Below are 115,343 nucleotides of genomic sequence, written 5' to 3' on the forward strand. Positions count from 1 at the left end.
GTGGCCATTCCCCACGGTCTCTATGACCTTCAGCAAAACAAAGGGTACGTCCAAATTGGGACGAGTCGAGATACCTCAGAATTTGCCTGTGACTCCATCTATCATTGGTGGACTCACCATGGGAGCAATGACTATCCCACGGCCTCATCGATTCTCCTATTGTGTGATGCCGGAGGGAGCAACAATGCGCGTCACTATATCTTCAAGGAAGACCTCCAAACTTTAGCCAATGACTTGGGAATTGAGATTCGCGTTGCCCATTACCCACCCTATACCTCCAAATACAATCCTATTGAACATCGATTATTTGCTCAGATTTCACGCACCTGCCAAGGGGCCATTTTTGAATCGCTTGAAGCACTCAGCAACTTGATAGCTCAAACCTCTACCAAGACTGGATTATCCGTTGTGACCACGATTATCGATGCGGTCTATGAGACCGGACGTAAAGCTGCCGATGAGTTTAAGGCTCACATGCCCCTTCGCTTTGATGACCATTTACCTCAATGGAATTATGTCGCTCAACCACAACACATATAAAATTGGAAGTTATTAAATCCTTATTCCTTAGCATGGCAGCATCAGTCCCTCGCTCACCAACAACATCTACAAGCTTTTTATTGGATTCCGATAGGTTTAGTAATGTCCCTAATACATCAGTGCTCAGCTTAACTAAGTTTTTGACCCGTTTCAGTTGGTCATCAGTAACCGCCCCCAACCGCCTTTCTGATTGGGTCTCCAGCTGGTTAAGAGTATCAAAATACTGATTATACCGATCCCAAAATGGATCTCCGCCCCAGGTATCTACCTCAGCGATTTGGCTGTAGAGCTTAGCCATCAGCTTAATAGGCTCGCTAATACCTTCGGTTTGGCCATAGTACACAATGGCTGTTCGGGCCTTTTCCCTAGCCAGTTCCAAAAGCTGTCGTGTCAGATGTGATTTACCAACACCCCCTGCTCCCCAAGGATGAAAGACGATAGGACTTTCTGAGGGCTTTTCTAAGGCAATTGCAAAGTCTTGGACAAAGTCTTCAGCTTCTGGTCGAGAAATAAAGGGCTCGGCAGGAGGCATAGTGCGAATATTAAGCAGGCTGACCAAATTTTAACTTTTGTACCCTGGGGTGTCTTTGGCTAAACATCTTGATTTAAGGAATATTGACTGTTCTGGCACAATCCTCTGACTAGAGAACACTTTAAATTTTATTGATTCATCCTGGCCCATTGACTGAGTACAAATGTGCCCGTATTCTGGTCTATCAAGCCGCATTTGCGCGGTGATCATACAGAACTCAATCTTTGGCACCGTTGGCAGGTGTTGCAGCACCTAGCCAACGGCTAACCCCCGCTGACGCAACCAGTCGGAGGCTTTGGTTATGGTACCTTAGCTGTCCCGATGTGCCTATTTCGGGGCAGCTGAGGAGCGAGTTCTGGCTTCCTTGTCCTTTACGCTTACAAACAGGAAACCAGAACCATGCCAACAACAATTGAACTGCAAACCGCAGCACCGTCCGCCTTTCGCGACGTGCCTGCCCCCGTTGTCTTACCTGCCATCCTGGCTACCACATCGCCATTCCAGCCCGATAAAGTCCGCCATTTGGTTTTTGGCACCACTGCCGCTGTGCAGTTCACCATCAAAGACCTCCACAGGCGCGGCTATGCCGAACCCAACGATTGGAGCCAACCCCTACCCACCGGACGCCCCGGTGAAGTCATGGCCATTTTGACCAAGCGTATTGAGCCAGAGCCCCAAATGTCGTAATGCCGTAGGTTGGTGTTGAGCTGGCAAAACCCAACAAATCCAACCATTTTGCGCTTAGGGAGCCAGGCCATGACGCAATATATTCTGCATGTTGGGTTTCGTGCCTCAACGCCAACCTACGAGATATCGCGGGGCACCCGGAGCCCAATGCCCCGAAAACCTACTCTTCTTCATCGGCGGCCGCTAAGGCCGCCATCAAGGAACCTTCACTTAAATCAAACAGCTGATCCAAACTCTCCTTTGCCTGAACCAGTTCGCTGCTGGATAGCCTGCCAGTATCGGCATCACTAACCACTAGAGAGTTCTGTTGTCCAGCGCCCTTTTCGGTAGCCGTGACAGTGAGAATGCCGTTGATGTCAAAATCAAAGGAAACTTCTACCTGAATGGCACCTGCTGGTTTGGGGGGTAACCCTTCCACCATAAAAGACCCCAAGGGAACATTTTCTTTGGCAATGGCATTTTCACCCTGATACACATCGATCTCCACTTTCTCCTGGTTATTGCTAGAGGTTGTGTAAATCTCAGAGCGCGATGTAGGAATCACCGTATTGCGCGGAATAATCGTGCTGAACATCCCTGGCATCGGGATGCCCATGCCCACATCCATCATGGCGGCGATGCCAAGAGAGTGGGGGACGACATCCACCAAAATCGACTCAATTTCAGCCCCTGAGAGCACACCGGCTTGCACCGCAGCCCCCATGGCGACACACAGGTCTGGCTCAAAGCTGCTGAGGGGTACCCCTGGCAGATGGTTTTGTACCAGTCGTTGTACCAAAGGAATCCGGGTGGAGCCTCCTACCAACACGATCCGATCAAGGTCATCGCCTGCCATAGAGGCATCACTCAGTGCCCGATCAATTGCTGCCAAGGTTTCCTTGAGCATGGGGCTAATCAAATGTTCAAAATCATCTCGGGCAATTTCTGTTTCCAGGTGCAGGGCGGTGCTGCCCTGGCTCACTAAAAATGGTTCTCGCACTGTGACAAAACCATGCTCACTCAGCTCAATTTTGGCGGCTTCTGCTGCTCGTAACAATCGGGCTTCAATCGCTGGATCGTCGGGTAGAGCTTCACCATGGACCTGCTGAAACTTGTCTGTTAAGTGGCGCTGCAGCTGGCGATCAAAGTCGTCTCCGCCCAAACGATTATTGCCATGGCTGGCTAATACCTCGGTGACATCACCGGTAATATCGACAATGGAGACATCAAAGGTGCCTCCACCCAGGTCGTATACCAAAACGGTTTCTCCCTCTTCGCTGCGATTTTCAAAAACCAGTGCGGCAGCTGTGGGCTCATTTAAAATTTGCAAAACTTCCAACCCGGCAATCTCGCCAGCTTCTTTGGTGGCCTGACGCTGGGCATCAGTAAAGTAAGCGGGTACCGTAATCACTGCCTGGGTGATCGGTTCTTCGAGCACCTTTTCGGCCTCTGCCTTGAGGGTACGCAAAATCATGGCCGAAATGGCCTGGGGGGAGTAGGTTTGATCGCCAAGAACAGCTTGAAAGTCTGTTCCCATATGACGCTTAATAGATTTAATTGTGCGTTCTGGAGCAGAAGCATACTGACGTAGGGCATAGGCTCCTACTAATAGCTGACCGTTGTTATCTAAACCCACACAGGAGGGCAGTAACAGTTCATCATCATCGTCCGGAATCACCCAGGGTTGACCGCCATCCAGGGCAGCAACAACAGAATTAGTAGTGCCGAGATCAATACCGATAATGGCCATGGTTTAAAGGCGAGAATTTTATAGGGTAGAAAAATGTGCCTGGATAGACAATCGGGATTTTTAGGAACTTGATGATTGATGGTCAGTTGCTTCTGCAACAATTACCTGGGCTTCTCGTAACACTCGGTCTTGCCAACGATATCCTTTGAGAATTTCCTTAATGACCGTATTGGGGGGAGCTTCTGGACTGGCTTCTCGTCCCATGGCGTTCATTTGGCTTGGATCAAAGGGGTACCCCAGGGTGTCGATGGGGGTTACTGCCTGGCGTTCTAATATGTCTAGAAGCGACTGCCGAATTAGAGAAACGCCATCGTAAGCACTCTTGACGACGGCATTGAGTTCGCCAGGGTGGTCAGGCGTTGGCTGGGTAGTCCAGGGAAATAATCTGCGCCACCAGTTACTGCTGTCGGCAGGCTGTTGCTGTTGCTGCTGCTGCGCCTGCTGCCAGTGGTTACAGGCACGGTCTAAGTCATCCAACACCGGTAACAGTTCTAGAAAAATTTGAGACTGCTGTTTCTGAAGCTGACGACGCTGGGCGATGCGATCGCGAGGAGACTGGGACATTGGCGTTCTTATTAAAAGCGTTAAAAGGTAAGGCGGGTGAGCGTTTTTAGATCAACCTGAATCTTATCAGTGGCCTGCTCCCTGAGGGTAGCCAGGGTTTTATCATCAAAACTGGCTTCTAGCGGTTTGCGCTTAAAGAACTCTTCTACGGTGACCGTGCTGCCTTGACGTACGGCATCATAGGCGGCTCGAATTGCTTTAAACTCCTGGGGGTGGGTATGGGCCGGAAATTCTTTTAGTTTGGCGTGATAAGCCCGTTTAATCTCTTTGGGACTGGAACCAGGGGCAATACCTAGCTGTTCAAAAGGGTTGTTCATAACTTATGTTGTAAATTTTCTAACGTGCAGATGTTCCATGGAACGCCTATGGGATTGCATATATTATCGAGATCGCCGAGAGCGTTTAGATTTTTTTGACTTCGGTGGTGGCCCAAAAAACTCTTGCTCAAAGGCGTCTGAGTCTTCAAAACCGCCAAAAATGGGCAAAGGGAATCCTTCGCCGGAGGCACCACCAAAGGGACCACCCGGCGGCATGGTTTCTCCCATTTCAGCGGCCATCATTTCCATAATGATTTGCTCCATTAATTCTGGTGGGACTTCTTCCCCAAACTGAGCCTGGGCCATTTTGGCGATCAGATTCACCATGTCCTGCATGGAAGGGGGGCGACCTGAGCGACTCATGCTAGACATGGCTGAACGGGTCATGGACTGGGACTGGAGCCATTCTTCATCACGGCAGGCATTTAGGGCCTCAGCATCCTGTAGCCGCCGAGCCAGGTCAAACCCCTGATCAAACAGTTCCTGATACTCAGGACTTTCGTAGGAAAATGTCGTTGCTTTGGCTAACAGCAACAGTGGATTTTGAGGTTCTTTGGATAATGCCTGATCTAGCCATGGTAACAATACAGATGTAGTTGTAAACCAACGCACATTCAGCTGTAGCTGGGCAATGGCTTGATACGGCTTAGCTGTAGATTGTAGATAGTGATTGATGGGGGTAGTCAGACGATCAGCTTTCTTTTCTTTCACCGTCAGGTACACCAGGTTGGCAACTTGTGCCTCAGGCTGAGAGTTTATTAGCTGGACCAGCTGAGTGTGATAACGATTTTGCAAAGCGGCAAGGCCCTTTTTCCGTTTGGCATAGAGTGCCATTACTAAACAAATCGCCTGGAGTACGGGCATCTGTTCAGCCGGGTTTAAGGGGGTCAGCAGCGTCTCCCATTGATTAGCGGCTTTAGTTTGGTCAAAGGTCACGCGCTGATCTTTATTGGGGGTATCAGTAGCGGCATCGACAAAAATCTTGATGGCACGACTAGGGAAATCATGGCGCTCTAAATTGCCAGTGGCATCCTGCAGCATAAAGAAGAGGCGGTAGGTAAAGATTTCCTGCCAGCGAGGAATATCGGGTTCAGTATCCAGATCGCCAAAAGCCTTGCCGTACTGACGCCTTACCTGCTTGATAGTATCGGTGTCACCGGTTTCTTCGAGACAGTTAATCAGCTCCTCGTAAATGTTGACAAAGCTGGAACCTCCTTTGAGAGCCTGGGTGAGTAGTGGAATCGCCTGCTGATAGTGCTTCCGTTTTGCCGCCAGCAGTCCCTGGCGACCAATCACAGAAGGCGAGTCGGCAGCCAATTTAATTGCTGGTTTCAGGGTTTGTTCCGCCTGTCCCAGTTTTTTGAGATTGATTAAATGGTCACAGGTCCAGCAGTGGAGATGGGCCAAAATAGACTGCTGTTGCGGCTTGGTCCAGGTGGTTTGCGTCTCTACCCATTGGACTAACTTTTTGACAACGCCTATGGCCGCCTGGTCAGCTCCACTTGCAAACATGGCCTGGCGGAGATGAATGGCAATTTGTGGGTCTTGGAGGGTAGGGGGTAATAAACGAGACCAGAACACCTCAGCATACTCAGGCTCATCCATCCTCATGGCGGCGTCACCAGCCAAGGTCATCAACGGGTCATGTAACTCCTGGAGTAGAGGAAATGTATTGGCTGTTTCCTTTGAAATGTTGAGAAACATTTGGGCCGCATCATAGACTTCGTCACTGTCGATCATGCGCAGGGTTTCTAGCACCAAAGCAGATTGCTTTTCTATCGGTGTGAGACCCTCAAGCGGAATATGTTCTGAAAAGTCGTGACTAAAGGTGTTGGCTAATTGAATCAGGGTCAGCCGGACAATAGCCGGATGCTTGTCATAATTGGGTGTGAAGGTTGAAAAGGGTGATAGGCCCATCAATGGGCGGTTGAGTCCTAAGGTTTGCTCAGCGTCTGTCCAATGGCCTGCCTGCTGTTTGGCATAGGCTCTCCAGGCAGATGGCCTATCTCCTGGAGTCATTGGACGATTCACTTTGTCGAAATGGGCCAGCGCCGCTTCATAGGATTTTTGGGTGAGCGAGAGCAAACCTCGGGCCCAGTGGATATGGACGGCGTAAAAGCGCTGTTTCTTGGTTTCGATCAGGGTTTCTAGCGTGTCGATGTGATCATTGAGCACCAGCAGCTTGAGATAACATCCTCCCTGCTGCTTGGGCAGTTGTTTGGTGTCGAAGGCGGTTTGTACCAGGTCTAAAGCTGCCTGGGGCTGGTCCTGTTCAACTAAGCATTTAGCCAGCCAATAGTAGGCTTCACCCTGCTCACCGCAGACCCCCATCTCCATGGCTTGCTGCAGGGTTTCCTCGGCTTTGCGGTAATTGCCTTGCTCAGCTTCATTGATACCCCAGGCCAGTAAAATATCTGCTTCGCTCAGCTCGATATCACTGAGTTGATTAAGTTTCTGAGCCCGTTTTAACTTTGTCAGTGCCTGTTGATAGAGCCCCTGTTCATAGCATTGGTTAATCTGGTCACCCAACGACGACTTTGACAGACTCGATAACTGTTTGAAAGACCGCTTAGAACGTCGCCTACCCATGGGTGACCTCCTTGGACTGATGTTCTATTAGCCTAGTAGATGAAGTTCTGTAGTGAAAGCTTTGTAAGTTCGTTTTAAGTTTTCGTGAGCACCTGTTTGACGGTCAGGGCAACTCACCACAGGCTAATTTTTTCTTTCTGATTTAGCCTCTAAATTCTCTCTTCAAAGGCTAGAATAATGATGCAGATCACAAGTTTTCTGTAAGGCAGATCGTATCTTGTGTTGATATTCCCCCACTGTAACGTGCCTTGATTTGAATCATATTGTTCCTGGCAAGAGATCAGTTTGTAAACTGTCCTGGTTGTGGGTGTTAATCCTGCCTTTTAAGAACGAAATTGCAATGCTTTAGCTTGTGACGGTTAGAAGAATGGTCCTGCTTTAGTATGTCTTCAAGAACAGGTAGCTAGGGTCTAGTTGTTGCCGCTGGGTGCTATCTATTACTCTCTTCGGAGAGTGCTCTACTCTATCTTTCACTTTGGTCAAGATAATTTTTATCTCTAACAGCATTAGTTCTTATTTATTAGAACGTTTGCTATATCGGAATCAGGTGTGTCATATCCGCAGCGGCATTCACTTTCTCTTATCGTTGTCACCTTCAGGATGCACACACAGTAATGGCTGCACATTCAATGGGCTTACCATCAGGCCTAATAGAAGATATTGATCTTGTTATTCGTCAGGATGCGCGCGAGTTAATTGAGCGTATTGAGCAGGGACTGGCGTCTGAGCATCTATCAAAACCTGCGTATCGTGAGTTGGGTAAGTTGCTGGAGCAAGTGCCGCACCTCGAACTTACTAATGACCAGATGCTGATGCCAATGATGCAGCTGGCGGTTAGTTTATTGTTGCCGACAGAGGCTGCACCGAAGAATCATCAGTCTCCAGCGATGTCGATGGCAGAACGGGTATCGTTGGCTCGCGATATTCGCAAACGCATTGCCCGTGAGATTCGCATTTATCGAAATCCGCTGGCGGCTGTCTTGAGTGCGGGGGGCTCTCCTGCAGCACAGCTGATCTCGGGATTAACCTGGTTCACTATTACAATTTCGCTGCTGATTGGTAGTACCACTGCCGTCCGTATGTTTTTGTCGAATCAATATGATATCGGTTATCAGCATGGTATTAGTCACGCCCAGCAGCCCAACTCTGAGGATGAGGCATCGGAGTCTGTTATGGATGATGTTGTCGTTGAGGGTGAACCCTGGGGGACTACGGCGATTGCGGAAGGAGAAGCCCAGGGGTCTCATGTGGAGCTGTTTTCGTCCCAAGAATGGCAGTATATTCAGCTGGTGCTGGCGGCAGGTGGTTTGGGTAGTATTGTCAGTGTGATGTTGCGATCGCGAAAATTGGAAAATCGTAACCGTTCGCAATCTGTGATTCCTTTCTTTATTGGCTTCTTTAAGCCAGTGGTAGGCACGGCCTTTAGTTTGCTAGCTGTGGCGCTCATTGAGTCAGAAATTGTAGTGGTATCTGGATTTAACCCCAGTGATGCAGAAACCCAGTCAAAGTATCTATACTTTGCGATCGCGTTTATCGCCGGATTTAGTGAGGTGTTAGTCCCAGACTTTCTAGCGCGCACTGAAAAGTCAATGATATCTGGCAATAGTAACAAAAAGGATGATCTCTCCTAAATAGACTCGGATCGATGTGTGACGGCCCCGTAAAGAGAACACGGGGCCGTTAATTGGCGTTTGTGCAAGTTTAAAGTTGTATTAGCCGTTTTGTTGTTCCTGATTAGCCCATGCTAAAGCCTACTGTTCTTGGTCTTTTAATACTGAGCACCATTTTATTGACCCATGCCCAGGCAGCTCAGCGGTATGGTGCGATCGCAATTTCTCAATCCGGTGACTGGGGAGTGACGACCAATTACTTATCCGTTGATAGTGCTGAGCGAGAAGCGCTCCGTAGCTGTGGCGATGTCAACTGTTCCATTCGAGTTTCATTTCGGGGCTGCGGTGCGATCGCAGAACGCGATCGCACCCTTGCTTGGGGAGTAGCTTCTTCAAGTGTACGTGCTAGAGACCAGGCCCTGAGAGCGCTAGAGGGGCAGGGAGAGATTCTTGCCGAAGTGTGCAATCAAGCAAACTAAGGTGAGAAAGCTCACTCTGATTTGAGATCAACCAGACTGATGTTATGGCCTTAAAAAGGGCAACGGTGCGTTTAGACCCTTGCCCTTGTATTGATAAAGTGAAGGTTAGGTAGCGCTTGGCATGACTGGCTGCTACCTTCTATTAGACAGAAAAACAGTTACTGAGAAAGCTTGGCTAACGAGTGGTCTATCGATGAAAATCGACTCGATAAAATTGGCAAAGGTGCAGGGGCTAGCTTTTTTTCTGCAGCTATTTTGGTGAATTCTGCCTCTGAATGCTCAAGGTCTGAATGGCTAACATGGGGCAATTGTTGAAATGGTGATTCCGCTAAACAACATGTTTGCCAAGCAGACTGAACCGGCACGCCCAGTTGTGAACAATTCCCCCCACGGCGGCCGATGTGTGTATAGAACCGACAAGCACCGCATCGAGCAATTTCACACTTTTTACTACTCATGAAGAAATTATGGAGAGAGTTTACTACAAGCCTTCACCTATTGTTCATTGTGGGTTAATTACTCCGGAAACTCTCATGTCTCAAAAATGTTAAAAGCTTGATACGCCAAGCTTTGGCAGTGAGTTTATTAAAATTTCCTCATTAAGGTTTTCTTTATATTTTATTTAAATAAATCAACGTTTTTAAAATCTTTTTAAGAATTGACTGGGATCATCTGATGGTAGGTGTTTCCTGAAAACTAATTTTAAGATTTAGGTGGAATTACGGCTGTTAATTTATATCGAGTTTGACTGGAAAAACTGATTTTAGAATATCTATCTTTATCCCTTTGTGTTATTTCCATGTTTTAGAAATACATAGCGCACACATGGTCCATCGGGCTAGTTCACCTGGTGGACAAAAACACTGACATTCTGGACACAACTCCTGGGATTTTTGCTGACTTTTTTTGATGTTTGCCCAGCGATTAAAGGCGGCTTCAGGTGTTTTTATCTGTGTTTCCTCAGGGGGGAGATCAGGTTCTGTTATTACGCCAATGTAACTGGGGTGAGCCTGAAGCTGGTTGCTAACAGGGGATATTTTGCGGACGGGTTTTGTATGCCACTGAGCGCTGGAAAAGCGAATGTCATCTAATGGCGTTGCGATCAGGCGATTGAGCTTGTGAAGAATACGCCGCCGTTCCAAGGTGAGGGTCTGCGCCCAGGAAGCGTTGGCTACGGTGACATAGAGGACATGGCGCTGAATGCTGGCTGGCTTTGTTTGCTGGGCAACCACATAGCCCACGGCTTTGGGCCAATAGTCAGTAACCTGTCTAAATTGTTGCCGGGCCTGCCAGTTGGGATGGGCTTCAATATCAGTAATTAGCGATCGCAATCCGGAAAATCCCATTCCTACCCCTTTTGAACACCAGTCATTGCTTAACTAACGTGTTAACGTATGGTCTATTAGTGGCGGCTGCCCACCTTTATCTGTCATTTTAGCTGTGTCCCATGGCTGCTTCTTCAGACAATACCTCCCCTTCAATGCCTCCTCGACCTGGTTCAGGGTCTGGAGCTGAAATCGCACCACAGCTAGAAAGTGTGTTGCGTAATCTTAATGTCAATCTTGAGGATGAACTGACCCGCTATCGGCGTCAACGTCATGGCCGAGTACCGCCACCGCCGCCGCCACGTCGTGCCGCCCAGCGTCAAACTATTGATCTGATTTCGGTGGCCGCCTCTGCGTCCGGTGATACGACCACTGAGGTTCCTAGCCATCCTGCTACGCCGCCGCCGCCGCCGCCCAACCCGTTTTTGCAGACAGCCGCCGAGCTAGAAAATGACGACGTTGATTTGCAAGATTTGTCAGACATAGAGCCGGCGGCGGATGAGCCTGTTCCAGAGGCTACAGAACAGGCTGACGCTGAGGTAGATAGCTCCTTGCCAGTACCGTCTGCTGATCTGCCAACAGACGGGTATTTGGAGTCATCAGAAGAATTGTTGAAGAGTATTGCAGAAGAACAAACCGAGCCAGCGGACGTTCCTGAACCTTATTCTCCTGAGCGTAAGAACAATATTTTGCTAAAGCTGGCAGGGTTGGCGCTGGTGCTGCTGGGTGGGGTGGCCGTTGGGTTTGCCATTACCTATCCATCGCAGTTGCAAAATTTGCGATCGCGGCTGTGGCCCAATGCCGAAACGAGTACAGCTGAGACCCCTGATGCTGAGGCTGCCGATGAGGGCGACAGTGCTTTGCCAGAAGTGTCGGATTCCGAATCAGCGGCTGCCCCAACTGCTGGGGCAGATGGCTACCAGCCACCGGGTCCAGATCTCTCGACCCGAGAATTTAAAGAACTCGATGATGTTAAGGATCTGGTGACCTTAGATATTGATAGTGCTAATGGCAGCAGCGCTGCACCTGCAACGTCACCGTTGCCTAACCCGGCTCAATCGCCACTGCCTACACCGACGGAGTCAGCGGCGTCACCCACTAGTTCGCCTGATCCAACAGCAGCTGCACCGACTCCAGCTGCAACACCGACTCCGACGACTCCGCCAGCTAGCCCATTACCCACCGATGCCAATGGCTCTAATTTTTATGTCATTGCCAGCTACACTGGCGATGCATCCTTAAATAAAGCACGTGAGCTGGTGCCCGATGCCTTTGTTCGCAACTTTGATGCTGGTGCCCGTATTCAGTTGGCTGCCTTTGATAATCGTGCCCAGGCGGAAGATCAAGTGGCGTTTCTAACCCAGCAAGGAATCACGGTAGAACTCTTTGGTCCGACGAACGAATAATCTCCCTGCTATGCTAAAAGTGTCGGCTGCTGCTGTTCCTGAGCGGCCTGTCTGTGCTAGTTAGGCAAAAAAGGACTATCGATGGGATTGTTAGATCGTTTCTTGCGGGTGGTACGCTCCAGCCTCAATGATGCTGTTCATGGGGCTGAAGATCCAGAGCAGCTGTTGGAGCAGGCAACTGCAAATATGCAGGAAAATTTGCTGCAGTTGAGACAGGCTGTAGCGGTTGCGATCGCTACTCAGAAACGCAGTGAACGCCAGTACGATCAGTCCTTAATCCAGGCGCGTGAATTTTATAACCGTGCCCAGAGTGCTCTGGCCAAAGGGAATGAGGTTTTGGCTCGCGAGGCCCTCAGCCGTCGTCAAAGTTATCTAGAAACTGCTAAGGCCTTAGAAGGTCAGCTACAGCAGCAGCAAATCAGCGTTAAACAGCTGAAAGCTAACATGCGGACGCTGGAAAGTAAGATTGCCCAGGCGCGCACTCAAAAGGACATGTACATCGCGCGGGCTCGCTCAGCCAAGGCCAGTCAAAGGTTGAACGAAATGATTACTCAGGTGAATGGCAGCCATTTTAATCAAATTGAAGACAAGATTCTAGATATGGAAGCCAATGCGGCGGCAGCGGCTGAATTTAATACCCTGAGTCAGGATACGTTAGACCAGAAATTCTCAGCTCTGGAGGCGGGACGTAATCCAGATAGCAATCCTGTAGATGTGGAGCTAGCTGCCCTCAAGGCGCGGCTAAATCTGCCTGAAAGTTAGGTTGTGAGCCGTTGCTGATTGAGGGAATGAACCGTTCTGTTAAAAACGCCAGATATCAGTATCTTGCAGATGCAATCATAATGCAGAGCAGCAATTTCGGTTTTTGAAACGGAGCCGTCCTAGAATAATTTTTGCTGATTATTGGCTTGCTTATAAACCGGCAAAGTGAAGTGAAACGTACTGCCTTTTTGAGGGACTGAATCCACCCAAATTTGACCATAGTGTGCCCTGACAATGCGCAAACACAGGGCCAAACCCAGACCATAGCCATCCTGAGATTGGTCTCGCTGCAGTCGAAAACTCTCTTCGAAAATCCGGGCTTGCTTATCTGCAGGGATACCTGGTCCCGTATCTTGAATACTCACTTGCACCTTTTGAGTGGTACGGTGTAGCGCTGTAATCACCACCTCACCACCATTGGGTGTGTATTTCACCGCATTGTCCAAAAGATTGGTAATCACACGACGTACCTGGTTTGGATCAGCATGAACCTGAGGCAAGTCCTGAGGCATATCGAGGCGAATAATTTGTTCCTTGTCTTTGACTTTAGTGGCCATGGAGTGAATAACTTCCTGACACAGTTCCTGTAGGCTCAACTCCTTTGGAAAAATATGCAGCTCGACACTGGGACCATGGGCGGCCTGCAAAATATCGGTGATCATCCGATCAATGGAACGGATTTGAGTCTTCGCATTTCGTAGGAGTTGTACCGTTAGCTCCGGTCGAAACCGTGATCGTCGTTCATGATTGGGGTCATATCCCATCTCCAGGGTCTCAATCGCAATGGAAGCAGCCGTCAGCGGATTGCGTAAATCATGGGCCAGCATGGCAATGATTCGATCCTTGAAATCTAGCTTGGCATTGGCTTCTGCATTGAGCTGTTTGAGCCGAAAAATTTCATCTGAGAGGTGGATAATTTCCGTTGATTGGGCAATGGACGTAGTATCTACAGATTGTTGGGTGCGATCGCTACTTTCAGCCTCAATTTCTGTCTGCCAGCGAGACCACCAATAATCAATCTGCGAAATAATGTTGCTACCCGTTAAGGTTTGACGCCCCGCCTCCGAAATTTTAATCAGCGTGGGGGTGATCACCAGCCTGAAATGTTCGGCCAAATACGGTTGCTCACTGACATCAATCACCTCTAAAACCGGAGCAATGACGCTTTCTAAGCCTTCAATATGCTGACGAATTTGACGCACTTGCTCAGCAGAGCTTGGCCGCTTATCAATAAACAGCAACAGCTTCAGCGGCACTTCAAGGGACGGCATAGATGAACGTTTGACTCCTGCTCAGCGATACGGGATATCCAATGACTGGGTGCCTAGCTAGCCAGTTATTCCTTTAGCCTACATCTTTCCAACGTTCGATGGTGGTAGCTCCTCAAAAGAATTATCTAGCCTGTCCTGTCCCAGTTGCCCTCAGACGCGCTCTATGCCAGTTACAAAACCCACCCATGCGGAATCAAAAGCCTTGAATTGTAGGGAATGATAGCAACTACATCGCTGGCCAAGATAAGGGCAATCGTTAAAGAGATATTAAAGGAAAATGCCTGATCAAGTTTTCAGATATATATCTCACCTACAGTGAAATGTAGAGCTTCCTTTTGATTGCATCCAGTCATTCGTTAGCGGTACTCGGTAGATACAGTGAGGCGCGGTGGTTATGCAGGTTTTAGCAGTTATTCAACGTCACATCCGTCAGCAGTATATGCAAACTCAAGTGAGTGATCTGCTGCATATGGGAGCTTTAGCGATGGGTGCTGCAACACTGCTAGTGACTCATACAGCCCAAGCCAGAATGGCAATATCGTCATCGGCGGAAAACAATGCAGTCGTTATCCATCCTCTACTCGCGCAAACCGCTCCGGTTGTTTCTGATCATCTGAGTAATGGTATTTATCTCTTTGGTGAAAAGCCCTTGCCGGATCAGTTGCAAACCGCGTACATGATTTTTGAAGCACAGGCTGGGCAAGTGGTCGGAGCCTTTTATTCTCCTCACTCATCCTTCGATTGTTTTCGAGGCAGCGTGGAAAATACACAGCTCTCGTTAGCAATTACTGAAACCTATTCTCAGGAAGAATACGCCTACGCCCTCGATCTTGAAGATACTCCTGTGGCTGGCCCTGGCAGCAGACAATTTGCGATTGAAGGATTCCATCAAATTGAAGCCGTTAGTGAAAATGATCTACGCATGCTGAGCACCTGCCAGGCTCACTATAGTCAGACTATTTGATCTGAGCATTTCTTTCTCCATTCGTTTAATCAGCTACAGTTTCTTTCTGCAAGCTAATTTATTTTCCTAGAAGCATTTGCTGACTATCCAATGATGCAGAAATAATGTCTTGGCTATTTGCTAAGGCATTGTTTTATCTTGGTAAGTGAAAATCTTTAGTTTTCCTCTGGTAATTGTAGGTGTGAACGCAGCAGAACAAGCCCGCAGCATCGAATATGCAAGCAAGATAGCCGCTACTGTTGGTGCCTTTAAAGGGCACCTCCCTGACTTACGCTCTGACCTTAAGCCCTGGGCCAACGATCCCGATACGCGGGACCTAATTGATCCTGATTCCATCGACATTGGGTTTCATTTTCCTGGTTTTAGTCGTTCGTTTAATTGTCGTAGCTTGTTGGTCCAGATTCGTCTTCATGCAGTCGCTGATGAGACCAGTCAGGGGGCAGCTGATACCGTTGCAAATATTGTTAAGGCGATTGGTGTTGATGTTGTCGGGTTTAATCACCATGGTCAGCAGTGGCATCTTTCCACCATTAACAATTGGCAGTTTGAAGGCGTGGCCCCACCCAAAGCAACCGCCGGAGAAAAGATTAAACTGTGCTGTCGGCAAATTTTTCAGGTATTCAATCCAGAAATTGAGATCTAGTGGTTGGTTTGAATAGACGCTCTCGATGACATGCCCGTAGGGCTATTGGGCAGTAGGATAGTTGAGTATATTGTGATTCAACTCAATGAAGACCGTTATCCCCGTCGAGCTTCCCCAAACCCAATATGACATCAATATTGCTACTGACGGGTTGCAATACTTGGGCCCCTGGCTTGCCGCTGTTGGTAGACAAGGTAAAGTGCTGCTTGTTTCCAATCCAGTTATTTTTAAGCATTATGGAGAAACTATACTCAACTCCTTAACTGAGGCTGGTTTTGAAGTCTGTCAGTGTATTTTGCCTGCTGGGGAACGCTACAAAACCCTGCGCTCGATCGAAAAAATTCACAATGTCGCCTTTGAAAATCGCCTAGAGCGCAGTTCCACGCTGGTGGCTCTCGGGGGTGGTGTTATCGGTGATATGACAGGATTTGCTGCAGCTACCTGGCTGCGAGGCATTGCGGTTGTTCAGGTGCCCACCTCACTGCTGGCTATGGTTGATGCTTCCATGGGCGGCAAAACCGGTGTCAATCACCCTCAGGGTAAAAATCTAATTGGCGCGTTTCATCAACCCAGCTTAGTTCTAATCGATCCCAACGTTCTTGCCACCCTTCCTGGTCGTGAATTTCGCGCTGGTATGGCGGAAGTCATCAAGTACGGCATTATCTGGAATGAAGGGCTATTTGAACAGCTAGAACAGGCTAAGCGTCTCGACCAGATGCGCTATGTTGGCGAAGAGCTGCTGCACGATATTCTTAAGCATTCTTGTCAGGCTAAGGCTGACGTTGTCAGCCAGGACGAAAAGGAAGCTGGACTACGGGCCATTCTTAACTATGGGCATACCATTGGCCATGCTGTTGAAAGCTTGACTGGGTACAAGTTGGTTAACCATGGTGAAGCAGTCGGGATTGGGATGGTGGCAGCAGGTGCGATCGCAACCGCCATGGATCTTTGGTCCCAAACCGCTACCGATCGTCAGCTCGCCATCATCAAAAAAGCCGGGTTACCCACCCAGTTACCTGCCAACCTCAACATTGACGACATTCTTACTACCCTCCGCAGCGACAAAAAAGTCCAATCTGGTAAAGTCCGCTTTGTCCTCCCCAAGCGCATCGGCGCAGCCTTCGTCACCGACCAGGTAACCGACGACATCATCCGCAGTGTTCTGGAGACAATGTTTTAAAAGCCTTTCACACTGATGAATTCTGTTTAGGGCGGCTACGAAGGCAGCCCCTACATTTCATAATCACCATGCAAACAACAGACAATCGAACCGCCAATATCGAATTCCCCACCCGTACTGCCACCGTCACCCGCACCACCAAAGAAACTGATGTCACCGTCACCCTCAACGTCGACGGTACCGGACAGTGCAATGCCAATACCGGCATTCCCTTTCTTGATCACATGCTCCATCAAATTGCCTCCCATGGCCTCTTCGATCTCGATATCCAGGCTCAAGGCGACCTCGAAATCGACGACCACCACACCAACGAAGACGTCGGCATCACCCTTGGCATGGCCCTCCACCAGGCCCTTGGTAACCGCAAAGGCATCGTCCGCTTTGGCCACTTTGTCGCCCCTCTAGACGAATCCCTGATCCAGGTCTCCCTGGATTTCTCCGGTCGCCCTTACCTCGCCTATGGTCTCGACATCCCCACCCAGCGCGTTGGCACTTACGACACCCAGCTTGTACGCGAATTCTTTATGGCCGTCGTTCACCATAGCCTCATGACCCTCCATATCCGGCAGCTGGACGGCATTAACTCCCACCACATCATCGAAGCCACCTTCAAAGCCTTTGCCCGTGCCATGCGCATGGCCACCGAAATTGATCCTCGCCGAGCCCATGCCATTCCTAGCTCTAAAGGCGTTTTACAGGTGTGAGCCTCAATGTCCACACAGTGGATAGAATAAGTACAAAGGTATCTTACTGAGACCGGGAGCAGGCCATGACCGCAACTATTCCCAATGTCCAGACATCTCAGATTATCTATCCCAGCGGAGATGGCACGCCCGTGGCTGAGACCTTTGACCATCTCTATGCCTTGCTGATTACCCTAGAAGTATTACGTCAGTATTTGAAGGATCAGCAAGCAACTGTTCTAGGTAATCAATTTCTGTACTACGCCCAAGGGCTACTTAACATGCGGGTAGCTCCTGATGTCATGGTGATTTTTGATGTAGAACCCGGTGGTCGTGATAACTACAAAATCTGGGAAGAAGGCTCGGTGCCAGCCGTCATTTTTGAAATGACCTCCAAAGGTACCCGGCAAAAAGATGAAATTAGCAAGTATGACCTCTATGAAGCCATGGGTGTGCTCGAATACTGGCAGTTCGATCCCAAGGGTGAATGGATTAATGACCGTCTGCGCGGATATCGTCTGGACGAGAATACTTACAAACCGATTACCAATAATGTCAGTCAGGTTCTAGGGTTACGCTTAGCGGTAGCCGATACTTTGATTGAGTTCTATAAGTTAGACACTGGAGACAAACTTCTGATTCCTGATGAACTAAAAGAGCGAGCCGATCAAGAAGCCCAGCGAGCCGATCAAGAAGCCCAGCGGGCTGACAGGGCAGAAGCGGAGTTAAATGCACTCAAGGCAAAACTCAAGGCTCAGGGGATTGAGCTAGAGGATTAGATTAGGTTAGAAAACTTGCCCATCGGCTAGAGGTAGAGTCAGATATGTGTCGCCATCCTGATAGACCGTCAGGGTTATAGTTCGATGCTCTATGGTTGGCACTCTATCTAGAGGAAATGTCCGGGTACCACCAGGGTTAACGCTATAGGCAGGAAAGCAAGCTGCACTGAGGCTCAACCTTAACGCCTGTCCAGGTATCAGACGAAAACAGGTGGGATGCAAAGGTAGCGAAATGGTTTGGGGCTGACCTCCATCAATGCGGCTGTAGCCTTGAGTAAGATTAAAAACTCTATGGTTTGGGTAAACCACCGACAGTACGGCACACAGGTCATAGCTGGATGCATCTGCCTCAATATTCACCGTTACCGTTACGTTGCCAACTACAGCCAGCTCTGTGTCTAGCAACCCTGTAGTATAGGTCAGAACATCGCTGCGGCCGTCAATAGCACTGCGCTCAAAGCAGCCCGATGGGAAACTGGCATGTCCCCCTAGAGAGGGCACAGGTCGCCACGGATCATGGACTAAGACATCAGAAACTGGGGGGGCTACCGATACTTGCTTACTAGGTAAGACCAACGCTCCATCATCCTCGCGCATGGCGGCCAGACCAGAGCTTTTCAGCTCATAGGTTTGCGTTGGAGAACGGCTGGGCCACTGGTCAAATCGTTGCCATTGATGGCTACCCATTTCAAACAGATGAATCGGGGGTTGATCCAGTAGCCCCGTATCGTTGTCTTTAAGCCAAGAATCAAACCACTGAATTTGCAATTTATCGATGGGATTCATCGCCTCAGAGCCAAAATCCCAATCGCCCACCTTGCGACTCCAGGGAATGTGACTCCATGGACCCACTCGCAAAGGCTGGGGATACTGACTTTTCGTGGCCATTTCCTTAAAGAGCCGGAGATCGCCTGTCAGGTAGGGATCAAACCAACCGCCCACGTGAAGCATTGGCAGATCCACATCAGTCAAATCAGGTTTCAGCGTGTGCCAATAATCATCATCTTTAGGATGGGCAATCCAACTGTGCCAAAACGAATCTGGAGCATACTGCTTCAGTACATCAGGGGTAGCTGTGACGGCCCCATTCAAGGGTAGGTTTCGAGAGGCAGTTCTGAGAGCATTAAAAGCAGTCGGATCTCCCTGCAAACGGGCTGTTTCTGCGGCTAGCTGAATTGCCCAGCCTAAACCTGCCTGCAGCCGCAGCGCACCATTTTCATAGGCCCAATCGTGGTAAAGGTCGTAGCCCACCATGGCGGGTGCCAAAGCCTTGAGTGCCGGGGGCTGAGACTGCGCGGCATAAAGCTGGGTCATGCCCTGGTAGGAAAACCCATACATGCCCACATGTCCATTGCTGCCAGGGAGTTGAGCGGCCCACTGAACGCTGTCGTAGCCGTCATCTACTTCATGGGCAAATAGCTCAAACACGCCCTCGGACGTGCCACGCCCGCGTACATCCTGAATTACCACAATGTAGCCATGGGCGGCATACCAGGTGGGATGAGCATAGACAACGGTGGATGCGATCGCACGCCCATAGGGTTGTCGCATCAACAACACAGGCCATGGACCGGCTGCATCAGGAAAGTACACATCCGCATCCAGACGTTGACCATCCCGAGTCTGCAGCGAATATACTTGCTTTGGCTTAACAGGCAAAAAATGAGACGACATTAAATACTGCGAGTACGATTCAGCACCGCCATGTCCTCTTCATCAAGTTCTGCCGGTATACCTTCACGAATCAATTCGGCAAAATCCTCATTCGGTACCATCACACTAAGCAAGTAGAGGCGCTGTGCACTGGTATTTTCCACAAAATGAACGCCGTGGGATGGCACTAAAATACTGTCACCTGTGCGAATCATTGAGCTTTTACCATCACAGACAACGCGACCTTCCCCTTGCAGTACGTAAAACATTTCAACGGCTACTTGATGACGATGGGTGGGCGTTCTGCCTCCCGCGTCAAAAATTTCTACGCAGCAGGTGAGCTTGGCATGCCCCAGGGTGGGGTCCACTAAGAGCGCTAAGCGGTTTTTATCCTCGGGACTAATGCGAAATACCTGATAATCTTCGGGCGACTTCAATACGGGTAAAACGCAGCTTGTAGGCAGAGCACAGGTACTTTTCATTATTTAAACGGTAGCAGCGCTACTTCAGCTTAAAAATCACCTCTGCACCCAGAGTGTTCTTGCAATAATTTTTCACTTACTACCCAGAGGGTGCTGCCACATTGGTGACATGTTTATACGGTTTTATACGGTCTTTGATTGCAGTCTAAAGGGCACACTTTTTAATCTGTAGACGTCCTTGCTTTAGATGTCACAGCTAGCCAGGGTATTTTTAGCGATTTTCGCTCAATTGCGAAATCGCAAATATCCTCTGTAGGCTGATAAAATAGGCCATTGCGATGCTAGCTTCCGGCTATTATTGCATTTAGCTCAAAAAATCATCACAGTTGTTTTACTGTTTTGTCTGCTGGCCTTTGGAAGTCTGTAACGTGCATATTTGGCTAGTTGCTTCATATGTCTAAAGTAAGAAGGGTACACTCTAGCTGAAACCAGAAGTTTTGATCCAACCAAGAGAGTTTTTAACCTTTGACATTATTCGATTGCTAGCTGTTTGCTAATGACTTCCGTAGGACTTCAATGCCATGAGTAGTAAAACTAATAGTCCATTGGGAAATGCCAGCATAGTGATAGGCGTGTGGCATCACGAGACAAACCTCTGCGTCGTATCGGTGTAATGGTGAAGGCAGCTGATCCCATCGCAGATATTTTGGTGATCGATGACGATCCGATCATTCGGCGTATCCTTCAGCGGATGCTGCAAAGTCAGGGATATCGTGTGGCGATTGCAGAAACTGCTGCTGCTGGCTTAGAGCAAGCATTGGCAATTACTCCTCCGGTAATCCTTTGTGACTGGCGTTTGCCCGGCTCTGTGGATGGGTTAGAAATTTGTCGCCGTCTCAAGGAGCATCCAGATTTATCCATGAGTTCGTTCTTGTTAATTACGGCTCATGCGGAAACGGCTAGTCGAGTGGAAGCCTTAGAGGCGGGTGCTGACGATCTGCTGATGAAACCGATTGACATGGCGGAATTGAAAGCTCGTGTTAAATCTGGAATGCGGCTATGCCAGCTCACCCGCGATTTGAAAAAGCAAAAGCAGTATCTAGAGAATGAGCTGGCAGAAGCGGCCTCTTACGTGCAGTCACTGCTGCCCAGAGATACGGATAAGCCCCCTGTCAAAATTCAAACCCGGTTTCTGCCCTCGCAACAGCTGGGGGGAGACTGCTTTGATTTTTACTGGTTAGATCCTGACTATCTGGTGATGTATTTGCTGGATGTTTCAGGCCATGGCTTAGGGGCCGCACTACTGTCGACATCGGTCCTGAATGTATTGCGATCGCAATCTTTACCCGGCACCAATTTTTATCGGCCCGACAAAGTGCTCGAAAGTCTGAATAACATGTTTCAGATGACCGACCAAAACGAGAAGTATTTCACCATTTGGTACGGTGTTTACAACCGAGTCAATCGTCAGCTGATGTATGCCAGTGCTGGCCATCCTCCGGCCATACTATTGTCCTCGCCCCCTGCCACAGCTGAAAAGACCAACGGGAATGGCGCTGCTGTAATGGCTGAAACGATGCGTTTACGTACACCCGGTATGCCCATTGGCATGATGCCTAATACAACTTATACCTGGAAGCGCTGTTCAATTCCAGATGATAGTTATCTATACATCTTTAGTGACGGTGTTTACGAGGTTCCAGAAACATCTGTGTCTGAAGCGGGTGAAATTCTTGGATTAGACAGCTTTATTGAGCATATTGTGAAATGCCCTCGTCCAGGGCAGCTCGATCAGCTGATTAGCCACGCAATCATGCCCACCAATGTCGATGTCACTCAGGATTTGGCCGATGATCTCTCGCTGTTGGAAATTAATTTTAGTTAATTGCATGTAGGGGGTGTTCCATGGAACACCCCCTACATGCAATTAATTCCCTACGAAAATTTAATTCTTAAAGTCCGTCGGACCTTGATAACCAGATGCGGATGCCAGGGTTTCTAATGTTTGAGTCCCCGCTAAAAATTGACCATTGACTTCCCATGTAGGAAAGCCAGTGACTTCAGGAACAGCACGACATAGGGATGCCTGAGAGTTAGCGCCATCATCAGCGCATTCAATGTAGGGCATATACTTTTTGGCTTCTTGGCCAAATAGCTGCTTTTGGTCAAAGCAGTGAGGACACCAGTATGCGCCATACATCTTTGCATCCACTTCTTGGAGATGCTTGGCTAAGGCTACTTCTGCTGGGCCGGAGATGGTTGTAACTGCAGGACCGCTATTGCCTGCTGCAGTTGCCGCTGGTCCATTAATACTGATGGAATACATGCCAATGGTGGCCACTAGGGTGACTACGCCGATGATGATGCCGCGAAAGGCGAGCGCTCCTTGATCTTCCCACTGACGCCCTAGAAGAGTGAGCAGGAACATAAGCGCTGTAAAGACAGCAGAAGCAATGCAATAGAGGCAAGCGGCCTGTAGCTCTGTAGCCAGTAGATACATTAAATATCCACTAAAGACCATCATGCCTGTCGCGCCAACAAATAAGAGTGGCCAGGTTAGATTTTCTAGCTTTTGGCGTTGTTTGATGTCTTTACTAATCAATGATGGTCCTAGGGATAACGCCACCATAGACAAGTAGGCGAGACAGCCAAACAGCGTTAGCGGAATCCCAAAAACTTCGGCGTAGGCACTGTTTAACACCTGATCGCAGCCCTTTACAGGACAGGCAGCATCGTTACCCATCAACTTAATTACCGTTAGATAGCCTGTGCCCAGGGCTCCAACGGTTGCGATCGCACCAATAGCTGGGCGCGACCAACGGTAAATTCCACGAGTTTCTTTACGGCGACGTCCCATAGTTTATAGATAACTCTAAGCTCATCAAGATAAACAAAAGGCAGGATAGACCCAGGTAGATAATCTGCTCCCCCGACTGCATATTAGACAAAAAATAGGGGCTTCGGTAATGATATGCCACAATCATCAATGTGGAGATGTACCATGGCATATCCCTAGGTTGGTGATGCGATCTCATCCATAAATTGACCGACACGGTTAGGATCTACGGCTTGCTCAATCTGCCCCCACCGTTTCAAAGAGCTAGAAACAATCACACCATCCGCCGACTGTATCAGCTGGTGAATATTGTCTACGGTTGCACCGCTGCCGATTAAAACCGGTGTTTCGCCCGCAGCCGCTTTCGCCTTTGCCAAATCTTGACTCGTGGGCGGATGGCCTGTAGCTCCACCAGAGACAATCACGGCATCTGCTAAGCCTCGATGAATAGTATCGGCCACAACATTGGCCATCCCTGTTTCCGTAGCGAGTGTACCCACAGGAGCGGCATGTTTGACCAACACATCCGCAAATACCTTGATATCGACACCAAGTTCACGACGATAGCGCATCAGCTGATGCGCATCCCCCTCAATTAGGCCCTGATCGGTGGCCATCACTCCGGTTAGCACATTCACCCGAACAAATTCGGCTCCTGTACAGGCGGCAATCGCCAAGCCACTGTGGGCGTCATTGCGCAAAACATTGAGGCCAATAGGGACGGCTACAAGCTGCCGTAGCCGACTAACGACAATGGTCATGGCGCTGACCACTGCAGGGTCAACAGCGCCCTTAGTAAACGGTGCATCAAAAAAATTTTCTACAATAATGCCATTAACACCACCGGACGCCAAGGCAACGGCCTCCTGTACGGCCCGGTCTATGACCATCTGTAAGGAGCCTTGCCAGCGAGCGGATGTCGGGAGGGGCAGCAGATGCACTACCCCAATCACAGGGGTTGATGTCTTAAAAAGTTCGTTTAACTCCACAAGATCTCAAAAATTGAACAAGAATTGAATTGTTTGCCATCATTGCAAGCAGCTGAGCTGAAATCAGCAGGATGTGCCAAGATTGATGAGGCTTATCCAGATTAAGCCCTCATGGGGAGTTGCAAGCATTTTTTCACTCAGACACAGTGACAAGGTTTCCTAAGCAAATCAACTTTTTCCATGGGCATTCCACAGAATTGTATAGTTATGTTATAATTTCTTTAGTTGGGCAAAAACAATCGCTATCTGTTCAAATTTTGGATGATAGGGTAGGGTGCTAAGTCATCCGTGCGATCGCAACGCCTGCTTCGGAGACTAGCATTTTGTTTCTCACAAGAATTTATGGTTCGTAAACCAACTGTCGCCATTTCTCACCTGGGTTGTGAGAAGAACCGAGTTGACACTGAGCATATGCTGGGACTGCTCGTTAAAGCTGGTTACCAAGTTGATGCAAATGAAGAGCTTGCCGATTACGTTATCGTTAACACCTGCAGCTTTATAGAAGATGCTCGTCGAGAGTCGGTTCGTACCCTGGTAGAGCTGGCAGAGGCGAAGAAAAAAGTTGTGATCACAGGATGCCTGGCTCAGCATTTTCAATCGGAGCTGCTTGACGAGATTCCAGAAGCTGTTGCATTAGTAGGCACAGGAGACTATCACCGAATTGTTAATGTCATTGAGCGCGCTGAAGCAGGCGAACGGGTTAAAGCTGTTTCTAGCGAGCCAACTTACATTGCCGACGAAACGGTTCCCCGCTATCGCACCACTAGCGAAGGAGTAGCCTATGTTCGAGTTGCTGAAGGTTGTGACTATCGCTGTGCTTTTTGCATAATTCCCCATTTGCGCGGTAATCAACGCTCTCGACCGATCGAGTCAATTGTGGCCGAAGCGCATCAGCTCGCTGCTGAAGGTGTGCAGGAATTGGTATTGATCTCGCAAATTACCACCAACTACGGTGTTGATCTCTACGGTAAACCCAAGCTGGCAGAGCTTTTGCGAGCTTTGGGTGATGTGGACGTTCCTTGGATTCGGATGCATTATGCCTATCCTACGGGGCTAACCCCGGATGTGCTGGATGCCATTCGTGAGACGCCTAATGTTTTGCCTTATTTAGATTTGCCTTTGCAACATTCTCACCCAGAGATACTACGGGCAATGAATCGACCCTGGCAGGGACGCGTAAATGATGACATTATTCAACGGCTAAAAACTGCTTTGCCGGATGCCGTCCTACGCACCACATTTATTGTTGGTTTCCCAGGCGAAACAGAGTCTCATTTTGATCATCTCAAGGCGTTCATACAACGTCATGAGTTTGATCACGTTGGTGTATTTACCTTTTCTGCTGAAGCGGGGACCCCAGCAGCTAATTTACCAAATCAAATTGATCCAGCAGTGATGCATCAGCGGCGGGAAGATCTGATGCTGACTCAGCAGGAAATTTCTTTTAGGCGGAATCAAATGCAAATTGGCAGAGTTGTGGATGTTTTGGTTGAGCAAGAGAACCCCAGCCAGGATCAATGCATTGGCCGATCTGCTCGTTTTGCTCCCGATGTTGATGGTCTGGTCTATGTCAAAGGTGCACCCCCCTTGGCGCAGATAGTACCTGTACAGATTACTGGAGCGGACACCTATGACCTCTTTGGTACTGTCGCGACCGACCATACCAATGCTCTCATGCCAACGCCTGCAAGTGTTTCTCTTTAAAAATCCCGCCTGCACTCAATTGACCTCAAAGGAGTCTAAATGACATTGTCTTTTGCTGACCTCGGGTTGTCTGAACCCCAAGCTCAACATTTGGATGAACTTGGCTTTAAAGAGCCTACCCCTATTCAAGCCCAAGCAATTCCTCACATGCTTGCCGGGCATGATGTCGTGGGTCTAGCCCAGACTGGAACTGGCAAAACGGCTGCTTTTTCCCTACCTATTTTGGAGCAGCTGAATGTCAATAAGCGTGCTGTACAGGCATTGGTGCTGACACCTACCCGTGAGCTTGCCATGCAGGTTTGCCAGGCTGTGCAAGGCCTCAAGCACAGCTCTCAGCTGCGGATATTGCCTGTCTATGGTGGTCAATCCATCGAACGTCAGCTCAGTCAGCTACGTCGTGGTGTACATATGGTAGTGGGCACCCCGGGGCGAATTTTAGATTTACTCAGTCGAGGCGCGCTCAGTTTTGAACAACTTAGTTGGTTAGTCTTAGACGAAGCGGATGAAATGCTCAATATGGGCTTTATCCAGGACGTTGAAAATATTCTCAGTCATGCTCCTGCAGAGCGGCAAACAGCCTTTTTCTCTGCCACTATGGAACCGGCAATACGTGAGCTGGCTGCCAAATTTCTCAAGTCGCCAGTTACCGTTAAGGTTAAGGCTCAAAACACAGCGCCTAAGCGGATTACTCAGCTCGCCTATGTAGTGCCCCCCGGTTGGAGTAAGCCCCGTGCCCTCATGCCGATTCTGGAAATGGAAGATCCAGAATCGGCCATTATTTTTGTGCGAACTCGTCGTACTGCCGCCGAACTAACTCGTCAGCTGCAGTTTGCTGGTCACAGTGTGGACGAATATCACGGTGATCTCAATCAGGCTCAGCGAGAGCGTCTGTTGTTGCGCTTTAAGCAGGGACAGGTCCGGTGGGTAGTGGCTACCGACATTGCTGCTCGAGGTATTCATGTGGACAACTTGACCCATGTGATTAACTATGAGCTGCCTGATAATTTAGACAGCTATGTCCATCGCATTGGTCGAACCGGTCGTGCGGGTCAAGAAGGTCGAGCTGTTTCCATTGTTCATCCCTTAGAAAAGTATCAGCTACGTCAGATTGAGCGTCGCCTCAAGCAAGAACTAGATTTTTGCAAAGTGCCTACTCGCGCGGAAATTGCTGCTCGTTCTCTTGAGAAATTGCAGAAGCAGGTCAAAGAGGCCGTTACTAGTGAACGCCTAGCCTCATTTTTGCCTATCGTTTCTCAGCTTACTGAAGAGTACGATCCCCACACAGTTGCGGCGGCAGCTTTGCAAATGGCTTACGATCAGACTCGCCCAGCTTGGATGCGTGGTGAAGAGGAGTCATCTTACATGGCTGCAGAAGAACCGCGTCGTCAGCGTAGCCGTCGTGCTCGTCGTCGTCGCCAGATTGAAACATCTGCTTAATAAGGTTTATTGCTTGCGTTCAGTTAAAAACTGAACAAAGTTATGCGCAATACATCTACACCTCGCCTAAGATGGGCTTATAGCCTGTCTTAGGTGGGGTGTCATACTATGTTGGTGATTCTGCTAGACAATCAGGTGATTCCGTCAACGGCTGTCTGCGGCAGTTGTCTAATGGCTAATCAGAGTGGTCAGCCTCGGGTACGTGATGGCAAGTTAGGCTGTGCCAGCCAATTAGAATCGGCTACAACGTTGCCTCAATACCAGTGTCAGATGGGGTTTCGGTTAGCCAATATCGAATCATTTCAGCAGTGCGAGATTTAGCGAGTTGCTGTCCGTGTGGCCGTCTGGTAGACGTAATGACTTTACAGAAACCGTACGACGCCTGAGAAAAGCTGCGCTATGCTGAGGAAAGCTTTGGGCAATTACGGTAGCTTGTGCAGTTTCCGTTACTGCTGCAACGCTTTTTGTTTACTACTTTATTCCTTTTCAAGTATTCCTATGACTTGGCGCAGCACAACTGAAACCTCGGACAAGCTCCTTGGAAGCTTGCCCTACCTCTTGCCTTTGCTTGACGCTATTCTTGTAGGCAGAGCCCTTTTTAAGCTGATTGCAAACTTCCCAGTGTTAGCCCCTGTAGGTGAGGTTCTCTGGCTTTTGACTACACCTGTTAGGATTGCTTACAGTTTAATGCCATTGGGTCTAGGCTCACTTGTGGTCTTCTTTGCTCTGTTCCTGTTAGTGGTGCGGAATCCAAATATCAGTCACTTTATTCGCTTCAACACACTACAGGCAATTTTAATTGGTTTCATTATTTCTATTGGTGGCCTTTTACTGGGCTTGCTTCAGCTTCCTGGTCTAGAACTAATCATTGATTCTTTCTACAACGTCTTGCTGTTTGGTGGCTTAGCGGCGGTTGGCTACTCAATTTTTCAGTGTTTAATGGGTCGCTATCCAGAGATTCCTACTATTTCAGAAGCTGTCAATATCCAAATCGGCAGATTTTAAAGGATCTAGAGGGCTTAGCTAGTTGGTCTAGTCATGTTGAACCGTGCTGTATTCCTGTTAGGATGATAAGTCCTTGCTTGGCTGCGACTGGTAGCCAAGCCATTGAGTCCACAAGGAGTAGCATGAGTAATTTTTACGAAACGATGTATATTCTGCGGCCTGATATTAGCGATGAGGCTGTCGATAATACCATTGGTAAATACCAGGGCATGATTAAGGATAAGGGTGGTGAGGTCTTAGAAACCCAGCATCGTGGCAAGCGGCGGTTGTCCTACGAAATTAATCGCTACCGCGAAGGTATCTATATTCAGATGAATTATCAGGCACCCGGAGACACAATTGCTCCTATGGAGCGGGATATGCGTCTGAGTGAAGATGTTATTCGCTATCTGACTCTAGTAGTTGACGAACCTCAAGAAGCTGAAGCTGATGAGGCTCCTTCTCAGGCTGCACCTCTAGGTTCTTAGGTTCACTTAGCAGGGTTTTAGCTAACGATTGATTGATCTTGAGCCTGACGTAAATATTTTTTAGATAGAGGGTTGTGGTTCCGTTAGAGGAGCTACGACCTTCTATCTTTTGGAGAAAATTACAAACCTAAAGTATAAAAGCCTTGCATTTTGCGAAATTGGTGCTAAATTTGTGGGCACTCGGGTGTTAGAGTTTTAATCCCCTTAAGGCAAGTAGCTGTGTGTGCCTTTGGTCTGCCAATTTTACATGGTTGATTTTTGCCAATGTTGGGATTTTTAATCGTCAGCATCGTAATTGTCTGCTGGTATGCCAGGATGCTTTTGGTTTAAGCTGCTGGTTTTCTCAATGTTTACCTGTTAGTAATTCCGCTGTTGGCTAGTCAACGATTTGAATTAGTTGGCAACAGCTTTAGAAGTCCTTGTTATTACTGTAGGAGTGATCTCGTGGCCCAATTGACTAAGTTAAGAACATCTGATGCTCAGGTGGAAGTTGCTCGTTTGCAAGAAGAGTTGCACATGAGAGATCAGCTGGTCCAACAGCTGTCTCAAGAACTCTTTCGCCTGGTTAAAGGTAATCAGGACTTTTTGCCGTCAGCGGATGTTTCTGATCGTCATCAGGCTGAGGTTAGGGCTTTGCGGGAGCAGCTCCAGGGTGTGGAAACTCAGGTAGCGTTTTACCAGGATCAGATTAAAAGCCGGGATGAGGAGATTCATCAAATGCGACAGACAGTTCAGGAGCTGACTGATCGCACTCGAATGTTGGAGCAGGTGGTACAAGAACTCCCGAAAATTTATAAGCAAAAGTTCTCTGAGCGGATGCTGGCGGTTAAGGAGCGGGTTGCTCGTATTCAGCAGGAGAATCGTCAGCTGAATGCAGAGTTGCAAAATGTTAGCTACCGTTTGGCTGTGAGAACTCGTCGTACGCAGCACTGTCTTGATTTACCTACATTTCCTCAATCCATGTTAGGAGTTACGCCAATGGCTAGCTTTTCCGAAGCTTAATTTTTAGCGGTGATTAATCCTTTAACTTGGTCATAAACCTTCCCCACGGGGAAGGTTTTTTAAATGATGATTTTGCTGGTGAGGTTAGGGTTTTTACGGTCACTTCTTTGTATAGAAATGGGATCGTATACGGTCATTTAGATGAAATTCAGTGGTTTTCATCACGTCAGTTCCCACGACTGTAAGAAAAAATGAATAAAATAGAAGAAAGATAAACCCGCCTCTATGCATACTGTCTCGCTGACGTTTGACTTTTTTTCCCTCGAAACGATCGAAGCATTGGCCCAAGACTATGGCTACTGGGCCATTTTTTTTGGCATCATGCTTGAGAATATGGGGTTGCCCTTGCCAGGAGAAACCGTGACCCTGGTCGGTGGCTTTTTAGCTGGTAGTGAAGAACTTCTCTATCGTTGGGTTTTGTCCAGTGCGATCGCAGGTGCTGTCCTTGGCGATAGTATGGGCTACTGGATCGGGTTTTATGGCGGCTGGCCTTTGTTATTGAAGTTGGGCAGTCTATTTCGCATTGATGAAGCGGCCCTGGTCAATATTCGAGAACAGTTTAGTCAGAATGCCGATAAAGCAGTGATTTTTGGCCGATTTGTAGCGTTACTGCGTATTTTCGCTGGTCCCTTAGCGGGGATTGCCCAAATGCCCTATTGGAAGTTTTTATTATGTAATTTGTTAGGGGCTAGCCTGTGGGGCACTGCCATGGTGACCTTGGCATTTTTTGTAGGTCGCTTAATTCCCCTGGCTACGCTGGTGGGGTGGGTGGCCCAATTCACTGTAGCCGCCCTTGTGCTTGTGGTTCTCTGGGTTTCCGTTTTTTGGTGGTTAGAGCGTCGGCAGCATACCCCAGCACCCGACTGATCCGATTATTTGCCTAGGATGACGTTACATCAACGGGATTGATTTTGAGTGCATCCGCCGATGTAATCTGTGCTGTACCAGTGGAATAATTGGCACAGTTAGCACGCAGGATATACCAATGAGCGGCGTTGAATTAATTATCTTTTGGGCAGGACCAGCGGTTGGATTAGCTATTTCTCTGGCTGCCTGGCTCTATGAAGGACATGCCACAGCCCATGGGAATAGTAGTCAGCCTAACCATGATTCGGTTTAATGTCTAAGGTGATTTTGGTGACAGGTCCAACCCGTTCTGGTAAGAGTGAATGGGCTGAACATTGGGCTCAACAAAGTCAAAAATCAGTGATTTACATTGCCACCTCAACAGTATCTGCCGACGATCTTGAGTGGCAGCAGCGTATTGAGCGGCATCAAAAGCGTCGACCCATAGGCTGGCAAACCAAAGAAGTGCCTAAAAACCTGGTACAAGCTATCCAAGCTGCCGACCAAAACGATTGCTTATTAGTAGATTCTTTGGGGACCTGGTTGGCCAACCTTCTCGATCAGGATGAGTCATTCTGGTACCAATGTGTTGAGGAACTCATTGCCATTCTCAGTGCGCCTCCTTGTGATGTGATTTTGGTAGCTGAAGAGACTGGTTGGGGCGTGGTGCCTGCCCATCCCCTGGGGCGTATATTTCGGGATCGGCTTGGGGATTTGGTGCGACGGGTTGGTGCGATCTCAACTCAAGTCTATCTAGTTACGGGTGGTTATGCCCTCGACCTAACGCAGTTCGGTACACCGCTGCCGCCCAAGGCTTAATCTTTTGGCGAAGGACGGCAGCATGAGAACAGGGGAATGAATCAGAACCATCTGAATATGTGCACATATCACATACATTGAGAATAGGTTAACGTCTGCGTTCTTCTAAAAATGGAGCGTTAGGATAAAACTGTGACAGTCAACGTGCTGTAGTAAATGTTGTTTCACAGTACGAGGTGGTCTATGGCGTCCCTTAGAGAAGTTCAAGATTATTTAGCTTATTGGTTCCAGCTAGGTAAATCGGTGCACATCAAGAATGGGCGGAGTATTCAGAGACCAATTCCAGTATTAGAAGGTCATCAATTTAGCCGGGCGTTTCAAGATTGCTGGCGATCAATTATGGCTATTGAGGGTCGTGATTGTTACCTGGAAGGTACTCAGGAGACTATTGAGCAGCTGCTATCCCCGCAATGGGAAATTACTAGTTGTCCCCGCTGTAGCATTCCAACAGCCATGTCTGCAGTGATGCCAGTGGCTCAGCTTTGCCCCTGTGGCGATATCGATACTTGGCCCAATGATGACCTGCCTGCTCCTCACATGCCAATTAATAACAGAAGACACTTTAGTCGGCTGAAAACGCGGCTAAATGAGCATCCTCGCTGTGATCAGCCCCATAAATGCGCATCTGAAGATCATCAGCCTGGTGATGTCAGCAAAGTTGTTGTTAACAACGATGAAAAATAGACATGGGCAGCTCCCTATTGTCGAGGGGTTTGTCAGCCCTCGCTTTATGAGTGATCAGCTCACCGTTCGCTCTACGTCATGAACGTAAAAGTCGTGGGCCATCAGTGTATTTGGGAAAATTGCTTTAGCTTCTGACAGTAAGTCCTTAAGCTGAATTGTGTTGCCAGGGGCGTAACGAGGGCTAAAGTGAGTGAGGATTAGTTGGTTCACTTGGGCGGCTAGAGCGACCTGAGCCGCCATAGTAGATGTGGAATGGAGTCGCTGATAGGCTAGCTCAGCATCCTGGTGGGCAAAGGTCGATTCGTGGATGAGTACACTGGCGTGTTCGGAGAGTTCAATAGCGCGATCGCAAAAAATCGTATCGGTGCAGTACACCAATTTTCTACCCTGAATAGTCTCTCCGCACAGCTCAGTACCATTAATCATGCGACCATCCGGCAGAGTTACCACCTCACCGCGTTTCAGCCGTCCATAGATCGGTCCTGGTGCAATTCCTAATGCTGTAGCCCGTTTGACATCAAAATGACCTACGCGATCTTTTTCCACAATACGATAGCCAAAGGCTGGAACCCGATGCTCTAGTCGCTGACAATAAACCGTAAACTCACCGTCATCCAGTACCTTGCCAGGTTCTACCGTATGCACCTTAAACGGATAGGACAGATGGGTTTGGGAGTAACGACGGCAAGCCTGCAAATACTCATTCAATTTGGGCGGACCATAAATATCAATCCGCGATACGTTGCCTGCTAGGCCACAGCTAGCCAATAGCCCCATCAGGCCAAAAATATGATCACCGTGCATATGGGTGATAAAAATGCGGCGAATCTGGCTAGACTTCAAGTCGCTTTTGAGAAACTGATGTTGGGTGCCTTCACCACAATCCAGGAGCCATACTTCCGCACGCTGAGGCAGTCGCAGCGCAACGCTTGACACATTGCGTGCCCTAGTAGGAACACCGGAACTCGTACCAAGAAACGTAATTTGCAAGGGAAAATAGGGAGAATTGGAGAACAGGGCTGGCAGACCTCCCTCATTATCATCGACAGAGGCTAGATTTGAGTGTGACCTTGCTGTGTCAAGCTCGTTGACCTAAGTTAGCTCCACAAAACAACGACGTCGCCAGATACGGACAAAGTTTATACAAAATCTAGGGTTTTTCCCGTTAATGCATCAAGATTTCCTGACTTTTCTTTTGTCTTATTAATTTAGTTTGATGGGTCAACGCATTGGATGGCAACCTTTGAGTAGTTTTACTGAGTAACTACTACATGAACTCATCGCAATTTAGTAAAGATTCATCACAGAAAAAAGTGTACTGATTGTTACAATGTCGTACGGAGATTGATTAGACAGTGCGCACCCCGCATTTTCAACCACCTCCAAATGAGAGATAAACGCAAAGTCAAAAGACTTTTTAAATCGGTTCTGCAAGGGACCGATTTTTCTTTTCGCAAATTATTCTGAATTACTTTACGGCTGGACTATTGAGAAAAGCCATAGTTGCCTAGTTGTTGGAGCCCTGCGGCTTAACTAAAGCCTGCTGGAGATAGTGAATAAAATGATCGGTAGCATGCTCAATTAGAGCAGGCCGGATGCGTTGACGATAGGTGCGATTAAATATGCTGCCCTTAATTACATCGCGTTTGATTAATAGATAGGCCCGAATTCGTTCAGAAATACGTGAACGGACTTCTGAACCATTAATAATCATGCCTTCAGGGGATACCCTGGCACCAAACATATCCACCAGGTAACGCCGCACGGTGTTGGCGTAGTTTAGCCAGCGAGCTTCCAGAATAGCGGCTTTGACTGACAAGTCAGGGGTTTCGTACAGCAGTCGTCCAACGGCAAAGGCCACTAGGTCAGATGCATAGTCTTGTTCAGATGCAAATTTGTTTAACAGGTCGTTGAAAAGCTCTGGCTGATAGTTGGCAGCACCTTGTTTGTCGAGATACACCTCAATGGGTTGGGCTGTATCACCAATGGCGGCAGTATATTCACGACTGTCATAGCCCCGTCCAGTGAACACCTTTGACGTGACCCACAGAAAACCATCTGTGAGGGTGGACTTCAGGTTGCCTCCCCAAGTTTGGTCTGATAAGGCTGCCATAAAGTGAGCAAAGTCAATACTCTGCTCCATAAGCACAACGGATTGGTTGTCCAACTCACCGCTGATGAAGTCCGGATTGCTACCCGCTACCATCTCCCAAAATCTATTGGCATAGGAAGCGCGGGTGTAAGCCCGCAAAGACCGCACAATTTGAATTGATGATTGCCGGGGGCGCTGCTGCTGGTAATCGTCAATAAACTGCAGCATTTTGTCCAAAGGTGCTGACATTGGTTCACACGGCACAGGTAACTATGGATGCTAGGTTAGCGCTAAATGGTAAGGCCGTTAGCCATGATGAATGGCTTATTTACCCAAATTTGTGGGGGTGATCTACTCCCAGCTGCCGAGCAGGTCAGACCAGTGATTGAGAAGCTGACTAATCTGGGTCCGGCGTGCTTCAAATGTGGCGGCTACCCAAATGAGGGCAATACCGAGCAGAATGCCGATAGCCCAGAGCAGGCGACCATCGGTACTGATAAATATTGTGATGGTACGCAATATTTGTAGGACAAAGGTGAGGGTCCCGGTATAGAGATAGGCGCGTACCTGCATCATCAGACCAATGCCAATAAAGCCTCCACTAATCAGCAGACTCAGGCCGATAAACAGGGGGGAAGTCGTTTCAGCCTGAAACAAAGCTGTTAGCCCTATCAGTAGGGTGGCAAAGCTTCGTAAACGATGGCGTTCTTGACGAGCTGAAACAGGTTGCCAGTGAGAATCTACTTCGAGGATGTACAACACGGATAGCCCTAGCATGGTGCCTAGCCATAGTGGCGTCATCCATCCCTGGTTGATGAGGTAGCGTAATAATGACCAGTTGAGTAATCCCAAGCTGATATAGCTCAGGCGGACTGCCCGCCACTGTTTAGCCATGAGTGCATAAAAGGCTCCCACCAGTAGCAGGCTCTGGGTTTTCACCGTAAGTATGCTGAGAAGAGTTGCCATGACTGGCCAACTCAAGGCCATGCGTTGCCAGGGGCGTATAGGCCATCCCCAGCGTTGCCAGGGTAATCTGAGTATGATCAGGCTCAGACCACAGGTCAGTAATGCTCCCCAGCCCCCAATAAACGTTGGATTTGGTAGCAGCTGCACCGTGCCGTAGGGCAGGCTAATGGTGGCGATTATCAAACCACTCCAGGTCCATTGTTGTTGGTTTGGACGGCGATCGCTGGGGGCATCGTTAAGCTCCGGGGCAGAAACCCAGTGATAGTTACCTCGGAGTCCGGCATAGAGGATCAACAAACTGGCTGTGCTTAGCCAAAGCCATAGGCCTAGACGACTATGACCGCTGACCATGGCTATGGCGGCTAATGTCACCGCTAGCAACCAATGGAATAGCGAGACGATATTGACTTCAGTGGCTGTCAGCTGGCTGTAACGTTGCACCCAGCGATGGCAGAGCAAATACAGAGCTGCGATCGCACTTCCTACCAAGGCTAGTAACGTGAATCCATCCCCTGGCTGCCCACCACTAGTCTGTAGCATCCGGTATATCACCAGCTCATAGATACCCAGGGAAAGCAGCCCAAGACCGCCATACCTTAAAGGGTGTAAATCCGCTTGGCGGCTACCGATGGCCAGGGTCACAATACCCACAACAATTGCATAGAAACCGGTGGCTGCTGTGAAGCTTAGATGTCCCAGTGCTAGACCTAGAGCACCGTAAGTCAACGGGATGTAGTGCCAGCTTGATGGATAAGTTGGCTGTCTTCTGGCTACAGAGAGTGTGCCTAGCAGCTGGGTTAAGAGCCCCAATGCCACCATGGCAGCTCCTAATATTTGAGGACTGCTCTCCTGTTGCCAAAGCAGTAGCCCCATGGTCACTAGCAGTCCTACCCCAAAGGCCAGCTCCCAGTAGTTGAGATTTGTTAGCCGTTTGCTGACCAATCTCGATAGCAATAGGATGACGGCTGCTATACCGTAGCGTAAAAATAATTCAGTTCCACTAGCGCCGATAATCCAATCGATGAAATTGGGACCCAGACTATAGACGAGGGCCGTGATCAGAGTAAGGCCGAGATGTAATGCGATCGCTAACGTTTGACTCCAGCCCTGGCTGGCCGCACCGTAGGCTTGTAGCAAGGGCCGTGATTGGCGGCTGAGCTGTCGAGCCAGAATGCTAAGAATAGAGGCCAAGAAGGCCACGACTAGAAGGAACTGAGCACTCTTCTCCGGCCATGCTGGTGACAGCAGCCAAAGAGCACCCGTATGACCACCCCCAACAGCAAAGCCCACGGCCAGGACGGGCAGCGACGGTTGCCTAGGCCAGCGACAGCTATGGATTAGCAGGAGTCCAGCCCCTGTAAATAAGGCAATCGTAGCTGTCTGCCAGGAACTGAGCAGGAAAAGCTGTCCCCCTAAAGCCACGACCGCCAGTGTTGTGATCTGTTGGGGAGAACTGGCTTCCCGTCGGTAGAGCAGCCAAGTCAGTACCCCAGGCACTACCAACCAGCTCAGGTTGAACCAGCTACTCCAGGTGTTTAGCAAAAGGCTGTAAGCGATGACACTTAGTCCAATGCCCAGATACCAGGCTGACTGGCGACATTGCGGGTAACGAGTATCAGCAACACTGATGCACCATTCCACTGTTGTCAGGCCCAGAAAGATCAGAGCGTATTGCCAGGTACTCCAGTTGCCCAACCAGCCGCTGATAATATCCACACCACTGAGGCAGGTAACAATCGCTGATAGGTGGGTGCTGTAAATTAGCCATTTAGTAGCAGGTCGACGCAGACGGGTAATCATCCCGAGCGTGAGCGTTTGCCCAATCAGACTTAGCATTAACAAAAATGATTGAGCCTGGGGTAGTGTACAAAGCACCAATACGGGACTGATGCCAATGGCTAGTTTCTCAGTCAGCTGTGCCCAGGCAATCTGGTCTCTTTGCCGAAAACTTTTAGCTCCCAGCAGCATCACCCCGACATAGCCATACATCCACAAACCTGCAAAATGAATGGCGTTGACAGGTGCGATGCCAAAGCGTTCAACTACCGTGAGCAGGGTCTGTCGGAGGCCGATGGGTAAGGTTAACCAAACTAATCCACAGGCCTGCAGTCCGATCAGCCACAGCAGATATAAGGTACGCAGCTGATGACCTATTTCAGGTTGGTGTTTTAAGCGTCTCAGCAGGAGCCAAACTGCTAAGCCACTGACCCCTAATGCCTGCATTGGCTGCTGTGGAATGGTGACCAGCCAGCCGAAGAACATTAACCCTGCCCCTACCTGAGGCCACAGGGGATAGTGCAGTCTTAGGAGCATCCATCCACCTACACCCAGGGCTAGTCCCAGCTGAGACAGAGGAACCTGGGCTATCCATAGGCTGCGGGTTAGGAGAATGAGCAGTGCGATCGCAACTAAAATGCTTGCCGACTGAGACACCGACCCTTGGGGTTCATCTGTTTCAGAAACTTGAGTATTATCAGCTGCCCAGACCAGATTGACAGCGCTGCCTAAAGTGCCCAAGTAGGTTGCTAGCACTGGCCATGGTCCCAAGCCCCATCCCCAGTGCAACCAACTCAAACCCAGTAAATTCAACCCGGTGCGTCTTGATGAGGCTAGTGCCAGGGTGAGGACACTTAAGCCAATGCTGGCTAAACTGGCCAATCCGACTGCTGTATGTGCCAGTCTCAAATCATCCATCATCCACAGGTTTAAGGGAATCAGGAGCAGTGTTGCCGCCTTCAGCATTTGGGCTGTAGTTTGTAGTTTGGCTTGACCGGCTGCCCAGCAACTAGCGCCACCAAAGGCGAGGGTATAGACCAGCAAAATGGCATATTGGCCCAGAGGCGAAAAAGACTGCCATTGGCTGGCGGCCAACACTCCTGACGACACTATTACCAAAAACACGCCTAAAAACAGCAGCCACAGCACGCTAACTTCTGCCAGAAATGACTGCATCAGACGTGATTTAAAGCCTGAAAATAGAGGGGACCTGGCAGCTGTTGTGGCTTCACCCCTGACAGCCTCTGCCGCCGTTTCCTCAGGCAATGCTTGTCGCTCCTCGACTGGAACTTGATAGGGAATTGGCAGCTGACTACATAGCTTGTGCCCAATCCCAATCACTTGCTCTTCAGACAGTAGGCCCAGTCCTATCCAGCGATCTAACTCATCCAAAAGATAAGCGTGAGCTGCATCGGTTTCTAGATCAACCGGAATTTTTAGCCACATACCACACTCCACAGGCTGACGTTTTCTCATACGACGTCATCTTTTGATTGTGACTAGCCTATTCCCCAAAGCCAATGAGTGTAACGAAGCGTATATGGGGCGCTACGAGATTAGCGATATGCCTTGAACTACAGCGAAGTCAGCCGAAGTTTTCTTGGCAAGAGTCCTGATCTGCTGTCAAAAGAGAATATTTCTGTGTATCCCAGAGATACGCCAGGGCTGCCACCAGGGAATGTCCCTACAAGAATTTTCCCCGATGCTAATTTCTGATGGCCGCTCCCTGAACTGTTAAGTAATTTAACGTTGTACCTATTCGTGCTTAACAAAGCTGTTGCATTCCTCATGTTTGGTTAGCTTCTGTGAGATTATTGGGCTCAGATGCGGCCAGGGCGCTGGTGTGTCATGTCGGTGCTGCGCTATTTCTAGGTTTCTGGGAATGGCAGTATTAGGGGTGACTCATAGCCTCAGCGATTTGGTCAGTGTTATAAATTCGAATTTCCCGTCTTACGACTGTCCATTACATAGGAAGACGTTCTTATGGCAACTAGTTTTGCAAGCGCAACTGGAGCCCCCGAAGTGGGTAACGTTGCGACTCCGATTAACTCCTCTGCGGTTGCACGTACTTACATTAATAATTTGCCTGCTTACCGTGCAGGCTTGTCTCCGTTTAGCCGTGGCCTAGAAGTGGGTATTGCCCATGGCTACTGGTTCTATGGTCCTTTTGCTTTATTAGGTCCCTTGCGCAATACCGACTACAGTGCTGTAGCTGGTGCACTGTCTGCGGTGAGCTTTGTCTTTATCCTGACTGTAGCGCTTGCGATATACAGTGCTACTAATCCTGATGGACCTGAGGGCACACTGACAACTCCTAACCCTCCTGAGTCCTATGCGACTCGTGAAGGTTGGAGCAACTTTGCCAGCGGTTTCTTTATTGGCGGCTGCGGTGGCGCTGTGTTTGCATTTTTGCTAACTCAGAGTCCTCATCTGCTACCTCTACAAGCAATTTTTGGTGGCATGTAGGGCTAGCGACTGCTAGGGAATTTTAGGCAAATTGTTTTCAGTGTTCAGCGCCTCCTTTATGGGGGCGCTGACGCTTTAAACAGCTGTATTGCTGCTCCTTGAGGTGGCTTTAGTTATAAGGGATAGTCAAATCGTCAAAACTTCAGCTCGACTCATTCCCTAAATTAGCAATCGTTAAACAGCTTTTTGATGTTGGTCTATGGATTTGTTTGAGCAACATCGGCAAACGTTAATAGATAAAGAAGCGCCCCTGGCGGCGCGTATGCGTCCGCGCAGTCTGGATGACTATGTAGGGCAGGATGCTATCGTCGGTCCTGGTCGATTGCTACGTCGGGCAATTCAGGCGGATCAGCTGTCGTCGCTGCTGTTTTATGGACCACCAGGCACAGGTAAGACGACTCTGGCCCAGGTAATTGCTAATACAACCAAGGCCCACTTTATTGCTATTAATGCGGTGCTGGCTGGTGTTAAGGATATTCGGAGTGCGATCGCAACCGCCCAAGACCTGCGTGGACAGCAGGGCCAACGCACTATCCTCTTTGTGGATGAAGTCCACCGCTTTAACAAAGCCCAACAAGATGCCCTATTGCCCTGGGTAGAAAACGGCACGGTTATTTTAATTGGAGCCACCACTGAAAATCCCTATTTTGAAGTCAATAAGGCTTTGGTCAGCCGGTCGCGAGTGTTTCAGCTCAAGCCCCTAGAACTCGACGACCTGCGCCAGATTGTGCAGCAAACACTGACAGATAAAGAACGGGGCTATGGTGATCGCACTGTCCAGATCGACGATGATGCCCTCGACCATCTAGCCAATGTGGCCAACGGTGATGCCCGCGCCCTGCTCAATGCTCTGGAACTAGCGGTAGAGACCACGCCAGATGCTCACATTTCCCTGGCAGTTGCTGAAGAATCCATCCAGCAGCGGGCCGTCCTTTATGACAAAGAAGGCGACGCCCACTTTGACACCATCAGCGCCTTTATTAAAAGCATGCGCGGTTCTGATCCCGATGCCACCCTCTACTGGTTAGCCCGGATGGTCTACGCCGGCGAGGACCCCCGCTACATTTTTCGACGCATGGTGATTTTTGCCGGGGAAGATGTGGGGTTGGCGGACCCCCATGCGGTGGTGGTAGTCAACAGCTGCGCCCAGGCGTTTGACCGCGTAGGTATGCCAGAAGGTCGTTATCCATTGGCGCAAGCGGCGTTATACCTGGCCACGTGCCCTAAGTCCAATAGCGTTATGGGCTTTTTTGATGCCCTGGCCACCGTTGAAAAAGAGCGGGAAGCAGAGGTGCCTAATCCACTGCGGGATGCCAATCGCGATAAACAAGAATTTGGTCATGGCCAAGGCTATCTCTATCCCCATGCTTACCGAGATCACTGGGTCGAACAGCAGTATTTACCCGGTAGTCTCCAGGGCCAGGTGTTTTATCAGCCGTCAAATCAGGGCTATGAAGATGCGATTCGGCTGGAGGTGACCCGCAAACGGGAAGCGCAGCTGGCGGCAGTGATGGAGGCAGATTTGCCAGAGGTGCTCACCTTTGGACCCACAGATAAGGCGCAAGAACAGTGGCTGCAGCGAACCCTTGGCAATGCGGGAGAGCAGCTGCGGCAGGTGTGCGATCGCGTCTATGCCACTCTCAAACCCCAGCGACACCATGTCTTGCTCGACCTTAATGCTGGCCTGCTCACCTGGGAAGCTCTACGCCAGGTTCCTGAAGGTGGCGTCTATGCCCGCGCGGCGACCGATCAAATTCGCCAGGCTATGGGTGAACAGGCGCAATTTTTAGATACGCTGACTCGACCCAAACTGTTCTCTAGCTCTTTAGATGCCCTGGCTAATGCCTTGGAAACTAAGGCAAAGGACGTCATGTTTGATGGCATTGTGGGACGAAATGTTTTTAAAGGGGCTTGCGATCGCACCCAGTTTCTCAAGCAATTGGCCGGTTACTTAGCCCCAAGCGGCAAACTAGTCCTGGCAGAAACGATTCCCTTTCGCACCCTGCGGCTCTATAGTTTGCTGCCTCCTCGGGCCTTACCCCCCAAACTTTTTCAGCAGCTGCAGCAGACAGAAGATCGGCTCTACACTGATGATCCAAAACAGTATTGGGATCTGCCAACAGTGTCTGATTGGTTTGTAGATAGTGGTTTAACCGCTGAAATTGAACTGCTGCAGCTATCAAACGAACTCACTCTCACTCCACAGTTGCAGCAGCGCTGGTTTGCTGATAATTCTCGCTACATGATGCATTTGGCAAAAGATTTATCGAGCCAAGATCTAGCCACTGTTCGCAACTCCTATCTCAAAGAGCTGAGAAACACACTTTCTTGGGAAACGGATGTTGCTCTGATTATGGCTCAACGCACCTGATTGCCCAGTATCAGAACGTTTTACCCGACTATGGGTACGAACATGTGTGCCATCTAATTTTTGGCAGCCCGATTGTTGTGCGTCTTATACGAAATCCTGACTGATAGCGTCCGATATCGCAGGGCATCCACCAGGGAATGCCCCTACAGAACCGGCCATTTTTAATCGGGTTTGATGAATTCGGATCTGGTATACCTAATGTCTGGGGTAAGCCATTGCCAGCCGGGCAACCCAACGAGGTGATGGCCGTTTTGATGCAGCGGATACGAGTAAGCTAGCACCGGTTTTTGCCTTTTCCTTGGGGAAAATAGGGTGGTCAGCCGGGTGGGTATTATGTCTATTCTGCTGACACCTCACCCTTTTTATGTTGAGCCACTTGCTCTAAACCATTTACTGAATCATTGACTTCAAAATTCACTACTGTCCACAATCAGATTTTCGAAAGATATCTGTAAATCCTTGGTCAACGTGGCGACTGCTTTACGGCGGCTTTGTTTGTAATCATCTTTGCGATCGCTAACGCAAATCGGCTCTCCCACCGTCAGCAGTGCTTCCCGTTTGCCCAGAGATGGCCGAGGAAACGGGTTTTTGCCCTGAATTCGTGTCACCATATCCGCCAATAACAACACCGTCTCCGCAAACCGATCCGCCGTCGGCTTTTCCAATACATAGCGCCCGGTTACCGCCACAAAACTTTCCACCAACCGCATATGCCACATCCGCAGATCGGCTTCTTCCGCAATTCGATCCGCCAGCCCTCGCTCTACTGAGGAAAGCGCCGCTTCCTCCCTCAAATCTTCGCGAAAGATCCGCTCCCAACCAGCCTGTTCTAGACGGCGACAGCGATCAATTACAGAGCCTTTAGGTTTGAGATTAAAGTACTTTTCTGCCACAGCTAAGGCCCCGTTTAGCAAATGCTGTAATCGTAAGGCGAGCTGCTCATTCGCATCCAGGTCTGATTTAGGATCGGGTCGCTCTAAACCATAAATCTGTTGATAATATCCCTCCATCAACGCCAGTAGGTGCTTAGCCAATCGGTAGAGACGCCCATAGAGGTTTGTAATTTGAGCCGTGGGTAACTCTACAGGGGGAATAACCTGTTCGCTAGAATTATCTATTCCACTTTTGGTCTCCAATTGGCTCAATAGTTGATCAATCGCGTCCCAAGGGGGATTGATATATCGGTATTGAATCCCCAGCGGCACAATGTAGACGGGTTCCGACCGTTGAACTTTAGCTAAATCTTCGACACACCAGAAGGCTAGTTGAGGTACTCCCGGCTCCAAGGGGCTAACAATTTCGTTATGGCCGTTATTTCCTCCTTCTGGAGCGGCAGCCAGGGGAAACTGCCCCTGTACTAATAGCTTTCTTGCCGCCTTCAGAGCGACTAAATCAAGCTTGCCTCGTTGGATGGATACTCCCCCTAAGCGAGAACAAAGCCAGCTTACCCAGCGACCAGCCCATAGGGGAATGCCTCGGTCGTAAATAAAATGACTATGGACTGGCTGCAGTGCTATGCCTGATTGTGCTGCGGCCTTAGGAACTGCCTGCCAGAGTAGATGGGCCATGCCATAGGCATCTTCGGTAGCTGGATGACGAAATGCCATTATCAAGCGGTTATTCCCCGTTTGAAAATCACTATAAAGCTGGGCCAGGGTAGCTGCATTTCTAACCTTGATGTTGGTCAGGTCGGTTTGCCAGCGAACCCAGATAGGCAAAATTCCCCTGGTCAGGTGTCGTACCCAAGGGTTAAAACGTTCAGGAATAAAATCTAAAGGGGGTTGTGCACGGATAATGGCGTTTGTCAAAGCCGAAGCCCTCCAACAAGCAGCAGTTGCTTAATGATTCCTTAATAGATACAGCCCTTATTAGCTAAATCGTGATGATGATTTTGGGATGTGCTAGTTTCTATATTGCCCCCAAAAAGCTTCTGAAACCCCCATAGGTTTTGCCTTACGGATTCAGGAGAACAAATATTAACCTTGGAGGATTTTAATATTTGGTGATAGCTTTTAAAGCTTCTATAAAAGACTATCCGCCAAATCACTGATATTGGATGAGCAAGGTTTAATGAAAAAGACATAAATAACGCACTACCTTTTGATAGGTTCACATCCTATAAAAGATTGCTGAGCGCTTGTAATAAAGTCCGATTGAACAAGGGCTTTCATGTGTTCCCTCGCTGTTGTAAATTGCATCTCTTAGAGATTGTATATAGCCTGAACAACGGGGGGTACTACGGGTGAACAGCAATTTTTCATTAGCTACTCATTTAACTTTTATCTTCCTACCCCAAGCAAGCTGACCTATAACTGCAGTTTGCCTGTGAATCTACTGAATTAGGGTGACAATCGACCGCACTTATAGCCTGTTGCTGTTAAGTTGTTTAGTCATTGTCCATGTCCACGCTTAGAGCTTCCTGTCCTAGCAGCCCTGTGAAAAAATCAGCTGGTAATGTCATCAGCGACAATGTTCTATCACTTCCTTGGGATGCTTTGTTTAATAACGTCGAAAACGATTTTGACGTTGCTAATACCGTTGCTGATTCTATATTGAAAGCTAAGGATCGTTGTCAAATTACTCCCTTTTATGTTCAAGCTGTCATTGCTAATTCTTCTGTATTTTTAGTCTCTAACACAGGCAGTTCTGAAACGCTGCATCTCACCCATGCCGGTACCTGTTGGCTTTTAGGAAAATCTGGAACCTGTGCTTTGCCAGTGGCTGATTCAACGGTCGATCCTTGCCATGCGGTCATTCGTTGCACTCCTGAGTCTGGATTTTTTATTGCCGATGTTGGTAGCCAAGCTGGAACTCGCTTGAATCGTCGTCGCCTGGTGCCGCAAAAACGGCAGGCCCTCAGGGATGGCGACATGATTGAGCTGGGGGAACTGGTTTTGGAATTTTTTGTGGATAACTTTGACCGCGTCAAAGATCCTCTGGATGCTTGTGAAATTACCTACACCGGTTATGAGATCACCTACACCGGCATGGAGACTTATCCAGGCAGTTGAGCATAGGGTGAAGCTGTAATCAAGCGGTGTCTATGTACGCTGATACTGGCCGCCCGGTAATTGGGTGATAACGCCAGCCAGCTCTAACTGTAATAGGCCACTCAGCAGGGCACTCGTGTCTAGCTGGGTGGCTTTTACTAAGTTATCTAAGCTAATAGGTACGTCGGGGATCACGTGTAGGAGCTGTTGTAGGGCTATATCCAGTTCGATTGCTGGTGTGTCATCAGGCTTGGTCTGTGTGGCGTTGGATAATGATGACTGCGTAGTGTTGTTGGCCGCAGTGGTATCACTATTGATGGTGGGCTTAGTGATAGTACGGTTGGCGATGCCAATATTGAGTAGTTCTTTAACCAGTGGATCTTCACCCAGGATAATAGCTGCGCCAGTATTGATGAGGGCTAAACATCCCTCGCCGGTGTGATTGTCCAGACTGTTGGGGAGTGCATAAACGTGACGACCATAGTCATTGGCTAAATAGGCGGTGATGAGTGCCCCTGATTTTTTGGGGGCTTCGGTGACTAGGGTGGCATGGCTGAGACCGGCAATGATGCGATTGCGTCTTGGAAAATGCCCCCGATCTGGTGGAGTGCCGTCGGGGTACTCGCTGACAATCAAGCCGGTTTCTAGGATGCGCTGATAGATTTTTGCATTGCTGCGGGGGTAGACGACATCTACTCCAGTTCCCAGTACGGCGATGGTCTGGCCATGGTTGTCCAGGCAACTTTGATGGGCGCAGGTGTCAATGCCGTTGGCTAGACCGGACGCAATAGTGATCTTGTGTTGACTTAGGCAACGACTTAGTCGATGGGTCCAACGTCGCCCATAGGTGCTGGGGTGACGAGTGCCAACCATGGCTACGGTAAGGCTGGGGGAATTGTTAGGGCGAAACGGGCCTCGATAGTAGAGGGCGGGGGGTGGGTCTGGGATTTCCCATAGCAGCTTGGGGTAGTCTGTGTCGGCGGGTGTCCAGAAGTTGGGGCACTGAGCCTCGTGTTTTTCGAGTAGCTGTTCGGGATTGAGGTGCGATCGCACCTCCCGAATATGATCGGCAATTACCAGGCCAATGCCATCGACAGCCAATAGGTCAGCTGGAGAAGCCTGCCATGCCAGCTCCAGTGAGCCAAACCGCTCATGCAATCGTTTAATCAATACTGGCCCCACATCTTTAATGTTTGACCAGGCCAGCCAATATGCTCGTTCCAACCTAGATTGCCTATTACTTCAACGATTCTAGGATGCCCATAAAGACTATGGTTGGCTATAGCTGAGCAGCTGAGCGTCTTGGCGTCATCAATGTTTCAACCTGCAGTCTAAGTCTGTGGCTGCCGCTGCTGTTTGAGATAGTCAAATACGCTCTTATCACCAATATCAGGCGGAATTGGCTGTATCAGTTTGCGGATGGCGAAAACAGCAAACAAAATCGCCCAAGCAATTAATAATCCCTGTCCTACCTGTGCAGGCATCGCACCTGCCATGTGGGCCAGTAATAAGCTGGGCACCAATAGCACCAGCAGTTTGGTTTCTAACCGATTAAAACAGAATGCTTCTTTGAAAAAGATGCCGGTTAAAGCGGCAAAGGTAAACCCGACGCCAAAAATTGACAAAGGTTGTTCATAAACTGTCAAAGCTAGGGGCCCGGAGACCATGATTGTAAGTCCTAGGCTAGCCAGACCGCCTATTAGCCAAAAAACTTGTAGGGTTTGGTGTAGCGATCTCAAATAGATATGAATGAACCACAGACTAATGCCTAACCCTAACCACATAGTCAGGTAGCAGGCCGATATAGCCCACAGTAGACCTGGGCTGCCATTTCCCAGGTTGAGCAACAACACACCCAGGGCAAAGCTGAAAGCGGCTATGGCCAGACCGCTACGATAAATCATCACCTCACGTCGATCATCTGAGGTAATTACAAAGGTGCCAAACTGCCCTTCATAGGACTCTAAACTCGTATCTGACGGTGCAGTTACCATGCCTACCTCCTGAGCTGGGCTAAATCCATGCAAGTGCTATCCCTGATCAAGGTGTAAAGGATAGCGGTAACTCAATCGTAAAACACGTCTGATTATTTCCGCTGGTTACGGCAATCACACCGTTGATGTGATGCACGAGCTTCTGCACCAGGGCCAAACCCAAACCGGTGCCGCCTTGCTTCCATGGGTCGGCGCTGGGTATGCGGTAAAACTTATCAAAAATCCGAGGAAGTTCATCTTGGGGAATTTCTACGCCCGTATTGACGAGGGTAAATCTTAAGGTATCGTCATTGACCTGGGCTACAGACAGCGTGATTTCCCCGCCAGGAGGGGTGTATTTGCAGGCATTATTGAGTAGTTCTGCCCAAATTCTATCTAGACTCGACAGATCTGACTGGAAGTGCTCAACGGTCTCAGCGATGGCTACTTTTAACTGCTGCTGACGGCTAGTAGCCCGTTCTTGAAAACTACTGACCAGGGCAGGCAACCATTCATGCATTTGAATCGTTTGCAACGCTAGCTCATGATTGCCGACATCCAGACGCTGCAGGTCTAGCAAATCGTTAATTAAGCTGATTTCGCGCTCACATTCTTCTTTGAGAATACGATAGTAGCGGGCGATGCGACCTTGTTCAGCGTCGGGTTTGGCCAGCTCGTGCTCCAGCCCCAGCTCTTGGGTTAGGGTCACCCCCAGCAATTGCAATGCCACACGCATACTAGTGACTGGGGTGCGTAATTCATGGGAAACAGTGCTTAAAAAATCGTCTTTGAGGGTATTGACCTGTTCTAGCTCGCGGACCTGAGACTGTGATTCTTGATAGAGACGGGCCTGGCGAATGGCAATGGCACATTGGTTAGCTACCTGTTGCACCAGACGAATTTCATATTCGCTAAAGCCGTGCTCTTTATTATTAATTAGCCATAGATCCCCTAGAACTCCCCGATCATCAAAAATCGAACAAGCTAACATCGACACTAGCCCCCGCACTGGGTTGGGTGCAATGGAACAAAATTGAAAGTACTGCCCTTCTAGCAGCTGATGATACACCTCTGGAAAGGACTCCATTTGGGAGACACGACCTCGGTCCGATGGCAGGGTGGTGTATTCGTAGTAGATAGTGGAAGTCCCTTGCTCCAGGTCATAGAGAGAGGTGTTGGAGCCTCTGACATTGAGGGCTTCGGTAATTTCCTGAACCGCTGTCTGTAGAATCTGTTTTTCGTCTAGACTGTCCCGTACCCGATCGGTAATGCGTTTGAGGGTGGCTTCAAACTCTGTGAGCTGGTCGAGGGCACTGTTACATTCCTCTAGCTGTTGTTGGATCTGTTTGTTAACAGTCCGAACTTGTACCAGTTCACTGATGTCTTTAAGGGTATTGACTAACACCGGGCCACTATTTGTGTGGAGTAGAGAGCGCTCGCCTAAAAAGTGACGTTGGCCGCGATGGGTCTTAATGACAATAGGTTGATCACTGGCTGTCTCTGTGGTGAAAAAGTGGGTGTCTTGCGATCGCAATAAGTCTGCATCCATCACAGCTGCCACTTCATGGTCCAGACAGCCCTCAAGTTTCTCTGGGGAGGTGTCTAGAAGTTGGCAACAGACCGTATTAGCAAACAGCCATCGCTGATCTGGCCCTTTGACATAGACAGGAGCTGCAACTGCATTCAATGAGCTAGCCATTAGGTCAATCAGATCGTGGATATCAACACTAGATGCAACAGATAGACTCATTGGATAGTTGCTAGACAATAGGGTGACGTTATGCCCTAACTATGCCCTGGTTTATGAGCAAACAGTTAACAATGTATCGCTAAGTCAATCGTTTTCTGTGAAAACCGTAATTATACGGACGTCATCACGAAGCAAATGAACGCTGCCTGTGTCCCTGTAGAATTCTAGAGTTTGTTTCTTGTTTCAGACTATGGGTGCTGCTCCCACTGATTGCTCTATGGACTGCTTGCTATCTCCCAACATTGATTGGCGAGCCCTGACCTACCCCACCCTCAAACTAGGGGTGCTTGCGTCTGGAAATGGCAGTAACTTTGAGGCCATTATGGCCGCTATCGAGCGTCAGGAACTCAAAGCCCAGGTTAGTGTTGTCATTTGCAATAACCCTGGCGCTAAAGTGCTTGAACGTGCCGCTAAGTGGTCCATTCCTAGCGTACTGCTTAACCACCGTGAGTTTGAGTCACGCGAGTTGCTTGATCAGGCCATGATCAAAACTTTGACCGACTATGGTGTGGGCTGGGTAATTATGGCGGGTTGGATGCGGCGGGTCACCCACCATCTGATTGATGGGTTTGCCGGACGTCTACTCAATATTCATCCCAGCTTATTGCCCAGTTTCCCTGGACTCCATGCCGTTCAGCAAGCTCTGGATGCGGGGGTTAAACTGGCAGGCTGTACCGTACATCATGTGGAGCTAGCAGTGGATAGTGGTCCGATCATCCTGCAGGCGGCTGTACCGGTGCTGCCAGGGGATGATGAGGCAAGTCTGCAAGCTCGGATTCAAATTCAAGAGCATCGCATTTATCCGGCTGCAATTGCGCTGGCGGCATATCAGCAAGCCACGGCCTTAAAGCTATAGATGGCGGATAATGCAGAAGATTCGGTCAACTTTTTAAATGCCCCTCTAAGCGATCCGGGGCGATTGGTCACCCGCGATCCGGAAGTTGGATAAGCCATGACGAAGGTATAAATATCGACGCCTGCTTGTCTATTATGTTTAACGCGACTCAACTTATTGGCAGAGATTTAGAAGCTTTGGTGCGTACTGCACTGATGCATGGTGAGTTAGCGCCCGGTGTAGGACAGGCGGTTGCACGGTATCGAGCCAAGTCTGATTTGACGGCTGCAGAACAACGGCAATTAGAGATTTTAGATAATGCGATCGCAGATGGATGTATTGTGACTGTCTGGGTTCCAGTTGATAGCTATCCTGCTTAGTCTGATCGGCTTTCTCAGAGGCAAGTGGTCATCTATAGTAGTTATTAGGGTAGCTATATAGCTGCTCAACTGCTGCTTTTTGAAACATCATGCTCTTGAGTTCGATATTTCATCGCTGCCGCTGGATAGCTGTAGTTGCGATCGCATTAGTTATTAACCTCATAGCTGTTGCACCTGCTAATGCCACCGGGGTATACGATCTGCCCATCAGCCCTAGCATGGACAACTGGGTGTTAGATAACGCCAATCAAATCACTCGCCTGAACGAGAGCAACCTCAATAAAGACCTCAAACAACTGGCAGCCGCAACCGAACAAGAAGTTCGCTATGTAACTATTCATCGTCTAGACTACGGCGAGACCGCTCAAAGTTTGGCTGAGCAGCTGTTCTCTCGCTGGTTTCCCACTCCAGAAGCTGGAGCCAATCAGACGATAATTGTTCTAGATGATGTCACCAACAATATTGGTATCAAGGTTGGTGAAGAAACCTCAGCACTACTGTCTACAGAGATTGCTGAAAGTATTACTCAAGAGACGATGAAAGCGCCACTGCTCAAGAGTAATAGCTACAATCGGTCATTTGACGATGCGACTGTGCGCTTAGCAGCCGTATTAGCTGGTGAACCCGACCCCGGTCCTCCAGTCATTGAAGAAGTGATTAATGTGGAAGGCACATTTGCGACGGCGGAAGAAACCGAAGAAAATCGGGCCAGTTCCACTTGGATTGTTGTCATATTGTTGATTTTGGCGACGGTGATTCCTATGGCTACCTACTACTGGTATCAGTCCATAGGGGGGTAGCGCTGGCGGCAGCCACAACAAATTTGTCACAACAAATTTACCCAAAGAAAGCGACCCAAATTTGGGTCGCTTTTTACTTAGCTCTCAATTCAAAGATTTAGAAATCAACCTTGGCCCCTGGCTTAGGCATAAACTGCTTCCAGCGCATCACTAGTAACGCCCTGTAGCAGTCCTTCAGTCAGGGCCATGTGCAGCATTAAATCCACCACACGGTTGGAGTAGCCCCACTCATTGTCATACCAGGTGATTAGCTTGAAAAAGTTAGGATTGAGTTCAATACCCGCTCCTGCATCAAAGATACTGGAGCGAGGGTCACCAACAAAGTCAGTCGAAACAACCGGATCTTCTGTATACCCTAAGACTCCACGTAAGCCATTATTTGACGCCGCTTTCATGGCATCACAAATTTCACGATAATTCGTTGCTTTTTCGGTGCGAACGGTTAAATCAACGACCGATACATCTGGGGTCGGTACCCGTAACGCCATGCCTGTGAGCTTACCTGTCAATTCTGGCAGCACCAAAGTCACGGCTTTAGCGGCTCCTGTGGATGCTGGAATAATATTTTGAGCAGCACCGCGACCACTACGCAGACTCTTTTTGTTGGGGCTATCAACGGTGGCCTGAGTTGCGGTTGATGCATGGACTGTGGTCATTAACCCTTCTGCAAATCCAAAGTGTTCATGAATAACTTTGGCAACAGGAGCTAGACAGTTGGTGGTACAGCTAGCATTAGAAACAATTTGATCGGTCTGTGGATTAAAGGTCTTATGGTTTACACCAACTAGCAGCGTTGGCACTTGTTCTGGAGTTTTAGTAGGTGCTGAAATCACCACTCGCTTCGCCCCAGCCTTAAGGTGATTGGCAGCCTGGTCATAGGTTGTAAACCGCCCAGTTGCCTCAACGACATAATCAACCCCGAGGTTACCCCAGGGTAACTCGGCTGGATTCGCTATGGAAAAACAGGGAATAAATTTCCCACTTACAACAATTCCATTGTCTCGGGCTTCAACATGGCCAGAAAACTGACCATGGGTGGAATCATACTTGAGTAGATAAGCAAGATTTTCAGGGGATACCAAATCGTTAATACCAACAAATTCAACATTTGAATTGTTGATAGCAGCCCGCAATATTAAACGGCCAATACGACCAAACCCATTGATGCCAACTTTTAGCACGGCCATGACAAACTAATGCTCATAGATGGTGTACAAAATTACTGCCTCAATCAGCGAGCAGCTTGTACTTTGTATGGCTGATTAGCTGGACTTCCTGGGGATCGTCGGTTTTCCTTTATAGTTAGCGTTACCTATATAAAATAGGATTTCGAAACGTAGGCAAATATGTCTGAATTGAGATTATCCGTAATAAAATTCTTCAAAGAATTTTAGGGTCTTGCCACGGAACTATCGGCTCAATGGATGAAATTTGGTGGTGTATCGTTTGGCTGATGTCAGCCCATGCCTGTTGATCGAGTGCGGGGGTGGATGGCATCGGAGCCAAGGGATTTTCGAAGGTTAACCAAGAACGACAGCCGCTGTAATCAGACTGCCAGTCAATCGTGATTGGGGTGACCAATCGATGTACGCGTAGCAACAGCAAATGTAAGGGTTGACTGGGTTTCCACCGAAACCGTTCTGTGACAAATCGCTCATTCCAAATATGAAATGGCAGGAGTGACTGTACTGATTGCTCATTTCTGATGGTCCATACCTGGGTAATATCGGCCCAGGCTTGCAAGGCGATGCTTTCAGGATGCCAACCAGATTCAACAGCCGTGACCTGTTGAGCCCACTGTGGTTTTAATAGATGAGCTTTTTGGTGTTCATAGGTTGGGTACAGCCAGACTTGATGATGGGGGACTTGAAAATGGTGACCCACTTCCCGAATACCGCCCTTCCGTAGCAGCAGAATTGTTTGCCCTTGTACAAGGGCATCTACCGCCACAGCCCATTCCTTAAGAGCGCTCTGAAGCATAAGTGCTACCCCTCCAAAATCGCGCTTCTAAACCCGATAGGGGTAGCACTTTATGGCTACCCCGCTGCGAAACTACTGGCCGATTAACCAACCGTAGTAACAATCGTTTCGGTATTAGCCAGGGTCTCAGGACGATCAGCTTCAGAGGGAGGCACTACTTGCCAGAACTTAGGCAGATAGCCCTCCCAATTTGCCAAAATGCGAGTGGCTTTGGTGCTACCTGTCCGCTCTGCATGGTGGCTAATTATTTCCTTAAGTTGCTGCGCTCCTGCTGCTGTGATTACCCGCTGCACCTTAACAATTTCAGGATTGACTCGGGTGGGGAAATCACCCTGTTCGTCTAGGAAGTAGCCCAAACCCCCGGTCATTCCTGCACCAACATTACGACCGACTCCGCCAAGACAAACGACCACGCCCCCGGTCATATACTCACAGCAGTGGTCCCCTGCTCCTTCAATGACTGCCTGAGCCTTTGAGTTACGTACGGCAAAGCGTTCACCGGCTTTACCAAAGGCATACAGGGTACCGCCTGTAGCGCCATAGAGACAGGTATTGCCGACAATAACGTTCTCAGATGGGTCGTACTGAACCCCCTCAAATGGTTTGATGATCAGCTCACCCCCATGCATGCCTTTGCCCACGTAGTCGTTGGCTTCGCCGATTAAACGTAGGGTCATGCCCGGTAAATTAAAGGCCCCAAAGCTCTGACCGACACTGCCTTTGAATGTGAGGTTCAATTTTCCAGCAAAGCCAGTATTGCCATACTGTTTGGCGATGGCACCGGACACCCGAGTGCCTACGGAACGGTCAGTGTTGATGACATCAAAGGTCTTACTGAGTGCAGTCTGGTTGGCAATGGCTTGCTGAATTGCTTGATCCGCTAGCATGGTATCGTCCAGAACTGGTCCATTGCTGTTGATATCACCGTGGTCTAGCCAACTGCGATCGCTACGAGTATCGGGCAGCTGAGTCAGAATATCTAAGTTTAATCCTTGAGTCTTAGTCAGATTAGTCTCTACTCGAGTTGTCAGCAGATCGGCGCGACCAATCACCTCTTGTAACGAGCGATAACCCAAATGGGCTAGTAGCGATCGCACCTCTTCGGCCACAAAGTAGAAGAAATTGACCACGTGTTCAGGAATGCCAGTAAAGCGCTTCCGCAGTTCCTCACGCTGGGTAGTGACCCCCACTGGACAGCTATTTGTATGGCAAACGCGGGCCATAATGCAGCCTTCGGCAATCATGGCGATGGTGCCAAAGCCATATTCTTCGGCTCCCATCAGGGCCCCCATAATCACATCCCAACCAGTTTTGAGACCGCCGTCTACTCGCAGTAAAACGCGATCTCGTAGCTGATTGGCAATCAATACCCGGTGAACCTCAGTCAGACCGAGTTCCCAGGGAACCCCCGCGTGTTTGATGGAGCTGAGGGGAGACGCACCGGTTCCCCCATCGTGACCAGATATCTGGATAATGTCCGCATTGGCCTTGGCCACACCCGCTGCAATTGTGCCAATGCCAATTTCAGACACCAGCTTTACAGAAACTCCTGCTGCTGGATTGATCTGGTGCAGATCAAAAATTAGCTGAGCCAGATCTTCAATTGAATAAATATCGTGGTGGGGAGGCGGTGAAATCAAAGTTACACCAGGCTTGGAACGCCGTAGTGAGGCAATATAGTCACTAACTTTACGACCGGGGAGCTGACCGCCTTCACCCGGTTTCGCACCCTGGGCCATTTTGATTTCAATTTGCCTGGCGCTCATCAGGTACTCAGGTGTGACGCCAAAGCGCCCTGAGGCTACCTGTTTGATGGCAGAGCAGGCAGTGTCGCCAGGTTGTAAGCCTTTCAAGTGTGGTAGTGTCGCCGAAAGACCATTATCATCCACATCGTTGATGGGCTTAAACCGGACGGAATCCTCGCCACCTTCACCAGAGTTCGATTTGCCGCCAATGCGGTTCATTGCGATCGCAAGTGTCTCATGGGCTTCCCGAGACAGTGCGCCCAGGGACATACCACCGGTACAGAAGCGGCGCATAATCGCCTCAACCGGTTCTACCTCATCCACAGAGATCGGTTCACGGTTGCTCTTCAAGTCCAACAAGTCACGCAGAGCTGCTGTCGGGCTGCCCTTAAGCTGTTCCTGGTACAAAGCGTAGTGGTCATACTGATTTGACTTCACAGCCTTATGTAGCAGTTTAGTCAGCTGGGGGCTGTTGCTGTGATATTCTCCCTTGGGTCGTGCCTGTACAAACCCCATATGCTCCAGACGCTTGGTAGTAAGCTCGGGAAAGGCTTTGCTATGGAAGCGCATGGTTTCTTGAGCCAGGTCTGCGACGCTCAAACCGCCCAAGCGAGAAATACTGCCCTTAAATCCCGCCGCCAACAACTCTGGCCCAATCCCAATGGCTTCAAAAATTTGGGCTCCCTGATAGCTAGACAGCAAAGAAATTCCCATTTTTGAGAGAATCTTCAGCAGGCCAGCTTCAACAGCCTTGCGATAGTTGGCCTGGGCTCCATTGAGCGTGGTGACTGGTAGTTTGCCAGTTTCCATTAGCTTTTGGGTTTTGCTGTTGGCCCACCAGTGGCGCACACTTTCCAGTGCCAGATGGGGACAAACTGCGCTGGCACCATAGCCGATAAGACAGGCAAAGTGATGGGTGCTCCAGCATTGGGCTGTATCGACTAATAGTGATGCTTGCATCCGTAGACCATTGCCAATCAGGTGATGGTGAACGGCCCCCACCGCTAACAGCGGTGGGATGTAGGTCTGGGTAGCAGAAAGGGTGGCGGGTTCGCCGCCGGAGTCGATGCGATCGCTAAGAATCAGCACCTCAGCTCCTGCCTTTACGGCTGCATCTGCCTGTTGACAAAGAACTTCGAGGGCCTGGCTCAAGCCTGCAGGACCCGCTTCAGCTGAGTACAGAGTGGAAATGCTGGCAGTTGGTAGGCTGCCCTGGCGAATGAGTTCTAGCTCATTGTCATTAATAACGGGTGATTCTAGCTTTATCAGCTGACTGGGTTGCTCAGCCAACAGATTATGACGTTGACCCAGCTGCATCTGTAGTGACATCACGAGTCGTTCACGCAGTGGGTCAATCGGGGGATTGGTGACCTGGGCAAACCTCTGCTTAAAGTAGTTGTAGAGCAGATGAGGCTTTTCTGAAAGCACAGCCAAGGGTGCGTCATTGCCCATACAGTATGTGGGCTCTTTTCCTTGGGAGGCCATGTCCTGAATAATCATATCCAGGTCCTCAGCGGTATAGCCAAAGGCGGTTTGCTGAGTGAGTAGAGACTTTCCTGCCAGCTGGGGCTGCCCACGAAAGAGCTGAGGAGAAATCTCTTGGCGATGATTCTTTACCCACTCCCCATAGGGTTGCGCCTGGGCAACCCGCTGTTTAATATCCCAGTTCTTAAGAATTTCATGGGTCTCAAAGTCAATGGCAATCATTTGACCAGGACCCAACCGTCCCTTTTCCATCACCTCTTCGGTGGGTAACTCAACCACGCCTGCTTCAGACGATACGACGAGATAACCGCTACGGGTAATGGCATAGCGGGCCGGGCGTAGTCCGTTGCGATCCAGTGTTGCTCCCACCTGTTTCCCGTCGCTAAACACCACCAGCGCTGGACCATCCCAGGGCTCTTGTACACCGCTGTAGTACTCGTAAAAGTCGGTGATTTCCGGATAGTTCAGCAGATCAGGCTGATTAAGATACGCCTCGGGTACCATCATCATCAAGGCCTGAGCCGGTGTACGTCCTGAGCGCACCAACAGCTCCATCACATTGTCTAAGTTGGCAGAATCGCTATTGTCAGCGTTCACAATGGGCTTTATCTGCTCTATGCTCTCTCCCCAGACAGGGCTCGCTAAATCAGCCTCGCGAGCCATCATCCAGTTGATGTTGCCGATCAGCGTGTTGATTTCCCCGTTGTGTCCTAAAAGACGCATGGGGTGGGCCAGGGGCCACTTGGGCATAGTGTTAGTGCTAAAGCGACGGTGGTATACCGCAAAAGCACTTTCGTAATCACTGTCTTGCAGATCGAGATAAAACTGACCGAGGACATCACTACGTACCATGCCCTTATAGACCAAGGTACGGCTAGAGAATGAGCACATATAAGCTTCTTTGAGAGCTACTGCTAGCTCATCACTGCTTTGAAAGGCTTCTAAAGCTCTTAGCCAGGCGCGGCGTAACAAAAATAACTGACGCTCTAGTTCATCGCCTGTAGCTGTTGATTCAACCAGGACTTGTTCAATTCGTGGCTCAAATTCTCGTGCCAGGGTGCCCAGGGTATCGGATGCTACGGGGACAGGACGCCAACCAAGTAGAGTGACGCCCGCTGCCTCAGTGACTTCGGCAAATTTTTGCTTCGCAACTTTTGCAGCTTCACTATGGCGAGGTAAAAATGTCATACCGACGCCGACATTGTCTGGTTTTAGCGATTGACTACCCGCCCAGCGCTGCAAAATTTTCCAGGGAATTGCGGTCATGATACCTGCGCCATCGCCAGAATCCTGGTCAGCGCAGCAGCCCCCCCGGTGTTCCATACAGCTAAGGGCATGCAGGGCATCGGTAACTAAGCGGTGACTAGCACGTCCTTGCTGATCAGCAATAAACCCTACACCACAGGCGTCTCGTTCTTCCACCAGTGATTTAGGCCCCAATGACTCAAAGCCTTGGAGTTGCTGATTCGATTGCACATTGTTTACACGCTTATTACCCATGAGCCAGTCGCAAGAAGAAAATAAAAAACGATTGAGCGCCTGCTGCTGGATGACATTGCCAGCAGCCGATACTGATAGCGATTGCAAATTAATCCCCTGGATGCGCTCTTGGGGACGATCGCGATGGTTATCTCAGAAATGGCAGACTATGAAGAAATCTGCCTGAGTAAAGGACTTACTCACATCAGTCAACACCGCTGAACAGGACTGATATGTATAAATTCATACTCCCAGCAGTCCTATATGGGATATCTCCCAAATGTAAGCCATCGCTTGTAGGCACTTGCAATGGCCTGTTTGCTATGACAGTGATCACACTATCTTCGCATTTTAAAAGTAAATCAAATTTAGCGATTCTTCACTGAACCTAACAAACTGCGTTGGAAAAATTTCTCAAAATTCTTGAGGATTGATATTATCAAGCGCTCCACTTGGATTCGTCAAGATTTTTTAAGTGTTTCCAACAGATCAGGTTTAGGCAGGATTAGCGATATTTGTGCTGCTTGTGGTGCGCTCGCCAGTATGCCTGAGACTCACTATTCAGGTTTTATAGCTTATGGTTCAGCCGTTCCAGCGTTGTTGAACTGGTGTTGTATGTGAGTGATTTTATAGTGGCTATACTGTCCATAATGATCGCGTTACAGGTAGTACTCTGAGGGTAGCTTCAGCAGCAATGGGGTCTAGACGTAACTATCTGGCGACCATTCCTTGGGGCTAATTCGCTTCATCTCGTTTAATACGTCGCCCATGTCAGTACGAGAGCCTCGGTCATTTCACCTTAAATCGTCACTAAAGTATTTTGTCCTGCTGCTATGTGTTTGTGGTTTTGTCCTGGGAGGGGCTCAGATTGATTCACAGCCAGCTCTGACTCAGGTTATTACCGCTTCCATTGGTCGATTGGCGTTGGTGAAAGCTGCAGAACCTACTGCCATTGGTCGGCAACTGCGTGTAAATGGACGCCTAGTGAATGGTGAATGGCAAAAGCGACGTGATTTGATTGGGATTTCTGACGGCGCGCTCGCAACTCAGTTAGGCGTTAATTTGGGCAGCACTGGTACGCCTGCCCAACAGCCGGTCGTATGGTTTAACTCCACCAATCAAGGATTGCTGACATTGCCCGCCTGGCATTACGAAAATACTCGTTATGTCGATATTGCTCCGCTGGTGCGTCAACATGGCTGGCAGGTTAAGTCCCAAGGATCGGTTCTAGATATAACGCTGCCCGCTAGCCAGATCATGGCCGTCCGTCAGGGTCGGCAAACATGGGGGAATCGTCTGGTATTAGATCTCAGTCGGGCCACTGCTTGGCAGGTAAGTCCGGCCGCTAATAGTATTACGGTGACAGTTGATGCGGCGATGGATGAGGGGGCGATCGCAAACTTTAAACCAGCGTCAGATAACAGCCTAAAAAGCGTCACCGTTAGCTCTAGTGGTGCGCGGACCACTCTAACATTGACAGTTGCTGATTACCTGCAAGCCCGCGTTTGGAGCCTGGCCGAACCCGCTCGTTTGGTGATCGATATTCGCCCTGACGCCCTAGAACCAAGAGAGATTCTCTGGGCCGATGGTGTGCAGTTTCAACAGCGTTACGTTGCACTAAACAGCCAACGTTTTCCTGTGTACACCTTGAGTCTGGATGCCAATCAATCTAACTTTTCCCTGCTGCCTCTGTGGGCGTTTCCCAATCAAGCGCCAGGTATTAAGCCCCCAGCGGATTTAGCGTCTCAGTGGCAGACAGCGGCTCTAATCAATGGCGGTTTTTTTAATCGCAACAATCAGCTACCTCTAGGAGCGTTACGCTACAACAATCGGTGGATTTCCGGACCAATTCTGGGGCGTGGGGCCATTGGTTGGGATAATCAGGGCAAAGTGCTCATGGACCGTTTGACCCTGGCGGCTACGGTAACTGCAAGTAATCAAACCTACACTGTTGACACGCTAAACAGTGGCTATGTCAAAGCTGGCATTGCCCGATATACCGAAAACTGGGGTTCTCAATATACAAGCCTAATCGACAATGAAGTTGTTGTTACTATTCAGAATAATCAAGTAGTACAGCGGCGTACCCTGGGAACTGCAGGGCAAGACACTGTCAGTATTCCTCAAGGTAGCTACCTATTGGTTCTGCGCTCCTTTAACTCTGCTGCATCAGCTTTCCCACCGGGCATCACCGTTACCCTGAATCAGCAATCCCAGCCTTCTAGTTTTGATCAATTTCCCCATGTCCTGGGGGCGGGGCCTCTATTGGTAGCCAATGGACAACTTGTGCTAGACGCTCAACGAGAAGCCTTTAGCCGCAATTTTATAGAAGGGCGGGCCTCCAGAAGTGCGATTGGTACCACCCCCAATGGCCAAATCAAACTGGTGACCATTCAAGGGCGAGTTGGCGGGCGTGGCCCCACCCTATTAGAAGCTGCCCGAATTTTACAAAGACTTGGCTGCACTGATGCGCTGAACCTAGATGGCGGTAGCTCATCCAGTCTTTATCTGAGTGGTCGGTTAATCAACCGGCATCCCCGCACGGCTGCTCGCATCAATAATGCTTTGGGAGTATTTACTCAGTCTTCCACCACCAATAGTCCGTAAAATCACCAGTGATTGAAGCAAGCTTGAAGGTATTTCCCCTAAGTTGAAGACTGCGTTTAATTAATTACATTGGCCGCCTTGCTTGCGCCGCCCATCTAATTTCCGCTGTTATGATGAGACCTGGGTCAAAAGAAGAATTATTGCGATCGCTCATAGCAAATAGAGGCATTATTTTTTGTAGTGCACCATATCTGTAAAAAGCGATTTATTAAACTTCCCTGTAGATTACGATTTCCTTTTTTTGCGGTCACTAAACCGTTATTCAAATTCCACGCTGATCCCAATCAGCGCAGTTATAACGCCTACTGCTCAGCTACTGAGGGTTAAGCACGTTTTAGCCTTGGCAATGCCTACAAAGGCTCGCCACAACAAATCGTAGCCACTATCTGTATCTGTACTTTTCCAAAACAGGAACTATTACTATGGTCCAAACTCAAGATCGCCCTAAGTCTTCCGCTCAAGAAACCAAAGAGGGCTTGACCACTGTTAAAAATAATTCTCCCATAAGCGATACTCGCCCTTGGGGGTCGTTTACTGTCCTTGAAGAAGGTAAAGGCTATAAAATCAAGCGGATTGAAGTTAAGCCTGGCCATCGTCTAAGCCTGCAGATGCATCATCATCGTAGTGAGCATTGGATCGTGGTGTCTGGCACTGCCAAAGTGATCTGCGGTGATCAAGAAATCCTACTTTGCACCAATCAGTCCACCTACGTACCTGCTTGTACAGCCCACCGGCTAGAGAACTCAGGTGTTATTCCTCTGATACTGATCGAAGTACAAAATGGCGAATACTTAGGCGAGGACGACATCATCCGTTTTCAGGATGACTACGCCCGCACAGACAGCAAGTAGGCTCTACTGTTTAGGTCAGCAGCGGCGGCGGCAATCTTCAGGAGCCGTCATGTAATACTGAGTATCCCAGGTAGGTCTTATCTATCTGGGATATTTGGTTTCAAAGTCTGATAAGCCAAACTTTTCCTCCATATCCAATACAATCTTTGTAGAAATGCGACTACTAAAGTTTCTGTTCGCTAGTCACTAGAGACCAAGAAAATATTGACAATAAAACCCTAAAATCGATACGATGGGGTCTTGTGAAAACTTCGAAGCAATAGGCATTTGCCTTTCTCAGTATGCCAACCATTCAACAGCTCATTCGGAGTGAGCGCAGTAACGCTCAAAAGAAGACAAAATCCCCAGCGCTGAAGAGTTGCCCTCAGCGTCGTGGAGTCTGTACTCGGGTATATACCACCACACCTAAGAAGCCTAATTCAGCACTAAGGAAAGTGGCCAGGGTTCGACTAACGTCTGGTTTTGAAGTGACTGCCTACATTCCAGGCATTGGTCATAACCTACAGGAACACTCCGTTGTGATGATTCGCGGCGGTCGTGTTAAAGATCTTCCCGGTGTCCGCTACCACATTATTCGCGGCACCCTTGATACCGCTGGGGTAAAGGATCGTCGTCAAGGTCGTTCCAAGTATGGCGCTAAGCGCCCTAAGGAGTAACGGGTCTGCGGCAGCGCACTACGGGAGATGGGTAGGTGTGACCCTTGTATTCCGTGTAGTTGCAGTGCGTTTGCTAGTGTATCCGCCACAGACTCTCTAGCTAGATTGTGTTGACGTTAGTCAGCTCTTAGCACTCAACTCATACGTCTAACAAAGGATTACTATGTCTCGTCGTTCGAGCGCTCAAAAGCGCGTTGTTCCGCCTGATTCTGTATATAGCAGCCGATTGGTTAGCATGATGGTTCGGCGCATCATGGTCAGCGGTAAAAAGTCCTTAGCACTCCGCATTGTCTATGGAGCCTTTAAGCTCATTGAAGAGCGCACTGGGAATGAGCCTTTAGAGGTTTTTGAGCAAGCAGTTCGCAACACCACACCCTTGGTTGAAGTGAAGGCCCGTCGTGTAGGTGGTGCTACCTACCAGGTTCCTATGGAGGTGCGTGCCGATCGAGGTACTGCGCTCTCTCTTCGCTGGATTTCCCAGTTTGCTCGCCAGAGAGCAGGTAAGAGCATGGCTATTAAACTGGCTAACGAACTTATGGATGCTGCCAATGAAACCGGTGGCGCTGTCCGTAAGCGTGAAGAAACTCATCGGATGGCAGAGGCTAACAAAGCCTTTGCTCATTACCGCTACTGATGGTTGGGTGAAGTTCCCCCTCGTCAGTTGTCATTGTAAAAATGCAACTTTCAGATACGTTGTTTGAAGGTTATAGCCATGGCACGCACCTCTCCAATAGAAAAAGTTAGAAATATCGGGATTGCCGCTCACGTTGATGCCGGTAAAACCACAACAACTGAACGTATTCTCTTTTACTCTGGCGTTGTCCATAAGATTGGAGAAGTGCATGATGGTAATGCCGTCACAGACTGGATGGAGCAAGAGCAGGAACGTGGTATCACGATTACTGCGGCTGCCATTAGTACTAGCTGGCGTGATCATCAGATCAACATTATTGATACGCCTGGTCACGTAGATTTCACCATTGAAGTAGAGCGTTCAATGCGTGTGCTAGATGGTGTGATCGTTGTTTTTGATTCAGTTGGTGGTGTGCAGCCTCAGTCAGAAACTGTTTGGCGACAGGCAGATCGATACAACGTTCCACGTATCGCTTTTGTCAATAAGATGGATCGCACGGGAGCAAGCTTCTTTTCGGTCTATCAGCAGGTTCGTGAGCGTCTTAAGGCTAATGCGGTTCCTATCCAGATCCCAATCGGTGCCGAAGACCAATTTCGGGGTGTAGTGGACCTGGTGAGGATGCGGGCCCACATTTATGCCAATGACCTAGGGACAGACATTGAAGAAACTGACATTCCTGATGAACTTCGGGAACAGGCAGAGGAATATAGAACGCTGTTGCTTGAGTCCATTGTTGAAGCTGACGATGCTCTGATGGAGAGATACCTTGAGGGCGAGGAACTCAGTAGTCAGGAAATTATGAACGCAGTGCGTGCAGGGGTAACTAGTGGTGACTTAGTGCCAATGCTCTGTGGTTCAGCATTTAAGAACAAAGGTGTTCAGCTTTTGTTAGATGCCGTAGTTGATTATTTGCCCTCTCCATTGGATATACCACCTATTCAGGGCACATTGCCTAATGGAGATATGGGCGAGCGGCCTCCTGAAGACGATGGTCCACTTGCTGCTTTAGCATTCAAGATTATGTCAGATCCCTACGGGCGACTGACATTCATCCGAATGTATTCGGGTGTTTTGACAAAGGGCAGCTACGTTTATAACGCTACTAAGGACAAAAAAGAGCGAATTTCTCGATTAATTGTCCTCAAAGCGGATGAGCGTATAGAGGTTGATGAGCTTCGGTCTGGTGATTTGGGTGCCGTGTTAGGGCTCAAAGATACAACGACGGGCGACACAATCTGCACCACAGATAGCCCGATTGTGCTAGAGTCTCTATTCGTGCCAGAACCTGTTATATCCGTTGCTGTGGAACCCAAAACCAAGCAGGATATGGAAAAGCTGGCCAAAGCTTTACAATCACTGTCCGAGGAAGATCCTACATTCAGGGTGTTTACCGACCCTGAAACTAATCAGACGGTGATTGCAGGCATGGGGGAGCTTCACCTGGATATTCTCGTGGATCGTATGAAGCGAGAATTTAAGGTAGAGGCAAACATCGGCGCACCTCAGGTGGCCTATCGCGAAACTATTCGCAAGGCAGTTACCGGTGAAGGTAAGTTTGTGCGCCAAAGCGGTGGTAAAGGACAGTTCGGTCACGTAGTGATTAAAGTTGAGCCAGGGGATGAAGGCTCCGGATTTGAGTTCGAATCTAAGATTGTTGGCGGTACAGTGCCTAAAGAATATGTTGGTCCTGCAGAAGCTGGCATGAAAGAAAAGTGCGAATCTGGTATTCTAGCTGGGTATCCCATGATCGACCTTAAAGTCAAACTGGTTGATGGTTCTTACCACGATGTAGACTCATCTGAAATGGCCTTTAAGATCGCTGGATCAATGGCTATTCAGGATGCAGTCACAAAGGCTTCTCCAGTACTACTGGAACCTATGATGAAAATCGAAGTTGAAGCTCCTGAGGAGTTTCTTGGTGACATCATGGGAGACCTTAACTCTCGTCGAGGCCAGATTGAGGGTATGGGGTCCGAGAGTGGGCAGGCCAGGGTAAGTGCAAACGTACCTTTGGCTGAAATGTTTGGCTATGCCACTGATATCCGCTCAAAGACTCAGGGTCGAGGCATATTCTCTATGGAGTTTAGTCACTACGCGGAAGTTCCGCGCAACGTGGCTGATGCGGTTATCGCTAGAAACAAAGGGAACGCATAAATTAGTTTAGGGACACAGTAAATACATGGCACGCGAAAAGTTTGAAAGAAGTAAGCCCCACGTTAACATTGGCACAATTGGCCACGTTGACCACGGTAAAACCACTCTGACAGCTGCTATCACCATGACATTAGCAGCGGCTGGTGGTGCTAAGGCTCGTAACTATGAGGATATTGATGCTGCTCCTGAGGAAAAGGCTCGGGGTATCACTATCAATACAGCTCACGTAGAATACGAGACTGATAATCGCCACTATGCTCACGTTGACTGCCCTGGACACGCAGACTACGTTAAGAACATGATTACCGGTGCTGCTCAAATGGACGGAGCAATTCTGGTTTGTTCTGCTGCTGATGGTCCTATGCCCCAGACTCGTGAGCACATTCTGCTTGCCAAGCAGGTAGGTGTACCTAACATCGTTGTCTTTTTGAACAAGCAAGATCAAGTCGATGATGAAGAGCTGCTTGAGCTGGTTGAGCTTGAGGTTCGTGAACTCTTGAGTTCTTACGAGTTTCCTGGCGATGACATTCCCATTGTTGCAGGCTCTGCTCTTAAGGCTGTTGAAGCACTGCAGGCTAAGGGTGATATTGGTCGTGGTGAGGATGAGTGGGTTGATAAGATCCATGCTTTGATGGATGAAGTTGACCAATACATCCCTACTCCTGAGCGTGATGTTGATAAGCCTTTCTTGATGGCCGTTGAGGACGTCTTCTCCATTACTGGTCGGGGTACAGTGGCTACCGGTCGTATTGAGCGCGGTAAAGTCAAAGTTGGCGAAACTATCGAAATCGTTGGTATTCGCGATACATCTCAGAGCACTGTTACTGGTGTGGAGATGTTCCAGAAGACTCTGGATGAGGGTATGGCTGGTGATAATGTCGGTGTGCTCTTGCGTGGTATTCAAAAGGAAGATATCTTGCGCGGCATGGTGCTAGCCAAGCCCGGTAGTATCACGCCTCACACTCAGTTTGAGGCAGAGGTATATGTACTGAATAAGGAAGAAGGTGGCCGTCATACACCTTTCTTCCCTGGCTATAAGCCTCAGTTCTATGTGCGGACTACTGATGTAACTGGTTCCATTGCTAGCTTTACTGCAGACGATGGCAGTGCTGCTGAAATGGTTATGCCTGGTGACCGCATTAAAATGAATGTGGAACTAATTAACCCTGTTGCAGTAGAAGAGGGTATGCGCTTTGCTATCCGTGAGGGTGGTCGCACCGTGGGTGCTGGCGTAGTATCTAAGATTACTAAGTAATTCTTACTGAGTAATTTCGTTTCAGATTGGTGCGAAGAAGGTGGTAGTAACCTTCTTCGCATACCCGGTTTTCTGACCGTTGAACCTTGATAATTGAAGGATGTTTTAAGTCGTAATGGCTACTATTCAGCAGCAAAAGATACGTATTCGCTTGAAAGCATTTGATCGTCGTCTCCTAGACACTTCTTGCGAAAAAATTGTAGACACGGCTAATCGAACCAACGCTACTGCAATTGGGCCGATTCCCCTACCTACTAAGCGAAAAATCTACTGTGTACTTCGTTCTCCTCACGTGAACAAAGACTCTCGAGAGCACTTCGAAACACGTACTCATCGCCGCATTATTGATATTTATCAGCCTACATCCAAAACCATTGATGCCTTAATGAAGCTGGATCTACCTGCTGGTGTGGATATCGAGGTTAAGTTGTAATTCGGTGAGCTAGATGTCTGCTTTTGATTCACCTAGCTCGGTACTCGTCTATCTATCGTTAACCTGAGTAACTGAACCCGACAGTTCTCAGGTGTTTTTAGTCGGCGGCTTCGAATGGCGGATGTTTGAATCTGCCAGATAGGTTAGAATATCTTTGCGCATTCGTAGGATTGTTTACGGTTTCTATCCTTTCGAATATTTGCTTATAAGTATCCCCTACCCGTCATAATGAATTCTGCTTCATCAGTCGCTGTTCGAGAACTGCCCTTGTTCCCATTACCTGAGTTAGTTCTCTTTCCTGGTAGGCACTTACCACTCCACATATTTGAGTTTCGTTATCGCATCATGATGAATACGATTTTGCAGTCGGATCGTCGTTTTGGTGTGCTTATGATTGACCCTGATAGCGGTGAGATTTCAAAAATTGGCTGCTGTGCTGAAATTGTTCACTTTCAGCGTCTGCCAGATGATCGAATGAAGATTTTGACCATGGGACAGCAGCGGTTCCGCGTTTTGGACTATGTTCGTGAAAAGCCCTATCGTGTCGGCTTGGTCGAGTGGGTTGAGGATGAAACTGCAGATAAAGATCTTTCACCCTTGGCCTCTGAGGTAGATCAGTTATTGAGGGATGTTGTTCACCTTTCTTCGAAACTCACAAGCCAAGAAATTGAATTTCCTGAGAGCGTTCCGGAATTGCCTCTAGATTTGTCTTATTGGATAGCCAGTACTTTGCATGGCGTAGCAAGAGAGCAGCAACAGCTTTTAGAGATGCAGGATACAGCCAAGCGTTTAGAACGCGAGGCTGACATTTTGACTTCTACCCGTAATCATCTGGCTGCTCGTACGGCTTTGAAAGATGTATTGCCTGAAGATAGCCCCTCATAATTGTCAAGTTTGCTCCTAAGCTAAAGAGTGTTGACTTGAATTTGTTCGTAGCTGCCAAAAATTTTTAGGCTTTTAGTGCAATTCCTTAATAGATGTAGAGTTGCCTGAGTATTAGAGTCATCCAGACTGGCTTCAATATCAATGAAAAACCTGTAGTCCCCTAGTGCTAGCTTTGTAGGGCGCGATTCTATTCGACTCATGTTAATGCCTTGAGTTGCAAATAGTTGTAATGGCTTGAGCAGTGCTCCGGGCGCGTTATCTGGCAATCTGAATGCTAAAGATGTATGGCTACCGCGATTGGATAGCTGTTGGCTCAGAACCCAAAAACGTGTCGAATTGTCAGGGTTGTCATTGATTGGATCGGCTAGTGTTGGGATGTTGTATAGCTGTGCAGCCCACAAGGGTGAGATCGCTGCTGCTGCTTTGTCTTGGGATAATTTAGGTAAAGCTTCTGTTGTGGAGCTGGTTGCGACCTGAGTGGCATCTGGTAGGTTTGTCGCTAACCATTTCTGGCATTGGGTTAGAGCTTGAGGATGGGAGTATACGGTTTGAATTTTATTCAGGCTAGGGGCTTCGGAAAGAAGGGCGTGGTGAATAGGTATCACTAAATTATTCTGAATTTTTAGGTTGTCTAATTCCCACAACATGTCAAGAGTGTCACGTACACTGCCTCCAATTGAGTTTTCAATGGGGACTACGGCAACATCAGTTTCACCGGTGGCAGCAGCTTGAATAGCTTTAGCAATCGTGTCATATGGCTTAAGGGTGGATACTGTATTGTTGTGGGTCTTGAGCCAATGGGCATAGTTGTTAGCGGCCAGTTCAGAGTAGCTTCCTGGAGGCCCTAAGTGAGCAATAGAAGTCATCTAAAAAATATACAGAAGGTCGTGAGTGACCACTGAAATAAAGGTGTTAGAGTTAGCTTAATGGCTTTCGAGCCAACTATTTTTTGTTTGGATACGTGGTTGCGAAGATATTTATAAGGATATCTAAATGCTGCTTATGCCACGGGCATTTTGTATATGGTGCTGGGGTGAGATTGTCTGAATGGTCCATTTGCATGCGTCACAGTCTGTAGAAATTGCCATATCCCCTGCGCCTGTGCCGATTCATCAGTATTTGAGTGACACTGAACGTTTGGTGTACGCTCTTGCAGACCCTAGTCAAATTAAGGTCTTAGGACGTCATACGTTTCAATTTAGTATGCGTTCTATTAGGTTCTTAATGCTGACCCTTGAGCCAGTCGCTGACGTAAAGATCTATCCAAATGATTGTGATGAAATAATCATTTATTCAGATTCTTGCAGATTACGACATCAAGCTGTGCTGAATCGACGATTTGCTTTCAAACTACAGGGTTGGTTGGCTGCACGTCCTGATAATTCTGGTGTTTCGGGCAATGCTGAGCTGGATATTCATATTGACTTGCCTGCGGCGTTTCGTCTTACTCCAAAATCGCTGTTGGAGTCGACAGGTAATGCGATCGCTAGCAGTATTTTGAGCACTATTAAACAACGTTTGCAGCGTCGTCTGATTCACGAATATCGTGGCTGGACGGCTGGTGTATTGTCAGCGTCACAGTCGCGCTAGGAAAGCGTTTAATCACATCAGCTAGTTGTAACAATAGTCTGAGGGCTTTAAAGGCCAGGTCTAGTATCCAGTTATCCCAATATAGAAAGCTGTTGACAGCTTTTGAATGAACGGCGGTGATATCGTGTCGGTCCCAGGTTTTTTAATCCAGCGAGATGCTTAGGACTGCCATATCCCTTATTAGAGGCTAAGTCGTATCCTGGATAGCGACGCGATAGGCGAATAATCAGCGTATCGCGCCAGACTTTGGCCAGGATGCTAGCAGCTGCGATCGCAACTACAGACTGATCTCCCTTAACCACCGTCTGTTGCTCAATACTCAGCTCAGGAATCGCCTGGTTGCCGTCCACTAGACATTGAGTGGGTTGAGGCGACAAGTGGAGAATAGCCTGACGCATTGCCTGTAATGAAGCCTGTAAGATATTGATCTGGTCAATCTGTCGAACAGAGATACAGCCAATTTTTGCGTCAACAGAGGCTGATTGAATAATCGGTATCAGCCTCTCACGCTTTTTTGAAGAAATAGCCTTACTATCCGCCACACCTTGCTGTTGTAGCCATAGCTCTGCATCAGGTTTTAAGATCACCGCTGCAGCCACTACAGGACCAAACAAGGCACCACGCCCTACCTCATCTACGCCGGCAATTGACATTAACTAGCTCACTGTTGCCGATGAGCGGCGACGGCGACGGCGACGGGTGGGTGGAGCATCTGTTTCCGAGGTAGCTTCTTCTGTTTCAGATAACTCTTGTTGAGCCTCGGCAACGTCTTCTAGAGGCAGGTCAGCTGCCTCTAATTCATTCACAGAAGTTACCTGAGTAATGGAATCAGCCACTTCAGACTGGATTTTTTCAGGGGCTAGAGCCGATGTTGGTCTCTGATCAGACAGCTGTGTATCAGGTTCACTCAGGTCAGTGTCCGTAGCCGGTGGCGCTTCACCAGGTAAAACTACTGATACAACTACATTCTTGGTATCTTTAATTTCCTCTTGGCTGAGTACCAGTGGCGAAACACCCATTTCAGCATAAATGCGCTGTTCGTCGGGAGTTAACGTTACAGTAACCACCTGAGGGGGAACTTCTGGCTTACGACTACGGCTGCGAGAACGTTTACCACGGGTAGAGGATGCCTCTGCTGTTACATCATCCCGTGAACTGTCTCCATTGGGCGTCAAAATAGGTGCAGAACTCACAATTGGGCTAACATTGCCGCTACTACTATTGACTAGCTTTGGTGGAGCCGCTGCCGAACGACTACTACGGGGACTAGGACCATCACTACGACGACGACGACGACGGTTACGACCATTCCCTTTGTCGTTATAGTCAGGGTGATTGACTAAATCAAGAGACTTCAGATTTTGATCTGGTTCCAAATTATCTGAGCGTTCCTGACGAGCAATGCGTGCACTGGACATGGGAACGACTCGGCTTGCTACTGCCGACTGTTGAACCTCAACAGGGGCTTCACCAGGTAACTGAGCAAGATGACCTAATCCTCCACAAGCAGGGCAGGGACATCCAAATAATTCATATATGTTTTGACCCTGGCGCTTACGCGTCAACTCCACTAGCCCAAGTTCAGAAAGTTGGGAAATCTGTGGACGCGCTTTGTCAGCTTGTAAAGCCTTACCAAAATGCTCTAGAACCTGCATCTGGTCGCGACGAGACTCCATATCGATAAAATCGACTACAATCACGCCAGCGACATTTCGTAGACGGAGCTGGCGAGCAATCTCTACAGCGGCTTCGCAGTTAGTCCAGAGCACCGTTTCTCGTGCTGTAGCTGACCGAGTAAATGAGCCTGAGTTAACATCGATTACTGTCAGAGCTTCAGTCGGCTCAATGATGATATATCCGCCTGATGGCAAATCAACCCGCGGCTTCAATGCTTCACGAATCGCTGCGTTGACACGGAAATATTCCAGGATAGATGGTGAATCGGTGCGGTGATGGTCTACTAACACACCAGCAGGCAAGCGGCCATCGCTCCAGCTTGATAGATGCTGCTTAACCCGCTGCATTCCAATATCTGAATCAGTCACAATACGATTGACATCGGCATTGTAAACGTCCCGCAATACTCGCTGGATAAAGTCATCATCACGATTCAAAAGGGCGGGAGGACGGGTGGCCATCGCTTCTTGCTGAATCATTTCCCAACGTTTCTGTAGGGCCTCTAAATCTTCGATAATGGCTTCTTCAGAAACACTTTCGGCTTCGGTACGGACAAGTAGCCCCATGCCTGGTGGCTTAGTCAAAATACCTAGAGCACGTAATCGATGTCGCTCAGCCTCATTACGAATGCGCCGGGATAGGTTGACGCCTCGCCCATAAGGCATCAGCACCAAATAGCGTCCAGGTAAAGTAATCTTTCCAGTCAGCCGTGGTCCTTTGTTTCCCGTAGGTTCCTTCATGATTTGCACCAGCACTTTCTGCTTAGGTGCAACTAGCTCAGTAATTGGTCCAGGAGCCCGCTTTAGCTTTAGTGGCCCTAAATCGGACACATGCATAAAGCCATTTCGCTCACTATCACCAATATTGATAAAGGCCGCATCAATTCCCGAGAGTACGTTTTCAACAGTACCTACGTAAATGTCTCCAACCTGGTGGCTACCGGTAGCCACAATTAATTCTTGAATTTGATCTTCTGAAAAGACGGCTGCAGTACGATGCTGCTCCGCAATAATGATCTGCTTAGGCATCCAATTTCCTCAAAAACCTATGCAGTCAACCCAATTATTACCGAGGTTGACACACGTAAGCTCAACGATTAATCCTTCAAATCTAAAACAGCTGCTCGAACCCAACCCTTTGGCACCTAATTAGAGTCAACCGGGCTCTGTTGAGGCCATGGGCAGGCTACAGAGAAAACCGCAGGAATCCAAAACTTTCACTGCTTGGCAGCTAGAAGTGACGTTTAGATAAATCCGATTAGAGTACTGGAGCCTCAGACAGACTGTAAGCGTCGCTAGTACGTTGCAATCGCAAGGGTTCTGACAGAAGCGAAACTAGTCAGTACTCGCCTTTGGGTAAGCTGCAGCTAACAAACTCTGTAGTTATCCTACGGCAGCTTCAGTTGCAATGGATTATAGCCTGAGCTTGCCCATATGGCCAGGACTTTAGAATTTTTATTTTAATTTCTTTATGGAAATATGTGTTAGCTACCCTACAAGATTGGGTCAACTGGATTTTTATCCAGCTTGAGAAAATTTAGATCAAAATGGATTTCTCAAGCTGGAATAGGTTCATGCGGTGGTTTTAGACGGCTACAACACGCTTTTTAAGGGGTTGTTCCACTGGTTTTAGCGGCGTCTTAAGATCGATGGGCTGCATGAGAAAAACAATGAGCGGATACCGTTTGGGTAGCTCACGTCGCACGAAATGACGAACTTCTTCTTCTAAGCGCGATCTCAACCCGTCCCATCTCACTGTGGTTTGACTCCCTGAAGTATCAATAACCTCGCTCCAGCGGTTTCTCAAACCAGATATCACTACCTGATGGATTTTTCCTTCCCAATCAGTTTGTGAATGCTTCGTCACGACGCCCCGCAGATGGACCGCAGGCGGTGCCAATAATTTGCCATTGCCATCGACAGTTGCCGAAATCGTGATGATACCGTCTTCTGCCAATTGCTGACGTTCTTTCAAGACTGTACGTCCGACAATGCCATTGCGAGACGAATCTACCAATTCAATACCCGACGAAACTTTACCAGCAATTCGGATACCCTGCTCATTATCAACAGCCACGATATCGCCATTTTGAATGACTACCATGTGCTCGGCTGGGACTCCCATGCTTTGAGCTGTTGCTGCGTGCTTGACCAACATCCGGTGTTCACCATGAACGGGCAAAAAATACTTCGGACGAGTTAGAGCCAGCATCAGCTTTTGATCTTCCTGGGCTCCGTGGCCAGAAACATGCAACCCTCGCTGTTTGCCATATATCACATTGGCTCCCTGAGCCATCAGCTTGTCAATAGTATTGACAACCGCAATGGTATTACCGGGAATTGGATTTGCTGAGAAAATAATTGTGTCTCCAGCGCGGACCTTGATTTGGCGATGGGAGCCATTGGCAATGCGGGTGAGGGCTGCCATCGGTTCACCCTGAGACCCTGTGGTCAAAATCATTGCCTTTTCATCGGGACAGCTATTAAGAGTATTCAGCGGTTTAAATAAATCGTCTGGACACTTGATATAACCTAAGCTGCGGGCGTGGGCAATCACATTCAGCATCGAGCGCCCCACGACAAATACTGAGCGCTTATGCTTTTGCGCTAGCTCCAATAGCATGTTGACTCGATGGACCGAAGATGCGAATGTCGTCACCATAAGGCGACCTTTCGCTTCGCTAAAGGCACGGTCAAGATTGGGAAAAACTGAGCGTTCAGAGGGAGTATGACCAGGTACTTCAGCATTTGTGGAATCACTGATCAAACATAGAACTCCCTCTTCACCGTAAGCTGCCAAACGCGCTAAATCAAAATACTCGCCATCTACCGGAGTATGGTCAATTTTAAAGTCGCCTGTGTGGATGACAGTGCCTGCTGGAGTGCGCATAGCTACTGTAAAGCTATCGGCCATGGAGTGAGTGTTACGAATGTACTCCACCACGAACGATTCCCCCAGTCTGACAGTGTCTCGGGGCTGTACTGTGCGTAACTCGGTTCGGTCAGCAACACCTGCTTCCTCTAGCTTATCGGCTAACAGAGCCATCGCCAGTCGGGGACCGTAAATGACGGGAATATCAAACTGCTTAAGGTGAAAAGCAATGCCACCGATATGGTCTTCATGCCCATGGGTGACAATCATCCCCTTAATCTTATGGTGGTTTTCTCTTAAATAAGTGACATCCGGTAGTACGATGTTGACGCCGTGCATCTCATCGGATGGAAAAGCTAAACCGGCATCCAATAAGATAATTTCGTCATTGATTTCAAAGACGCAAGTATTTTTGCCAATTTCATGTAGCCCGCCCAGGGGAATGACTTTAAGTGTATTTTTATCCACTTTACTATTGGCTTTAGGCTCAGATTTTGGGGCATAACTCCGCACCCTTTGATTGTCAGTCTGAGTGTTGCCTTTTGTAGTAATTCGAGATCGTTGGCTTGTCCGAGATCGTTGGCGCATAAGTTCCTTAATGAAAAGTCAAAAAAGTGAGTTGTGTAAATTCTTGAAAATGTTTAAGAAGGTTTCTGTAGAAACTAATGATTGGGCAAAAGCGTATTAATTCTCTGAATATGTGACTACGCCACTAGCGCAAATTTAGTCTCAACTCTATACGACTGCTGCTGGTAGCAATTCCAGTTCAGCCATTAGGTGTTTGAGGTTATCAACCAGGTCAGTTGGTGCTTCACTTAGAGGGGACCGGCAAACGCCGACTGGCCATCCCTGAAGCTGCAGTGCTGCCTTGATCAATATGGGATTAGTAGTTGCAAATAGAGCTTTGCACAGTGGCAGTAGCTTGAGATGTATATCCCTTGCAGTAGATACCTGACCAGCTTCATAGGCTTGAATCATTTGGTATAACTCATCTCCCACCAGATGGCTAGCAACGCTTACTACACCGATGGCCCCTACTGAAAGCATGGGTAGTGTTAAGGAGTCATCCCCTGAGTAAATTTCAAATCCAGGCGCTGTCAAACGTCTAATTTCACTGACCTGGTCTAAATCACCACTGGCTTCTTTAACAGCGATGATGTTTGGGATTTCTGCCAGTTTAGCGACGGTAGATGCTTCTAGATTTTGTCCCGTACGTCCTGGCACGTTGTAAAGCATGATTGGCAGGTTGGGCACAGCAGTTGCGATCGCACTAAAATGCGCTTGCAGACCAGCCTGAGGGGGTTTGTTGTAATAAGGCACCACCTGAAGGGTACCGTCTAACCCTAAATCAGCAGCCTTTTGAGTAGCTTCAATAGCTTCCTTTGTGCTGTTTGAACCAGTACCAGCGACCACCTTTCCCTGACCGTCAACGGCAGCTTTAACTACTTGAAAAAGCTCATATTCCTCTGACCAGCTGAGGGTTGGAGATTCACCTGTAGTTCCACAAACTACAATAGTGTCAGTGCCATGGCTAACCAAATAAGATGCTAAACGCCGCGCAGACTCATAATCGACGGCACCCGCTTGATTAAATGGGGTAATCATTGCCGTGAGTACTCGCCCAAAATATGTCACGTTCTATCTATCCTCGCTACATCACAACCATGTCAAAAAAATAAAGACATTGCCTCCAAATAACTAGACATCAGACCATGCTATATAAATGGCCTTCTATAGAGTCTTTTCAAGAACGCTCAAAACGGGCTATTTACAGAACCTAGCCGCTGGAGCAAGCGCCTAGCGCACAGGCTGACTTGCAGGATTCTAGACAAGAGCCTTAGGTTTAAGGGCCTGTTTGCTAACCAACAGCTCAGCAATTTGAACGGCATTAAGTGCTGCCCCTTTGCGAATCTGATCACCACTTAGCCAAAGCTCCAGACCGTTCTCATTGGATAGATCACGGCGTACTCGACCAACCAACACATCATCTTCGCCACTCGCTTCTATAGGCATCGGAAAGTAGTTTGTTTGCCAATTCTCAACTACTTTGACTCCGGGTGCCGTCTGCAGCAAAGTCAAAGCTTTTTCAACCGCTAGTGGCTGTTGAAACTCCACATTAATCGCTTCCGAATGAGCTCTGAGGACTGGCACCCGTACACAAGTCGCGCTTATACGTAGATCAGAAACACCAAAAATTTTACGGGTTTCATTCACCATTTTCATTTCCTCTTGGCAGTATCCCATCTCATTAAGAGGAGAATTATGAGGAAATAAATTAAACGCAAGTGGGTAAGGAAAGGCTTCAGTCGGTGGTTCCTGTCCTTGTAAAATTGCTTGAGCCTGCTGCTTAACCTCTTCCATAGCACGTGCCCCAGCACCACTTGCAGACTGGTAAGTTGCAACCACAATACGTTCAATGGGTTGATACTGATGTAACGGCCAGAGGGCAACGCTCATCAATATAGTCGTGCAATTAGGATTTGCGATAATTCCCTGGTGTCCTAACGCAGCTGCAGGATTCACCTCAGGTACTACTAGAGGTACTGATGATTCCATTCGAAATGCACTGGAATTATCAATTACAACTGCACCTGCTGCTGCGGCTTTGGGTGCCCATTCCTTAGAAACAGAACCACCAGCTGACGCCAGTACTAGGTCGATATCAGCAAAATTTGCATCACTGATGGCCTTGACTTTCAGCGGCTGCCCACGAAATATAAGCTCTTTCCCTGCCGAACGATGGGAAGCCAAGAGAGACAGCTCTTTGACTGGAAAACTACGCTTCTCCAAAAGCTCTAGCAGTTCGGTACCAACGGCACCAGTAGCACCCATGATTGCTACACGATATGCTTCAGGCAAAAGACTTAACCTCCTCCATTCAAAACTTTCAGTATAAGTATGAAATCAAAATTAAAAACTAAACATAATGCAACCAAATTTCTGTTGACGGCTTTGACTTAATCGCTAGTGGGTTTACGTAAGGTTTAACCGCAACACAGACACTTCTCACTAAATGCCATGCTTGTCATTAATCCAAACAATCAATCAACCATAGCTACCCACGTAACGCACCTAAGCCAGTAGCAATCCTGAAATGTTAGTAAGTTCTGCACTGAGACGGTCGCGAAGAGTACATACAAGCCTCTTAAGAAAACTAACTGGAGCTATGCCCGTACAGCACTCACAGCAACACAACTGGCGGTTTTCAGAAAAAACTTTGCAAAATGACTGTACATATCTACTGGTAAGGATGAATTAACACTTCCTAGAAATTTCTAGCCAATCTGGACTATTACCCCTAATGAGGCCGCTAGCCCCCTCTTAGTGCCTATGCTGACTAAACACGACTGACATAACAGTAGCGCTTAAAGTTCCAGTGTGCCACAAAGAGCAAGCAATAGAGACATTTAATCAGCTGATTGTTGAGATATTGACATGATTGGACTAGCCTAGATTTGATATCTATCTGTCAAATCCAATACGGCTAGACGTTATTTTGCTGGTCAATTTAACTTAGTCATATTCCAATACCGGTTATTCGGTAGCGAACCACTTTGCCGTCGATTAACTTTCTAGTACATCTCAATCTTCGAACTGTGAGAGCAAAATTTCTAAACCTCCACCACAAACTCTACAGTTCTGAACAGGAATAATCAGGTACTATAACTAATTGCGTTGCAGCTAATGCTCTACGCATTAGGATTGTGTGGTCTTTGCATCCCACAATACTCTTCCAGGCAAAGGTTGTGCCGCTGCTTAACTGCAAGATGGCTCCTGGCTGATGTGTCAAGTTTCTGCCTCCAACTCAAGGGACAAACCTACACATCTGGGCTGTTTGTGGTAGAACTTCCTCTGCATAAACCATTCATAATTAGAACAGAAATCCCCAATGAAAGTTACCCAGGAAAAATTGCCCGATAGCCAGGTTGGCTTAGAAATTGAAGTTCCTGCAGATGTCTCTAAGCAGACCTATGAGCAAACGCTGCGTAAGTACATGAAGACAGCGAACATTCCTGGGTTTCGTAAAGGTAAGGTTCCAAGACAGATTTTGGTGCAGCAATTAGGTGCAACGAGGCTTAAGGCTGCAGCGCTTGAAGAGCTTGTGCAGAATGTGATTGATAAGGCCATTTCTCAAGAAAAAATCGAAGCTTTGGGAAATTATCAGCTGCGTTCCGGGTTTGAAACCTTAATCGAAGAATTTGAACCAGGTAAATTATTGGTTATTTCAGCCTCAGTGGACGTTCCTCCTCAAGTTCAACTTGAGCGCTATAAGGATCTGTCAGTTCAGGCAGAAGAGGTTGTCTATAACGCTGAGCGCATTACCGAAACTTTAGAAAGCTACCAGCAGAACCTGGCTGATCTTGCGCCTGTTGAAGAGCGGCCAGCCCAAGAGGATGATGTTGCCGTAGTAGATTTTGTCGGTAAAGTTGTCGAGGATGGTAAGGAGCCAGAAGAGTTTGAGGGCGGGAGTGCCAGCGAATTTCAGGTTGAGGTCAAGGAAGGCCGATTTATCCCAGGATTTGTCGAAGGCATTGTTGGTATGGAGCTTGGTCAGACCAAAGATGTCGACGTCACGTTCCCAGAGGACTATCCTCAACCAGAGTTAGCAGGTAAACCAGCTATCTTTACCATTACGCTCAATGATCTAAAGGAGCGAGAACTGCCTGACATTGATGATGATTTAGCTCAGGAAGTCAGTGAGTTTGAAACTTTGGAAGAGCTCAGGCAATCCCTAGAAGAGCGCTTTAAGAAAGAGTCCGAGGATGCTACTCAAGCAAACACAGAAAAAGCCCTCTTAGATGAGCTAGTGACTCATTTGCAAGTGGAAATCCCTAAAACCCTTCTGCAGCGGGAAGTTGACCACATTGTTACTCAAACAGTCATGCAGCTGTCTAATCAGGGCATTGACATCAATAAATTTTTGACCAAAGAGCTGGTTGAAAATATGCGTGAAAATGCAAAACCTGAAGCGACTGAACGTTTACGTCGCACTCTAGCTCTGGGAGAAGTCGCAAAGTTAGAGTCCATTAGTGTTGATGAGGAAGCTGTGGCCACTCGCATGAAAGAGATGATGGCTGAGGTTGATGACCCTAGCAACATTGATCAAGATCGTTTGAAACAGGTCGTTAACGAAGATTTGCTCAAGGAAAAGATTTTGGGTTGGCTGACCGAAAATGCAACTGTTGAGCTAGTCCCTGAAGGCACTCTCAATACAGAAAAAGACGGCGAGACGGATGCTGAAGAGGAATAGTTGAGTAGACTCGCGGGCTATTTACCCTGAATGGGCCTGTTGAGGATGTCTGCTAAAAGCTTAAACCGATCAAATTTTTTTGGAGACAAAAGGTAGCTGTGGTCAGGCGTTGCTGCCTGGAGAAGGGGTTGCTTAGGTATTCATTGCTAAAGTTAGCCCAAGGATTTCAAAAAAACCTAACTAGTTACTGTTGAAATTGGTCGGTTTTCGCTAGAGTATGGGGGCTACTCCTTGCACGTGTCTTAGTGAAGGGATAGGGCATAATGTATAGAGACCCTTTATATCGATACATGTATTCATCAATGTCTCATCTTTACCACAGTGCGATGGTGCCAGACTTGTCTGGTCATGTACTGTCTGCTGACGCTGGCGGAGCGAGCAACATGCTACCGGTGGTTTTAGAGCAGTCTGGTCGGGGTGAACGTGCTTTTGATATTTATTCGCGCCTACTGAGGGAGCGTATCGTATTTCTGGGTAGTGGTGTGGATGATACTCTGGCAGACTCGATTGTGGCTCAGCTGCTTTATTTGGATGCTGAAGATCCCGAGAAAGATGTCCAGATTTATATAAATTCTCCTGGTGGATCGATCACAGCAGGTATGGCTATCTACGATACGATGCAGCAAATTCGTCCAGATGTTGTGACCATCTGTTTTGGATTAGCTGCTAGCATGGGGGCGTTTTTGCTGTCTGGTGGGGCCAAAGGCAAGCGTATGGCTTTGCCGAGTTCTCGCATTATGATTCATCAGCCTCTGGGCGGCGCTCAGGGACAAGCTGTCGATATTGAAATTCAAGCTCGGGAAATTCTTTATTTGAAGCAGCGCTTGAATGAGCTATTGGCTAACCACACTGGTCAGCCTTTAGAAAGAATTGCAGAGGACACTGAGCGTGATTTCTTCATGTCTGCAGCTGAGGCTGCTGATTATGGATTGATTGATACTGTGATTTCTCGTGATGCTGCTGCCGATTTAATGTCAACGCACTAGGTTAGGGCCGATATGTCTAAGTATGACTCCCATCTTAAATGTTCCTTTTGCGGTAAGTCTCAGGAGCAAGTGCGAAAGCTAATTGCTGGTCCAGGAGTTTATATCTGTGATGAGTGTGTTGATCTATGCAATGAGATTCTAGATGAAGAATTATTTGACTCTAGTTCTGCAGTAGCTCCTCCTACCCCTCGACGAGAACAGCAGCCCGAGCGCGGGCGTAAGTCCCCGTCACATATTTCCCTGAATCAGATTCCTAAGCCTCGTGATATCAAAGCATACTTGGATGAGCATGTCATTGGCCAAAACGAAGCTAAGAAGGTTCTTTCTGTCGCAGTTTATAATCATTACAAACGGTTAAGCTATGTTCAATCAGGAGGAGACCCTGGCGAAGACAGCGTAGAACTGCAAAAGTCTAATATTTTGCTTATCGGTCCAACTGGTTCAGGAAAGACCTTGCTGGCTCAGACTTTAGCGAAAATTTTAGATGTCCCGTTTGCTGTAGCTGATGCAACTACGCTCACTGAAGCAGGCTACGTTGGTGAAGATGTAGAAAACATTTTATTGAGACTGCTGCAAGTGGCCGATCTCGATGTTGAAGAGGCCCAGCGAGGTATTATCTACATCGATGAAATTGATAAAATTGCGCGTAAAAGTGAGAATCCATCAATTACACGAGATGTTTCTGGTGAAGGAGTACAGCAGGCCCTGTTAAAGATGCTAGAGGGAACTGTTGCTAATGTTCCTCCTCAGGGTGGGCGAAAACATCCTTACCAGGACTGTATTCAAATTGATACAAGCAATATTTTATTTATTTGCGGTGGTGCATTTGTTGGCTTAGAGAAGATTATTGAGCAACGTATCGGTAAAAAATCGATGGGATTTGTTCAAGGAGCTGGTGAACCCCAAACTCAATTTAATCGCGATAAGCGAACGGCTGATGTGTTGAAAAATTTAGAGGCTGATGACATTGTTAAATTTGGGATGATTCCTGAGTTTATTGGTCGGATTCCAGCTATTTCCGTACTCAACCCGTTAGATGAAGAAGCTTTGATGGCGATCTTGACAGAGCCTAAAAATGCTCTAGTTAAGCAGTTCCAGAAGCTGATGCTTATGGATAATGTCAGCTTGGAATTTAAACCGGATGCTATCCGCGCTATTGCTCAAGAAGGGTATCGACGTAAGACTGGCGCACGAGCGCTTCGCAGCATTATTGAAGAAATTATGCTAGATGTGATGTACGAGCTGCCTTCAAGAAAAGATATGAAGCGCTTTCAAATCACTCGCGAAATGGTGGAAAAACGCTCTACCGCTGAGCTGCTGTTGCATCCTTCTTCCTTGCCTAAACCAGAATCTGCTTAATTAAAACCAGTGATTATCCTGGGTTGATATCCCTAAGTGTCACCCTATATGGGGTGTGGTTATTGTTTGGGGATGGATATGGCTTACATCGATCTCAATGGGGTTGCTCATTACTATGAGTGGGTTTGTGATGGTCCCACTGGAAATCGGCCAACGCTAGTCTTTCTGCATGGTTGGGGGGGGTCAGCCCGTTATTGGGAAAGCACGGCCGAGGCGATGAAGTATGATTTTGACTGTCTTCTATATGATTTGCGTGGATTTGGTAGATCGGCAGCGGCTGTTAATACAACAGCTGATTTAGGATCACTAGAAAGCTTTGCCAAGGATCTAGACCAATTACTGACTGGCTTAAAGCAGGAGCGCGTATTTATCAGTGCCCATTCTATGGGAGCTTCGGTAGCACTCTATTTTCTCAATTGTTTTTCTCAGCGAGTTAGTAAAGCAATTCTTACGTGCAATGGCTCTTTTGAATATGATGAACGTGCTTTCAAGGCATTTCATCAATTTGGTAGCTATGTAGTGATGTTTCGCCCATCATGGTTGGCGCACGTGCCATTGGCACCTCAGCTGTTTATGTCACGATTCCTAAAAGGGCAGATTCCCTATGCTGATAAAAAAAACTTTCTTGACGATTTTTTGCAAGCTGATATGGCGACGGCCCTTGGCACATTAAAAGCCTCGGTGAGTAAGCATGCTACAGAAACGATGCCTCAAGTATTTGCTGCCATTGATGTGCCTACGCTGATGGTATCTGGGCAATACGACAAAATTACCCCTGCTGAGCTGGGACGTCAAGCAGCATCCTTGAGCCCAAAGATTGACTACGTGGAAGTGCCGGAGACTGGGCATTTTCCCATGTTGGAAGATGCAGATACTTATCTATCGATAGTCAAATCTTTTCTGAGCCAATGACCAGGTAAAAGCTAGGCTTCTAGTAGCTAAGACCAATAACACTCACAGAAAGGTTACGAAAGGTGTTTGAGTTGGTCTAAATCCTTGTATTTCTTTTAAAGGAAAAGTTACATACACCAAGCTTGATGGGAATGCTGAGTACGAGCTTGTTCTATTGTGCTGCTGATAAAGAGGGCTAAAACTTTGACTGCTATTTAAACTGTTAGTTACAATCCTAGACTGCGTGTGAGGTCTGAAATGCACTCTACTGAGTGCATTAGAGAAAGTCTGGAGCGAGGTAAGGTTTGAAACAGCCAAGAGTGAATATACGGAGTCTCTCGGGAAATTCATAGACCGAGTCCCGTAATCCAACGATGGTGTGCTTAAGTCAACATCCCGACAATGTACTTAAATCACGATTTAACGCCCTGACACAGGATATTTAGCACACTATGGCTACTCAAACCTCATCGCTTCGCTCTCGTGGGATGGAGATGCTGATGGCATATAAACAACAGCCATCAATCAAATTGCGTAATGATTTAGTCCGTTTAAATGCAGGTTTAGTTAGGAAAATAGCGCACCGTGTCAGTCATCAATGCGCTGAGCCCTATGAAGATCTTGAGCAGATTGGCTATCTTGGATTAATTCGAGCTATTGAACGGTTTGATCCTAGTCAAGGATGTGCATTTAGTTCTTTTGCGGTTCCCTATATTCGTGGTGAAATGCTTCACTTTCTGAGGGATCGAGGTTCTACGGTGAAGATTCCTCGTCGTTGGCAAGATTTGCAGAAAGCAAGCCAGAAGCTCCAGGCTGAGCTACTGCGGCAGTATGGTCGTCAGCCTTCTGATTATGAAATGGCCGAAGCACTGTCTATTTCAGTTAAAGAATGGCGTCAGGTCAAGATGGCTAATAAGAATCGGATGCCACTGAGTTTGGATGCTACTGTTTGTCATCAAACTGACTCGACCATAACTTTGGGGGATACGCTACCCGATATGCACTATCAGCTATTACAGGCATTAGAAGAAGATCGTCAGCAAGTGCAACGGGCGTTGAGCCAATTAGAGGATAAAACGCGCTCGGCTATTGAATTTGTATTCTTTAAAGGGCTATCACGCAAGGAAGTAGCTGAACGAATTGGAGTGAGTCCGATGACGGTCACCCGTCGTATCCAGCGTGGTGTGGATCAAATGATTGCCTATTTGCAGCCCCAGGCACTGCAGACAGATCCATAAAAGCTTGGACACATTGGGGTTGATGAACATCGTACCCGTTAAGCAAAATTGATGTCCTTTGATGGGAATTAGTTTTGATTAGAATCTTGAGTAGCGGTGTTTTGAGTTGGATATCACGCCGCTACTTTCTATTAAGGAAGCAGCTAACTATCCTCTATTAGGTGTAATAAGATTCAGTAACCATTGGCCTCATTGAAGGAGCAATCGTGACATCTGAATCAGCTAACTGGGCATTTGATGACTCAAAGTTTCGTCAGCTACAGGCTCAACTCACGGCGTGCTGGCAACCTCTAGATTGCTTTGATCGTGCTCCTAGGCAAATTTTGGTGATACCCTCTCTTAGCCTTGATCAGGAGGAATTGAGAAAGGTAGAAGGTGTGCATCATTATGAAGAGCGGTTATTATTTTCGCTGCTGCATTTACGTAACCCTAATACCTCTCTAATCTATGTGACTTCGCAGCCTTTGCACCCTAGTATTGTTGATTATTATTTGGAGTTGCTACCCGGTATTCCCAGTTCCCATGCACAAAATCGGTTGCGCTTATTTTCTACTTATGATGGTTCACAACAACCTTTGACTGAGAAAATTCTGCAGCGTCCGCGTTTGGTGGAACGTATTCGCCAGTGCCTTTCTCCCCAAGAAGCTTACATGGTTTGTTTTAACTCTACGACCTGGGAGCGGCAGTTGGCCCTTACATTGAATATTCCGCTGATGGCCGTATCTCCAGCATTGCTGGATTTGGGAACTAAGGCCGGTAGTCGTGAGATTTTTAGTGCTTGTGGTGTTCCCCATCCACAAGGTAGTTATCTTACTCACTGCGTGAAAGATCTGGCTGTGGCCACGGCTCAGTTGTGGGAGCAACAACCAGACTTAAAGCGTATTGTCATCAAGCTGAATGAAGGATTTTCAGGGGAAGGGAATGCCTTGCTGATGTTGAATGAGTTACAGGGAGTTGCTCCGGGCAAGGCACCCCATGGTGAAAGGGTGGTTGGCATACTAGAAGCGCTAAAGCATATGCGTTTTCAGTATGTGCATGAAACGTGGGAGCATTTTAACCGCAAGATTGAAGAGCTGGGTGCGATCGCAGAAGCCTTTATTGAAGGCGAAATCAAGCGCTCCCCTAGCGTCCAAGGCCATATCACCCCGTTTGGGACAGTAGAAATCCTATCCACCCACGATCAAATCCTAGGTGGTCCAGACGGACAAATCTTTTTAGGGTGTCGGTTTCCAGCGGATGCAGCCTATCGGCTTGCACTTCAAGACATAGGCCGTCGTGTTGGAGAAACCCTGGCCCAACGGGGAGCCTTAGAACGATATAGCGTTGATTTTATTGCGGTGCAGAAAGACGACCAAACATGGGAGTTAAATGCAATTGAAATCAACCTACGTAAAGGAGGGACCACGCATCCGTTTATGGCTCTCCAACTATTGACTAACGGCAGCTATAACCTGGAGGATGGTCAGTTTTACACCCCCCAAGGACAGCCCAAATACTACCGAGCCTCTGATAACTTACAAAAAGATCACTACAAGGGGCTGCTACCAAATGATCTGATGGACATCATTATGATTGAGCAGCTGCACTTTAATTCCATTGCTGGCACTGGCGCAGCATTTCACTTGATGGGATGCCTCTCAGAATATGGCAAACTTGGCCTCACCTGTATTGGCAATACGCCTGAAGAAGCTGAGCGGATCTACGAACGGGTAGTTACAGCTCTAGACAGCGAAACCCGCTAACGATTCTTCATCATACGAGCGATGTCGCGTTTTTCTTGCTTTTGCTTGAGGGATTCACGTTTATCGTGTAACTTTTTACCGCGTCCAATAGCGATGTTGACTTTCACACGACCTTTCTTGAGATAGAGCTTTAAAGGGACTAAAGTTAAGCCCTTTTCTTCGACCTTGCCAATAAGTTTACGAATTTCGGCTTTATGGAGCAGTAATCGTCGAGGACGCCGAGGCTCATGGTTGTAAGCCTGATTCGTCATGTTGTGGGGAGAAATATGGACATTGAGTAACCACACTTCACCGTTTTTGACCTGAGCGTAACCGTCCCGCAGGTTCACTTTGCCAGCCCGGATGGACTTGACCTCGGTGCCTTTTAGCTCGATACCAGCCTCATAGCTATCTAAAATTTCGTAGGTAAACCGAGCCTGGCGGTTGTCAGCCATGACTTTAAAGCCGTCACTGGGCTGGGATTTTTTATTTGCTTTCGCCATGCTGACTTAATTTCTACAACCTGTAGGAAAAATACTAAATTTCATATCCTCGGGTTTGTTATTGTAGCGGGCTATTCTACAACTACGCACCATTCATGGAGTTCGTAGTCGACGCAGCCATTTTGAATTAGTGGATCGGCTTTGACAATCGCTTCCGCTTCGGCCAAACAAGATGCCTGGAATAGCAGCATACCGCCACCACGTTCGGCCCAGTAACCGGTTTTAGCTTGGTGCCCTTTGGCGATTAACTCTTTGACGTAGTCAACGTGGGCAGGTACAAACTGGTCAAATGTGGCCTTATTGACAATGCCATGCTCAATTTTGACAAACCACACCATAAGCAAAATTCACAGATATCGGCTACTCAGCTAGGCCTTGCAAAATATATTGTAGGAAGATTAATTGTCAATCTATGAATTCGCATCGATTCTTCATCGCCCTGGTACCTCCGCCAAAGATTCAAGCGTCTGTTAATGAGATCAAACGCTATTTTAAACAGCATTATGCTTCTCGTAAGGCGTTTAATTCGCCACCGCATATTACGCTGCAGGCTCCGTTTGAGTGGCCATCAGACCGAGGTTTAGATGAACTGATTGAGGGATTGAAATGGTTTGCTCTCAAGAGGGGGAAGATTGCGATCGCACTCCGCAATTTCGGAGCCTTCCCACCCAAAGTTATCTATGTCGATGTTGTCCAAAACCCTGAACTCATGGTCTTACAGAAAGATTTAGCCACATTTATAGAAAACAGATATGGCATTGCCGACCATCGTTATCGCAATTTCTGTCCCCACATGACCGTCGCCTTTCGAGATCTCACAAAAACCGCCTTTCACCAAGCCTGGCCAGAATTTCAACAAAAGACTCTAACGTTCAATTTTACAGCCCAGCAGCTGACCCTCCTGCGCCATGACGGTCAACGGTGGCAAACATACCAGAACTATTCATTTGAAAACTCGACCTCGACCAATGACTCATGACCATAGAGCCTCATAAGCTTTTGCATAAAAGCCTGATGCCATGCATGCCGCTGTAATATGCACGTACTAATCCGGACCATAAAGACATCAGTAGCGTTTCTCCAGGTATTGGCAGGCTTAGCATAGTCCCACTCAAACCCTCCATTAATACCCGTGTAATAATTTGGCCTTTCGGCAAAGGGCCTGTAGTATTCTCCAGCCCATGAGCCCTGGGTCGGATCATCAAAGTTATTGGAGGTATCCAACAGGTATAGCAACGAATTAGTATCTAATGCTCGAAAGTAGTCAGGCAGCACCTCTTTGATGTGGGCTCCAAGAGCACCGGCATTTTGTGCAAGCAGATCATTGAGTACTACAGCTTCGTTGGCTATGTGCAAATCTTCATTGAAAGCCATGCCATGCCACGACCAGTCCATTTCAAGCCACCAAAGATCGGGAAATCGGTTCCAGATCTCCATGCGGGCCTCCCCCCAAGCATTCCAGTTATATTTTTGACCATCACCATCGGCCAGAGCATTGTCTAGAAGATACGTCCCAATTGAAATCAGACGTATCTTATTTTGTTCTGCGGAGGTAAGTTTTTCTAAACATTGGGGCACACGGTGGGTGCCCCCCCATACCAGCATGTAAAGAGGATGAGGATCGCTAACACTGGTCTCAGCTTTGATGGCAGCGATTGCTTGATCGTGGCTAGTGAATAACTTTGTACGTAAATATGATGGCGATGGATAAGCTAAAGTTTGAAACTTATAAGCCGGATTTTTGTAGTCCTCTTCATACCGATCGAGAACGATTTGGGTTCCTGTAACGCCGCTATCAAGGCTATCGGGCCAGATTCCACATATATCTACTTCATTGGCGTACATCATTAAGTGCGCCATCGATTGTCTATCGTCCGGATCACCCTGACCAACCTGGAGGTCGGAAATAATAATGACCCGTGGTTTTTGGTTGGTTGGAGTTGTGCCCTGTCCTTCAGCTTTGGTAACAGACCAAAAGTTCCCTTGGGCACAAGAACCAGTCGCAAAACCTATGAGCGAGTTCCTTAGAAAAGCTCGCCTATCCATGGGGTGGTGCTCCTGTTTCCCGATATTGCCACGCTGCTTGGAAAAAGTCCCGTTCACAGACCATGGCATAGCAATAGGTGGATCGGATCAACTGACTATCCTCTGCATATTCGTCCACAAGGGTTTCTAACTGAGCCGCTAAGGGTTCAAATTCATCACTGCTATAGGTAACAATCCAGGCCTTATAGGTATGGTCAGGAATACCACCTTGGGCAAGATGCTTTCCAAGGTATGCATACAGACGCATACAGGGAGACATAGCTACGGCTGTTACCCCAATGGGTTGGCTCCAAGCTGTTGCTAATAAAAAATCCGTATACTGCCGGGTGGCACTGCCTGGACGCACCTGAGCTAGATCGACATTCCAGGTTTGAGCATAGCTCTGGTGTAGCTTTAATTCTGATAACACCCCAGTAGCTAAATCATGAAATACGTTGAAGCTTTGCCATGTAGGGGCTTTAGCGGCTGCAATACTATAGGCTCGGGCAAAGGCTTCTAGAAAGAAGGCATCTTGCCCTACATAATATGCAAACGTTTCCTTCGGTAAGGTGCCATCTGCAATACCTTGAACAAACGGATGGGCAAGGCTCTCATTCGCCAGGTTTAAATGGTCTTGCCAAAGCTTAGAAGAAAGGACCATGGGGGATAAATCAGCGGTCAAATTGTACTGCGGGTGACATTATAGAATTAATAGACGGTTACCCACTGCACCGGCATCTATTGCCTAATGCCCATCATCACATGCTAGATCTGTCCGACCTCAAACGCGAAAGCGACCTACTCACTAATCGCCTGGGCAAAGCTCAGGAGTATCTTTGACCTACCTGCCATTCAAGCAAAAATCGATGACCTGGAGCAGGTGGCCGCCCAACCAGACTTTTGGGATAATCAGCAGCAAGCGCAGAAGACGCTACAAACTCTAAACGAATATAAGTCATATCTTGAACAGCTCAGTACCTGGAATACTCAGCTTGGAGATATTCAGACTATCGCAGAGCTGCTGGAACTTGAATCAGACCCAGCCCTCTTAACTGAAGCGCAGGAAACAGCTCAGAATCTGGCTAAAGCGCTCGATCAATGGGAGCTGCAGCAGTTGCTATCTGGTCCCTACGATAAAAATAGCGCTGTTGTCACTATTAATGCTGGAGCTGGAGGAACGGATGCTCAAGACTGGGCGGAAATGTTGCTGCGGATGTATACCCGTTGGTGTGAGCAGCATGGCTACAGTATCAAACTCGTTGAGGAATCTAAAGGGGATGAAGCAGGTCTGAAATCAGCCACTTTGGAAATTGATGGGCGCTACGCCTATGGCTATTTGAAGGCGGAAAAGGGAACTCATCGGTTGGTGCGCATCTCTCCGTTTAACGCTAATGGCAAGCGGCAAACGAGTTTTGCAGGGGTTGAGGTTATGCCGGTATTAGATGACAATATCGAGCTGGATATCCCGGATAAAGACTTGGAAATAAAGACTTCACGTTCAGGTGGAGCGGGTGGTCAGAATGTGAATAAGGTTGAAACGGCGGTGCGGATTACTCACCTACCGACGGGGCTGTCGGTACGGTGTACCCAGGAGCGATCGCAACTACAAAACCGCGAAAAAGCTATGGCTCTGCTCAACGCGAAATTGCTAGTCATTGCCCAGGAGCAGCAGGCCCAGGCAGTTGCTGATATTCGAGGTGACATGGTAGAAGCTGCCTGGGGCAATCAAATTCGTAACTATGTCTTTCACCCTTATCAAATGGTCAAAGACTTGCGCACGAGTGTCGAAACTACGGCGGTTGACGATGTCATGAACGGTGACCTTGACCCATTTATTGAGGCACTGCTCCAACAAGAAAATCAAATTACCCAAGAATCAACTGTGTAGTCGGCCTCATGCTATTGAGACCTGATACATTACTTAATGTTGGCAGAAATTCTAGTTGTGCTGTTTTCAGCCGACATCGAAAGAAATTCTCTAGGCATCAAAACTGTTTATTATCAGATTCCCATGTCTCAGTCTCCTCCACCTTCTGTAGATGCACCGTCCAATGAGCCCACGCCTAGCTATGTCAAGTTAGCTATGCGTAACATGGTGAAAAAAGGCAGCAAATCCTTATTTCACTTCTTTTTGACGGCCATGGGCCTACTGGGTGTGCTGGTTGGTCTGGCCTACCTCACCCGGTGATCCCGTTGACTCAAAACCCTACACCTGAAGTAGAACTCTGGGTGGAGACCAGGGAAGATGTGGAACTAACCCACAAAGCAGAGCTGCCAACTGTGTCAACTTGGCAGACCTGGTTTAAGATTTGGCTGAGTGAGCTAAAACCAACCTCATCTCCAATTGGTCGCTATGAGGTTAACCTTTTGTTGACTGATGATGTCACCATTCGACAGTTGAATGCTACCTATCGTCATCAAGATAAGGCGACTGATGTTTTAGCCTTTGCCGCTCAAGAAACGGAAATACCCGGTGCTCAAACCATCTATCAAACCGCTCCCTTACCCCTGGGGGACGTGGTTATTTCTGTAGAAACTGCTCAGCGGCAGCGACACGATGCCCACTATTCCTTGACCCAAGAACTGGCATGGCTCGCAGCCCATGGCTTGCTGCATCTATTAGGATGGGACCATCCCGACGATATAGCCCTGAAAATCATGCTAGAGCAACAGCAGCAGCTTTTGCGACAGATCGACCTAACGTTTTAGCAGACTATATGTTAGTTATCGAATCTGGATAGGTAGTATACGATTACAGATTTTGATAAAGGTTAACATAGTCCGCAGAATGATAATTCTTTCGGGAACCTATTGAGCGGTTTCAGGTTTCGATTAATTAGGGCTGAAGATTATGGAAGCCCTCTTAATATGCTGCGCGGTCGCTTCAACACCCTGTGTTGGTTGCTGCCAACTAAATTAACCAGCTTCCTATTTTGTACTGATTGATATACATTACCTTCAAGGTTTGTGCATGTCTATTTCCTCTAACCTTCAAACTGTTCCTAAGAGTAAAAAGGAAAGCAAAACTGCCTGGCAGGTTGCCCCTAATTTATTCACGAGTTTTCGCTATGCATGGGCAGGTATTATTTATGCCGTTAGGACTCAGCGTAACTTTCGTATTCATTTAGCGATTGGGCTGGTGGCCTTATCTTTAGGGGTCACGTTGCACATCACTGCGGTTGAAGCGGCTGTAGTTACGATTACCATTAGTGCTGTATTGGTGATGGAATTGATGAATACAGCCTTAGAGTCTGTTGTCGATCTGACGGTTGGTCAGACTTATCACGAGCTGGCGAAGATTGCCAAGGATTGTGCGGCTGGAGCCGTTCTGATCTCTGCGATCGCAGCGCTATTGGTAGCTGGCTTTATTTATCTACCACCGTTAATCCTGCTGTTAAACACTGGGATCGCTTAAGCTATGCTCATTGAGCTTTGGGCGAGCAATGATTTTAGTCATTGATAACTACGACAGTTTTACGTATAACCTGGTGCAGTATTTGGGAGAACTGGGTCAATTACTGCCGGTTGCGGCTGATATTCAGGTTTTTCGTAATGATCAAATTACTTTGGAGCAGATTCGTGCTTTGGTACCCGATGGTATCTTGATTTCTCCTGGACCTGGTACACCGGATGATGCTGGTATTTCCCTGAAGATTATCCAGGAATTGGGACCGACTACGCCGATTCTGGGAGTCTGCTTAGGTCATCAAAGTATCGGTCAGGTGTTTGGTGGCAAGATAACGGCTGCTGCTGAACTGATGCATGGAAAGACATCGCTTGTAACCCATACTAATCAGGGAGTATTTGCAGGGCTTGAAAATCCACTGACGGCAACCCGATATCACAGTTTAGTGGTTGCTCGCGAGAGCTGCCCCGAGTGCTTAGAGATTACGGCTTGGGTGGATGATGGAACAATTATGGGGCTACGTCATCACCAATATCCTCATATCCAAGGTGTGCAGTTTCATCCTGAAAGTGTGTTGACTCAATCGGGTAAGCAGCTCTTGCAGAACTTTTTGAGTGCTATTCCCATGCGGACACCACTTACTGTTTAAGACTGTCTACAATTTTGAAATACTGCAGAAGCCAGAAAACTGTCTGTCTTGTTTAGCGAGTGTTCCAAGGCTGTGGCACTATAACAAGTCATGGACAGTTGATTGCAATGGGATGTGAGGACATGATGAAACGGCGGCAATTGCTTCGAAATGCCAGTGCAGCATTCGTCAGCACCCTGGGTCTGGGAATTGCATCTAATTGGCAAGCCTATCAGGCTCAAACAGGGACTTTAAGAATCACGTCACTGGGACATATGTGTTTCCAGTTTTCTGGCGGTGGCAAGACCATTTTGACTAACCCGTTCACTCCCGTAGGTTGTACTGAAGGGTATGCTGCTCCAAACTTGACGGGTGCAGATTTGGTTCTGATTAGTAGTCGACTGTTTGATGAAGGATTTATTCCTGACGGTGTGTCGGTTAATTATTTATTAGATGAACCGGGTGCCTATGAGGTTAATGGTTTGAGTGTTCAGGGGGTTGGTATGCCCCACGATCGAGAGGGTGGCAGACGATTTGGTACCAATACGGCTTGGCTATGGATGCAGGCTGGTATCAAAGTTGTTCATTTAGGTGGTGCGGCTGCCCCCATTGATTTAGAAGATCGGATTTTAATTGGTCGACCTGATGTACTACTGGTTCCAGTCGGGGGTGGACCCAAAGCTTACAATCCCGCTGAAGCAGTTGCGGCGATTGAGAGTTTGCAGCCTAAACTTGTAATTCCGACTCAGTATCGTACCAATGCTGCTGGTAGTAGCTGTGAATTGGAGGCGGTAGATGCATTTTTAGGCTTGATGGCAGGGACTCCTGTTGAGCGGGTCGGCAGTACGCTAACGGTTCAGAGTAGTGGTCTGCCAGCTAGCGGAATGCAGATTAAGGTTCTCTCCTAAATGGGGCAACGGCTCACATGTCAATATATCTGGAATATCAACAGCGACGACAGGCTGTAATGGCTGCTATTGGTCAAGGCACTGCTATTTTTGGCAGCGCACCGGCTGCAGTAATGCACAACGATGTGGATTATCCATTTCGGCAAAACAGCGACTTTTTCTATTTGACGGGGTTTAATGAGCCGGATGCGATCGCAATCCTAGCTCCCCACCATGAAGAACATCAGTTTGTACTGTTTGTACGTCCCAAAGACAAGGAAAAAGAAACCTGGTCCGGTTATCGCACAGGTGTCGAATTAGCTAAAGAACAATACGGTGCTCAAGAAGCTTATCCCATTGAGGAATTAGCCGAGAAGCTACCCCAATATGTCGAAAATGCTGACCGGCTCTACTATCACTTTGGTGACGATAATCGGTTGGACCAACATATCTTGACTCTTTGGCAGCGAATATTAGCCAAATATCCTAAACGCGGACGAGGCCCGGTCGCGATCGAAGATGGACGGTTGTTAATGCAGCAGTTTCGGCGGATTAAGAGTGCTGGCGAATTGAAGCAAATGCGTCAGGCGATCGCTATATCGGCTAAAGCTCATAACCATGCCATGGCTATTGCTCAGCCTGGTTGCTATGAATATGAAATCCAGGCAGAAATGGAACATATCTTTCGCCTGGAAGGAGCCCTGGGACCTGCTTATCCATCGATTGTGGCTTCTGGTGCAAATGCTTGCATTTTGCACTACGTCGAAAACAATCGCCAAATGCAAACAGAAGATCTCTTGCTGATCGATGCGGGCTGTGCTTATAGCTATTACAACGCTGATATTACCCGTACTTTTCCTGTGGGTGCAGGATTTACTCCTGAACAACGTATTCTCTATGAATTGGTACTAGAAGCTCAGCTTAAGGCCATTGAGGCTGTTCAACCTGGGCGTCCCTTTAATGATTTTCATGATGCAGCCACTCGTGTTATTACTGAGGGCTTGGTCGAGCTAGGACTGCTTAAAGGTAGTGTAGACACGCTCATCGAAGAGAAAAAACACAAGGCCTTTTTTATGCACGGTACCGGTCATTTTTTGGGGTTGGATGTGCATGACAGCGGTACGCTACGTAACTCTGATAAAACTTGGCAGCCCTTTGCTCCAGGCAATGTGGTGACTGTTGAGCCAGGTATTTATATTGCTCCAAACTATGAACCCGCCGAAGATCAGCCCGATGTAGATCAACGCTGGCGTGGCATTGGTATTCGGATCGAAGACGATGTGTTGGTTACCCAAACAGGCCACGAGGTACTGACAGCCGCTGTTCCCAAAAGCCTGGAGGCTATGGAGTCACGGGAAAGTGCCTTGTTGAGTATGTCTTGATTGCGTGGCGTCGCGTACTTGTTTTTTTGTACCAATTTAGTTTGATTAGGGTACTCTAACGACGGACTCAGCTCTGTGTTGCTGTGATTAAGACCGGCAACACTATGGGTAACAGATATACTCCAATGGTTCTTGTCTGAAACCATAAAACTCAGATGAATCAAGGAAGGGGGCATTTTATAAACCGCATAATTTTAAGATTCAATATCTCCAACATTGTGCAAATGCGGTTACTCTTGTTTTGCGATATCGATCCTAGGTTACCCTAGCCACTTGGTGACTTTGGGATCACTGCTGTTAAAAGGAACTGAAGCTGTGCGTTGGAATCCTTTACTGGCTGGTAAGTTTACTGTCCCCAGAATATCTAGCATGATGTCTGGTGTGATAGGCATTTTGGGTGCTGTTCTGATTGCTTTGCCGGCTGATGCAGCTACTCTTCAGTTTTGGCGTTTTGATCAGCAGCAAAACCGTCTGACCTTTACCACCGATACTCAGGTACGCCCGACGGCCCAACTGATTTTTAACCCAACTCGTTTAGTGATTGATTTGCCGGGTACTCAGGTAACGAGTTCAACTACCCGACAACGTCTCCAAGCAGGACTAGAGGAGGTGCGCGTTGGTCAACTGGATGAGCAAACAGCCCGAATTGTGATTGAGTTGGCTCCTGGATATACCCTAGATCCGCAGCAGGTCCAGGTTCGAGGAGAAACCAGTCGTCGTTGGTATGTACAACTACCTGAGCTAATAGCGGCGGATGGAGACCGCCCTAGTCCGTCAACATCGTCTTCTGATAGGGCTGCTACTCCACAACCCCAGCGGACGACTAACCAGGTGACAGCCGATAATGGTGCAACGCGTGAGCAGGATACTCAAGTGGAGAGTATCGTGGCAACGGCGGATGGCTTTTTTATTCGGGTATCAGGTCAAACGCCAGAGGTACGTCTGCGTCGTTCTCGTCGACGTGATCCACAGCGAACAATTACCCTAGAACTATCAGATAGTTCTATTGCCCCTGGATTAACATCAGCTTCATTGCCAGACAACCGTTATAGCGTCGAGAGTTGGGAGGTTTCCCAAAGTGATTCAACGGTGCTCATAACCATGAGGCTGGGAGACGATAGTCCCGACTGGCAGACGATTGGAACTGAAATTGGCAATAGTCTGCGAGGTGTTTCAGTCCTTCCCGACGGAGTGGCTATTCGGGATATCCCTGATAGTGGTGCCAATAGTATTCCAGTTCCAACTGAAACAGTTACTCGTCCTTCAGATCGCTCATCAAATCGAAGACCATTGCCTGAGAGGTCGACTCCCCCAGTTGAGACGCCTTCTCCTTCTGCGCTACCCCGAGTCCCCCAGGGACGTATTGTCGTTGCGCTTGATCCTGGTCATGGAGGGCGTGACCCGGGTGCTGTTGGTATCGGTGGTTTGCAAGAAAAGCAGGTGATTTTCCCGATTTCTCAACAGGTAGCTGCGATCCTTCGGGAGCAAGGTATAGAGGTAGTGATGACTCGTAACAGTGATATTGAGCTAGATCTTGATCCGCGTGTGCAGATTGCTGAGCGGGCTGATGCCGATCTCTTTGTCAGTATCCATGCCAATGCTATTAATCTTAGTCGGCCTGATGTGAATGGTTTAGAGACCTACTATTATTCCAGCGCCGGGGCTCGATTTGCTCGTAATGTGCATGATGTTGTGTTGCAGATAATGGGTATGCGCGATCGCCGTGTGCGGCAGGCTCGTTTCTATGTTCTGCGCCGGACATCAATGCCCGCTATCCTGATTGAGGTCGGGTTTGTTACAGGTGCAGAAGATATTCAGAATCTGCGCGATCCAGAATGGCGCAGTCGGATGGCAAATGCGATCGCACGTGGCATTCTAACCCACATCCAACGTGAACTTTAGCTCCTTGAAGCCATTCACCTGGTCTTAACCAATTCTCGTGGCTGATTGATTATTTATGCTCTGGATGTTCAGTCGCTTCACAGGGTTCACCAAGCGTATTAATTTTACGAATGAGCTGCTGTAAACGGCCAAAATCTCGGTGATTAAACTGAAATACAAGGCGCGGCAGGTCTACAGTTTCATCGCCATGCTCCTCTGGGAGCGCTTCCGTCATTTCAATTTTGCCAGCAGCTACGATATCACTAAATGTTTGATTTAACTCTTCTAATGCTCCGGAGCGCAGACATGAATTGAGGCGTAAAACTAATCGTTCATCCACATATCGAATGGAATGAAATACCCGATAGTAGTTTGTAATCTCAGTCCAGGCATCATCAATATTATCGGTAATAACATACAAGCTAGGGTCATCAGGGCTAATTAGACGATTTGCCAGCAGATGCTCTTGTATGTAGGTGTCCCAGCCTTGCCAATAATTACCGCCGGGATGATCAATCAATACAATTGGCATTGGCTCTGCCTTACCTGTTTGCACAAGCGTAAGTGACTCAAATGCCTCATCCTGAGTACCAAAACCTCCAGGAAACACTGCAAGCGCATCACACTCTCTCAAAAAAAACAACTTGCGTGTAAAAAAGTATTTGAATGTGAGTAGCTTCGGATCATTTTCCATAATTGGATTTGATCCTTGCTCAAAAGGTAGCCGAATGTTTAATCCAAACGAATGCTCAACGCCAGCTCCCTCATTGCCAGCTTCCATGATGCCTGGGCCAGCCCCTGTCATGATCATAAATCCCTGTTGGGCAGATCGCTGGGCAAATGTTTTAGCTAGCTGATAGTCAGGATGAGCTGCTGGAGTGCGAGCTGAACCAAAAATAGCAATTTTACGAGTATGACGATAGGGATAAAAGCCCTGGAACCCCAGTTCCATATCCTGCAAGGTATTGTTCAGAATCTTCCAATCCAGTCGATCAGCCTCCCGTCCAATCATTCTTACCAGGGTTTCTAAAATTTGTTGAATCACGGCCCCATGTTCCATAGAGGGCAACTGTGTGACAATTTCAGAAATCTTCTCTTGTAAGTGAGTTGGCAATTTTGTTGTGGAGGTGACCATAAAACACGAAGTTAGTGAAGATCCTTAATCGCTTCATCTCAGAGCGATGCTCCCCAATTGTATAGCAATGCTTTGAGGCAACAGGCCGATATTATCTGCTGTGACTGTTGCAACTTAACAATTAAAAATTTGATGGCTCAATGCTTTTATCTTAGGCCTGATGTAGTCCCAAAGAAGAGACTCCCCCAACGCTAGAGAGTGCTAGCAGTGTAGCAGGCTGTGTCCGTTTCGCACAGCATCTACCCTGAATGGCCAAATTATTCAAAAAATAATGGTTCCAACAGAGTTTGCCGGAACCGCTAAAAATTTCACCTGTTGATTTTTATAGTGACTATCCACAATTTGGCAGCCATTACAAGCTAACCCATCGTTTAGATGAGCGACAACCTGGCTTTAATGCCTACAGGTACTTCTCAAGGGTATTTGCCAGTGTCGTCTTGGGTACAGCGCCAACTACCATATCAACCCGTTGACCATCCTTGAAAATCATCAAAGTTGGAATACTACGAATGCCATACTGGCTGGCAACCTTAGGATTATCGTCCGTATTAACTTTAACAACCTTGACCTTGCCATCGTACTGTTCAGAAATCTCGTCCACTACGGGGGCAACCATCCGGCAAGGGCCACACCAAGGGGCCCAGAAGTCTACAAGCACCGGTAGCTCGCTTTTGAGAACTTCTTGTTCGAATGTCGAATCTGTGACTTGTGCGGCTGACATCCCTATATTCCTTGTCAACAAATATCAGATTCTTACCATAGCTGATTTTGGTCTGTGCCTCATATCAGCATTGGAAAAATCAACCTTAAGAATACCCCTTTATGGCCAATTCCACTGATGCTAAAAGTTGAATCGCTCATTTTTAGGAGCAACTTCAATCCTCTGAATAAGTTCTATTCAAATAGAAAAAAATACTTAGAGCTGCCCATATAGGAACCGCCTAAACCAAACAGGTTTAGGCGGAGTGTGGTGTGAGGAGTGAACGGAAACTTCCGTCTCCGCTTTCTGTCTCATTGTAGGTCAAGTCTCAGCTTTTGCCATCCCCTACACCTAAGGTATGACGAGGATTTTAAGTTTTGTTTTATTGCGATCGTAAAAAAATAAAAAAATTAGTGACGCAGATCATATTGAGGAGTGATGGCAACTATCATATTGACTAAATCGAACTGCAACATCACAGTTTTTTTGTAGATAATTTCTTGGTAGAAAATAACAAATAGTATTTAGAAGGTAAGATTTTCTCAAGAAAATCTTACCTTCTAAACATGAGCTATTTACCCATACCAAGCTGCTGAGCTTTTTGATACACTTTGCCTTCCGTCAGGAGCGAAGGTGCAATGACCACTTCTACCTGTTGCATGCCCTTGAGATCTTTGGCACCTAAGGTTCCCATACTTGTTTTCAAAGCGCCGAGTAGATTGTGGGTGCCATCATCAAGCTGAGCTGGACCTCGCAAAATTTGCTGAAGACTACCGGTCGTCCCTACTTGAATACGTGTACCACGGGGTAGCACAGGACTAGGAGTTGCCATTCCCCAGTGGAATCCCCGCCCAGGTGCTTCGGCTGCCCGAGCAAAGGGAGAGCCAATCATCACAGCATCGGCACCAGAGGCTATAGACTTGCAGATATCTCCCCCGGTTACCAAGCCGCCATCAGCAATAACGGGTACGTAGCGACCTGTTTCGTGCTGATAGTCATCTCGGGCGGCTGCGCAGTCAGAGACGGCGGTTGCTTGGGGAACGCCTACGCCCAATACTCCTCGCGATGTACAAGCAGCGCCGGGGCCAATCCCGACCAATACACCAGATGCGCCAGCCTTCATTAACTCAAGGGTGACTTCGTAGGTAACACAATTTCCCAAAATCACTGGCATGGGCATTTCTGTGCAGAAATTCGCCAGATCTAGAGGAGATATAGATTCTGGTGAGATGTGGTTTGTAGATACCACTGTCGCTTGAATAAAGACTAGGTCGGCTTGAGCTTCGGCGACGGTTTTGCCATATTTAGCAGCTCCCATCGGTGTGAGGCTAACCGCTGCGATACCACCCTGGGATTTAATCTCTCCAATACGTTGCTTAATCAGCTCTGGTTGAACCGGTTGAGCATAGATTTCTTGCATGAGTGGCACAAACTCTGATTTGCCGACAGAAGCAATCCGATCTAAGACTGGATTCGGGTTGTCGTAACGGGTTTGAATACCTTCCAGGTTGAGAACGCCGAGAGCACCGAGTTTTGCTAGTTCTACCGCCATCTGCACGTCAATTACGCCGTCCATAGCGCTGGCAATGATAGGGATTTCACGCTCTATATTGCCAAGGGTCCAACGGGTGTCAGCTAATTCGGGATCTAGGGTTTGAGGTCCAGGTACTAATGCGATCTCGTCAATGCCATAGGCACGCCTTGCTGTTTTGCCACGACCAAGTTGAATGTTCACTGATATCTCCTTCCCAAGATCATTAGGCTAGCCTAGCAAAGAAAGAAATCGATACTCAATTGTTTGTGGATAGGTCGCTTAGGAATTTGGTTGAGGACGTTTTTCCAGTCATGGAGTAAGTGCTGGTTAATGCTTGACTATGGCAAGGTCGGGCTATTTGTAGACTTACACTTTCGTAAAATAATAAAGAGCATACATGCTGGTAAATGCTCTAATAGACCAATGTTTAGTGGCTTAGTTAGTAACTGGATCAGGGTATGCTCAGGCCTAAGCAGATTGTCTGGTAGTGCGACATTACTCATGCTTTCTTATCTAGAACTCTAAGCTTGGTCAAAAATCCATAGAATTGCTTCATGGCTATGGTTTAGACTCCTTTCATGAATCATCGACAATCAACGTGAATTTATCGTCACTCAAGTTTTTTAGGAATCTTCGGGCTAACAACCGTCAGTTTGCGGTGATTGGTTTGGGGCGTTTTGGGCGAGCTGTGTGTCTGACGCTCCATGGTATGGGGTATGAGGTTTTGGGGATTGATGTGGATGAGAACCGGGTCGCGCAGGTGCTGACTGATCAAATTGCGGCTCACGCGGTGCAAATGGATTCTACGCAGCCTTCTGCCCTACAAGAGGCTGGTATCCCTGATTTTGATACGGTGATTATCGCTATTGGTAACTACATTCAAGAGAGCATTATTACCACTCTCAATGTTAAAGAAGCTGGTGTTGCGAATGTGGTGGCTAAGGCATCGACTGAAATTCACGGTAAGCTCCTGCGGCGAGTGGGAGCTGATCACGTTGTGTTTCCGGAGTTTGAAATGGGCTGTGAGTTAGCCCGTTCTCTGACGCGTCCGGGGGTGCTTGATCGATTTGAACTTGATCCCGACCACAGTATCGTCGAGGTGGTTGTGCCGCAGGAGTTTGATGGTAAGACCATTGTGGAACTAGATCTGCGTAATCACTATGGGCTGACTTTGATGGCTATTAGCAAAGAGAATGCTATGGACAAGTTTGAGATTAACCCTAGCCCAGTAACGCGATTGAGGGCTGGAACGCTGATGGTAGTTGTAGGCGCTAATAGGGGCATTGATAAGCTGCCAATGTGAGCGTTATCATGGCGACCTTCTGTCAACATATGTTTGAAGAGATTCGGTGATGGATGAGGAAATATGCAAGTTATTGGCCTCATAAGTGGCACCTCTGTCGATGGCATTGACGCGTCCTTAGTTGAAGTGACAGGACAGGGGTATGATGTGCGGGTTGAATTGCTAGCAACCCAGACTACTGATTATCCGACAGCATTGCGCGATCGCATCCTTGCTGTATGTGGCGGTGCATCTCAAACAATGGCAGAAATTGCCCAGTTGGATGACGAAATTGCGATCGCATTTGCCGATGCTGCCAATCAGCTAGGCAAGGCTGACCTAATTGCCTCCCATGGTCAAACGATTTATCATCGCCCTCCGACATCAGTACGTTTGGGCTATAGCTGGCAGCTTGGCCGCGGCACCCTCATTGCCGATCTGACCCAGACACCCACCATTTGTAATTTTCGCAATGCCGATATTGCTGCGGGGGGGCAAGGGGCTCCGCTAGTGTCTCCCGTTGATGTCAGCTTACTCAGTCATCCCCAACGCCATCGATGTGTACAAAATATTGGCGGCATTAGCAATCTGACCTATCTGCCGCCCTGGGATAAAACCGACACTCCTCCTGCCGGGATCGTAGGCTGGGATACAGGCCCCGGCAATGCTCTGATTGATTGGGCAGTGTCCGTATTTAGTGATGGCCGCCTGACCTATGATCACAACGGGACCTGGGCCGCCCAGGGGACTCCCTGTCAATCGCTTATAGACCAATGGCTTACCCAGCCATTTTTTCGGCAACCGCCGCCAAAATCGACTGGACGGGAACTATTTGGCGTTGACTATGGTCAGCGGTGTTGGCACGCAGCACAGACACTGGACCTCAGCCAGGCGGATTTTCTGGCAACCTTGACTGCGTTTACGGCTGCTACAGTAGCTGCTAGCTATCAACAGCTACCACGTTTGCCGGACGAAGTTTTGCTGTGCGGAGGGGGAAGTCAGAATGCATATTTGCGATCGCAATTACAGGTCAGATTGCCTAACATTCACTTTCTGACCACTGATGACGTTGGTCTTAACAGCGACTTTAAAGAAGCGATCGCATTCGCCATCCTGGGTTACTGGCGTTGGCATCAACATCCAGGTAATCTACCTGAGGTGACAGGTGCCAGCAAACCTTGTCTGTTGGGGCAGATCTTTGGCATTGAAGATAGCGTTAACAGCTAGTACAAGGATGCTGAGTTTGTAGTGTTGCAGTAGCAATGGTTGGAGATCTTCATCTATTCTGAAGAAGCGTCCCTGTCTAAGGCCGACATCGTAAGCAAGGGTTTGCACCTCAAGGTTTAATGTCGTACATTTGCTAGCCGCACATCATTGATAGTTCCATACACGAATTGTCATAAAACCATCAGGGAGAACACGTGAGCCACAGTTTTCTGATCGAGCCAGGACGCTGGACCCTTCAAGGTAGCTGGTTAGCCAAGGATTTGTTTCCTATAACCGTCAAAGGCAAAATCTTGGTTGCCTGGAATAGTAACGACTGGTTCACTATGGTTACCAAGCTTATTTTTCCGAATGGAGAGCTAGATGACATCGCTCTCCAATACAAAGGGCGTATTGTTCGAGGCGATCGTCAGTATACGTTTGTACTACAGCACACTATGCTTGGACGGGTCGAGGGCGAAGGCTGGATTGCGCCCGATTCCATAGTTCAGCAATATTGGGTGTTAAAAGATAGACATATGCGCACTGGATTTGAAACGCTTTATCGTCTGAGCCCCAATCGATATCATTTCTCCGGCGGCATTATGGCCGGTCATCATCTAACCAGTACGATGGAAGCGATTATTGAGCGCCATCAGGGTTAGGTGCTACCAAGCTATTCCATAAGTTACTGTCAAATTCACCCTGGCAATAGCTGAGCTGAATGTATTCATAGATGGACTGAGCATCCCATCGCATTTATTTTTTGGTACTTAGCTAATAAAAAACTGCGACTTTTTACCCTCTAGGATAAGGATAAAGGCCTCATTCGTTGAATCAACATGGTTTCCCACAACCGCTCAATCATCTCAGTGGCCGTATTGTTGGTTTAGAACCGCAGCGTTAGATGACAAACAATAACTCCGGTCGTAGACTTGCCAATCGCTATGAGCTGATGGATCCCATCGGTGAAGGTTCCATGGGAAAAGTCTATTTGGCTAAAGATACGCTTTTAGGGGGCGTGCCCGTCGCTGTTAAATTTTTGGCTCAAACCCTGCTGAATGAGCAAATGACCCAGCGATTTATGCATGAGGCCATGACCTGTGCGCAGCTAGGCAACAACAGCATACATGTTGTTAGAGTGACAGACTATGGCGTAGCTGATGATGAGATTCCCTTTTACGTTATGGAATATCTCAAAGGGAAAAACCTGGGTCAGGTTCTGCAGTCACATCCTCTACCGGTTAAACGATTTCTTGACTTTACTCGGCAAATCTGTCTGGGGTTAGACACTGCCCACAGGGGGATTATCCTTGAGGGGCAACTGGTTCCTATCATTCATCGAGATATTAAACCCAGTAACATTTTAGTCACCCAAAGTGCCAGTGTAGGGGAGCTGGTCAAAATTTTGGATTTTGGCATTGCAAAACTGATACAGGTAGGCATTAGCGAACAAACCAGTAGTTTTCTGGGAACGTTGGCCTATGCATCACCAGAGCAAATGGAAGGGCAGGAGCTAGATCGACGTTCTGACATCTATAGCTTAGGTGTCATGATGTATCAAATGCTCACAGGATCTTTACCATTACGCCCTAGCAGTAATACATTTGGCGGTTGGTATAAAGCGCACCGTTCCCAGGAGCCAACACCATTAGATGGGTTATCCCCCTATGGTGCTTTGCCTGTGCGAATTAAAGACGCTGTGATGAGCTGTTTGGCCAAGGAGCGCTCCCAACGCCCTGGTAGCGTTAGTGAACTTTTTGCGCACCTTGAGGGCTCTATTGTATCTCCCATAGCTCCGAAAGAAGAGACCGAACCAGCGCCCCCCATAGAGTCTGAGGAAGATCGATTTTATCGACAACAAGGATGGCCACCAGATAAACCTGTTGCAGAGATTGTTTTTCCTAAACTTCTGATCATGGGAAAGCGTCAGTTACCGACACTTTGGGTAATGCTATCGCCTCAAGAAATTGAGCAGCGTATTAGCAACACCGGTTACAACAATTTCTTATGTACGCTTAATCCACACCCTATGGTGCTTTGGGTGACAGCGTTTCATAGTAAGGCTCAAGGGCCTAGATGGCTATCCAGTTATCTGGATCTCAAAAACCCTAGTCATGGGAAAATTATCTGGTACCTAGGTGAAAATGGTAGCTATCGAGTACTATTCTTCTCCAAAGACACTCCTAACCAATTTATTGCTTCCCGCCGTCTGCATATCGCATCACCTCAGCGAAAACTGCTCAAGGAGTGGGTTCTAAGAGCGCGTGCAACCATCTCAGTAGGAAGTTCGCAAGATAGTAAAGATATTCTCAGGAAGGAGCTAAATCATAAGCTCAAACCTAAAATGCTGTGGTGACCACTAAAATCACTCTGGTTGATGCTTGGGGTTACCTAAAATAAATCGGGTACTTTAGGAACGGTTACAGAACTTTTAGTTCCAGTACGATACAAACAGGGCATTGATAATTTCATCTATAGCCAAATCAATGCTTATAGCGAATGCCTGAGCAAAAAGGATTTTCTCTGTTTCATAGCTACTATGGCTGATAGGTTGGAGGTTCCTCTGACTTCGGACAGTGCTATGTATTATTGGCTTAGAACCGCAGCGTTAGATGACAGACAATAATTTTGGTCGTAGACTTGCTAACCGTTATGAGTTGATGGACCCCATCGGTCAAGGCTCGATGGGAAAAGTTTATCTGGCTGAAGACATGCTACTAGGAGGCGTACCTGTCGCTGTCAAGTTTTTGGCTCAAACCTTGCTGAATCAGCAAATGAATCAGCGGTTTATGCATGAGGCAATGACTTGTGCTCAGCTGGGAAACAACAGTATGCATGTCGTCAGGGTTACAGATTATGGGGTGACCGATGACGAAATTCCCTTTTACGTTATGGAGTATTTAAAGGGAAAAAATTTAGGCCAGGTGATTCAGCCAAACCCCTTGCCAATCCCGCGATTTCTCGATTTTATTCGACAAATCTGTTTGGGTTTGGAGAGTGCCCATAAAGGAATTATCCTGAATGGGCAATTGGTTCCCATCATTCATCGAGATATTAAACCTAGCAATATTTTAGTCACCCAAAGTGCCAGCGTAGGGGAGCTGGTCAAGATTTTGGATTTTGGCATTGCCAAATTAATCCAGGCTGATAATAGTGAGCAAACCAGTAGTTTTATGGGGACGTTGGCCTATGCGTCGCCAGAGCAAATGGAAGGACAAGAGCTAGATCGGCGTTCTGATATCTACAGCTTGGGTGTCATGATGTATCAAATGCTCACAGGCTCTTTGCCCTTTCGCCCCAGCCACAATACATTTGGCGGCTGGTACAAAGCCCATTGTGACCAAGACCCGATTCCATTAGATGGGTTATCCCCCTATGGCTCCTTGCCCAAGCTGCTCAAAGATACAATTATTAGCTGTTTGGCTAAGGATCGGTCTCAACGACCTAGTAGTGTCAGCGACCTATTGGGGAATCTAGCCCCGCTAGAAAATCGGTTTGGTAGGTCAATTGATCTTGGCAAACAGATTAGAGGGACGCTTCAGGAACTGCCGGTCGTACTTCGGCCAGCTCCTCCTAATGACTCTGAGGAAGATCGATTTTGTCGACAGCAGGTATGGCCTAAAAATAAAAATACACCTGTTGCTGAAATTTCTTTTCCTAAACTGCTGGTTATGAGTAATCGTCAGTTACCCACGCTTTGGGCAATGTTGGGGGCACAAGAAATTGATCAACGAATTGGTAATACTAGTTCTAACAACTTTTTATGTGTTCGTAATCCCTATCCAATGGTGCTGTGGGTTACGGCGTTTTACAGTAAAAATCAGGGACCAAGGTGGTTATCTAGCTATCTGGATCTTAAAAAAAATGTTAATCAGAAATTAATTTGGCATTTGGGAGAAACAGGCATCTATCGAGTTTTATTCTTCGCTAAGGAAGCGTCTAATCCGTTTATAGATTTTCGTCGTCTCCATGTTTCACTGCTTCAACAAAAGCTTCTGAAAGAGTGGGTATTGATGGGACGTTCAATAGTGCCAGTTGGTCAGCCTCAGGATAGTAAACGTGTGCTTAGAAAAGAGCTCAATGATAATTTGAAGCCGCAAATGTTAATGAGCTTTAAGGCGATGCACTCTGATACTTGAAAATGGCTTTTTCCTAGTCAGTCATGGGCTCAACGTGTGAGCTAAGGCATCGAAAAAATCTGGGCGTTGCTGATCCTCGGAATGATTGCATCTACAAGATACAGGTGAATGGCATTTCTCCAGCTCGGTGCATCCTCTAAATCAGTAACGACAAAATCTGAATTGATGACATTCAGAATGAAAATCGTTATGGTTCAGAATTTAAATGGATACTTAACTAGAGGAATGAGGAAAGTGGATGACGGGATGCCAACTTGAACGCAATAAGGCGCTTGTAAAGCTAGGTACAGACCATTTCAAAATTCCCTTTGATTTACCTGAGCAAATCGCGATCGCAGAAATATCATTGATCTCTGCAGATTTTAAAATTTCAGGCTGGGGGTCACCCTCACGAATCTCAGTAAATACCTCTATACCTGCCAGTTCTAAGTCTGCTTTGACTTCATCCAGCTGTGTCTGAACCTGCTCTTTAGATTCTCTCAGCTCTACCCGAATACACTCATCAATCACCCAGCAAAGCGTACATTGCTTCGGGTGCTCATTTATCTGAGCTGCCGTCTTAATCTGCGATACTAAATGCTTAGCACTGTTGCTACCATCGTAGGGGACCAAAAGATGTTCAAATAGAGTTTGACACCGTAAGGCCAGCTCCTGATCTCGATAAGTTGCCACCAGTTGAGGGCGCAAAATTACCAGCGGCACATCAAGTTGATTAGCAATTCCCGTTGTAGTACTCCCAAAAATTTTTTCTGTGAGTAAGGAACGGGTTGGTGTACCTAAAAGTAATACATCAGCGTCATAGCAGCGTGCTGCCTTTGAAATATTGTCAATAATTCGCCCTGAGCGCACATCAATGACAACTGACTTATGCTCAGGAAGTATAGCTTCACTAGCGTTGGCCAGCTTTTGTTTAGCTTGAACCACGGCTTCATCATCAACTTTGGGGATTTCACGCTCAGTTGTCAGCGCAACATTATGGAAAAAAACTACTTTTTCAAGGCCAGACTGTACCAAATCAGGGACAAACTTGATCAGCCGCTGCAAACTATCCTCAAAATCAGTACAGACTAGCGCACACTTAAACATCCGGCTCTACTCCATCCTCATCATCTAACAATTGGGACTGATTAGTCTTGAAAAGCTACCACTACTACCGTGATGTTATCTCGCCCTCCCCGCTGGTTGGCTGCGTCAACCAGCGATTCAACTGCCGTTGGGCACGAACGAATACTCTTCAAATGAGTGGCGATGAGCGGATCAGAAAGTTCTTCTGTTAACCCATCGCTACATAACAGGAGACGATCACCCCCAGATACATCCAGTGCCTGAATATCGATCCGACTCAGATCTTCTCTTCCTAAACATTGGGAGAGCACATGTCGCCATGGATGATGCTTCGATTCATCCACTGTCAATTCACCCTCTTCAATGGCTTTGGCAACCCAAGTATGATCGGTTGTAATCTGGTCGAGTTTAGCTCCTCGTAAACGGTAGAGACGGGAATCTCCGACATGCGCACACCATGGCTGTTTGTCATTGTCTCGAAACATGACAGCCACAGCAGTTGTTCCCATATCTGATCGTTCAGGGTGGTGATATTGATCTTTCAAAATGGCATCGTTAGCTGCAATAAACGCCTTTCGCAGCATTACGTCTGGCGCTTCTGAGCTATCCCAATGCTCATTCAAATATTGATAAATCGTTTCTGTAGCCAAACGACTAGCTTCCTGACCGCCAGCGTGTCCCCCCATACCATCAGCAACTACAAAGAACCGGCCTAAATCATCCAGATAATAAGCATCTTGATTGCTAGTTCTTAGCAATCCTGGATCTGTTAAACCGGCAAAAAAGCGTTGCATAAAGCATCTAGGCATAAAAAAGAAACTATGGCATGCGGTCAGCTCGACCAAGACTCATCAAAGAGCGAATTAATGCTATTCCTGCAGCAATTGCCGGTAACATCATACCCAAAGCAACCCATGGTAGTTGACTAATCAACAAGAGGGTAGCCGATAGGGTAAACGTGCCCAAGAGCAGAGTATAGTTTGTCATCAGATTAATGCTACTCAGACGTCGAATAGCCCGATCGGTCTCAATAGAGCGCACTCTGACACGAATATCACCTCGATCTAAACGATCCAATGAATCCTCAATTCGTCTTGGTAACCCAAATGCTGAGCTACCTACTTGAGCAGCTTGGCGACCGATTTCACCAATGAGTCCATTACTAGAAGAATTAGAGACATTAGACATAAGTTGATTGGCAAACGGTTTTGCAGCCTCCATAAAGTTAAACTCTGGATCTAGACCTTTCCCTACACCCTCAAGTGTAGAAAATGCTCTCATCACGAATGTAAAGGTTGCTGGGAAGCGAAATGGCTGATCATACGCAACAGCATACAAATCATCACTGATAGCGGTAATGGACTGTTCCTCAAATGGCTTGTCCATCAAGTTATCCAAGATGTACTGAATTGAGCGACGTACAGGGCCCATATCTTCAGTTTCTGTTAGGGCCCCTAACTCAATTAAAGATGTCATCACCATATCAGCGTTGCGCTGAGAAACCCCCATAAAAGTATGCATCAGTCCATCACGCGTAATCGGTTGAATATGACCCATCATGCCAAAATCATAAAAGATAAGGGCACCATCAGGATTCACAGCGATATTGCCAGGATGCGGATCAGCATGGAAAAAACCATCATTAAGCAGCTGATGTAAGTAAGCTTGTGCTCCCAACTGCGCAAGGCGTTGCCGGTCTAACCCAGCAGCTTCCAAAGACTCATAATGACTAATTTTAATCCCTGGCAAATATTCCAAGGTCAGCACGCGACGTGACGCATAGCGCCAATAGATGCGAGGAGCTTTAACCCACTCGATCTCACGAAAGTTACGGCGAAATGTATCTGCATTACGCCCCTCATGCAAAAAATCAATTTCTAACCAAAGAATACGGCAGCATTCTTCATAGATACCAATCCAATCTCGCCCTTTACCCCACTCAGGATGACGCTGAAAGTAATGGGCAATTCCTTTCAGAATAGACAGGTCGATTTTAAAGAGACGCTGTAAACCAGGACGTTGAATCTTAACAACGACTTCCTCTCCCGAATGTAACTGGGCCCGATGGACCTGTCCTAAGCTGGCCGCTGCCAATGGAATTGGGTCAAAGGTTTTGTAAAGCTCTTCTACGGGACGACCTAAATCAGCCTCAATAATGGCCTTAGCTTGCTCGTAACTAAAAGCAGGAACCTGATCCTGTAACTTAGAGAGCTCTTCTACATATTCAGTCGGAAACAAATCCGAGCGTGTAGAAAACAGCTGCCCTAGCTTAATGAATGTGGGGCCAAGATTTAGAAAATTGAGCCGAATCCATCGAGCTTGAGCCCGTCGTCGCGCTGCTTGCTTCTCAGCAGACATGCCTCCCGCGTAGCTCCAGGACTTGCCATAGAGCCAGCGTTTACCAAGCATGGTCAGAAAAAATGACCAAATATCAATAAATCGCTCTGGACGACTGTAACGTCGATTCCAGCGGTAACGCTTTTCTATTGGAATACTCAGCTGCTTATCGACAAAATGAACTGTCGCCGGATTAGAACTTGTCGGATTAACTAGCGATAATTCAGGGTTGCTAAGGCTCCCTAACTCACTAAGCGAGTGGTCATCAGGACGCTCACTTAGCAAAGGCTGATCGGTTGTGTTGGGAACTGTAGACACGCAGTCTCCTAGATGGCCAGCGGCATGTTAGAACTGTGAATTTGAAACGGCTAGCAATCTTGATCTAAGTCTTGGCCGTATGTTTTTAGGTGTATCAGGAAGAACGATACTGCTGTAAAGCAACTCGCACCTGGGCAATTTCAGCTCGTAGGTTATCAATCGTTGCCTGCAAGTCCTCACCTGAGCTAGGGTCAGCTGTTGTATCCGCTAGTCCTGTTTGGGAAGACTGAGCTTGTTCAAAAACCTCTTCGACAAATTGATGTAGCCGTTCCCTTTGTTCGGCATCGAATCGACCGACTCCACTCATACCGGTGGTGATGGCCTCTTCGAGCTTTTCACCGATAGCCGTTGCTAAGGCACGCCCTAGAAAGAACGCTTGCAGCGTTGGATTGCTCATAAAAAAATTACGGATATCTAAGCGACATTATACCCATGGTTTAAGACTACCTGAGTGCAAATAGCTAAACCTACAAATTTTTTTTGCGGTTAGAAACTTTTTCTAAGCTAGCTGGTTTGGTGTCAATCTGACAGGACGTTATTTAACGGAGGGGTATCTTCTGGAGAAATGATAATAGGACTCTCTGTGAACTGGAATTCTGATGCGGGTCGTTTATTCAACCAGGGGGGAGTATCCGTCAGTGACGCTGGGTTACCTGTTTGTGGGGTGCTCGTACTTTCACCCTCCAATTTTCCTGTTTGAGTTGAAACTACTGGAGGTAGGCTTTCTTCCTCAAAAAACTCATCTGTAACGTCCTGAGTTTCATCTTCACCAAGATTAGCTGGGATAGGGCTGGGAATCTCTGATGGGGTTAAGGGTACTTCAGAATTAAATTCTGTACTATCGTAATCGTCTTCACTGGTAGTGTGATTGTCAAAATCGGCACTACGACGATCGTTGTAAATTAACTGAGGTGCGGGTGCTATATCTTCCCAACGGGTATCAAAGTCATTGTAGCGGTCAGCTGATGGTACTTCAGGTGGCCATTCTGCCAATGGAGGAAAATCTTGTTGGGGTTTAAAGAGCGGTAGTGGGGCTTGACTAACGGGTACTACTTGAAACCGTAAGGTTCCCCCCAGGGCAATCCCTAAACCGCTGGCAACAGCCGCTGTTGCAGCTAGGAAAAATAATCGCCGCCTGGATACTTTACTAGCACCGGGTGGTGTGTCTTTTGCGGTTGGTTGAAGAGACGACGGCGTTATCTGCATATGGGCACAGGAAGCTTTCAGTAGAATAGCCAGGGAGTGTCAGAACGAAAAGGTTAGGGCATGGGTCTTGATGAGCCCATAATCATTGCTGCACTAACAGTGAGATGAAATTTAATATTTCCTCAGTATTCAACTTTATCGATAGCGGTGGAGAAATGGCAATGGTAGGTGTCAGGTATCTTTTAGTCTTGGGTGATGATTAGGGCTATGTACCAAGGGGTTGAGCGATTGAATTATTTGTCATCTATGGGCTGTCTGTCAGCGGGTAATGATGTTTGAGATAGTCGACGGCAGATACTTGGGATGTAATATTGCCATCCAAAGTTGCATAGGTTAGTGCGGTTAGTATTGCTCGATATAGAGGGCCAGGAGGATATCCCAGCTGTTTGAGGTGATTGCCATTGATGGGTGGACGAGTATGAATGAGTTGGGTAATGTACTGCCAGATGTAAGTGCCAATTTGTCGAGGGCGACGCACACTAATCAGTAATAATGTGGGTAAATCGTAGTTAATTAGGGTTCGATAAATGAAGCTGGGTTGAAAATGTTTGGTATGACACAACTCTGCTACTAGAGTATTTTCAACTTCTGGTAGTTGTGCTAATCGTCGGATAGAACTTAGAGGTAGTTGCAGATTGGTTGCTATTTGAGATCGCACCTCTACCCTAGCCAGTAGCACCTCCAACCTAACTAGCCAGGGTTCTACCCCAATATCTTGGCCCACTTCCTCCACAAAACGCTGTCGCCAGCGGCCCGCTCGATGCATTTGCTGCCAAAGGTCTGAGTCAATCGTCAAGCTAGGATGCAAGCAGCTTAGGGCTCCTAGCTTGTCCAAAAGTCCCAAGGACTGTGCCCAATAGTCTGCTTGCAAAATATAAGTAAGTTCAGCTTTGAGCCGCGTTTGCAATGCTGGCATTCGCTTTTTGGTCTGCTGGGCCTGCAGGTCTGCATAAATTCCGCTGTCGACTGCATAGCGAATAAACGTTTCAGTTTGGGAATCGATGGTAAACCCTAAGCGGACTGCGAACCTTACAGCGCGAAAAATCCGGGTCGGGTCCTCAATAAAACTATTGGCATGGAGCACCCGTACCTGACGTTGTTGAAGATCTAAAGAACCTCCAAAAAAGTCAAGCAGTAATCCAGGTTGTGGCGACGTCAGACGAATCGCCATAGCATTGATAGTAAAGTCCCGCCGATAAAGATCCTGGCGAATTGAGCTAGGTTCTACTTCTGGATTAGCCGCTGGATATGGATAAAATTCCGTACGAGCAGTGGCAATATCGATCATTAAAGGGACATTGCCCGCCCTGGCTCGCCAAATCAAGGCAGCGGTTTGAAACTCTCCATGAACCTGGAGTTCAGCTTCTGGGTGTTGTTTTTGCAGCTGTTGGGCCAAGACCACACCAGCCCCTTCTACAACGGGTGAGCGGAAGCTATCCACTACCAGGTCGATATCCTGGAGGGATAGCGTATCCCCAGGAGCTAACAACAAATCACGTACAGCTCCTCCCACCACATACAAGTGCCATCCTCGCTGCTGGGCGGCTTGGGCAATGTGGGTCAATAAGGTCCATAACTTTTCGGATTCTAACGCCGTAGGATACGCTTGCAGTGATGACTGCAAGCGTTCATAGACGTTGGTTTTGAGCGTTGGTAGTAAGTCCCCATCCACAGGTTGAGGTGGGTACATCTGTCGTAAAACGTCAGTACGAGTGACAATCCCCACGAGTTCCTCCCCATCCAAGACTGGTAGTCTGCCAACGTCATAGGTGACCATGAGAGATTGAATGTCACTCAGGGGGGTATGGGGCGTTATGGTTTTGAGGTTAAGGGTCATATAGCCTTTCACCGGGGCGTGACTAAACCCATGGTGCAGGGCTAAATCAATGTCCCGTCTGGAAATAATGCCCTGTAGTTTGCCTCTGTCATTGGCTACACACAATCCAGAATGACCGTACCGCAGCAAAATGCGCTGGGCATCTGTCACCGTAGTAGTGGGGCGAATTGTCCGTACTGGCGAAGACATTAAATCCTGCGCTGTAACTGATTGGCGATGGGATTGAATGATCGCCTCACAAAGCTGGTTAAAAATGGTGTCAGGGTCAGTGGTAGTAAGATTTGCCGCTGCCGCACAGACATGCCCCCCTCCGCCATAGGGTTGGAGTAATGTGCGACAGTTCATGCCAGTTTGGGGACGAGTGCGGCTAATTAGGGTTAGTCGAGGTTTGGCTTTAGATTCATAAATGGCTGCTAGCAATAAGCTATCAAGTCCTAACAGCACCATCAGATGGCTGGCTAAACCCGATAGACCTGGGACAAAATCTGTTGTTTTCAGATAGACGGTGCCTACGGCATACCCCTCGATCTGTTCAATTGCTATCGTATCTAGAGCGGTGCTCAATAATCCTTGTAGTGTTCCTGACAAACCATGTTCTACGGCTTCTGCAATGGTGCGCTGATTAGCGCCCTGCTCCATCAACCAGGCCAAGGCATAGGCATCGCGAGGGGTAGTCTGGGCAAATGTCAGTGACCCAGTGTCTACATGAATACCCAAGGCCATGACTGTGGCCTCGGTAGAAGAAATTTGCTTGTCAGATTTTTGTAAAGCTTCAACCACAAGGGTGGTGGTCGCTCCGACGGACTCAATGTGGTGTTCGCCAGGCATATCAGGACCAGATTCTGTATGGTGGTCGTAAATGGTAATGGGTAATTGAGCTGCGATCGCATGCTCAATCCACCCTGCCGCTACTCCTACCCGACTACGTTTATGGGTATCCACCACCGTAATTGAGCGAATCATAGGTATGGTCACAGCCCGTCGTTCAATCAGTGGGTACTCATCGCGATGTAGTGCTAAAAAAGCTTTAACGGCTGGATGAGCCCCCCCAGTTAGTACAATCCGACTGCCCGGATAGAGACATGCCAGCCCGACCGCTGCCCCTAACGTGTCAAAATCTGCAGTTGTGTGGCAAAGGATTAAGTTCATAATGCATCCATGAGCCCGTACAGCAGATATGTTGTTGACAATTGACAGATATTAGTTCAAAAAAATTAATCCTCAGGGATTCAAACAAAACGCTTTCGTTAAGGGCCTAATGTTTGATAGCTTACTAAACAGGGCGATCAGTGCTCCATACTGTATCACCATCAGTAGATTAAGAGGCTTATCCAAGCCTAGACGTAGAATTCTGCTTAGTTAGTATGGCGGTTTTCCACCTGGGCATGGTGTATCAGATCTTTTGCTGTCTTGAGAGTGGCGCGTTATGTCTATTCTGTTTCAACTTCTTTTATTTGTTCTGGTAGTTTGGTCTTTTGTAATGGTGATCGGGGTTCCCGTGGCCTACGCTTCACCTCAGAACTGGGAGCAATCAAAGCGACTGATTTTTCTAGGTTCTATCATCTGGGGAGTTTTAGTCATTGTGGTAGGTGGTCTAAATTACCTTGTGGTTTAAAAGCTTGGCTTAGAAAGCAGTTTAATTTTTTGCTGCTGTACCTCAAGTTACTAGTTCAAAATATTCACTGTTGGGTGGTAAGGTCATTGAGGCCTTCCACCTTATTTTTTAAGCAAGTAGAGTAGTTCTCCATGACTGTTTTTGAAGGAAGTTTTGACCGTGCCAGTACAGCTAAGTTTGCAATCGTAATCGGTCGATTCAATGATTTAGTCACTAACAAATTATTAGAAGGCTGTCAGGACTGTCTGAAGCGTCATGGTGTTAATGTAGACCCCCACGGTAATCAGGTGGACTATGCCTGGGTGCCGGGTAGCTTTGAGGTTGCATTAGTTGCGCGACAGCTAGCTCTCAGTGGCCAATACGATGCCATTATTTGTCTGGGCGCGGTCATTCGTGGTCAAACGCCTCATTTCGACTATGTTGCGGCTGAGGTGTCTAAAGGCGTCGCTGCTGCTGGTTTTCAAACTGGTGTACCTGTTGTATTTGGTATCTTGACCACTGACTCCATGCAGCAGGCGTTAGAACGAGCTGGAATTAAGAGTAATCTCGGTTGGAACTACGCCATGAGTGCTCTGGAAATGTCTAGCCTGATGGCTCAGCTGCCTAAACCCGCAAATATTCTGGACATGCCCGGTTTGATGCCTCAATTGCCTAAGTCAGCAGAAGCCTGAATGGAAAAATAGCTTTCAAGATTTGCCGTGGATACCTCAGAATCAGGAGAAAAAAATAAAACAAACTCTTTTCAAGAATTTGTTTGACAAAGAAAATCTCTTTATGGCATCCTAGATAAAGTCAAAACACGGCAAACGCGGGTGTAGCTCAGTGGTAGAGCGTCACCTTGCCAAGGTGAATGTCGCGCGTTCGAATCGCGTCACCCGCTTTAAATTAACTCTGGAAAAGCTCTAAAGCTGTATCTTGTTTAGCAAGATGACTCTTCTTTACGTGATTTCTGGGCATCCAGATTGTACTCTACTGATCTGTATCAGCATCACAAATTCTCATCGTTTCTTACCGATTTGCTAGTTCGAGGGCTTTACTCTCAGCTAAATCAAGAATCATTCCCTCACGGGCAACAATGCTGTTGGGAAACTCAGCTACAGTTTTGCGGCCAATCTCATCCATGAAATCGTCATCGTGAAGTGGATCATGGTGGAACACCACAAGCTTTTTCACATTGGCTGCTTTGGCCAGTTTAACAGCTTCTTGCCAGGTAGAATGCCCCCAACCCACCTTGCTGGTGGTTTCAGAATAATATTCTGCGTCGGTATAGGTGCAGTCATAGATCATGACATCAGCATTTTGGGCTAGATACAAGACGTTTTCGTCGAGCCGTTCGGGAAAATGCTCTGTGTCTGTAACATAGGCAGCTGCCAGGCCATTCCACTCAACTCGATAACCAACGGCTTCTCCTGGGTGATTCAGGAGGGCATTAGTCACATTGATATCGCCAATGGAGACTGTTTCACCGATAGAAAGGTCACAGAACTTAAGCTGTGCCTGCATGATCTGCAACGGTACGGGAAAGTTAGGGTGCAGCATTTGATCGTTTAGGCGCTGCTCAATGGTTGCTCCGTTTGGAGAAATAACACCGTATACCTCAAACTGATTGCTCGGTAGAAAAGCTGGTACAAAAAATGGAAATCCCTGGATGTGATCCCAATGGGAATGGGTGAAAAACATGCTGGCATGAATAGGCTTGCCTTCATGTAGGAGATGTTGTCCCAATTCTCGGAGGCCAGTGCCACCGTCAAAAATTATACGTTCACCATTAACCCGCATCTCAATACAAGACGTATTGCCACCGTAACGAACCGTTTCAGGTCCAGGGCAGGGAATACTGCCTCGTACTCCCCAGAAGTGAATTGTAAATTGAGTATTCGAGTCGGACATCAGTGGCTAATAATGACGTTAGTGAGGGCCGCGAATGTGTCTAATGGCCATTGACTGCTTCGGTTTAACCCATTAGTTTAGCGTATCCCCCTTTTTTCTAGAGAAATGCGTGAGGATCAGGAGTGATCTTACCTATTAATCCACGTCAAATGCTTTTAACCCCAGACTGGCTTGATAGATCAAGCCATAGGGCGCACATCTGTAACCGTTAATTTTTTTATCCTAGTCTAGGTTTCTCAGCATCATCTGCCTTTGAATGACCATCTTTAGATTAGGCCATATTGCTTACAAACCAG

General features: G+C 47.9%; 100 protein-coding genes and 1 tRNA gene. 60 read left to right on the plus strand and 41 right to left on the minus strand.

The window, feature by feature from the left end:
* On the plus strand, window positions 1–540 hold a 540-nt coding region (locus tag N836_RS74710), incomplete at its 5' end, for an ISAzo13 family transposase (RefSeq protein WP_023072485.1).
* Here N836_RS74710 and N836_RS56280 read toward each other — a convergent pair.
* Complete coding sequence (locus N836_RS56280; RefSeq protein ID WP_023073660.1) at window positions 464–1,072, minus strand: orc1/cdc6 family replication initiation protein; 609 nt, start codon at window positions 1,070–1,072, stop codon at window positions 464–466. The two genes, N836_RS74710 and N836_RS56280, sit on opposite strands and share 77 nt — an antisense overlap.
* 399 nt (window positions 1,073–1,471) lie before the next feature.
* On the opposite strand from N836_RS56280, the gene N836_RS56285 reads away from it, so the two are divergent.
* A complete protein-coding gene (locus tag N836_RS56285; protein ID WP_023073661.1) occupies window positions 1,472–1,759 on the plus strand; it encodes a hypothetical protein in 288 nt (95 codons plus the stop codon).
* A gap of 160 nt (window positions 1,760–1,919) precedes the next feature.
* Here the strand turns inward: N836_RS56285 and N836_RS56290 are convergent, their stop codons facing one another.
* From N836_RS56290 to N836_RS56305, 4 genes are all read right to left on the minus strand, one after another.
* Complete coding sequence (locus N836_RS56290) at window positions 1,920–3,488, minus strand: Hsp70 family protein (protein WP_023073662.1); 1,569 nt, start codon at window positions 3,486–3,488, stop codon at window positions 1,920–1,922.
* Between the two features lie 60 nt (window positions 3,489–3,548).
* Window positions 3,549–4,052: a nucleotide exchange factor GrpE gene (locus tag N836_RS56295; RefSeq protein WP_023073663.1), complete on the minus strand. Its 504-nt coding sequence runs from the start codon at window positions 4,050–4,052 to the stop codon at window positions 3,549–3,551.
* A gap of 20 nt (window positions 4,053–4,072) precedes the next feature.
* The gene (locus N836_RS56300; protein WP_023073664.1) at window positions 4,073–4,369 is read right to left on the minus strand and encodes a J domain-containing protein; all 297 of its coding nucleotides are present in this window, start codon (window positions 4,367–4,369) and stop codon (window positions 4,073–4,075) included.
* Window positions 4,370–4,432: 63 nt separating this feature from the next.
* Entirely contained in the window at window positions 4,433–6,958 is a 2,526-nt protein-coding gene (locus tag N836_RS56305; RefSeq protein WP_081716899.1) for a tetratricopeptide repeat protein, read from the minus strand.
* Window positions 6,959–7,572: 614 nt separating this feature from the next.
* Between N836_RS56305 and N836_RS56310 the strand changes: the two genes are divergently transcribed.
* Window positions 7,573–8,589, plus strand: coding sequence for a hypothetical protein (locus tag N836_RS56310; RefSeq protein WP_152532176.1), 1,017 nt, complete (start codon window positions 7,573–7,575; stop codon window positions 8,587–8,589).
* A 110-nt stretch (window positions 8,590–8,699) separates the two neighbouring features.
* On the plus strand, window positions 8,700–9,047 hold the full coding sequence (locus N836_RS73485) for a DUF4189 domain-containing protein (protein WP_023073667.1): 348 nt from the start codon (window positions 8,700–8,702) through the stop codon (window positions 9,045–9,047).
* 791 nt (window positions 9,048–9,838) lie between these two features.
* Here N836_RS73485 and N836_RS56315 read toward each other — a convergent pair.
* Window positions 9,839–10,393 carry a DciA family protein gene (locus N836_RS56315; RefSeq protein WP_023073669.1) on the minus strand — a complete coding sequence of 185 codons (555 nt, stop codon included), beginning with the start codon at window positions 10,391–10,393 and terminating at the stop codon, window positions 9,839–9,841.
* Between the two features lie 101 nt (window positions 10,394–10,494).
* On the opposite strand from N836_RS56315, the gene N836_RS56320 reads away from it, so the two are divergent.
* Both N836_RS56320 and N836_RS56325 read left to right on the plus strand, forming a co-directional pair.
* Window positions 10,495–11,778, plus strand: a complete 1,284-nt coding sequence (locus N836_RS56320) for an SPOR domain-containing protein (protein WP_152532177.1) — start codon at window positions 10,495–10,497, stop codon at window positions 11,776–11,778.
* 81 nt (window positions 11,779–11,859) lie between these two features.
* On the plus strand, window positions 11,860–12,540 hold the full coding sequence (locus tag N836_RS56325) for a PspA/IM30 family protein (RefSeq protein ID WP_023073671.1): 681 nt from the start codon (window positions 11,860–11,862) through the stop codon (window positions 12,538–12,540).
* Window positions 12,541–12,659: 119 nt separating this feature from the next.
* Here N836_RS56325 and N836_RS56330 read toward each other — a convergent pair whose 3' ends face one another.
* A complete protein-coding gene (locus tag N836_RS56330) occupies window positions 12,660–13,811 on the minus strand; it encodes a histidine kinase (RefSeq protein ID WP_023073672.1) in 1,152 nt (383 codons plus the stop codon).
* 394 nt (window positions 13,812–14,205) lie between these two features.
* Here N836_RS56330 and N836_RS73490 point away from each other — a divergent pair, with 394 nt between their 5' ends.
* The 5 genes from N836_RS73490 (at window position 14,206) to N836_RS56355 (ending at window position 18,060) form a co-directional block, all read left to right on the plus strand.
* Window positions 14,206–14,775: a hypothetical protein gene (locus tag N836_RS73490; protein ID WP_023073673.1), complete on the plus strand. Its 570-nt coding sequence runs from the start codon at window positions 14,206–14,208 to the stop codon at window positions 14,773–14,775.
* A 145-nt stretch (window positions 14,776–14,920) separates the two neighbouring features.
* A complete protein-coding gene (locus tag N836_RS56335) occupies window positions 14,921–15,418 on the plus strand; it encodes a hypothetical protein (RefSeq protein WP_023073674.1) in 498 nt (165 codons plus the stop codon).
* Between the two features lie 85 nt (window positions 15,419–15,503).
* The gene (aroB, locus tag N836_RS56340; protein WP_023073675.1) at window positions 15,504–16,598 is read left to right on the plus strand and encodes a 3-dehydroquinate synthase; all 1,095 of its coding nucleotides are present in this window, start codon (window positions 15,504–15,506) and stop codon (window positions 16,596–16,598) included.
* 68 nt (window positions 16,599–16,666) lie between these two features.
* The gene (hisB, locus tag N836_RS74715) at window positions 16,667–17,302 is read left to right on the plus strand and encodes an imidazoleglycerol-phosphate dehydratase HisB (protein ID WP_071789066.1); all 636 of its coding nucleotides are present in this window, start codon (window positions 16,667–16,669) and stop codon (window positions 17,300–17,302) included.
* 65 nt (window positions 17,303–17,367) lie between these two features.
* Window positions 17,368–18,060: a Uma2 family endonuclease gene (locus N836_RS56355; protein ID WP_023073678.1), complete on the plus strand. Its 693-nt coding sequence runs from the start codon at window positions 17,368–17,370 to the stop codon at window positions 18,058–18,060.
* Between the two features lie 6 nt (window positions 18,061–18,066).
* Here the strand turns inward: N836_RS56355 and N836_RS56360 are convergent, their stop codons facing one another.
* Together N836_RS56360 and N836_RS56365 are read right to left on the minus strand one after the other, a co-directional pair.
* A complete protein-coding gene (locus N836_RS56360) occupies window positions 18,067–19,734 on the minus strand; it encodes a CocE/NonD family hydrolase (protein ID WP_023073679.1) in 1,668 nt (555 codons plus the stop codon).
* On the minus strand, window positions 19,734–20,195 hold the full coding sequence (locus N836_RS56365) for a cupin domain-containing protein (RefSeq protein ID WP_023073680.1): 462 nt from the start codon (window positions 20,193–20,195) through the stop codon (window positions 19,734–19,736). The genes N836_RS56360 and N836_RS56365 overlap by 1 nt, the downstream gene beginning before the upstream one ends.
* Before the next feature lie 574 nt (window positions 20,196–20,769).
* On the opposite strand from N836_RS56365, the gene N836_RS56370 reads away from it, so the two are divergent.
* Complete coding sequence (locus N836_RS56370) at window positions 20,770–22,020, plus strand: PP2C family protein-serine/threonine phosphatase (RefSeq protein WP_235071114.1); 1,251 nt, start codon at window positions 20,770–20,772, stop codon at window positions 22,018–22,020.
* A gap of 60 nt (window positions 22,021–22,080) precedes the next feature.
* Here N836_RS56370 and N836_RS56375 read toward each other — a convergent pair whose 3' ends face one another.
* Together N836_RS56375 and btpA are read right to left on the minus strand one after the other, a co-directional pair.
* Entirely contained in the window at window positions 22,081–22,992 is a 912-nt protein-coding gene (locus N836_RS56375; protein WP_023073682.1) for a vitamin K epoxide reductase family protein, read from the minus strand.
* 155 nt (window positions 22,993–23,147) lie between these two features.
* On the minus strand, window positions 23,148–23,960 hold the full coding sequence (gene btpA, locus N836_RS56380) for a photosystem I biogenesis protein BtpA (protein WP_023073683.1): 813 nt from the start codon (window positions 23,958–23,960) through the stop codon (window positions 23,148–23,150).
* Window positions 23,961–24,302: 342 nt separating this feature from the next.
* Between btpA and rimO the strand changes: the two genes are divergently transcribed.
* The 10 genes from rimO to N836_RS56425 all read left to right on the plus strand — a co-directional run bounded on the left by rimO (window position 24,303) and on the right by N836_RS56425 (window position 31,924).
* Entirely contained in the window at window positions 24,303–25,664 is a 1,362-nt protein-coding gene (gene rimO / locus N836_RS56385; protein WP_031293134.1) for a 30S ribosomal protein S12 methylthiotransferase RimO, read from the plus strand.
* Window positions 25,665–25,703: 39 nt separating this feature from the next.
* Window positions 25,704–27,101 (plus strand): DEAD/DEAH box helicase, encoded by a 1,398-nt coding sequence (locus N836_RS56390; RefSeq protein ID WP_023073685.1) that lies wholly within the window; start codon window positions 25,704–25,706, stop codon window positions 27,099–27,101.
* 108 nt (window positions 27,102–27,209) lie between these two features.
* Window positions 27,210–27,422 carry a hypothetical protein gene (locus N836_RS56395; RefSeq protein ID WP_023073686.1) on the plus strand — a complete coding sequence of 71 codons (213 nt, stop codon included), beginning with the start codon at window positions 27,210–27,212 and terminating at the stop codon, window positions 27,420–27,422.
* Window positions 27,423–27,515: 93 nt separating this feature from the next.
* Entirely contained in the window at window positions 27,516–28,106 is a 591-nt protein-coding gene (locus N836_RS56400; RefSeq protein WP_235071115.1) for a Tic20 family protein, read from the plus strand.
* Window positions 28,107–28,228: 122 nt separating this feature from the next.
* Window positions 28,229–28,573: a 30S ribosomal protein S6 gene (gene rpsF, locus N836_RS56405; protein ID WP_031293135.1), complete on the plus strand. Its 345-nt coding sequence runs from the start codon at window positions 28,229–28,231 to the stop codon at window positions 28,571–28,573.
* A 444-nt stretch (window positions 28,574–29,017) separates the two neighbouring features.
* Complete coding sequence (locus N836_RS56410) at window positions 29,018–29,575, plus strand: Npun_F5560 family protein (RefSeq protein ID WP_023073689.1); 558 nt, start codon at window positions 29,018–29,020, stop codon at window positions 29,573–29,575.
* A gap of 225 nt (window positions 29,576–29,800) precedes the next feature.
* Window positions 29,801–30,442: a DedA family protein gene (locus tag N836_RS56415; protein ID WP_023073690.1), complete on the plus strand. Its 642-nt coding sequence runs from the start codon at window positions 29,801–29,803 to the stop codon at window positions 30,440–30,442.
* A gap of 118 nt (window positions 30,443–30,560) precedes the next feature.
* On the plus strand, window positions 30,561–30,695 hold the full coding sequence (locus N836_RS77915; protein ID WP_023073691.1) for a hypothetical protein: 135 nt from the start codon (window positions 30,561–30,563) through the stop codon (window positions 30,693–30,695).
* Window positions 30,695–31,240, plus strand: coding sequence for a bifunctional adenosylcobinamide kinase/adenosylcobinamide-phosphate guanylyltransferase (gene cobU / locus N836_RS56420; RefSeq protein WP_023073692.1), 546 nt, complete (start codon window positions 30,695–30,697; stop codon window positions 31,238–31,240). Before N836_RS77915 ends, cobU begins: the two co-directional genes overlap by 1 nt.
* Before the next feature lie 183 nt (window positions 31,241–31,423).
* On the plus strand, window positions 31,424–31,924 hold the full coding sequence (locus tag N836_RS56425) for a hypothetical protein (RefSeq protein WP_023073693.1): 501 nt from the start codon (window positions 31,424–31,426) through the stop codon (window positions 31,922–31,924).
* A 54-nt stretch (window positions 31,925–31,978) separates the two neighbouring features.
* Here the strand turns inward: N836_RS56425 and N836_RS56430 are convergent, their stop codons facing one another.
* The 3 genes from N836_RS56430 to N836_RS56440 all read right to left on the minus strand — a co-directional run bounded on the left by N836_RS56430 (window position 31,979) and on the right by N836_RS56440 (window position 38,234).
* Entirely contained in the window at window positions 31,979–32,914 is a 936-nt protein-coding gene (locus tag N836_RS56430; protein ID WP_031293138.1) for a ribonuclease Z, read from the minus strand.
* A gap of 517 nt (window positions 32,915–33,431) precedes the next feature.
* A complete protein-coding gene (locus N836_RS73495) occupies window positions 33,432–34,265 on the minus strand; it encodes a hypothetical protein (protein WP_152532178.1) in 834 nt (277 codons plus the stop codon).
* A 102-nt stretch (window positions 34,266–34,367) separates the two neighbouring features.
* A complete protein-coding gene (locus N836_RS56440; RefSeq protein ID WP_152532179.1) occupies window positions 34,368–38,234 on the minus strand; it encodes a hypothetical protein in 3,867 nt (1,288 codons plus the stop codon).
* Window positions 38,235–38,741: 507 nt separating this feature from the next.
* On the opposite strand from N836_RS56440, the gene N836_RS56445 reads away from it, so the two are divergent.
* Together N836_RS56445 and N836_RS56450 are read left to right on the plus strand one after the other, a co-directional pair.
* Entirely contained in the window at window positions 38,742–39,224 is a 483-nt protein-coding gene (locus tag N836_RS56445) for a photosystem I reaction center subunit XI (RefSeq protein WP_023073697.1), read from the plus strand.
* Window positions 39,225–39,423: 199 nt separating this feature from the next.
* A complete protein-coding gene (locus tag N836_RS56450) occupies window positions 39,424–41,595 on the plus strand; it encodes an AAA family ATPase (RefSeq protein WP_023073698.1) in 2,172 nt (723 codons plus the stop codon).
* Between the two features lie 407 nt (window positions 41,596–42,002).
* Here N836_RS56450 and N836_RS56455 read toward each other — a convergent pair whose 3' ends face one another.
* Complete coding sequence (locus N836_RS56455) at window positions 42,003–43,403, minus strand: phospholipid/glycerol acyltransferase (protein ID WP_023073699.1); 1,401 nt, start codon at window positions 43,401–43,403, stop codon at window positions 42,003–42,005.
* A gap of 627 nt (window positions 43,404–44,030) precedes the next feature.
* On the opposite strand from N836_RS56455, the gene N836_RS0138465 reads away from it, so the two are divergent.
* Window positions 44,031–44,606: an FHA domain-containing protein gene (locus N836_RS0138465; RefSeq protein WP_023073700.1), complete on the plus strand. Its 576-nt coding sequence runs from the start codon at window positions 44,031–44,033 to the stop codon at window positions 44,604–44,606.
* A gap of 30 nt (window positions 44,607–44,636) precedes the next feature.
* Here the strand turns inward: N836_RS0138465 and dprA are convergent, their stop codons facing one another.
* The 3 genes from dprA to N836_RS56470 form a co-directional block, all read right to left on the minus strand.
* Window positions 44,637–45,809 (minus strand): DNA-processing protein DprA, encoded by a 1,173-nt coding sequence (gene dprA, locus N836_RS56460; RefSeq protein WP_023073701.1) that lies wholly within the window; start codon window positions 45,807–45,809, stop codon window positions 44,637–44,639.
* Window positions 45,810–45,916: 107 nt separating this feature from the next.
* Window positions 45,917–46,579 (minus strand): DUF2301 domain-containing membrane protein, encoded by a 663-nt coding sequence (locus tag N836_RS56465; RefSeq protein ID WP_023073702.1) that lies wholly within the window; start codon window positions 46,577–46,579, stop codon window positions 45,917–45,919.
* A 46-nt stretch (window positions 46,580–46,625) separates the two neighbouring features.
* Complete coding sequence (locus N836_RS56470) at window positions 46,626–48,308, minus strand: GAF domain-containing sensor histidine kinase (protein ID WP_023073703.1); 1,683 nt, start codon at window positions 48,306–48,308, stop codon at window positions 46,626–46,628.
* Window positions 48,309–48,498: 190 nt separating this feature from the next.
* On the opposite strand from N836_RS56470, the gene purN reads away from it, so the two are divergent.
* From purN to psb32, 3 genes are all read left to right on the plus strand, one after another.
* On the plus strand, window positions 48,499–49,164 hold the full coding sequence (gene purN, locus N836_RS56475) for a phosphoribosylglycinamide formyltransferase (protein ID WP_023073704.1): 666 nt from the start codon (window positions 48,499–48,501) through the stop codon (window positions 49,162–49,164).
* Window positions 49,165–49,298: 134 nt separating this feature from the next.
* Window positions 49,299–49,523, plus strand: coding sequence for a hypothetical protein (locus N836_RS56480; RefSeq protein WP_023073706.1), 225 nt, complete (start codon window positions 49,299–49,301; stop codon window positions 49,521–49,523).
* A gap of 89 nt (window positions 49,524–49,612) precedes the next feature.
* Window positions 49,613–50,323 carry a photosystem II repair protein Psb32 gene (psb32, locus tag N836_RS56485; RefSeq protein ID WP_023073707.1) on the plus strand — a complete coding sequence of 237 codons (711 nt, stop codon included), beginning with the start codon at window positions 49,613–49,615 and terminating at the stop codon, window positions 50,321–50,323.
* A 122-nt stretch (window positions 50,324–50,445) separates the two neighbouring features.
* Here the strand turns inward: psb32 and gap are convergent, their stop codons facing one another.
* The 3 genes from gap to gltB form a co-directional block, all read right to left on the minus strand.
* Window positions 50,446–51,510 (minus strand): type I glyceraldehyde-3-phosphate dehydrogenase, encoded by a 1,065-nt coding sequence (gene gap, locus N836_RS56490; RefSeq protein WP_023073708.1) that lies wholly within the window; start codon window positions 51,508–51,510, stop codon window positions 50,446–50,448.
* Window positions 51,511–51,703: 193 nt separating this feature from the next.
* Entirely contained in the window at window positions 51,704–52,303 is a 600-nt protein-coding gene (locus N836_RS56495; RefSeq protein WP_023073709.1) for a DUF1802 family protein, read from the minus strand.
* An 83-nt stretch (window positions 52,304–52,386) separates the two neighbouring features.
* Entirely contained in the window at window positions 52,387–57,120 is a 4,734-nt protein-coding gene (gene gltB, locus N836_RS56500) for a glutamate synthase large subunit (RefSeq protein ID WP_023073710.1), read from the minus strand.
* Between the two features lie 660 nt (window positions 57,121–57,780).
* Here gltB and N836_RS56505 point away from each other — a divergent pair.
* From N836_RS56505 to N836_RS56540, 8 genes are all read left to right on the plus strand, one after another.
* Window positions 57,781–59,619, plus strand: a complete 1,839-nt coding sequence (locus tag N836_RS56505; RefSeq protein ID WP_023073711.1) for a phosphodiester glycosidase family protein — start codon at window positions 57,781–57,783, stop codon at window positions 59,617–59,619.
* A 422-nt stretch (window positions 59,620–60,041) separates the two neighbouring features.
* The gene (locus N836_RS56510; RefSeq protein WP_023073712.1) at window positions 60,042–60,470 is read left to right on the plus strand and encodes a phosphomannose isomerase type II C-terminal cupin domain; all 429 of its coding nucleotides are present in this window, start codon (window positions 60,042–60,044) and stop codon (window positions 60,468–60,470) included.
* 281 nt (window positions 60,471–60,751) lie between these two features.
* Entirely contained in the window at window positions 60,752–61,126 is a 375-nt protein-coding gene (gene rpsL / locus N836_RS56515; protein WP_006515834.1) for a 30S ribosomal protein S12, read from the plus strand.
* Window positions 61,127–61,289: 163 nt separating this feature from the next.
* On the plus strand, window positions 61,290–61,760 hold the full coding sequence (gene rpsG / locus N836_RS56520; RefSeq protein WP_031293143.1) for a 30S ribosomal protein S7: 471 nt from the start codon (window positions 61,290–61,292) through the stop codon (window positions 61,758–61,760).
* A 78-nt stretch (window positions 61,761–61,838) separates the two neighbouring features.
* Window positions 61,839–63,914 (plus strand): elongation factor G, encoded by a 2,076-nt coding sequence (fusA, locus tag N836_RS56525; RefSeq protein WP_023073714.1) that lies wholly within the window; start codon window positions 61,839–61,841, stop codon window positions 63,912–63,914.
* Window positions 63,915–63,939: 25 nt separating this feature from the next.
* Window positions 63,940–65,169, plus strand: coding sequence for an elongation factor Tu (tuf, locus tag N836_RS56530; protein ID WP_023073715.1), 1,230 nt, complete (start codon window positions 63,940–63,942; stop codon window positions 65,167–65,169).
* Between the two features lie 115 nt (window positions 65,170–65,284).
* Window positions 65,285–65,602, plus strand: coding sequence for a 30S ribosomal protein S10 (gene rpsJ / locus N836_RS56535; RefSeq protein WP_006515830.1), 318 nt, complete (start codon window positions 65,285–65,287; stop codon window positions 65,600–65,602).
* Between the two features lie 228 nt (window positions 65,603–65,830).
* Window positions 65,831–66,487 (plus strand): LON peptidase substrate-binding domain-containing protein, encoded by a 657-nt coding sequence (locus tag N836_RS56540; protein ID WP_031293145.1) that lies wholly within the window; start codon window positions 65,831–65,833, stop codon window positions 66,485–66,487.
* Between the two features lie 20 nt (window positions 66,488–66,507).
* Here N836_RS56540 and pheA read toward each other — a convergent pair whose 3' ends face one another.
* Window positions 66,508–67,353, minus strand: coding sequence for a prephenate dehydratase (gene pheA / locus N836_RS56545; RefSeq protein ID WP_023073717.1), 846 nt, complete (start codon window positions 67,351–67,353; stop codon window positions 66,508–66,510).
* 181 nt (window positions 67,354–67,534) lie between these two features.
* Between pheA and N836_RS56550 the strand changes: the two genes are divergently transcribed.
* A complete protein-coding gene (locus tag N836_RS56550) occupies window positions 67,535–68,077 on the plus strand; it encodes a DUF1997 domain-containing protein (protein WP_023073718.1) in 543 nt (180 codons plus the stop codon).
* 71 nt (window positions 68,078–68,148) lie between these two features.
* On the opposite strand, the gene N836_RS56555 is transcribed toward N836_RS56550, so the two are convergent.
* The 5 genes from N836_RS56555 to N836_RS56575 all read right to left on the minus strand — a co-directional run bounded on the left by N836_RS56555 (window position 68,149) and on the right by N836_RS56575 (window position 75,484).
* Complete coding sequence (locus N836_RS56555) at window positions 68,149–68,730, minus strand: ribonuclease HII (protein WP_023073719.1); 582 nt, start codon at window positions 68,728–68,730, stop codon at window positions 68,149–68,151.
* A gap of 3 nt (window positions 68,731–68,733) precedes the next feature.
* Window positions 68,734–70,782: an Rne/Rng family ribonuclease gene (locus N836_RS56560; protein ID WP_023073720.1), complete on the minus strand. Its 2,049-nt coding sequence runs from the start codon at window positions 70,780–70,782 to the stop codon at window positions 68,734–68,736.
* A 556-nt stretch (window positions 70,783–71,338) separates the two neighbouring features.
* The gene (locus tag N836_RS56565; protein WP_023073721.1) at window positions 71,339–73,213 is read right to left on the minus strand and encodes a ribonuclease J; all 1,875 of its coding nucleotides are present in this window, start codon (window positions 73,211–73,213) and stop codon (window positions 71,339–71,341) included.
* Between the two features lie 147 nt (window positions 73,214–73,360).
* Window positions 73,361–74,260, minus strand: coding sequence for a 4-hydroxy-tetrahydrodipicolinate synthase (gene dapA / locus N836_RS56570; RefSeq protein WP_036053709.1), 900 nt, complete (start codon window positions 74,258–74,260; stop codon window positions 73,361–73,363).
* Between the two features lie 189 nt (window positions 74,261–74,449).
* Window positions 74,450–75,484, minus strand: a complete 1,035-nt coding sequence (locus tag N836_RS56575) for an aspartate-semialdehyde dehydrogenase (RefSeq protein WP_031293147.1) — start codon at window positions 75,482–75,484, stop codon at window positions 74,450–74,452.
* Window positions 75,485–76,514: 1,030 nt separating this feature from the next.
* Here N836_RS56575 and tig point away from each other — a divergent pair.
* From tig to N836_RS56605, 6 genes are all read left to right on the plus strand, one after another.
* Entirely contained in the window at window positions 76,515–77,876 is a 1,362-nt protein-coding gene (gene tig / locus N836_RS56580) for a trigger factor (RefSeq protein ID WP_023073724.1), read from the plus strand.
* Window positions 77,877–78,259: 383 nt separating this feature from the next.
* Window positions 78,260–78,862 carry an ATP-dependent Clp endopeptidase proteolytic subunit ClpP gene (clpP, locus tag N836_RS56585; RefSeq protein ID WP_200867433.1) on the plus strand — a complete coding sequence of 201 codons (603 nt, stop codon included), beginning with the start codon at window positions 78,260–78,262 and terminating at the stop codon, window positions 78,860–78,862.
* Window positions 78,863–78,874: 12 nt separating this feature from the next.
* A complete protein-coding gene (clpX, locus tag N836_RS56590) occupies window positions 78,875–80,221 on the plus strand; it encodes an ATP-dependent protease ATP-binding subunit ClpX (RefSeq protein ID WP_031293149.1) in 1,347 nt (448 codons plus the stop codon).
* Window positions 80,222–80,299: 78 nt separating this feature from the next.
* Window positions 80,300–81,133: an alpha/beta fold hydrolase gene (locus tag N836_RS56595; RefSeq protein WP_031293150.1), complete on the plus strand. Its 834-nt coding sequence runs from the start codon at window positions 80,300–80,302 to the stop codon at window positions 81,131–81,133.
* A 431-nt stretch (window positions 81,134–81,564) separates the two neighbouring features.
* Window positions 81,565–82,350, plus strand: a complete 786-nt coding sequence (locus N836_RS56600) for an RNA polymerase sigma factor SigF (RefSeq protein ID WP_023073728.1) — start codon at window positions 81,565–81,567, stop codon at window positions 82,348–82,350.
* A 206-nt stretch (window positions 82,351–82,556) separates the two neighbouring features.
* On the plus strand, window positions 82,557–84,092 hold the full coding sequence (locus tag N836_RS56605; RefSeq protein ID WP_023073729.1) for a peptide ligase PGM1-related protein: 1,536 nt from the start codon (window positions 82,557–82,559) through the stop codon (window positions 84,090–84,092).
* Here N836_RS56605 and smpB read toward each other — a convergent pair.
* Together smpB and N836_RS56615 are read right to left on the minus strand one after the other, a co-directional pair.
* Window positions 84,089–84,574: an SsrA-binding protein SmpB gene (gene smpB, locus N836_RS56610; RefSeq protein WP_023073730.1), complete on the minus strand. Its 486-nt coding sequence runs from the start codon at window positions 84,572–84,574 to the stop codon at window positions 84,089–84,091. The two genes, N836_RS56605 and smpB, sit on opposite strands and share 4 nt — an antisense overlap.
* Before the next feature lie 71 nt (window positions 84,575–84,645).
* On the minus strand, window positions 84,646–84,912 hold the full coding sequence (locus N836_RS56615; protein WP_023073731.1) for a YciI family protein: 267 nt from the start codon (window positions 84,910–84,912) through the stop codon (window positions 84,646–84,648).
* Window positions 84,913–84,986: 74 nt separating this feature from the next.
* Between N836_RS56615 and N836_RS56620 the strand changes: the two genes are divergently transcribed.
* Entirely contained in the window at window positions 84,987–85,553 is a 567-nt protein-coding gene (locus N836_RS56620) for a 2'-5' RNA ligase family protein (RefSeq protein WP_023073732.1), read from the plus strand.
* Here the strand turns inward: N836_RS56620 and N836_RS56625 are convergent.
* Both N836_RS56625 and N836_RS56630 read right to left on the minus strand, forming a co-directional pair.
* Entirely contained in the window at window positions 85,514–86,620 is a 1,107-nt protein-coding gene (locus N836_RS56625) for a nucleoside hydrolase-like domain-containing protein (protein WP_023073733.1), read from the minus strand. The two genes, N836_RS56620 and N836_RS56625, sit on opposite strands and share 40 nt — an antisense overlap.
* Window positions 86,613–87,260, minus strand: coding sequence for a TenA family protein (locus tag N836_RS56630; RefSeq protein WP_023073734.1), 648 nt, complete (start codon window positions 87,258–87,260; stop codon window positions 86,613–86,615). Before N836_RS56630 ends, N836_RS56625 begins: the two co-directional genes overlap by 8 nt.
* 101 nt (window positions 87,261–87,361) lie before the next feature.
* On the opposite strand from N836_RS56630, the gene prfB reads away from it, so the two are divergent.
* The 8 genes from prfB (at window position 87,362) to N836_RS56670 (ending at window position 94,804) form a co-directional block, all read left to right on the plus strand.
* A protein-coding gene (gene prfB, locus N836_RS56635) for a peptide chain release factor 2 (protein WP_152532186.1) occupies window positions 87,362–88,487 on the plus strand; the annotation gives its coding sequence in 2 pieces (ribosomal slippage) (window positions 87,362–87,436 and window positions 87,438–88,487; 1,125 coding nt in all).
* A gap of 123 nt (window positions 88,488–88,610) precedes the next feature.
* Window positions 88,611–88,787, plus strand: a complete 177-nt coding sequence (locus N836_RS56640; RefSeq protein ID WP_071789070.1) for a DUF3285 domain-containing protein — start codon at window positions 88,611–88,613, stop codon at window positions 88,785–88,787.
* On the plus strand, window positions 88,784–89,308 hold the full coding sequence (gene ybeY, locus N836_RS56645; protein ID WP_023073737.1) for an rRNA maturation RNase YbeY: 525 nt from the start codon (window positions 88,784–88,786) through the stop codon (window positions 89,306–89,308). The genes N836_RS56640 and ybeY overlap by 4 nt, the downstream gene beginning before the upstream one ends.
* 262 nt (window positions 89,309–89,570) lie before the next feature.
* Window positions 89,571–90,014, plus strand: coding sequence for a diacylglycerol kinase family protein (locus N836_RS56650; RefSeq protein WP_023073738.1), 444 nt, complete (start codon window positions 89,571–89,573; stop codon window positions 90,012–90,014).
* A gap of 28 nt (window positions 90,015–90,042) precedes the next feature.
* The gene (locus N836_RS56655; RefSeq protein WP_023073739.1) at window positions 90,043–90,654 is read left to right on the plus strand and encodes an anthranilate synthase component II; all 612 of its coding nucleotides are present in this window, start codon (window positions 90,043–90,045) and stop codon (window positions 90,652–90,654) included.
* Between the two features lie 122 nt (window positions 90,655–90,776).
* Window positions 90,777–91,541, plus strand: a complete 765-nt coding sequence (locus tag N836_RS56660; protein WP_327058711.1) for an MBL fold metallo-hydrolase — start codon at window positions 90,777–90,779, stop codon at window positions 91,539–91,541.
* A 17-nt stretch (window positions 91,542–91,558) separates the two neighbouring features.
* A complete protein-coding gene (locus N836_RS56665; protein ID WP_023073741.1) occupies window positions 91,559–92,902 on the plus strand; it encodes an aminopeptidase P N-terminal domain-containing protein in 1,344 nt (447 codons plus the stop codon).
* Window positions 92,903–93,217: 315 nt separating this feature from the next.
* Complete coding sequence (locus N836_RS56670) at window positions 93,218–94,804, plus strand: N-acetylmuramoyl-L-alanine amidase (RefSeq protein ID WP_235071116.1); 1,587 nt, start codon at window positions 93,218–93,220, stop codon at window positions 94,802–94,804.
* Window positions 94,805–94,853: 49 nt separating this feature from the next.
* Here N836_RS56670 and N836_RS56675 read toward each other — a convergent pair whose 3' ends face one another.
* From N836_RS56675 to N836_RS56685, 3 genes are all read right to left on the minus strand, one after another.
* Window positions 94,854–95,918 (minus strand): LOG family protein, encoded by a 1,065-nt coding sequence (locus tag N836_RS56675; protein WP_023073744.1) that lies wholly within the window; start codon window positions 95,916–95,918, stop codon window positions 94,854–94,856.
* A gap of 400 nt (window positions 95,919–96,318) precedes the next feature.
* Complete coding sequence (gene trxA / locus N836_RS56680) at window positions 96,319–96,639, minus strand: thioredoxin (protein WP_006515803.1); 321 nt, start codon at window positions 96,637–96,639, stop codon at window positions 96,319–96,321.
* Between the two features lie 550 nt (window positions 96,640–97,189).
* Window positions 97,190–98,353, minus strand: a complete 1,164-nt coding sequence (locus N836_RS56685) for a GuaB3 family IMP dehydrogenase-related protein (protein WP_023073745.1) — start codon at window positions 98,351–98,353, stop codon at window positions 97,190–97,192.
* 397 nt (window positions 98,354–98,750) lie between these two features.
* On the opposite strand from N836_RS56685, the gene N836_RS56690 reads away from it, so the two are divergent.
* The 5 genes from N836_RS56690 (at window position 98,751) to N836_RS56710 (ending at window position 104,779) form a co-directional block, all read left to right on the plus strand.
* The gene (locus N836_RS56690; protein WP_023073746.1) at window positions 98,751–99,455 is read left to right on the plus strand and encodes a potassium channel family protein; all 705 of its coding nucleotides are present in this window, start codon (window positions 98,751–98,753) and stop codon (window positions 99,453–99,455) included.
* Window positions 99,456–99,518: 63 nt separating this feature from the next.
* Window positions 99,519–100,661, plus strand: a complete 1,143-nt coding sequence (locus N836_RS56695; protein WP_023073747.1) for an anhydro-N-acetylmuramic acid kinase — start codon at window positions 99,519–99,521, stop codon at window positions 100,659–100,661.
* Window positions 100,662–100,855: 194 nt separating this feature from the next.
* Window positions 100,856–101,302, plus strand: a complete 447-nt coding sequence (locus N836_RS56700) for a hypothetical protein (protein ID WP_023073748.1) — start codon at window positions 100,856–100,858, stop codon at window positions 101,300–101,302.
* 242 nt (window positions 101,303–101,544) lie between these two features.
* A complete protein-coding gene (locus tag N836_RS56705; RefSeq protein WP_023073749.1) occupies window positions 101,545–102,996 on the plus strand; it encodes a serine/threonine protein kinase in 1,452 nt (483 codons plus the stop codon).
* Between the two features lie 256 nt (window positions 102,997–103,252).
* Window positions 103,253–104,779 carry a serine/threonine protein kinase gene (locus N836_RS56710; RefSeq protein WP_023073750.1) on the plus strand — a complete coding sequence of 509 codons (1,527 nt, stop codon included), beginning with the start codon at window positions 103,253–103,255 and terminating at the stop codon, window positions 104,777–104,779.
* A gap of 213 nt (window positions 104,780–104,992) precedes the next feature.
* On the opposite strand, the gene N836_RS56715 is transcribed toward N836_RS56710, so the two are convergent.
* The 6 genes from N836_RS56715 to N836_RS56740 all read right to left on the minus strand — a co-directional run bounded on the left by N836_RS56715 (window position 104,993) and on the right by N836_RS56740 (window position 112,691).
* Window positions 104,993–105,865 carry a universal stress protein gene (locus tag N836_RS56715; RefSeq protein ID WP_023073751.1) on the minus strand — a complete coding sequence of 291 codons (873 nt, stop codon included), beginning with the start codon at window positions 105,863–105,865 and terminating at the stop codon, window positions 104,993–104,995.
* Window positions 105,866–105,906: 41 nt separating this feature from the next.
* Window positions 105,907–106,638: a PP2C family protein-serine/threonine phosphatase gene (locus N836_RS56720; RefSeq protein WP_031293155.1), complete on the minus strand. Its 732-nt coding sequence runs from the start codon at window positions 106,636–106,638 to the stop codon at window positions 105,907–105,909.
* Window positions 106,639–106,663: 25 nt separating this feature from the next.
* Window positions 106,664–108,499, minus strand: coding sequence for an ABC1 kinase family protein (locus N836_RS56725; RefSeq protein ID WP_023073753.1), 1,836 nt, complete (start codon window positions 108,497–108,499; stop codon window positions 106,664–106,666).
* Window positions 108,500–108,593: 94 nt separating this feature from the next.
* Window positions 108,594–108,896 (minus strand): DUF6825 family protein, encoded by a 303-nt coding sequence (locus N836_RS56730; RefSeq protein WP_023073754.1) that lies wholly within the window; start codon window positions 108,894–108,896, stop codon window positions 108,594–108,596.
* A gap of 122 nt (window positions 108,897–109,018) precedes the next feature.
* Window positions 109,019–109,705: a hypothetical protein gene (locus tag N836_RS56735; RefSeq protein WP_023073755.1), complete on the minus strand. Its 687-nt coding sequence runs from the start codon at window positions 109,703–109,705 to the stop codon at window positions 109,019–109,021.
* Window positions 109,706–109,949: 244 nt separating this feature from the next.
* A complete protein-coding gene (locus tag N836_RS56740; RefSeq protein WP_023073756.1) occupies window positions 109,950–112,691 on the minus strand; it encodes a CBS domain-containing protein in 2,742 nt (913 codons plus the stop codon).
* 277 nt (window positions 112,692–112,968) lie between these two features.
* Here N836_RS56740 and psbZ point away from each other — a divergent pair, with 277 nt between their 5' ends.
* The 3 genes from psbZ to N836_RS56755 all read left to right on the plus strand — a co-directional run bounded on the left by psbZ (window position 112,969) and on the right by N836_RS56755 (window position 114,037).
* Window positions 112,969–113,157, plus strand: coding sequence for a photosystem II reaction center protein PsbZ (gene psbZ / locus N836_RS56745; protein WP_023073757.1), 189 nt, complete (start codon window positions 112,969–112,971; stop codon window positions 113,155–113,157).
* 131 nt (window positions 113,158–113,288) lie between these two features.
* The gene (gene ribH, locus N836_RS56750; protein WP_023073758.1) at window positions 113,289–113,828 is read left to right on the plus strand and encodes a 6,7-dimethyl-8-ribityllumazine synthase; all 540 of its coding nucleotides are present in this window, start codon (window positions 113,289–113,291) and stop codon (window positions 113,826–113,828) included.
* A gap of 137 nt (window positions 113,829–113,965) precedes the next feature.
* Window positions 113,966–114,037 (plus strand) — tRNA-Gly (locus N836_RS56755).
* A 128-nt stretch (window positions 114,038–114,165) separates the two neighbouring features.
* Here N836_RS56755 and N836_RS56760 read toward each other — a convergent pair.
* Entirely contained in the window at window positions 114,166–115,047 is an 882-nt protein-coding gene (locus tag N836_RS56760) for an MBL fold metallo-hydrolase (RefSeq protein ID WP_023073759.1), read from the minus strand.
* Window positions 115,048–115,343 lie beyond the last annotated feature (296 nt).

Origin of the sequence: Leptolyngbya sp. Heron Island J (assembly GCF_000482245.1) — a bacterium.
Lineage (GTDB): Bacteria > Cyanobacteriota > Cyanobacteriia > Phormidesmidales > Phormidesmidaceae > Leptothoe.

Bases quoted from the DNA above. Each gene is read 5' to 3' on its own strand.
- N836_RS56280 (WP_023073660.1), bottom strand. From the start codon at position 1,072: ATGCCTCCTGCCGAGCCCTTTATTTCTCGACCAGAAGCTGAAGACTTT.
- N836_RS56285 (WP_023073661.1), top strand. From the start codon at position 1,472: ATGCCAACAACAATTGAACTGCAAACCGCAGCACCGTCCGCCTTTCGC.
- N836_RS56290 (WP_023073662.1), bottom strand. From the start codon at position 3,488: ATGGCCATTATCGGTATTGATCTCGGCACTACTAATTCTGTTGTTGCT.
- N836_RS56295 (WP_023073663.1), bottom strand. From the start codon at position 4,052: ATGTCCCAGTCTCCTCGCGATCGCATCGCCCAGCGTCGTCAGCTTCAG.
- N836_RS56300 (WP_023073664.1), bottom strand. From the start codon at position 4,369: ATGAACAACCCTTTTGAACAGCTAGGTATTGCCCCTGGTTCCAGTCCC.
- N836_RS56305 (WP_081716899.1), bottom strand. From the start codon at position 6,958: ATGGGTAGGCGACGTTCTAAGCGGTCTTTCAAACAGTTATCGAGTCTG.
- N836_RS56310 (WP_152532176.1), top strand. From the start codon at position 7,573: ATGGCTGCACATTCAATGGGCTTACCATCAGGCCTAATAGAAGATATT.
- N836_RS73485 (WP_023073667.1), top strand. From the start codon at position 8,700: ATGCTAAAGCCTACTGTTCTTGGTCTTTTAATACTGAGCACCATTTTA.
- N836_RS56315 (WP_023073669.1), bottom strand. From the start codon at position 10,393: ATGGGATTTTCCGGATTGCGATCGCTAATTACTGATATTGAAGCCCAT.
- N836_RS56320 (WP_152532177.1), top strand. From the start codon at position 10,495: ATGGCTGCTTCTTCAGACAATACCTCCCCTTCAATGCCTCCTCGACCT.
- N836_RS56325 (WP_023073671.1), top strand. From the start codon at position 11,860: ATGGGATTGTTAGATCGTTTCTTGCGGGTGGTACGCTCCAGCCTCAAT.
- N836_RS56330 (WP_023073672.1), bottom strand. From the start codon at position 13,811: ATGCCGTCCCTTGAAGTGCCGCTGAAGCTGTTGCTGTTTATTGATAAG.
- N836_RS73490 (WP_023073673.1), top strand. From the start codon at position 14,206: ATGCAGGTTTTAGCAGTTATTCAACGTCACATCCGTCAGCAGTATATG.
- aroB (WP_023073675.1), top strand. From the start codon at position 15,504: ATGAAGACCGTTATCCCCGTCGAGCTTCCCCAAACCCAATATGACATC.
- hisB (WP_071789066.1), top strand. From the start codon at position 16,667: ATGCAAACAACAGACAATCGAACCGCCAATATCGAATTCCCCACCCGT.
- N836_RS56355 (WP_023073678.1), top strand. From the start codon at position 17,368: ATGACCGCAACTATTCCCAATGTCCAGACATCTCAGATTATCTATCCC.
- N836_RS56360 (WP_023073679.1), bottom strand. From the start codon at position 19,734: ATGTCGTCTCATTTTTTGCCTGTTAAGCCAAAGCAAGTATATTCGCTG.
- N836_RS56365 (WP_023073680.1), bottom strand. From the start codon at position 20,195: ATGAAAAGTACCTGTGCTCTGCCTACAAGCTGCGTTTTACCCGTATTG.
- N836_RS56375 (WP_023073682.1), bottom strand. From the start codon at position 22,992: ATGGGACGTCGCCGTAAAGAAACTCGTGGAATTTACCGTTGGTCGCGC.
- rimO (WP_031293134.1), top strand. From the start codon at position 24,303: ATGGTTCGTAAACCAACTGTCGCCATTTCTCACCTGGGTTGTGAGAAG.
- N836_RS56390 (WP_023073685.1), top strand. From the start codon at position 25,704: ATGACATTGTCTTTTGCTGACCTCGGGTTGTCTGAACCCCAAGCTCAA.
- N836_RS56395 (WP_023073686.1), top strand. From the start codon at position 27,210: ATGTTGGTGATTCTGCTAGACAATCAGGTGATTCCGTCAACGGCTGTC.
- rpsF (WP_031293135.1), top strand. From the start codon at position 28,229: ATGAGTAATTTTTACGAAACGATGTATATTCTGCGGCCTGATATTAGC.
- N836_RS56415 (WP_023073690.1), top strand. From the start codon at position 29,801: ATGCATACTGTCTCGCTGACGTTTGACTTTTTTTCCCTCGAAACGATC.
- N836_RS77915 (WP_023073691.1), top strand. From the start codon at position 30,561: ATGAGCGGCGTTGAATTAATTATCTTTTGGGCAGGACCAGCGGTTGGA.
- cobU (WP_023073692.1), top strand. From the start codon at position 30,695: ATGTCTAAGGTGATTTTGGTGACAGGTCCAACCCGTTCTGGTAAGAGT.
- N836_RS56425 (WP_023073693.1), top strand. From the start codon at position 31,424: ATGGCGTCCCTTAGAGAAGTTCAAGATTATTTAGCTTATTGGTTCCAG.
- N836_RS73495 (WP_152532178.1), bottom strand. From the start codon at position 34,265: ATGTCAGCACCTTTGGACAAAATGCTGCAGTTTATTGACGATTACCAG.
- N836_RS56440 (WP_152532179.1), bottom strand. From the start codon at position 38,234: ATGAGAAAACGTCAGCCTGTGGAGTGTGGTATGTGGCTAAAAATTCCG.
- N836_RS56445 (WP_023073697.1), top strand. From the start codon at position 38,742: ATGGCAACTAGTTTTGCAAGCGCAACTGGAGCCCCCGAAGTGGGTAAC.
- N836_RS56450 (WP_023073698.1), top strand. From the start codon at position 39,424: ATGGATTTGTTTGAGCAACATCGGCAAACGTTAATAGATAAAGAAGCG.
- N836_RS56465 (WP_023073702.1), bottom strand. From the start codon at position 46,579: ATGGTAACTGCACCGTCAGATACGAGTTTAGAGTCCTATGAAGGGCAG.
- N836_RS56470 (WP_023073703.1), bottom strand. From the start codon at position 48,308: ATGAGTCTATCTGTTGCATCTAGTGTTGATATCCACGATCTGATTGAC.
- purN (WP_023073704.1), top strand. From the start codon at position 48,499: ATGGGTGCTGCTCCCACTGATTGCTCTATGGACTGCTTGCTATCTCCC.
- N836_RS56480 (WP_023073706.1), top strand. From the start codon at position 49,299: ATGTTTAACGCGACTCAACTTATTGGCAGAGATTTAGAAGCTTTGGTG.
- psb32 (WP_023073707.1), top strand. From the start codon at position 49,613: ATGCTCTTGAGTTCGATATTTCATCGCTGCCGCTGGATAGCTGTAGTT.
- gap (WP_023073708.1), bottom strand. From the start codon at position 51,510: ATGGCCGTGCTAAAAGTTGGCATCAATGGGTTTGGTCGTATTGGCCGT.
- N836_RS56495 (WP_023073709.1), bottom strand. From the start codon at position 52,303: ATGCTTCAGAGCGCTCTTAAGGAATGGGCTGTGGCGGTAGATGCCCTT.
- N836_RS56505 (WP_023073711.1), top strand. From the start codon at position 57,781: ATGTCAGTACGAGAGCCTCGGTCATTTCACCTTAAATCGTCACTAAAG.
- N836_RS56510 (WP_023073712.1), top strand. From the start codon at position 60,042: ATGGTCCAAACTCAAGATCGCCCTAAGTCTTCCGCTCAAGAAACCAAA.
- rpsL (WP_006515834.1), top strand. From the start codon at position 60,752: ATGCCAACCATTCAACAGCTCATTCGGAGTGAGCGCAGTAACGCTCAA.
- rpsG (WP_031293143.1), top strand. From the start codon at position 61,290: ATGTCTCGTCGTTCGAGCGCTCAAAAGCGCGTTGTTCCGCCTGATTCT.
- fusA (WP_023073714.1), top strand. From the start codon at position 61,839: ATGGCACGCACCTCTCCAATAGAAAAAGTTAGAAATATCGGGATTGCC.
- tuf (WP_023073715.1), top strand. From the start codon at position 63,940: ATGGCACGCGAAAAGTTTGAAAGAAGTAAGCCCCACGTTAACATTGGC.
- rpsJ (WP_006515830.1), top strand. From the start codon at position 65,285: ATGGCTACTATTCAGCAGCAAAAGATACGTATTCGCTTGAAAGCATTT.
- N836_RS56540 (WP_031293145.1), top strand. From the start codon at position 65,831: ATGAATTCTGCTTCATCAGTCGCTGTTCGAGAACTGCCCTTGTTCCCA.
- pheA (WP_023073717.1), bottom strand. From the start codon at position 67,353: ATGACTTCTATTGCTCACTTAGGGCCTCCAGGAAGCTACTCTGAACTG.
- N836_RS56550 (WP_023073718.1), top strand. From the start codon at position 67,535: ATGGTCCATTTGCATGCGTCACAGTCTGTAGAAATTGCCATATCCCCT.
- N836_RS56555 (WP_023073719.1), bottom strand. From the start codon at position 68,730: ATGTCAATTGCCGGCGTAGATGAGGTAGGGCGTGGTGCCTTGTTTGGT.
- N836_RS56560 (WP_023073720.1), bottom strand. From the start codon at position 70,782: ATGCCTAAGCAGATCATTATTGCGGAGCAGCATCGTACTGCAGCCGTC.
- N836_RS56565 (WP_023073721.1), bottom strand. From the start codon at position 73,213: ATGCGCCAACGATCTCGGACAAGCCAACGATCTCGAATTACTACAAAA.
- tig (WP_023073724.1), top strand. From the start codon at position 76,515: ATGAAAGTTACCCAGGAAAAATTGCCCGATAGCCAGGTTGGCTTAGAA.
- clpP (WP_200867433.1), top strand. From the start codon at position 78,260: ATGCTACCGGTGGTTTTAGAGCAGTCTGGTCGGGGTGAACGTGCTTTT.
- clpX (WP_031293149.1), top strand. From the start codon at position 78,875: ATGTCTAAGTATGACTCCCATCTTAAATGTTCCTTTTGCGGTAAGTCT.
- N836_RS56595 (WP_031293150.1), top strand. From the start codon at position 80,300: ATGGCTTACATCGATCTCAATGGGGTTGCTCATTACTATGAGTGGGTT.
- N836_RS56600 (WP_023073728.1), top strand. From the start codon at position 81,565: ATGGCTACTCAAACCTCATCGCTTCGCTCTCGTGGGATGGAGATGCTG.
- smpB (WP_023073730.1), bottom strand. From the start codon at position 84,574: ATGGCGAAAGCAAATAAAAAATCCCAGCCCAGTGACGGCTTTAAAGTC.
- N836_RS56615 (WP_023073731.1), bottom strand. From the start codon at position 84,912: ATGGTGTGGTTTGTCAAAATTGAGCATGGCATTGTCAATAAGGCCACA.
- N836_RS56620 (WP_023073732.1), top strand. From the start codon at position 84,987: ATGAATTCGCATCGATTCTTCATCGCCCTGGTACCTCCGCCAAAGATT.
- N836_RS56625 (WP_023073733.1), bottom strand. From the start codon at position 86,620: ATGGATAGGCGAGCTTTTCTAAGGAACTCGCTCATAGGTTTTGCGACT.
- N836_RS56630 (WP_023073734.1), bottom strand. From the start codon at position 87,260: ATGGTCCTTTCTTCTAAGCTTTGGCAAGACCATTTAAACCTGGCGAAT.
- N836_RS56640 (WP_071789070.1), top strand. From the start codon at position 88,611: ATGTCTCAGTCTCCTCCACCTTCTGTAGATGCACCGTCCAATGAGCCC.
- N836_RS56650 (WP_023073738.1), top strand. From the start codon at position 89,571: ATGTCTATTTCCTCTAACCTTCAAACTGTTCCTAAGAGTAAAAAGGAA.
- N836_RS56655 (WP_023073739.1), top strand. From the start codon at position 90,043: ATGATTTTAGTCATTGATAACTACGACAGTTTTACGTATAACCTGGTG.
- N836_RS56660 (WP_327058711.1), top strand. From the start codon at position 90,777: ATGATGAAACGGCGGCAATTGCTTCGAAATGCCAGTGCAGCATTCGTC.
- N836_RS56665 (WP_023073741.1), top strand. From the start codon at position 91,559: ATGTCAATATATCTGGAATATCAACAGCGACGACAGGCTGTAATGGCT.
- N836_RS56675 (WP_023073744.1), bottom strand. From the start codon at position 95,918: ATGGTCACCTCCACAACAAAATTGCCAACTCACTTACAAGAGAAGATT.
- trxA (WP_006515803.1), bottom strand. From the start codon at position 96,639: ATGTCAGCCGCACAAGTCACAGATTCGACATTCGAACAAGAAGTTCTC.
- N836_RS56695 (WP_023073747.1), top strand. From the start codon at position 99,519: ATGCAAGTTATTGGCCTCATAAGTGGCACCTCTGTCGATGGCATTGAC.
- N836_RS56705 (WP_023073749.1), top strand. From the start codon at position 101,545: ATGACAAACAATAACTCCGGTCGTAGACTTGCCAATCGCTATGAGCTG.
- N836_RS56710 (WP_023073750.1), top strand. From the start codon at position 103,253: ATGACAGACAATAATTTTGGTCGTAGACTTGCTAACCGTTATGAGTTG.
- N836_RS56715 (WP_023073751.1), bottom strand. From the start codon at position 105,865: ATGTTTAAGTGTGCGCTAGTCTGTACTGATTTTGAGGATAGTTTGCAG.
- N836_RS56720 (WP_031293155.1), bottom strand. From the start codon at position 106,638: ATGCAACGCTTTTTTGCCGGTTTAACAGATCCAGGATTGCTAAGAACT.
- N836_RS56730 (WP_023073754.1), bottom strand. From the start codon at position 108,896: ATGAGCAATCCAACGCTGCAAGCGTTCTTTCTAGGGCGTGCCTTAGCA.
- N836_RS56735 (WP_023073755.1), bottom strand. From the start codon at position 109,705: ATGCAGATAACGCCGTCGTCTCTTCAACCAACCGCAAAAGACACACCA.
- N836_RS56740 (WP_023073756.1), bottom strand. From the start codon at position 112,691: ATGAACTTAATCCTTTGCCACACAACTGCAGATTTTGACACGTTAGGG.
- psbZ (WP_023073757.1), top strand. From the start codon at position 112,969: ATGTCTATTCTGTTTCAACTTCTTTTATTTGTTCTGGTAGTTTGGTCT.
- ribH (WP_023073758.1), top strand. From the start codon at position 113,289: ATGACTGTTTTTGAAGGAAGTTTTGACCGTGCCAGTACAGCTAAGTTT.
- N836_RS56760 (WP_023073759.1), bottom strand. From the start codon at position 115,047: ATGTCCGACTCGAATACTCAATTTACAATTCACTTCTGGGGAGTACGA.